Origin of the sequence: Conyzicola nivalis (assembly GCF_040548875.1) — a bacterium.
GTDB lineage: Bacteria > Actinomycetota > Actinomycetes > Actinomycetales > Microbacteriaceae > Conyzicola > Conyzicola nivalis_A.
In genome coordinates this window covers 167011-282353 of the sequence record NZ_JBEPSJ010000005.1, presented here as the reverse complement: position 1 = coordinate 282353, position 115343 = coordinate 167011, and the positions used below count along the sequence as shown (strand labels likewise).

At 68.4% G+C, this 115343-nt stretch carries 96 protein-coding genes and 1 pseudogene (1 of these 97 running past the window's edge); 42 read left to right on the top strand and 55 right to left on the bottom strand.

The annotated features are described in order from the left end of the window. Nucleotides 1-100 precede the first annotated feature (100 nt). The 10 genes from ABIE21_RS17570 (at nt 101) to ABIE21_RS17525 (ending at nt 13290) form a co-directional block, all read left to right on the top strand. Nucleotides 101-1570: a sugar transferase gene (locus tag ABIE21_RS17570; protein WP_354026147.1), complete on the top strand. Its 1470-nt coding sequence runs from the start codon at nt 101-103 to the stop codon at nt 1568-1570. Next, nucleotides 1570-2202 carry an acyltransferase gene (locus ABIE21_RS17565; RefSeq protein ID WP_354026146.1) on the top strand — a complete coding sequence of 211 codons (633 nt, stop codon included), beginning with the start codon at nt 1570-1572 and terminating at the stop codon, nt 2200-2202. The genes ABIE21_RS17570 and ABIE21_RS17565 overlap by 1 nt, the downstream gene beginning before the upstream one ends. Next, a complete protein-coding gene (locus ABIE21_RS17560; protein WP_354026145.1) occupies nt 2199-2882 on the top strand; it encodes a hypothetical protein in 684 nt (227 codons plus the stop codon). The genes ABIE21_RS17565 and ABIE21_RS17560 overlap by 4 nt, the downstream gene beginning before the upstream one ends. A gap of 12 nt (nt 2883-2894) precedes the next feature. Beyond that, the gene (locus ABIE21_RS17555) at nt 2895-4139 is read left to right on the top strand and encodes an MFS transporter (protein ID WP_354026144.1); all 1245 of its coding nucleotides are present in this window, start codon (nt 2895-2897) and stop codon (nt 4137-4139) included. Continuing rightward, complete coding sequence (locus tag ABIE21_RS17550; RefSeq protein ID WP_354026143.1) at nt 4139-5155, top strand: hypothetical protein; 1017 nt, start codon at nt 4139-4141, stop codon at nt 5153-5155. The genes ABIE21_RS17555 and ABIE21_RS17550 overlap by 1 nt, the downstream gene beginning before the upstream one ends. Then, nucleotides 5152-7782, top strand: a complete 2631-nt coding sequence (locus tag ABIE21_RS17545) for a WecB/TagA/CpsF family glycosyltransferase (protein WP_354026142.1) — start codon at nt 5152-5154, stop codon at nt 7780-7782. Before ABIE21_RS17550 ends, ABIE21_RS17545 begins: the two co-directional genes overlap by 4 nt. Nucleotides 7783-7805: 23 nt before the next feature. Beyond that, nucleotides 7806-8711: a DUF6492 family protein gene (locus tag ABIE21_RS17540; protein WP_354026141.1), complete on the top strand. Its 906-nt coding sequence runs from the start codon at nt 7806-7808 to the stop codon at nt 8709-8711. Between the two features lie 191 nt (nt 8712-8902). Beyond that, nucleotides 8903-10756: a DUF4082 domain-containing protein gene (locus ABIE21_RS17535; RefSeq protein WP_354026140.1), complete on the top strand. Its 1854-nt coding sequence runs from the start codon at nt 8903-8905 to the stop codon at nt 10754-10756. Between the two features lie 184 nt (nt 10757-10940). Then, a complete protein-coding gene (locus ABIE21_RS17530; protein ID WP_354026139.1) occupies nt 10941-12377 on the top strand; it encodes an O-antigen ligase family protein in 1437 nt (478 codons plus the stop codon). A gap of 4 nt (nt 12378-12381) precedes the next feature. After that, nucleotides 12382-13290, top strand: coding sequence for a chain-length determining protein (locus ABIE21_RS17525; RefSeq protein ID WP_354026138.1), 909 nt, complete (start codon nt 12382-12384; stop codon nt 13288-13290). On the opposite strand, the gene ABIE21_RS17520 is transcribed toward ABIE21_RS17525, so the two are convergent. Genes ABIE21_RS17520 through ABIE21_RS17475 form a run of 10 tightly spaced genes read right to left on the bottom strand, consistent with a single transcriptional unit; the run spans nt 13259 to nt 28321 of the window. Beyond that, a complete protein-coding gene (locus ABIE21_RS17520; RefSeq protein ID WP_354026137.1) occupies nt 13259-14497 on the bottom strand; it encodes a rhamnosyltransferase WsaF family glycosyltransferase in 1239 nt (412 codons plus the stop codon). The two genes, ABIE21_RS17525 and ABIE21_RS17520, sit on opposite strands and share 32 nt — an antisense overlap. Next, nucleotides 14487-15950, bottom strand: a complete 1464-nt coding sequence (locus ABIE21_RS17515) for a glycosyltransferase family 4 protein (protein ID WP_354026136.1) — start codon at nt 15948-15950, stop codon at nt 14487-14489. Before ABIE21_RS17515 ends, ABIE21_RS17520 begins: the two co-directional genes overlap by 11 nt. Further along, complete coding sequence (locus ABIE21_RS17510) at nt 15947-17455, bottom strand: lipopolysaccharide biosynthesis protein (protein ID WP_354026135.1); 1509 nt, start codon at nt 17453-17455, stop codon at nt 15947-15949. Before ABIE21_RS17510 ends, ABIE21_RS17515 begins: the two co-directional genes overlap by 4 nt. Before the next feature lie 15 nt (nt 17456-17470). Beyond that, a complete protein-coding gene (locus tag ABIE21_RS17505; protein WP_354026134.1) occupies nt 17471-18601 on the bottom strand; it encodes a DegT/DnrJ/EryC1/StrS family aminotransferase in 1131 nt (376 codons plus the stop codon). After that, nucleotides 18598-19758, bottom strand: coding sequence for a glycosyltransferase family 2 protein (locus ABIE21_RS17500; protein ID WP_354026133.1), 1161 nt, complete (start codon nt 19756-19758; stop codon nt 18598-18600). Before ABIE21_RS17500 ends, ABIE21_RS17505 begins: the two co-directional genes overlap by 4 nt. Nucleotides 19759-19777: 19 nt before the next feature. Further along, nucleotides 19778-20428: a NeuD/PglB/VioB family sugar acetyltransferase gene (locus ABIE21_RS17495; RefSeq protein ID WP_354026132.1), complete on the bottom strand. Its 651-nt coding sequence runs from the start codon at nt 20426-20428 to the stop codon at nt 19778-19780. Further along, complete coding sequence (locus tag ABIE21_RS17490) at nt 20425-21606, bottom strand: DegT/DnrJ/EryC1/StrS family aminotransferase (RefSeq protein WP_354026131.1); 1182 nt, start codon at nt 21604-21606, stop codon at nt 20425-20427. Before ABIE21_RS17490 ends, ABIE21_RS17495 begins: the two co-directional genes overlap by 4 nt. Next, nucleotides 21603-22601, bottom strand: a complete 999-nt coding sequence (locus ABIE21_RS17485) for an NAD-dependent epimerase/dehydratase family protein (RefSeq protein ID WP_354026130.1) — start codon at nt 22599-22601, stop codon at nt 21603-21605. Before ABIE21_RS17485 ends, ABIE21_RS17490 begins: the two co-directional genes overlap by 4 nt. Continuing rightward, nucleotides 22598-23698: a Gfo/Idh/MocA family protein gene (locus tag ABIE21_RS17480; protein WP_354026129.1), complete on the bottom strand. Its 1101-nt coding sequence runs from the start codon at nt 23696-23698 to the stop codon at nt 22598-22600. The genes ABIE21_RS17485 and ABIE21_RS17480 overlap by 4 nt, the downstream gene beginning before the upstream one ends. 51 nt (nt 23699-23749) lie before the next feature. After that, nucleotides 23750-28321 (bottom strand): DUF4082 domain-containing protein, encoded by a 4572-nt coding sequence (locus ABIE21_RS17475; protein ID WP_354026128.1) that lies wholly within the window; start codon nt 28319-28321, stop codon nt 23750-23752. 198 nt (nt 28322-28519) lie between these two features. Here ABIE21_RS17475 and trxA point away from each other — a divergent pair, with 198 nt between their 5' ends. After that, nucleotides 28520-28897: a thioredoxin gene (gene trxA / locus ABIE21_RS17470; protein WP_354026127.1), complete on the top strand. Its 378-nt coding sequence runs from the start codon at nt 28520-28522 to the stop codon at nt 28895-28897. A 65-nt stretch (nt 28898-28962) separates the two neighbouring features. On the opposite strand, the gene recQ is transcribed toward trxA, so the two are convergent. After that, nucleotides 28963-31008, bottom strand: a complete 2046-nt coding sequence (gene recQ, locus ABIE21_RS17465) for a DNA helicase RecQ (RefSeq protein WP_436232360.1) — start codon at nt 31006-31008, stop codon at nt 28963-28965. Between the two features lie 292 nt (nt 31009-31300). Beyond that, nucleotides 31301-35584 (bottom strand): ExeM/NucH family extracellular endonuclease, encoded by a 4284-nt coding sequence (locus ABIE21_RS17460; RefSeq protein WP_354026126.1) that lies wholly within the window; start codon nt 35582-35584, stop codon nt 31301-31303. Nucleotides 35585-35735: 151 nt separating this feature from the next. Between ABIE21_RS17460 and ABIE21_RS17455 the strand changes: the two genes are divergently transcribed. After that, complete coding sequence (locus ABIE21_RS17455) at nt 35736-36659, top strand: EamA family transporter (RefSeq protein ID WP_354026125.1); 924 nt, start codon at nt 35736-35738, stop codon at nt 36657-36659. Between the two features lie 341 nt (nt 36660-37000). Here ABIE21_RS17455 and ABIE21_RS17450 read toward each other — a convergent pair. From ABIE21_RS17450 to ABIE21_RS17420, 7 genes and pseudogenes are all read right to left on the bottom strand, one after another. Further along, a pseudogene (locus ABIE21_RS17450) lies at nt 37001-38047 on the bottom strand (hypothetical protein); the annotation flags it as partial. Nucleotides 38048-38075: 28 nt separating this feature from the next. After that, a complete protein-coding gene (locus ABIE21_RS17445) occupies nt 38076-38522 on the bottom strand; it encodes a GtrA family protein (protein ID WP_354026124.1) in 447 nt (148 codons plus the stop codon). Between the two features lie 22 nt (nt 38523-38544). After that, complete coding sequence (locus ABIE21_RS17440) at nt 38545-40374, bottom strand: DUF4012 domain-containing protein (RefSeq protein ID WP_354026123.1); 1830 nt, start codon at nt 40372-40374, stop codon at nt 38545-38547. 110 nt (nt 40375-40484) lie between these two features. Continuing rightward, complete coding sequence (locus tag ABIE21_RS17435; RefSeq protein ID WP_354026122.1) at nt 40485-40958, bottom strand: VanZ family protein; 474 nt, start codon at nt 40956-40958, stop codon at nt 40485-40487. Beyond that, on the bottom strand, nt 40958-42820 hold the full coding sequence (locus ABIE21_RS17430; protein WP_354026121.1) for a DUF4012 domain-containing protein: 1863 nt from the start codon (nt 42818-42820) through the stop codon (nt 40958-40960). The genes ABIE21_RS17435 and ABIE21_RS17430 overlap by 1 nt, the downstream gene beginning before the upstream one ends. Nucleotides 42821-42946: 126 nt before the next feature. Beyond that, the gene (locus tag ABIE21_RS17425) at nt 42947-44107 is read right to left on the bottom strand and encodes a glycosyltransferase family 4 protein (protein ID WP_354026120.1); all 1161 of its coding nucleotides are present in this window, start codon (nt 44105-44107) and stop codon (nt 42947-42949) included. Between the two features lie 77 nt (nt 44108-44184). Next, the gene (locus ABIE21_RS17420; protein ID WP_354026119.1) at nt 44185-45507 is read right to left on the bottom strand and encodes a lipopolysaccharide biosynthesis protein; all 1323 of its coding nucleotides are present in this window, start codon (nt 45505-45507) and stop codon (nt 44185-44187) included. 161 nt (nt 45508-45668) lie between these two features. Here ABIE21_RS17420 and ABIE21_RS17415 point away from each other — a divergent pair, with 161 nt between their 5' ends. Continuing rightward, on the top strand, nt 45669-46952 hold the full coding sequence (locus tag ABIE21_RS17415; protein WP_354026118.1) for an O-antigen ligase family protein: 1284 nt from the start codon (nt 45669-45671) through the stop codon (nt 46950-46952). A 110-nt stretch (nt 46953-47062) separates the two neighbouring features. On the opposite strand, the gene wecB is transcribed toward ABIE21_RS17415, so the two are convergent. The 16 genes from wecB to ABIE21_RS17335 all read right to left on the bottom strand — a co-directional run bounded on the left by wecB (nt 47063) and on the right by ABIE21_RS17335 (nt 64962). After that, nucleotides 47063-48211 (bottom strand): non-hydrolyzing UDP-N-acetylglucosamine 2-epimerase, encoded by a 1149-nt coding sequence (gene wecB, locus ABIE21_RS17410; protein WP_354026117.1) that lies wholly within the window; start codon nt 48209-48211, stop codon nt 47063-47065. Next, the gene (locus tag ABIE21_RS17405) at nt 48204-49307 is read right to left on the bottom strand and encodes a polysaccharide biosynthesis C-terminal domain-containing protein (RefSeq protein WP_354026116.1); all 1104 of its coding nucleotides are present in this window, start codon (nt 49305-49307) and stop codon (nt 48204-48206) included. The genes wecB and ABIE21_RS17405 overlap by 8 nt, the downstream gene beginning before the upstream one ends. A gap of 2 nt (nt 49308-49309) precedes the next feature. Next, nucleotides 49310-50356 carry a polysaccharide biosynthesis protein gene (locus tag ABIE21_RS17400; RefSeq protein ID WP_354026115.1) on the bottom strand — a complete coding sequence of 349 codons (1047 nt, stop codon included), beginning with the start codon at nt 50354-50356 and terminating at the stop codon, nt 49310-49312. An 11-nt stretch (nt 50357-50367) separates the two neighbouring features. Beyond that, on the bottom strand, nt 50368-51306 hold the full coding sequence (locus ABIE21_RS17395; protein WP_354026114.1) for a DegT/DnrJ/EryC1/StrS family aminotransferase: 939 nt from the start codon (nt 51304-51306) through the stop codon (nt 50368-50370). Next, nucleotides 51303-52094: a GNAT family N-acetyltransferase gene (locus ABIE21_RS17390; protein WP_354026113.1), complete on the bottom strand. Its 792-nt coding sequence runs from the start codon at nt 52092-52094 to the stop codon at nt 51303-51305. The genes ABIE21_RS17395 and ABIE21_RS17390 overlap by 4 nt, the downstream gene beginning before the upstream one ends. Further along, the gene (locus ABIE21_RS17385) at nt 52087-53931 is read right to left on the bottom strand and encodes a sugar transferase (protein WP_354026112.1); all 1845 of its coding nucleotides are present in this window, start codon (nt 53929-53931) and stop codon (nt 52087-52089) included. The genes ABIE21_RS17390 and ABIE21_RS17385 overlap by 8 nt, the downstream gene beginning before the upstream one ends. Before the next feature lie 47 nt (nt 53932-53978). Then, a complete protein-coding gene (locus ABIE21_RS17380) occupies nt 53979-55058 on the bottom strand; it encodes a lipid II:glycine glycyltransferase FemX (RefSeq protein ID WP_354026111.1) in 1080 nt (359 codons plus the stop codon). A gap of 4 nt (nt 55059-55062) precedes the next feature. Next, nucleotides 55063-56208, bottom strand: coding sequence for a DegT/DnrJ/EryC1/StrS family aminotransferase (locus ABIE21_RS17375; protein WP_354026110.1), 1146 nt, complete (start codon nt 56206-56208; stop codon nt 55063-55065). Further along, a complete protein-coding gene (locus tag ABIE21_RS17370; protein WP_354026109.1) occupies nt 56205-58079 on the bottom strand; it encodes a polysaccharide biosynthesis protein in 1875 nt (624 codons plus the stop codon). Before ABIE21_RS17370 ends, ABIE21_RS17375 begins: the two co-directional genes overlap by 4 nt. A gap of 280 nt (nt 58080-58359) precedes the next feature. Continuing rightward, entirely contained in the window at nt 58360-58782 is a 423-nt protein-coding gene (locus ABIE21_RS17365) for a GNAT family acetyltransferase (RefSeq protein ID WP_354026108.1), read from the bottom strand. A gap of 100 nt (nt 58783-58882) precedes the next feature. Then, complete coding sequence (gene epsC, locus ABIE21_RS17360) at nt 58883-59428, bottom strand: serine O-acetyltransferase EpsC (RefSeq protein ID WP_354026107.1); 546 nt, start codon at nt 59426-59428, stop codon at nt 58883-58885. A 36-nt stretch (nt 59429-59464) separates the two neighbouring features. Then, a complete protein-coding gene (cysK, locus tag ABIE21_RS17355) occupies nt 59465-60397 on the bottom strand; it encodes a cysteine synthase A (protein ID WP_354026106.1) in 933 nt (310 codons plus the stop codon). Nucleotides 60398-60493: 96 nt separating this feature from the next. After that, entirely contained in the window at nt 60494-60823 is a 330-nt protein-coding gene (locus tag ABIE21_RS17350) for a nuclear transport factor 2 family protein (RefSeq protein WP_354026205.1), read from the bottom strand. A gap of 26 nt (nt 60824-60849) precedes the next feature. Further along, nucleotides 60850-61224: a YybH family protein gene (locus ABIE21_RS17345; protein WP_354026105.1), complete on the bottom strand. Its 375-nt coding sequence runs from the start codon at nt 61222-61224 to the stop codon at nt 60850-60852. Nucleotides 61225-61356: 132 nt separating this feature from the next. Continuing rightward, the gene (locus ABIE21_RS17340) at nt 61357-63513 is read right to left on the bottom strand and encodes a DEAD/DEAH box helicase (RefSeq protein WP_354026104.1); all 2157 of its coding nucleotides are present in this window, start codon (nt 63511-63513) and stop codon (nt 61357-61359) included. 387 nt (nt 63514-63900) lie between these two features. Continuing rightward, nucleotides 63901-64962 (bottom strand): ScyD/ScyE family protein, encoded by a 1062-nt coding sequence (locus tag ABIE21_RS17335; protein ID WP_354026103.1) that lies wholly within the window; start codon nt 64960-64962, stop codon nt 63901-63903. Nucleotides 64963-65109: 147 nt separating this feature from the next. Here ABIE21_RS17335 and ABIE21_RS17330 point away from each other — a divergent pair, with 147 nt between their 5' ends. Beyond that, nucleotides 65110-65565, top strand: coding sequence for a GNAT family N-acetyltransferase (locus tag ABIE21_RS17330; protein ID WP_354026102.1), 456 nt, complete (start codon nt 65110-65112; stop codon nt 65563-65565). A 112-nt stretch (nt 65566-65677) separates the two neighbouring features. On the opposite strand, the gene ABIE21_RS17325 is transcribed toward ABIE21_RS17330, so the two are convergent. The 3 genes from ABIE21_RS17325 to ABIE21_RS17315 all read right to left on the bottom strand — a co-directional run bounded on the left by ABIE21_RS17325 (nt 65678) and on the right by ABIE21_RS17315 (nt 70967). Beyond that, nucleotides 65678-66145 carry an NUDIX hydrolase gene (locus ABIE21_RS17325; protein ID WP_354026101.1) on the bottom strand — a complete coding sequence of 156 codons (468 nt, stop codon included), beginning with the start codon at nt 66143-66145 and terminating at the stop codon, nt 65678-65680. A gap of 138 nt (nt 66146-66283) precedes the next feature. Next, the gene (locus tag ABIE21_RS17320) at nt 66284-69394 is read right to left on the bottom strand and encodes an efflux RND transporter permease subunit (protein ID WP_354026100.1); all 3111 of its coding nucleotides are present in this window, start codon (nt 69392-69394) and stop codon (nt 66284-66286) included. 142 nt (nt 69395-69536) lie between these two features. Then, on the bottom strand, nt 69537-70967 hold the full coding sequence (locus ABIE21_RS17315) for a PLP-dependent aminotransferase family protein (RefSeq protein WP_354026099.1): 1431 nt from the start codon (nt 70965-70967) through the stop codon (nt 69537-69539). A 62-nt stretch (nt 70968-71029) separates the two neighbouring features. Between ABIE21_RS17315 and ABIE21_RS17310 the strand changes: the two genes are divergently transcribed. Then, a complete protein-coding gene (locus ABIE21_RS17310; RefSeq protein WP_354026098.1) occupies nt 71030-71800 on the top strand; it encodes a YczE/YyaS/YitT family protein in 771 nt (256 codons plus the stop codon). A gap of 447 nt (nt 71801-72247) precedes the next feature. Here ABIE21_RS17310 and ABIE21_RS17305 read toward each other — a convergent pair whose 3' ends face one another. After that, nucleotides 72248-73741 (bottom strand): LCP family protein, encoded by a 1494-nt coding sequence (locus ABIE21_RS17305; protein WP_354026097.1) that lies wholly within the window; start codon nt 73739-73741, stop codon nt 72248-72250. 95 nt (nt 73742-73836) lie between these two features. Continuing rightward, the gene (locus ABIE21_RS17300) at nt 73837-74592 is read right to left on the bottom strand and encodes a MerR family transcriptional regulator (protein ID WP_354026096.1); all 756 of its coding nucleotides are present in this window, start codon (nt 74590-74592) and stop codon (nt 73837-73839) included. A gap of 252 nt (nt 74593-74844) precedes the next feature. Here ABIE21_RS17300 and ABIE21_RS17295 point away from each other — a divergent pair, with 252 nt between their 5' ends. The 3 genes from ABIE21_RS17295 (at nt 74845) to ABIE21_RS17285 (ending at nt 76741) form a co-directional block, all read left to right on the top strand. Beyond that, complete coding sequence (locus ABIE21_RS17295) at nt 74845-75645, top strand: DUF4097 family beta strand repeat-containing protein (protein ID WP_354026095.1); 801 nt, start codon at nt 74845-74847, stop codon at nt 75643-75645. Continuing rightward, nucleotides 75642-76265, top strand: a complete 624-nt coding sequence (locus ABIE21_RS17290; RefSeq protein ID WP_354026094.1) for a PadR family transcriptional regulator — start codon at nt 75642-75644, stop codon at nt 76263-76265. Before ABIE21_RS17295 ends, ABIE21_RS17290 begins: the two co-directional genes overlap by 4 nt. Before the next feature lie 266 nt (nt 76266-76531). Beyond that, nucleotides 76532-76741 (top strand): sigma factor-like helix-turn-helix DNA-binding protein, encoded by a 210-nt coding sequence (locus ABIE21_RS17285; protein WP_354026093.1) that lies wholly within the window; start codon nt 76532-76534, stop codon nt 76739-76741. A gap of 27 nt (nt 76742-76768) precedes the next feature. On the opposite strand, the gene ABIE21_RS17280 is transcribed toward ABIE21_RS17285, so the two are convergent. Further along, the gene (locus tag ABIE21_RS17280) at nt 76769-77419 is read right to left on the bottom strand and encodes a hypothetical protein (RefSeq protein WP_354026092.1); all 651 of its coding nucleotides are present in this window, start codon (nt 77417-77419) and stop codon (nt 76769-76771) included. A 53-nt stretch (nt 77420-77472) separates the two neighbouring features. On the opposite strand from ABIE21_RS17280, the gene ABIE21_RS17275 reads away from it, so the two are divergent. From ABIE21_RS17275 to ABIE21_RS17265, 3 genes are all read left to right on the top strand, one after another. Further along, complete coding sequence (locus ABIE21_RS17275) at nt 77473-77913, top strand: fluoride efflux transporter FluC (RefSeq protein ID WP_354026091.1); 441 nt, start codon at nt 77473-77475, stop codon at nt 77911-77913. Beyond that, nucleotides 77910-78269: a fluoride efflux transporter FluC gene (locus tag ABIE21_RS17270; protein ID WP_354026090.1), complete on the top strand. Its 360-nt coding sequence runs from the start codon at nt 77910-77912 to the stop codon at nt 78267-78269. Before ABIE21_RS17275 ends, ABIE21_RS17270 begins: the two co-directional genes overlap by 4 nt. A gap of 64 nt (nt 78270-78333) precedes the next feature. Continuing rightward, nucleotides 78334-79260: an HAD family hydrolase gene (locus ABIE21_RS17265; protein WP_354026089.1), complete on the top strand. Its 927-nt coding sequence runs from the start codon at nt 78334-78336 to the stop codon at nt 79258-79260. An 18-nt stretch (nt 79261-79278) separates the two neighbouring features. Here the strand turns inward: ABIE21_RS17265 and ABIE21_RS17260 are convergent, their stop codons facing one another. Continuing rightward, nucleotides 79279-81150 (bottom strand): NAD(P)-binding domain-containing protein, encoded by a 1872-nt coding sequence (locus ABIE21_RS17260; protein ID WP_354026088.1) that lies wholly within the window; start codon nt 81148-81150, stop codon nt 79279-79281. A 122-nt stretch (nt 81151-81272) separates the two neighbouring features. Between ABIE21_RS17260 and ABIE21_RS17255 the strand changes: the two genes are divergently transcribed. Further along, the gene (locus ABIE21_RS17255) at nt 81273-81554 is read left to right on the top strand and encodes a DUF3073 domain-containing protein (protein ID WP_354026087.1); all 282 of its coding nucleotides are present in this window, start codon (nt 81273-81275) and stop codon (nt 81552-81554) included. Between the two features lie 75 nt (nt 81555-81629). Here the strand turns inward: ABIE21_RS17255 and purM are convergent, their stop codons facing one another. Continuing rightward, a complete protein-coding gene (gene purM / locus ABIE21_RS17250; RefSeq protein WP_354026086.1) occupies nt 81630-82721 on the bottom strand; it encodes a phosphoribosylformylglycinamidine cyclo-ligase in 1092 nt (363 codons plus the stop codon). A 73-nt stretch (nt 82722-82794) separates the two neighbouring features. On the opposite strand from purM, the gene purF reads away from it, so the two are divergent. The 3 genes from purF to ABIE21_RS17235 are packed head-to-tail and all read left to right on the top strand — an operon-like array spanning nt 82795 to nt 84883. Continuing rightward, complete coding sequence (purF, locus tag ABIE21_RS17245; RefSeq protein ID WP_354026085.1) at nt 82795-84252, top strand: amidophosphoribosyltransferase; 1458 nt, start codon at nt 82795-82797, stop codon at nt 84250-84252. 2 nt (nt 84253-84254) lie between these two features. Continuing rightward, on the top strand, nt 84255-84596 hold the full coding sequence (locus ABIE21_RS17240) for a YidH family protein (protein WP_354026084.1): 342 nt from the start codon (nt 84255-84257) through the stop codon (nt 84594-84596). Next, nucleotides 84593-84883 (top strand): DUF202 domain-containing protein, encoded by a 291-nt coding sequence (locus ABIE21_RS17235; protein ID WP_354026083.1) that lies wholly within the window; start codon nt 84593-84595, stop codon nt 84881-84883. Before ABIE21_RS17240 ends, ABIE21_RS17235 begins: the two co-directional genes overlap by 4 nt. Before the next feature lie 177 nt (nt 84884-85060). On the opposite strand, the gene ABIE21_RS17230 is transcribed toward ABIE21_RS17235, so the two are convergent. Continuing rightward, nucleotides 85061-85534, bottom strand: coding sequence for a hypothetical protein (locus tag ABIE21_RS17230; RefSeq protein WP_354026082.1), 474 nt, complete (start codon nt 85532-85534; stop codon nt 85061-85063). Beyond that, complete coding sequence (locus ABIE21_RS17225) at nt 85531-85905, bottom strand: sterol carrier family protein (RefSeq protein ID WP_354026081.1); 375 nt, start codon at nt 85903-85905, stop codon at nt 85531-85533. The genes ABIE21_RS17230 and ABIE21_RS17225 overlap by 4 nt, the downstream gene beginning before the upstream one ends. Before the next feature lie 145 nt (nt 85906-86050). Here ABIE21_RS17225 and purD point away from each other — a divergent pair, with 145 nt between their 5' ends. The 3 genes from purD (at nt 86051) to ABIE21_RS17210 (ending at nt 88851) form a co-directional block, all read left to right on the top strand. Next, entirely contained in the window at nt 86051-87301 is a 1251-nt protein-coding gene (gene purD, locus ABIE21_RS17220) for a phosphoribosylamine--glycine ligase (protein WP_354026080.1), read from the top strand. Nucleotides 87302-87463: 162 nt separating this feature from the next. Further along, nucleotides 87464-88357 carry a phosphoribosylaminoimidazolesuccinocarboxamide synthase gene (locus tag ABIE21_RS17215; RefSeq protein ID WP_354026079.1) on the top strand — a complete coding sequence of 298 codons (894 nt, stop codon included), beginning with the start codon at nt 87464-87466 and terminating at the stop codon, nt 88355-88357. Beyond that, complete coding sequence (locus ABIE21_RS17210) at nt 88354-88851, top strand: GNAT family N-acetyltransferase (protein ID WP_354026078.1); 498 nt, start codon at nt 88354-88356, stop codon at nt 88849-88851. The genes ABIE21_RS17215 and ABIE21_RS17210 overlap by 4 nt, the downstream gene beginning before the upstream one ends. A 9-nt stretch (nt 88852-88860) precedes the next feature. Here ABIE21_RS17210 and ABIE21_RS17205 read toward each other — a convergent pair whose 3' ends face one another. Continuing rightward, a complete protein-coding gene (locus tag ABIE21_RS17205) occupies nt 88861-89403 on the bottom strand; it encodes a hypothetical protein (protein ID WP_354026077.1) in 543 nt (180 codons plus the stop codon). 194 nt (nt 89404-89597) lie between these two features. Here ABIE21_RS17205 and ABIE21_RS17200 point away from each other — a divergent pair, with 194 nt between their 5' ends. The 3 genes from ABIE21_RS17200 (at nt 89598) to ABIE21_RS17190 (ending at nt 91630) form a co-directional block, all read left to right on the top strand. Further along, nucleotides 89598-90467 (top strand): VOC family protein, encoded by an 870-nt coding sequence (locus ABIE21_RS17200; RefSeq protein ID WP_354026076.1) that lies wholly within the window; start codon nt 89598-89600, stop codon nt 90465-90467. Between the two features lie 37 nt (nt 90468-90504). Then, the gene (locus ABIE21_RS17195; protein WP_354026075.1) at nt 90505-90804 is read left to right on the top strand and encodes a hypothetical protein; all 300 of its coding nucleotides are present in this window, start codon (nt 90505-90507) and stop codon (nt 90802-90804) included. A 73-nt stretch (nt 90805-90877) separates the two neighbouring features. Beyond that, nucleotides 90878-91630 carry an SDR family oxidoreductase gene (locus ABIE21_RS17190; protein ID WP_354026074.1) on the top strand — a complete coding sequence of 251 codons (753 nt, stop codon included), beginning with the start codon at nt 90878-90880 and terminating at the stop codon, nt 91628-91630. A 74-nt stretch (nt 91631-91704) separates the two neighbouring features. Here ABIE21_RS17190 and ABIE21_RS17185 read toward each other — a convergent pair whose 3' ends face one another. Further along, on the bottom strand, nt 91705-92712 hold the full coding sequence (locus ABIE21_RS17185) for a serine hydrolase domain-containing protein (protein WP_354026073.1): 1008 nt from the start codon (nt 92710-92712) through the stop codon (nt 91705-91707). Nucleotides 92713-92746: 34 nt separating this feature from the next. On the opposite strand from ABIE21_RS17185, the gene ABIE21_RS17180 reads away from it, so the two are divergent. The 6 genes from ABIE21_RS17180 to ABIE21_RS17155 are packed head-to-tail and all read left to right on the top strand — an operon-like array spanning nt 92747 to nt 96194. Further along, nucleotides 92747-93478, top strand: a complete 732-nt coding sequence (locus ABIE21_RS17180) for an SGNH/GDSL hydrolase family protein (protein WP_354026072.1) — start codon at nt 92747-92749, stop codon at nt 93476-93478. Next, nucleotides 93475-94158 carry a nucleoside/nucleotide kinase family protein gene (locus ABIE21_RS17175; RefSeq protein WP_354026071.1) on the top strand — a complete coding sequence of 228 codons (684 nt, stop codon included), beginning with the start codon at nt 93475-93477 and terminating at the stop codon, nt 94156-94158. Before ABIE21_RS17180 ends, ABIE21_RS17175 begins: the two co-directional genes overlap by 4 nt. A gap of 43 nt (nt 94159-94201) precedes the next feature. After that, nucleotides 94202-94480, top strand: a complete 279-nt coding sequence (gene purS / locus ABIE21_RS17170; RefSeq protein WP_354026070.1) for a phosphoribosylformylglycinamidine synthase subunit PurS — start codon at nt 94202-94204, stop codon at nt 94478-94480. Further along, nucleotides 94480-95175, top strand: a complete 696-nt coding sequence (gene purQ / locus ABIE21_RS17165) for a phosphoribosylformylglycinamidine synthase subunit PurQ (protein WP_354026069.1) — start codon at nt 94480-94482, stop codon at nt 95173-95175. Before purS ends, purQ begins: the two co-directional genes overlap by 1 nt. After that, nucleotides 95176-95733 (top strand): GNAT family N-acetyltransferase, encoded by a 558-nt coding sequence (locus ABIE21_RS17160; protein WP_354026068.1) that lies wholly within the window; start codon nt 95176-95178, stop codon nt 95731-95733. Next, on the top strand, nt 95730-96194 hold the full coding sequence (locus tag ABIE21_RS17155) for a DUF3817 domain-containing protein (protein ID WP_354026067.1): 465 nt from the start codon (nt 95730-95732) through the stop codon (nt 96192-96194). The genes ABIE21_RS17160 and ABIE21_RS17155 overlap by 4 nt, the downstream gene beginning before the upstream one ends. A gap of 10 nt (nt 96195-96204) precedes the next feature. On the opposite strand, the gene ABIE21_RS17150 is transcribed toward ABIE21_RS17155, so the two are convergent. Then, nucleotides 96205-97392, bottom strand: coding sequence for a mechanosensitive ion channel family protein (locus ABIE21_RS17150; protein ID WP_354026066.1), 1188 nt, complete (start codon nt 97390-97392; stop codon nt 96205-96207). A 265-nt stretch (nt 97393-97657) separates the two neighbouring features. Here ABIE21_RS17150 and ABIE21_RS17145 point away from each other — a divergent pair, with 265 nt between their 5' ends. Both ABIE21_RS17145 and purL read left to right on the top strand, forming a co-directional pair. Then, a complete protein-coding gene (locus ABIE21_RS17145; protein WP_354026065.1) occupies nt 97658-98647 on the top strand; it encodes an endonuclease domain-containing protein in 990 nt (329 codons plus the stop codon). Between the two features lie 236 nt (nt 98648-98883). Beyond that, complete coding sequence (gene purL, locus ABIE21_RS17140; RefSeq protein ID WP_354026204.1) at nt 98884-101199, top strand: phosphoribosylformylglycinamidine synthase subunit PurL; 2316 nt, start codon at nt 98884-98886, stop codon at nt 101197-101199. A gap of 91 nt (nt 101200-101290) precedes the next feature. Here the strand turns inward: purL and ABIE21_RS17135 are convergent, their stop codons facing one another. From ABIE21_RS17135 to ABIE21_RS17110, 6 genes are all read right to left on the bottom strand, one after another. Further along, nucleotides 101291-102211 (bottom strand): SDR family NAD(P)-dependent oxidoreductase, encoded by a 921-nt coding sequence (locus ABIE21_RS17135; protein ID WP_354026064.1) that lies wholly within the window; start codon nt 102209-102211, stop codon nt 101291-101293. Beyond that, nucleotides 102208-102546: a chorismate mutase gene (locus tag ABIE21_RS17130; protein ID WP_354026063.1), complete on the bottom strand. Its 339-nt coding sequence runs from the start codon at nt 102544-102546 to the stop codon at nt 102208-102210. Before ABIE21_RS17130 ends, ABIE21_RS17135 begins: the two co-directional genes overlap by 4 nt. Before the next feature lie 9 nt (nt 102547-102555). Further along, the gene (locus tag ABIE21_RS17125) at nt 102556-103485 is read right to left on the bottom strand and encodes a DMT family transporter (RefSeq protein WP_354026062.1); all 930 of its coding nucleotides are present in this window, start codon (nt 103483-103485) and stop codon (nt 102556-102558) included. A gap of 33 nt (nt 103486-103518) precedes the next feature. After that, on the bottom strand, nt 103519-104151 hold the full coding sequence (locus tag ABIE21_RS17120) for a GNAT family N-acetyltransferase (RefSeq protein ID WP_354026061.1): 633 nt from the start codon (nt 104149-104151) through the stop codon (nt 103519-103521). A 148-nt stretch (nt 104152-104299) separates the two neighbouring features. After that, a complete protein-coding gene (locus ABIE21_RS17115) occupies nt 104300-104719 on the bottom strand; it encodes an organic hydroperoxide resistance protein (RefSeq protein WP_354026060.1) in 420 nt (139 codons plus the stop codon). Between the two features lie 118 nt (nt 104720-104837). Further along, on the bottom strand, nt 104838-106124 hold the full coding sequence (locus tag ABIE21_RS17110) for an adenylosuccinate synthase (protein WP_354026059.1): 1287 nt from the start codon (nt 106122-106124) through the stop codon (nt 104838-104840). Nucleotides 106125-106225: 101 nt separating this feature from the next. On the opposite strand from ABIE21_RS17110, the gene ABIE21_RS17105 reads away from it, so the two are divergent. Genes ABIE21_RS17105 through ABIE21_RS17095 form a run of 3 tightly spaced genes read left to right on the top strand, consistent with a single transcriptional unit; the run spans nt 106226 to nt 109538 of the window. Continuing rightward, nucleotides 106226-106861, top strand: coding sequence for a TetR/AcrR family transcriptional regulator (locus tag ABIE21_RS17105; RefSeq protein ID WP_354026058.1), 636 nt, complete (start codon nt 106226-106228; stop codon nt 106859-106861). Further along, complete coding sequence (locus ABIE21_RS17100) at nt 106861-107541, top strand: hypothetical protein (RefSeq protein WP_354026057.1); 681 nt, start codon at nt 106861-106863, stop codon at nt 107539-107541. The genes ABIE21_RS17105 and ABIE21_RS17100 overlap by 1 nt, the downstream gene beginning before the upstream one ends. After that, complete coding sequence (locus ABIE21_RS17095) at nt 107538-109538, top strand: YhgE/Pip domain-containing protein (RefSeq protein WP_354026056.1); 2001 nt, start codon at nt 107538-107540, stop codon at nt 109536-109538. The genes ABIE21_RS17100 and ABIE21_RS17095 overlap by 4 nt, the downstream gene beginning before the upstream one ends. A gap of 133 nt (nt 109539-109671) precedes the next feature. Here the strand turns inward: ABIE21_RS17095 and ABIE21_RS17090 are convergent, their stop codons facing one another. After that, nucleotides 109672-115343, bottom strand: the 3' portion of a protein-coding gene (locus ABIE21_RS17090; protein WP_354026055.1) for a DUF5979 domain-containing protein. 1486 nt of this gene lie beyond the right edge of the window; the window shows 5672 of its 7158 coding nt (coding positions 1487-7158); its start codon lies beyond the right edge, outside the window; it ends in the stop codon at nt 109672-109674.

Genomic DNA, 115343 nt, shown 5'->3' with positions numbered 1-115343 from the left:
CGCGCTTTCCCGAAGCCGCTCGCGGCGTGTCGCGCTTCAGCACCCTCTACACAGCACCATCGGAGCCCACGGCACCCAGCCGCATTCCGCGCGATCGGGGGTGAAAGAGACACCGGCCAGCTCCCCGCTCGCGGATTCACCCGCGAGCGGGGCGCGCTGGGCCAGCAGCTACCGCACGAAACTGCGGGTCACCGACGCGGCCACCATCGTCGCCGCGGTCGGCGCGACGTTCCTGGCACGCTTCGGATTCGACACGGCCGAGACGTTCGACTCTCCGGCGGCGGCGCGCTTCGCCCTGATGTCGGCGCTCGTGGTGCTGGCGTGGGCCTTCAGCCTGTCTGCGTTCCGTAGCCGCGACCCCCGGGTCGTCGGAATCGGCGCGAGCGAGTACAAACGCGTCGCGCACGCCAGCACCACCACGTTCGGCCTGCTGGCCGTCGTGTTCCTCGTCTTCCAGGCCGACACGGCCCGTTGGTTTCTCACCCTCGCGTTTCCGCTCGGTCTCTTCTCCCTCCTCCTGGGCCGCTGGCTCTGGCGGCAGTGGCTCATGAGCCAGCGGAAGACCGGGCACTTCCTCTCCCGTGTCATCGTCATCGGCAAACAGCCCGACGTCGAGAAGGTCGTCTCGCAGATCCGCAGCAGTTCGGGCGCCGCCTACTCGGTCGTCGGAGCCGTCGTCGAGGAGAACGACGCAGCGCCCGCGATGGGCCAGCTCGACGACCTCGTGGTTCTCTCCGGGCTGGCGCGGGCGGCGGAGTTCGCTCGCACGCTCGGCGTGGAGGGGGTCGTCGTGGCCGGTCAGCCCAACGGCGGCAGCGACTACATCCACGACCTCGCCTGGCAGCTGGAGGGCACTACCGCCGACCTGATCCTCGCGACGAGCCTCGCCAACGTGGCCGGGCCGCGCATCCACTTCCGCCCCGTCGAGGGACTCCCCCTCATCCACGTCGAGATCCCGCAGTTCGACGGCGGCAAGCACGTCGCGAAACGCGCCATGGACGTCACCATCGCGGCGACGGCCCTGCTCCTGCTCGCGCCGGTCTTCGCCGTGATCGCGATCATGGTGCGGCTCGACAGCGAGGGCAGCTCGTTCTTCGCCCAGGAGCGTGTGGGGCGCGGCGGGGTGCCGTTCCGCATCTTCAAGTTCCGGTCGATGAACGCGGCGGCACCGCAGCAGCTCGAGACACTCACCGCGAGCAGCGAGGGCAACGGCGTGCTGTTCAAGATGAAGAACGACCCGCGGGTCACCCGCCTCGGCCGCACGCTGCGCAAGTACTCGCTCGACGAACTGCCGCAGCTGTGGAACGTGCTCGTCGGCGACATGAGCCTCGTCGGGCCGCGCCCCCCGCTCGCCCAGGAGGTGAGCGCCTACGAAGACCACGTTCACCGCCGCCTCTACATCAAGCCGGGGCTCACCGGCATGTGGCAGGTGAACGGACGCTCGAACCTCAGCTGGGAGGACAGCGTGCGGCTCGACCTCTACTACGTGGAGAACTGGTCGATCATGGGCGACCTCATCATCCTGTGGCGCACCGTCAAGGTCGTCGCCCAGCCGGTGGGGGCGTACTGATGACCGGCCTCGACGAGCGGTCGCTCATGCACGACGAAGACCTCCCACCCCGCATCGCGTCGACCGCCGACATCGACCCGCGCGCGAAGATCGGGCCGGACAGCCTCGTCTGGCACCTGGCCCAGATCCGTGAGTACGCGCAGATCGGCGGCGGGTGCATCGTCGGCCGGGGCGCCTACGTCGGGCCCGGCGTGATCATCGGCCGCAACTGCAAACTGCAGAACTATGCCCTCGTCTACGAGCCGGCACTGCTCGAGGACGGCGTCTTCGTGGGCCCCGCCGTGGTCTTCACCAACGACTCGTACCCGCGCGCGATCAATATCGACGGCAGCAGGCAGACGAACGACGACTGGCAGGCAGTCGGCGTCACCGTGCGGACGGGAGCGTCGATCGGGGCTCGCGCGGTCTGCGTCGCGCCCATCACCATCGGGCGGTACGCGCTCGTCGCGGCCGGCGCCGTGGTCACCCGCAACGTCGCCGACTACGCGATGGTCGTCGGCGTTCCGGCGCACCGGGTCGGCTGGGTCGGCCGCGCCGGAGTGCCGCTGGTCGCTACCGGCGACGGAGAGTTCGTCTGTCCGAGCACCGGCGAGCGCTTCGTCGAGCACGAGGGGGTGCTTTCGCCGCAATGACGCAGCAGACTTCGCAGGCGACACTACGGCGGCTCGTCGTGGGCGGCCTCGTGCTGACCGGCGTCATTGCCGCCGTCGCCGTTACGTACTCCGTCGTCCCCGCCCCGGCGAGCACCTCGATCCCCGGGGTCGCCGCACCCACGGGCCGCACCGGCGACGCGTCATCCGCCCCTCCCACCGCTTCGCCTCCGGCGACCGACGCCGAGTCGGCGCGGCCCCCGTTCTCTGCCGCCCCCGTTCCCCTCGGTCCCCGAACCTCGACAGAGGTGGAGGCCGGGGCGCAACCAGACCCGGGGCAACCGCCGCCGCTCGCGCTGCCGCCGCTGATGACCGGCGACCTGCCCGCCGACGCCTCGGCACTGCAGAAGATCGTGGCCGGATTTCCGAGGGTGATCCCGATCGCCGAGCAGTCGACCGTCGTCGCGTCGTCGGTCAGCTCGAGCGGCAACCGGGTGCAGGCCACCCTCGAGGCCACGACGACACAGTCGCCGGCGAGCGTCACCGAGTACTACCGCACCGTGTTCGCGGCCCTGTCGCTGCCCGGCACGTCCACTCCGGCGACCGGCGGTTCGAGCGGCACGGTGTTCTCGCGCGGCGGCGACAGCGTCACCCTGACGGTGAAGCCCGACGGCGACGGCGCCCATTACTCCCTCTTCGGCGCCATCGATGTGACCCGCTGATCGGCGCCGCCCGTGTACATCTCCCTCCCCCAACGCGGCCCGCGCCAGAAGACCGGCGCCCCCGCCGCGCGCGTGTCATCCGTCGTCGTGACCCTCGGTGTGGTCAGCATGCTCACCGACATCTCGTCGGAATCGGTCGCTTCGATCCTTCCCCTCTATATAACGGGCGCGCTCGGGCTGTCGACGATCGCGTACGGGTTCATCGACGGCATCTACCAGGGAGTGAGCGCCATCGTGCGCATCGGCGGCGGCTGGGCGTCCGACCGCACCGACAACCCGAAGTGGGTGGCGTTCTTCGGCTACGCGGCCTCCGCCGCCACGAAGGTCGGCCTGCTCTTCGTCAGCGGCTTCGCCGGGATCGCCTCGGTGATCGCACTCGACCGCCTCGGCAAGGGCGTGCGCACAGCGCCCCGCGACGCGCTCATCACCGCGTCGTCCGTGCCATCCAATCTCGGCAGGTCGTTCGGCGTGCACCGCATGCTCGACACGATCGGGGCGGCCGGCGGGCCGTTGCTCGCCTTCCTGATCCTCTTCTTCGTGCCTACCGGCTACCACCTCGTCTTCATCGTGTCGCTCGGCTTCGCGGTGGTGGGCGTGGTGATCCTGGGGCTCGTCGTTCCGGCGATCCGTCCGCGGCGGCAGAGCGCTGCGGCGGGCGAGCCGCGCCAGCCGTTCCGCTGGCGCACCCTCGCCGAGCCGCGCCTGCGCCGCCTCATGTTCACCGCCGGCATCCTCGCCGTCCTCACCGTGGGCGACGGCTTCATCTACCTCGTCCTGCAGGACCGCAGTCCCTTCGCGGCGCAGTGGTTCCCGCTGCTCTACGTGGGCACCAACGTGGCGTTCTTCATCTTCGCCGTGCCCCTCGGCCGGCTCGCCGACCGTTTCGGCCGCGCGCGCGTGTTCGTGCTCGGACACGTCGCGCTCCTCGGCGCCTACGCCTGCGCCGCCCTGCCGGTGGGCGGCGCCGCCGTCACCGTCGCCTGCCTCGTGCTGCTCGGCGCGTTCTACGCGGCGACCGACGGGGTGCTCGCCGCGCTCGCGAGCGAGGCCACCCCGCCCGAGAACCGCGCCACCGGGATCGCGGCGGCTCAGACCGTCGTCGCCATCGGGCGCCTCGTCGGCTCGACCGCCTTCGGCATCCTCTGGTTCGCCGTCGGCCGTGAGCTCGCGGTCATCATCGTCGCGGCCGCCCTCGCCGCCGCCATCCCCGCGCTGCTGGTGATGGTGCGCCCGCTCGCACGGACCTCGGCCGTCTGATGACCCCCCGCGCGCGCCTCGTCACCGCCGTCGTGCTGACGGTCGTGCTGCTCGGATCGACCGCCGCGTACGCGGTCAGCGCCATCGTCGGCCATCAGGCCCGGCAGGCGATCCCCGCCGAGGCCCAGACCGCGGCCTTCGACAGGCAGGTGGCGGCCGGCCGCATCGTCTTCCGGAACACGACGGCGGATGCGGCCTACGGGCTCGTGGCGAGCGTTTCTGCCGACGACCCCTCCGGCGATCGCTCGGTCACCGACATCGCGTGCGACCGCGTCTACTCCGAAGCCCGGTCGACCATGTGCCTGCGCATCGACCGTGGAGTGCTGACGACGTTCTCGGCGAACCTCCTCGACACCGCCGGAACCGTGCAGCGCAGCTGGTCGCTGCCCGGCATCCCGAGCAGGACGCGTGTCTCGTCCGACGGCGAGCGCGTCGCCTTCACCTCGTTCGTGACGGGAGAGGCCTACGCCACCGTCGGTTTCGCCACCGCGACGCAGATCTCCACGATCCACGGCGACGACTACGGCAACCTCGAGGACTTCGCGCTCACCATCGACGGCACGCCCAACACCGCGGCCGACCGCAACTTCTGGGGGGTCACGTTCACGAGCGACCCCGACGTGTTCTACGCCACCGCCGCCACGGGCTCGAAGACCTGGCTCGTGCGCGGAGACCTCGCCGCGCGCACCCTCACCTCGGTGCGGGAATCGGTCGAGTGCCCGTCGCTCTCACCCGACGAGACCCGCATCGCGTTCAAGAAGAACATCTCGACGACTGCGACCGCGCACTGGTCGATCGCCGTGCTCGACCTGACCACGAACAAGGAGACAGTGATGCCCGATCCGCGCAACATCGACGACCAGGTCGAATGGCTCGACGACTCGACACTTCTCTACGGCCTGGCCCGAGACGACCAGCCGGGCGACAGCGACGTCTGGTCGATCCAGGCCGACGGTCGCGGCGCATCCGCTCTCTTCATCGAACACGCGACGTCGCCGTCGGCGGTCCGGCCGTGAGCGCCGAACGCATCACTCTCGGCGGCTGCCCGATCGACCTGCGCGACCGCTCCGGTGCCGTCGAGGAGATCCGGCAGCGCTCCCTCGACGGCGAGGCGCCGCCGCTCGGAGTGGTGTCGGTCAACCTCGACCACGTGCACCACTTCGGCAGCGGGTCGCGCTGGCAGGGCGTGATCGACCGCGCACCGCTCGAATGGCTGCACCTCATCGACGGTGCACCGATCGCGACACAGGCCAGCCGTCTCACCGGGCGGGCCTGGCCGCGGCTCGCCGGCAGCGACCTGATCGACGACGTCCTGCGGGCGGCCGAGAGCGACGGGGTGCGGGTCGGTTTTCTCGGCGGCGACAACGAGACGCACACCGCCCTGCGCGACCGGCTCGCCGACGACTATCCGTCGCTCGAACTCGCCGGGATGTGGTCGCCGTCACGCGACGACCTCGGCGACCGGGACCGCTCCGGCGAGATCGCGAGGCAGATCGCCGAGGCCCACACCGGGATCCTCGTGGTCTGCCTCGGAAAACCGCGTCAGGAGCTGTGGATGGCCCAGCATGGCGAAGCGACCGGCGCCCGGGTGCTCCTCGCCTTCGGTGCCGTCGTCGACTTTCTCGCCGGCCGGGTCGACCGCGCCCCCCGGTGGGTCGCCGCCGCCGGCGTCGAATGGGCCTGGCGACTCGCCCACGAACCGCGCAGACTCGCGACGCGCTATCTCGTCGACGGTCCGCCCGCCTACCGTTCCGTGCATCGACAGCAGGGTCCCGCTACCAGACCGCGCAGCGCGACCGGACGCTTCCTTCCGGAGAGCGAGCACGCCGACGTCGCGGTGGCGATCGTCACCTACAACAGCGCGCGGCACGTCGGTGCGTTGATCGAGAGCCTGCGGTCCGAGGCGGAACACCTGCGGCTGCGCGTGGTCGTGGCCGACAACGGGTCGACCGATTCGACCCGTGCTCTCGTCGCGGCGCACCCCGACATCATCACGGTCGACCCCGCCGGCAACCGCGGCTACGCCATGGGCATCAACCTCGCGCTGCGCCGGGCCGGCGACGCGGAGGCGCTCCTCGTGCTGAATCCCGACCTCGAGGTCGAGGCCGGGTCGATCTCCGAGATGCTGCGGAGGCTCCGCCAGCCGGGCGTCGGCGCGGTGGTGCCGAAAGTCCTCGCCCCCGACGGCGCCGTGTACCACTCGCTGCGCCGCGAGCCGACGATTTGGCGCGCGATCGGCGACGCGCTGCTCGGCAGCCGTGGCGGCGACCGGCCGGCCTTCTCGAGCGAGACCGATACCAACCCGGAGAGCTACCAGCACGCGCACCGCGTCGAATGGGCGACGGGTGCGGCTCTGCTGGTTCGCCGCGAGGTCGCCCGGGTGGCCGGCCAGTGGGACGCCCGGTTCTTCCTCTACTCGGAGGAGACCGACTACTTCCGCAGGCTCCGCGACCTCGGGTACGAGATCTGGTTCGAACCCCACGCACGGGTCAGCCACGATCGCGGCGGATCGGGCACCTCGCCGGAACTGGCGGCGCTGATGGCGGTCAACCGCGTGCGGTACGTGCGCAAACACCACACACCGGGCTACGCCGCCGGGTTCCACGCCGCCGTGATCCTGCACGAGGCGATGCGCAGCTACACGAGGGAGCATCGCGACACCCTCCGCGTGCTGCTCGACCAGCCGTCGTGGAGACGCCTGCCCCACGCCACGCGGTGGGCCGCGCATCCCCGTTCCACGCCGATCGGCGCCGTCATCGTGCCGGCACACAACGAGGCGGCGGTGATCGCGCGCTCGCTACGCGCACTGGCTCCGCTCGCCGACGGCGGGACCGCCGAGGTGATCGTCGTGTGCAACGGGTGCACCGACGACACAGCGCAGATCGCCAGGGGATTCGCCGGGGTGCGGGTCGTCGAGATCGACCGACCGTCCAAGGCATCCGCGCTGAACGCGGGAGACGCCGCGGCGACGTCGTGGCCACGCCTCTATCTGGACGCCGACGTCGAGATCCACCCCGGGGCCGTCGCCGCGGTCTTCGCCGAACTGAAGACCGGCCGGGTGCTCGCCGCGCGTCCCGCCTTCCGCTACGACACGAGCGGGGCGACCGGGCTCGTCCGCGCATACTACCGGGCGCGCGCACGGGTGCCATCGAGCGACGAGTCGCTCTGGGGCGCTGGGGCGTACGCACTGAGCGAAGCCGGCCACGCCAGGCTCGGCCGCTTTCCCGACGTGACCGCCGACGATCTCGTGGTGGACTCGCTGTTCGTACCGGGCGAGAAGGTCGTCGTCCCCACCGAGCCGGTGCGTGTCCGCACCCCGCGCAGCCTCGCCGGGCTGCTCGCGATACTCACCCGCCAGCACCGCGGCAACCTGGCGGCCCCGGCTCAGCCGACGACCTCGACCACCGTCGTCGAGCTTGTCTCGAGCGTGCGCGGTCCGTTCACGCTCTCCGACGCCACCGTCTACGCCCTTCTCACCGCGGTGGGCCGACGACGCGCACGTCGGGCGGCAGCGACCTCGGTCTGGGAGCGCGACGAGTCGAGCCGTGCCGGCGACTCGCGCTCTCCGCGCGCGCCGGGTCCCGTCGTCGCTCGAACGCGCACGACCAGCCACCGGGTCCCGCTCTTCGACGAGGAGTCCTGAGTGCGCGCGAACGGGCGGCGCCCGTGACCCTCGCGATCCTGACGCCGTCGTACGCCCCCGACTTCGACAGCTTCTCCGCGCTGCATCGGTCGGTGCTCGAGTTCACCGATCCCGCTGTGCTCCACTACGTAGTCGTGCCCGACGAAGACGTCCCGCTCTTCGCTACCCTCCGGTCGAGCCGGATGGTGCTGGTGGGCTACCGCGCGCTGCTGCCCAGGACGTTCGTGTCGACCGCGTGGTTCGCTCACGCTGTCGCCCGCATCCCCCGGGTGCCCCGCGGTGCCCGCTTCATCGCCGTCAACACCCGTCGTCCGTGGCCGCCGCTGCGCGGCTGGCTGCTGCAGCAGATCGTGAAACTCAGCATGGCGATGCGGGCCGAGTGCGACACCGTTCTCGTCATCGACTCCGACGCGCAGCTCATCCGCCCGGTCGCCGAAGCGACATTCTCGTCGGGAGCAGCGGTGCGGTTCTACCGCAAGCCGGCCGCGATCACCGCGGAGATGACCGGGCATGTGGAGTGGCACGCGGCCGCGCGGCGCATGCTGGGCGTCGCACCCGACGGCCCGCCGCCCTACGCCGACCCGATCGGCAGCCTGATCTCCTGGGACCCGGACGTCGTGCGGCTGTGCACCGCGCGACTGGCGGGCGTCTCGGGCCGGGCGTGGGAGACAGCGGTCTCCCGCGAGTGGGAGTTCTCGGAGTACGTGCTCTACGGCGAGTACCTCGCCGAGTTCGGCACCGAGCGCCAGCTCTCGTTCGTCGCGGATCGCACACTGTGCCACAGCCACTGGGACCCGCGCCCCCTCGACCTCGAGAGGGCCGCAGAATTCGTCGAGTCGATCCACCCCGACGACATCGCCGTGCACGTCCAGTCGAACTCGCACACCCCGCCGGAGGTCCTCCGATTCATCCGATCTGCGGTGCAGTGAACCGGCCCGCCACTACCCCCCGAATGAGGGTGTTCTCATATCCCATTCATTCGTATCGACGCGGTGTTAGCGTGGTCGGCGATTGCACTCAGGTGCGCCGATTTCGAACGGAGCGGATTCCGATGCCACACGTCCCCGAACATAGTCTCCACCGCAAAAACCCGCCGCGCAGACCCCTTGCGAAATGGGCGATGGGCGTGATCTCCGCGAGCGCCGTCGTGACGCTCTCGCTGGTCAGCTTTATGCACGCCCCGCAGGCCGCGATCGCCGACGAGAGCGTCTTCGACGCGTCGCGCACGCCGGAAATGGTGACCGACCCCGACACCCAGGCGGTCGAGCTGGGCGTGCGGTTCACGACCGACGCCGACATCACCGTCACCGGCATGAAGTTCTTCAAGGGCCCCGACAACACGGGCGAGCACGTCGGCACTCTGTGGAACTCGTCGCGAACGGCGCTGTCCAAGGTGACGTTCTCGAACGAGACGCGATCCGGATGGCAGACCGCCACGTTCGCGGAGCCGGTCGCCGTCGCTGCGGGCGAGACCCTGGTGGCCTCGTACCTCGCGCCCAACGGACGGTACTCTGCCGACTCGAGCGGATTCGACCGCGCCGTCTCCGACGGAACAGTGACGTTCCCCGAGGGCGCCGGCGTCTACACCTACCGCCCCGGCGGATTCCCGTCGAAGAACTTCGAGAACTCGAACTACTACGTCGACATCCTCTACACGGCGGCGGCCGTTCCGCCGGCCGAGCCCACCCAGCCACCGGCCGAGCCGACCACGCCCCCGGTCGAGCCCACGACACCGCCGGTAGACCCGACGACTCCCCCGGTCCCCCCGGTGGTCCCTCCGGTCGACACACCGCTTCCGCCGGTGGTCCCCCCGGCCGGCGGCGACGGCACACTCGACCTTCCCCGTGATCCCTGGTGGGGAGGCCCGGCCTACTACGCGAAGTTCTCGAAGGCCAACGCGGCAGGCTGGGACGAGCCCGGGTTCTTCCCGATCTCCGTCTTCTTCGGCAAGCCCGAGCACGCCAAGACCCTCGCCGGCCTCGGAGTGAACACCTACATGGGCGCCGAGCACGACGGCTCGAAGGTAAGCACCATCACCGGCCAGGGCATCTCGCTGCTCGCGCAGCCCGAGTGGAGCCCGAGCGAAGTCGGCAACGACCCGCTCGTCGTCGGATGGCACGTCTCCGACGAGTGCGAGATGGGACTGGGCGGATGCAACGACGGTGACGACGAGTACGGACGACTCGCCACCCAGAAGCAGTTCGTCGACGAGGCCCGCTCGCACAACGACGGCCGCTTCGTGCAGGCGAACTTCGGCAACGGAGTGCTCGGCAACTACTGGGCGCCCAACACCATGGACGACCACGTCGGACTGCTCGACGTGACCAGCGTCGACAAGTACGCCTACTCGAGCCCGCACGTGCAGTCCATCCTGCCCGGCTCGCCCGCATGGCCGAAGGGCAAGAAGACCGCGGGTGCGAGCAGCTACGGCTGGCTGCAGGACCGGATGGAGTCGTTCGCGGCGCCGGCAGCGTCGAAGCCGAACTGGGTGTTCGTCGAGACGGCCATGCCGTACCTCACAGAGGGCGGCGCCAAGGCGATCACCGGCGACCAGCTCGAGGGCGCGGTCTGGAACGGCATCATCCACGGTGCCGCCGGAATCGCCTACTTCCAGCACAACAACAGCGGCTGTGGCAACTACTCGCTGATCGACTGCGGGGCCGCTCTGCAGAACAAGGTCAAGGCCGTCGACGCGAAGGTCGCCTCGCTCGCACCGGTCATCAACACCCAGTCGTACGTCTGGAACTTCGGACCGCAGCTGGAGACCATGCTCAAGACCCAGGGCGGTTCGGCGTACATCTTCGCCATGACCGACGGCGGCACCGGAACCCGCTCGTTCACCCTTCCCGCAGGGGTGACCGGAAACGTCGAGGTGGTCGGCGAGGGCCGCACCATCGCGGTGTCGAACGGATCGTTCAGCGACTCGTTCGCGAGCGAGTCGACGCACCACGTCTACCGGATCGCGCTCGGCTGATCGAATAGCACGATCGCGTTCCAAGCGGTCGCGCACGGGAAACCGTGCGCGACCGCTTTCGTGTTTTCGGGGGGCGCATAGCACCCTCGTTCTGCCCCCAGTTCGAGGGGCGTGGCAAAACTCCCAGAGCTGTACCCTGTAGAAACCATTTGGAGGAATCTGCACCCGATCGGAGGATCTGCTGATGGCTCGCGGCTCCCTCGTACCCGAAACGGCGGCGCACGCGGCGACGACCGTCGCGCGTGCCACCGGACACCGGGCGCAGGTCGACGTCACCTCGGACGGCGCCGCGCTGGCCGCGCTGGGCCGCACTCCTCTGTTGCTGCGGGTGACCGCGTTCTCGATGTTCGTCTTCCCCTCGAGCATGGTGATCAAGGACATCGGCGCCGCAGGCACGGTGCCCATGATCCTGTCGTGCCTGCTGTTCGTCTTCTGGCTTGCGTCGTGGATCTGGCGTCTCCACGACCCCGTGCGCGTCAGGCATCCCGGCCGCATGGCTGGCGTGTTCTTCGTGCTCGGGATCATCGTCTCCTACACGGCCCTCTACGGCGGTTGGACGGGTGACGCCACGGTCACCGGCCTGGCCGCCGCCGACCGCTGGCTCATCCTCGCGTTCGCCAGCCTCGGGCTCATCCTCGTCGCCGCCGAGTCGGTGAAGACGATGGCCGACGCCATGCAGCTGCTGCGATGGCTGCTCGCGGGCGCGTTCTTCTGCGGCGTCGTCGGCCTGATCCAGTTCACCCTGCGCGTGAACCCGATGGAGTGGGTGCAGCTCGCCATGCCCGGCTTCACCTACAACGGCGGAGACACCCCGTTCCAGGCCAGAGGCAATCTGGTGCGGGTGGCGGGCAGCACCTTCCATTCCATCGAGTTCGGTGTCGTCAGCGCGATGCTGCTGCCGCTGTCTATCTGGCGGGCCCTGTACGACCAGCGCGGTCAGCGCTGGTTTCACTGGCTGCAGACGGCGCTGCTCGTCTTCGCGGTCGCCGCGACGGTGTCGCGGTCGGGCACCCTCGCATCCGTCGTCGCCATCGCGGTGCTGCTCCCGTTCCTGCCCCGGATCGCCCGGCAGCGCACCATCGCGGCGCTGCCGTTCGTGATCATCGCGCTCTTCGTCGCCGTGCCGGGGTTCGTCGGCACCATCACCGACGCCCTCGGCGCCGACACGTCCGACCCGTCGATCGCCACGCGGGTGAACAACTATCCGCGGGTGGCGCGCATGATCGACGCGAAACCGTGGTTCGGCGTCGGACCGGGCAACTACACGGTGCAGAACGCGCAGGAGATCCTCGACAACCAGTACCTCAACACCATCGTGAGCATGGGGATCGTCGGACTGATCTGCGTCTTCATCTACCTCGTGCTTCCCGGTGTCGCGGCGCTGCACTCGGCCCGTCACGCCGCGTTCCCGGCGCTTCGCTGCCTCGCGGGGGCATCCGCCGCCGGACTCGCCGTCGCGGCCGTCTGCTCGGTGACCTTCGACTCCCTGTCGTTCCCCACCTTCGCCCTCAGCTACCCGCTGCTCGTCGGGCTCTCCGGGGCCATCTGGATCATGGTGAAGAACGAGGGCAGCTCCCCGGCTCCGGCCACGACAACACCGCAAACTACCCGAATGGATTGACGGCATGGACCCCCTCGCAGTGATTCGAACGATCTGGCGGATGAAGTGGTTCGCCTTTCCCGCGATCATCCTGACCGTCGCCGCCGCGGTGGCCGTGTACTTCTACGGGCCGAGAACCTACGAGTCGAGCATCTCTTACGCACTCGTGAACCCGAAGGTCCCCACGGAGGCCGAGCTCGAGCTCGATCCCACACTCGTCGACCTCAACGCCGACAACCCCTACCTCCGGTCGTCCGATCCCAATCTGGTCGCCAACGTCGTGATCACGCGCCTCAACGCTCCCGGAACGCAGGAGGAGTTGGAGCGACAGGGACTGGGCACCGAGTTCCTGGCCACCCCCGGCGCGGGCGGCGGGGGGCTCATCGTATCGATCACCGCCTCGGGAGAGACCGAGGCCCAGTCGCTCGCGACCATCCGCGAGCTGGGCACGCTGTTCGAGGAGAGCCTGCACAGTGTGCAGACGATCAACGGGGCCGACGAGCGCTTCCTGTTCACCCCGATCGTCGTGGCCGAGCCCGACCGCGCCACCGAGAAGCTCTCGAGCCGTGTGCGCACGGTGATCATGGTGTCTCTCGGCGGGGTGATCCTGATCTTCGGCGCGATCTCGCTGGGCACCTGGGTCGAATCGTCGAGAAAGGCGCACCGCGCCCGCAAGGCCGAGGTGAAGGCCGACGCCGACGCGAAGGCCGACGCCGACGCGAAGGCCGACGTCGACGCGAAGGCCGCGTCAGAGGCCGAGGCGAAACCCGACGCCGGCGCGACGGCCGAGACGAAGCCCGACGCCGGCGCGACGGCCGAGACGAAGCCCGCGGCCGCGCGCGGCAACGACGCCGGCGCCGCCGGCGCCGCCGCCGACTCCGCCGACGACGACTCCGCCGATCTCAGGCGCGGTCGAGCGTCTGCGACTCGATGAACGCGGCCACACTCTGCGCGGCGTCGGCCCAGCTGGCGCCGACGACCGAGCGCGAGAGCCTGGCGGGAGCCGTGGACAGGTCGTACGAGTCGTAGGCCGCCTGCATCGCCGCGGAGAGTGCTCCCGGCGTGGCATCCGCCCACACCACTTCGGGGTTGTCCAGCACGACGCGGTTGTGGCGCGCGTCGTTGACGACCGGGACCGTTCCGCTGGCCAGCAGCTCCCACGGGATCAGCGACACATTGGTGAACGAGAGGCTGAGGCCCACCCGGCAGCGGTTATACAGGTCGTCGAGCTGGTCGGGGCGCAGCCGTCCGTGATTCACCGCGGCGAACGGGACCTGCGGCACCGGGTCACCGAAGAGGTGGATCGGCACGTCGGGGCGGACGCGCGCGAACCGTTCGAGGGCGAGCATGCCCGTCGCGTGGCCCCGTCGGGCCACGCCCGGCTTGGTGTAGAAGACGACGCCGTCGCGGGCGGGCGCGCCGTCACCGGATGCGACGGAGTAGACGTCGAGGTCGGCTCCGAACTCGAAATGGCTGCTGTGCATGCCGAACCGGTCGGCGAGCTCCTCGGCGAGCCACGCTCCCGCTGTGATGCCGGTGAATCCGAAGCGGTAGGTGTCTTCGGCGAGCGCGTACAGCGACCCGTGGGCGTAGAAGTACGGCTCGTAGTCCTGCACGAAGTACATCCGGCGACCGGACAGGTGCGGACGGGATGCGAGCACGTGCGCGCTCTGCCACGAGGTCGCCACCCACACGTCGGCGTCCGTCGCCCCGCCGCTGCCGGAGATCGCCGCCACGTCGTGCACTGACGCGGCGACGGCGGGCCAGTTCTCGCGGACCACCCGCTCGTGCCTCGCGAGGTCGCCGTGCGAGGTGTCGTAGAGGTAGAGACGGTTGTCGTGTCCCGCGCGCTCGAGCCCCTCGATCATGCGGAACATCGTGGTGTGCCCGCCCGAGCCGGCACCGGGCGGGGTGGTGATCCAGCCGATCCTCAACGGCCGGCCCGAGACCCGCACGGGTTCGGCGAACGGCGCGAGCTGGGTCGAGTCGGCGACGTCCGAGGCGAGCAGCGGCAGTTCCTCGGCTTCCGCACCGAGCACGCGGTGACCGACCCTGCGCGCGCGCCGTCGAGCCCCCTCCAGCCCCTCCGCCCTGAGCACCCGGATGATCTGCCGCGCTCGCGAGCGCGCGTTATCGAGCATGGTTGTCTCCGATCGTCGTCGCCGCCACTGCGAGGTCCCCCGAGAGCACGAGCGGCCGGCCCTCTGCCGTCGCCCGGATCGCCTGCGCGTGCCGCCTGATGCACAGCTCGTCGTCGAAGCGGGCGAGGGAGTCGGCCGCGATGGCCGCACGGGAGTCGAGCGGCATCGTGCCGCGGGCGAGGGCGGTCATCGCGTCGACCAGCTCGGCGCGGTTGGCCTGCTCGCGGAACCGGGCAGCACTGATGGCCGCCCAGTCGACGGCCAGCGGGTCGCCGAGCGGGTTGGCGATCAGGGCGCCCTTCGCGGGGCCGCCGGTGAGCTGCTCCCTGGCTCCGCCGACGTCGCTCACCACGACGGGCACCCCCGAGGCGAGCGCCTCCATCGACGAGAGCGACCAGCCCTCGAAGAACGAGTCGAGCGCGAAGGCGTCGGCGGCCGCGAGCAGCGCCGCGACCTGCGGGGTGTTCTGGCGCAGGTGCAGGCGGTCGCCGTGCGGCAGCCGCTGCTTCAGTGCCACCACCTGGCCCGTGTACGACCTGTCGTCGGAGCGGCCGCAGATGAGCAGGTGCGCGTCGGGTGCCGCCGCAGCGACCTCGTCGAACGCGCTCGCCAGCGCGTAGCCGTTCTTCTGCAGCGAGTGCCTGGCCAGCGACACGAAGAGGAACTCGTCGGTGAGGCCGAGTGCGGCCCGCGCCCGGGCGCGGTCGACCGACTGCACCCGGTGCGAGTCGACCCCGTTCGGGATCGTCAGGATGCGCGCCGGGTCGAGCTCGCGGTCGAGGGCGAGGTACTGCAGCCGCACCATCTCGCTCACGCTGATCAGACCGGAGACGAGGCTTCTCCTGCGCACCACGTCGGCGGGCGCCGCCCCGAAGAGGTTGTGCATGCCGTGCAGCGTCTCGACCGCCGGGATGCCGAGTTCGGCCGCCGCCTCGAGTGGCCAGTCGGCAGAACCGTGGATGCTGAGCACGTCGGGCCGCCAGGCTCTCATCCAGTCGGATCCGGCCGCGCGCTTCGGGTCGACCACCTCGATGCCCTCGTCGGCGAGCGCGCGACCGATGCCGCCGATGCCCTTCGCCGGGTCATCCGACGCCACCATGACCGCGGTGAGTATCCCGTGCCGGCGCAGCCGCCGCGCGAGAAACGCCACGAACTCGTCCATGCCGGAGGCGTCGACCGACTCGGTGACCAGGAGGCAGCGCAACCGGGACGCGCCCCCGGCCGAGCCGGTCGCCGTGGGCGCCACGACGGGGGCCGCGGCTTTCACGGCGGGCCACTCGAGTGCGGGTGCGGCGGCCGAGGAGATCAGCGGTGCCGTCCAGCCGTCGACGACCGCCTCGCTCTCGAGGTCGCGGCCGAGCAGCACCCGCGCGCGCTGCCGGAGCGGGGCGGGGATCCACGCGAGACGGCGCTGCAACGAGAGCAGGATGCGCTGCCGCGCTGCGCCGCTCACGGTGTCACCGCCACGGCGGGAGCGCGTCGGCGGAGCCTGCGGCCGACGAGTCCGACGAGTTCGCGGAACGGCGCCGGCTGCACCAGCCGCACGACACCGAGGTGCAGCGCCACGATCACGAGTCCGACGACGAGCAGCACGACGAGAGCCGGCAGCTCGGCGAGCAGCGCCATCGCGGCGATCCCCGCGGCTGCGGAGACCACGCCGGCGATCGAGACCAGCGCGAACGGTCTCGCGACCGTCCACGGCGTGGAGTCGACGAGTCGCGAGACGATCACCCAGCGCACGACCGTGGCGACGAACGCGACGACGACGAACCCGACGGAGATGCCGACGAGGCCGTAGCGGGAGGCGAAGGCCGTCGTCGCGACGGTGATCACGTCGATGCCGATCGCGTAGACGAGCCAGCGCCCCGGCTTGCCGGCGCCGTAGAAGAGCCCGTTGTCGAGCATGGCGCCGAGGGTCATGATGCCGGCGACGGCGAGCGCCTGGGCGGGCACGATGCTCGCCCCCCACTGGTCGCCGAACAGCAGCGGGACGATGAGCGGCGCGCCGACCGCGACGAACACCATCACCGGCATCACCACGACATACGACAGCGCGAGCGCGCGGAGGTAGCCGGCGCGCAGCCGGTCGACCGTCTCCCTGATCTGCGAGAAAACGACGGTCGAGACCGGCAGGATCGCGGCGGCGGAGAGGTCGTGCGTCGCCTGGATGAGACGCTGCGCGATGTTGAGAAAACCGAGAGCGGTGACGCCGAGCGTCGAGACCACGATCGCCGTCTCGGCCCAGAGGCGGGCGAGGGCGACGAGCTCGACGCCGACGACGTTCGTGCCGAACCGGAACATCGTCGCGAACTGCACACGGTCGAAGACGAACGACGGATGCCACCGGGCCGACACCCACGCGAAGACCAGCACGACGGCCTGATTGACCAGCAGTTGCAGCACGAGCGCCCAGACGCCCCAGCCCGTCAGCGCGACGGCGATCGCCGTGACCTGGCCGATCGCCCCGGCCGCGAAGGACTGCAGGGCGAGCGCGCGGAAGGCGAGCCTGCGGCGAAGCAGCGCCACGGGAATCGAGGCGAGCGAGACGAGGAGCACGGCGGGCGACAGGCCCATGAGAACGGGGGCGACCTCGGGCAGCGAGAAGGCCGACCCGAGGGTCGGCGCGAGCACGACGAGTCCTCCGGCCAGCAGCACGCCCGCCGACATCGAGTACCAGAACGCCGTGCTCAGCACCCGCTGCGAGGCATCGGCCACCTGCACGACGTACGTCGAGAAGCCGAGGTCGGAGAGCAGGTAGATGAGGGGGATCACCGTCATCGCGATGGCGACCACGCCGAAGTCGTCCGGGCCGAGCAGGCGGGCGAGAATCGCCACGGTGACGAGGCCGCCGATGCGCACCACCCACTTCTGCAGCACGGTCCAGACCACGCCGGCTGCCGCGCGATCGCCGAGCCCCTGCGGCCCGCGCCCCGCGGCCGTCACCGTCGGCTCAGTCACGAGCGCCCGCCCCGTTCACAAGCGCGCCACCAGCTGCTCGACGACCCGGGCCTGCGCGCCCTCGTCGAGGCCGGGGTAGATCGGCAGGGACATGATCCTGCCCGCCTGCCGTTCGGCCACCGGGAAGGCCCCGGCGCCCGGGGAGTCCTCGGCGAAGGCTGGGAGGAGGTGCACGGGGGCGGGGTAGTGGATGCCTGCTCCGATTCCTGCGGCGTTCAGTCCGTCGAGCACCCGGTCGCGGTCGTCGAGCTCGACGACGTACTGGTGGAAGACGTGGTCGACTCCCGGCGTCGTGGTGGGTGCCGTCACCCTGTCGACGTCGGCGAGCGCCTCGGTGTAGCGCGCGGCGATGGCGCGACGCTCGTCGTTCCAGCCGTCGAGTCGGGCCAGCTTCGCGTTCAACACGACGGCCTGCAGGGAGTCGAGCCGCGAGTTGGTGCCGATCTCTGTGTGCTCGTACTTGCGCAGTCCGCCGTGGTTGCGCAGGGCGCGCACCCGGTCGGCGATGGCCGCCGAGCCGGTCATGACCGCGCCGGCGTCGCCGAACGCGCCGAGGTTCTTACCCGGGTAGAAACTCGTCGCCGCGACGTCGCCGAGCGCGCCGGCCCAACGGTCGCCCGAGCGTGCGCCCTGGCTCTGCGCCGCGTCTTCGACGATCACTACGTCGTCGCCGACGATGCCGCGGATGCGCTCCACCGGGGCGACCTGGCCGTAGAGGTGCACGGCGATGACGGCCCTCGTCGCGTTCGAGACCGCGGCGCCCAGCGCGTCGACGTCGAGCAGGTAGTCGGGGCCGCAGTCGACGAACCGGATCACGCCGCCGACCAGGGCGACCGCCTCCGCCGTGGCGACGAAGGTGTTCGTGGGAAGCACGACCTCGTCGCCCCGGCCGATGCCGGCGGCGCGCAGCGCGAGCACGAGCGCGTCGGTGCCGTTGCCGACGCCGACGACGTGGTCGACGTGCAGGTAGGCGGCGTACTGCCGCTCGAATGCGGCGACGTCGCTGCCGAGGATGAACTCGTTGGCGTCGATGACCCGGGCGAACCCCTCGGCTACCTCGTCGGCCACCTGCCGGTTCTGGTATCCGAGGTCGAGCATGGGAACGCCGGTGGTCAGCGTCGCGTCGGAGCGGGCCGTGGTGGTCATCGTCGTTCCTCCTGCGCGGCGGAGGCCGCGATGATCGTGGTTGCGGATCGGTGTGCGGGGGTGGGTGCGAGGTGCTTCGCCACGTTGCCGATGCCGAGGACGTTCCGGCCCTTCCACCGCACCCGGTCGACCTGGCTGTACGCGAACTCGAGCGCTCGCTGTGCGCGTGAGGGGCTGAGCCCGGCGTCGGCCCGGCGGACCCGCCGGTCTACGGCGCGTGCGGCGCCGGTGGCGCGGATGCCGGGGACGATCTCAACGGCGAACTCGACCAGGGGCCGCACCGACTCCGAGTCGGCGCCGCGGTCGAGCCGTCGTCGCGCGTCGAGCAGAGCCTCGCGCGCGAGTGCCATCCGCGCGCGGCGGTGCTCGCGCGGGCCGTCGAGGGGCGCGGGCAGGTCACGGCCCGCGATGGCCGCGAAGGCCAGCTCGCGCTGGCGCAGGTCTTCGGCCGTGGCGTCGAAATGCTCGAGGTGCATGTTCGCGCCGTGCACGCGGTAGTAGGCCTGCGCGCGGCCGTTGACCCGGCCGACGTCCCAGCGGGCGGCGGTGCGCAGCCAGTACTCGAGGTCGCCGGAGTGCGGGAGGGCGGCGTTATACGGGCCGACCTCCCGCATCGCCGCCGTGCGCATGACGGCCTCCGGCGAGAGGATGCGGTTTCGCCCCCGGCGCGTGAGCGTGGCGAACCACTCGTGCCCGCCCCACACGCTCCAGGTCTCGCGGCCCCAGCGGTATTCGCCGGTGGGTGTGTCGTCGCCGACGAAGTCGATGACCGGTCCGTAGACGACGCCGACCCCGGGGTGCGCGGTCATCAGCCGGGTCGCCCGGCCGAGCGCGCCGGGCGCGACGAGGTCGTCGGCGGAGACCAGGGTCACGAACTCGGTCTCGACGAGGCCGAACCCGTCGTTGTAGGTGGCGATGTGCCCCTTGTTCTTCTCGTGCGCCAGCAGGGTCACCCGGTCGTCTTCGGCGGCGATCGCACGGGCCACGTCGGCGGAGTCGTCGGGCGACGCGTCGTCGACGATGATCACCCTGGCGTGCACGTCGTGCTGCTCGAGAACGCTGTCGACGATGCGACGCAGGTAGTGCCCGTAGCGATAGCAGGGAACGACGACGGTGATGCTCGCGGGCGGCGCCTCCCGCGGCAGCGAGAGCCTCACCGTTGGCCCCGGGGCCGGTTCACGAGACCACCAGCGGACGGGTGCGAATCGCTCGAGCGGGCACTCCGGCCCACGTCTCGTTGTCGGGGACGTCGGCGATCACCGCGGCGCACATGCCGACGACCGCCTTCCTGCCCACCCGCACTCCGGGCAGCACCGCGGCGTTCATGCCGAGGTAGGCGCCGCGCGCGACGTGCACGCCCCCGCCGAGGGACACCCCGGCGGTCAACGTCACGTAGTCCTCGACGATGTCGTCGTGGGTGACGGTGACTCCGGGCATCATGACGACGTGCTCGCCCAGCTCGGCCGCGGCGGTGATGCTCACGTTGGCGAGCAGGATGCTGCCCGCGCCGATGCGGCATGCGCCGGGATTGCGCACACTGGGGTCGACGACGGTGGCGAAGCGGATGCCGCGGACCCCCGTCTCGGCGAGCCAGTAGACGATGCGTTCGCGAGCGGTGCCCGAGCCGACGCAGACGAGCACCTCGGCGCCGGGAAACTGGTTGAGGTCGGCGATGCGACCGCGCACCGGCACGCCGTCGAAGCTGGGCGGCATTCGCGCGGCGTCGTCGTCGAGCACCCCGACGGGGCGGTGCGAGCCGGTCTCGCGCACCACGGCGAGCGCCTCCCTTGCGAGTCCGCTCGCCCCGATCACGATGAGGTCGGTCATTCCGACGCCCCCGTCACGGGCATCGCGGCTCCACGCGCGGGAAGGCCGGCCGCCCCGCGGATGGAGTCGACGACCCGGTCGAGCTCGGCGTCGGTCAGCTGGTGGAACACCGGCAGGATGATCGTGTGGTCGGTGAGCTGCTCGGTCACCGGCAGCGGCGCGAGCCCGGTGTCGCGGTTCGCGTAGGCGGGCTGGCGGTGCGACGCCATGATGCCGCGCCTGGCCGAGATCTCGTCTTTCGCCAGGTGCGCGAGAAGCCCCTCCCTGCCGAGCGGGAAGTCGGGCAGCACCTCGATCCAGAACGACTGGAAGTTGCTGGTTCCCCACGCGGGGTCGCCGAGCAGCCTGAGGCCCGTGATGCCGCTGAGCGCCGCCGTGTACGCCGCGACGATCTCGCGCCTGCGCTCGACGATCTCGGGCAGCCGGCCGAGCTGCACGAGGCCGACGGCCGCCTGCATGTCGGTCATGCGGTAGTTGAAGCCGACCTCGGTGTACTCCTCGGGAGGGGCGAGCACGGATGCGTGACGCAGGTTCGCAGACACGCTCATCGAATGCTCCCGCAGCCTCCTGGCGCGGTCGGCCCAGTCGGGGTCGGAGGTCGTGAGCATTCCGCCCTCCCCGGTGGTGAGGAGTTTGCGGGGATGGAACGACCACGCCGTGAGCTGGGCGCCGGCGCCGACGGGGCGACCGCGGTACGTGGAGCCCGCGCCGCACGCCGCATCCTCGATCACGATGATGCCCCACGGGTCGAGCGCCTCGCGGATCGGGGCGAGGTCGACGGGCACCCCGCCCTGATCCACGACGATCACGGCCCGCGTCTCCGGCGTGAGCGCGGCGAGAAGGGTCGTCGCCGTCACGTTGCCGGTGAGCGGGTCGACGTCGGCGAAGACGGGCCGCGCGCCCACGTAGGTGGGGGCGTTGGCGGTCGCCACGAACGAGAACGACGGCACGACGACGTCGTGGCCCGGCCCGATGCCGGCGACGACGAGGGCGAGGTGCAGGGCGGTGGTGCAGTTCGAGGTGGCGACCGCGTGCTTCGCCTGCATTGCCTCGGCGAACCGTTGTTCGAACTCGGCAACCCGGGGACCCTGCGCGACCCAGCCCGACTCGATGACGCCCGCCAGAGCATCAGCCTCCTCCTGGCCGAACCAGGGCTTCATGACGTTGATGCGGTTCATGCGAGCACCCCCGCCGCGCGCCCGCCCGAGATCTGTTCGCGCAGCGGCCGCCACCACTCGACCAGTTCGCGCAGCCCGGCCTCCAGCTCGGTCGTCGCGGTGAAGCCGAGGTCGCGCGTCGCCGCCGTCGTGTCGGCGAGGCGACGGGCGACGCCGTTGACCGCCCGTTCCGGACCGTGCTCGACCGAGAGGTCGGAGTCCATGGCGCGCAACAGCGCCTCGGCGAGCTGCAGCAGGCTCGTCTCGGTGCCGCTGGCGACGTTGTAGACGCCCTCTCGCACGTCGCTCTCGGCGGCGAGCAGGTTGGCGCGGGCGATGTCGGAGGTGAAGACGAAGTCCATCGTCTGCTGCCCGTCGCCGAAGATGAGCGGCGGCTTGCCGTCGGCGATGCGCTCCATCCAGCGCACGAGCACCTCGGTGTACAGGCCGTGCACGTCCATGCGGGGCCCGTAGACGTTGAAGTAGCGCAGCACCACGTAGTCGAGATCGTTCATGGCCTTGAAGCTGCGGATCATGCCCTCGTTGAACGACTTCGCGGCGCCGTAGAACGTGTCGTTGTTGTGATGGTGGTGGCGCTCCCCGGTGGGGAACTGCTCGGCGAGTCCGTAGACCGACGCGCTCGACGCGGTCACGATCTTGTCGACACCGTGCTCGGCGGCCGCCTCGAATACATTGAACGTGCCGTCGACGAGCACCTCGAGCGCGAGGCGCGGGTCTTCGGCGCACTGGGTGATGCGGATCGCCGCCTGGTGGAACACCAGGTCCTTGCCTCGGGTGAGCTCGTGCACGAGCGACCGGTCGCGAATGTCGCCGTCGACGAGGGTCGCCCGACCGGTGGCCAGGGCGCCCGACAGGTTGTCGACACGGCCGCGCACCAGGTTGTCGAGCACGTCGACGTGGGCGGCGCCCGCGTCGAGCAGTTGGTCGACGAGGGTCGAGCCGATGGTTCCGGCGCCGCCGGTCACGAGCACTCGGGCTCCGTTCAGGGCGGTCACAGTGCGGCCCCGGCGAAGGCCTCTGCCGCGGCATCCGCGAGCTCCGACTCCGCGCCGGCGTCGCTCTCCACCGACTCCATGGCGCCGCCGCTCCCGAGGCTGCGGCTCGCCGCCTCGAGCACCGAGAGCACCCTGAGCCCGGCGAGGCCGTCGGTGCGGGCGGCCCTCCCGTCGCGGATGCTCGCGGCGAATTCGGTGGCCATCGCCCCGAGGGCCTCGTGCTCGGGCAGCGCCGGCGACCAGGTGTCGCCGAGCCGGTAGGAGATGGTGGAGGCCGCGCGGTCGCCGCCGTCGATCGACTGCTGGTCGAGGTCGACGCCGCGGTCGTACACGCTGAGCCGCTGCTGCGGGTTGAGGTCGTCCCAGACGAGCGTGCGCTTGGTGCCGCCGATGACCATGCTGCGGATCTTCGTGGGGCTGAGCCAGTTCACGTGCACGTGGGCGATCGCGCCGTTCTGGAGCGGCACGGTGAGGTAGCCGATGCACGACTTGCCCGCGCGCAGCGGGTCGGCGCCCTGGGCGGCGACAGCGGTGGGGCGCAGGCCGCCGGGCAGGATGAAGTCGATGATCGAAAGGTCGTGCGGGGCGAGGTCCCAGAAGACGTCGACGTCGGGCTGCACGAGCCCGAGGTTGATGCGCACCGAGTCGATGAACAGCACCTCGCCGAGCGCGCCCTCCGCCACGAGTTCGCGGATCTTCAGTACCGCCGGCGTGTAGCAGTATGTGTGGTCGGCCATCAGCACGAGCCCGCGCTCCTCGGCCTCGCGCACCATCTCGAAGGCGTGCTCGCGGCTGTCGGCGAGCGGCTTCTCGACCACGACGTGCTTGCCCGCGCGCAGGGCGGCGAGCACCACCTTGTGGTGGGTGCGGGCCGGTGTGGCCACGGCGATGGCGTCGACGTCGTCGCGCTCGAGCAGCTCGTCGAGGTCGGTGTGCACGTCGACGTGCCCCACTTTCTCGGCGAGCGAGGCGGCGCGCGACCCGTCGAGGTCGCAGATGGCCTGGAGCTTCCAGTCGGGGCTCGAGCTGAAGTTACGGGCGAGGTTCGGGCCCCAGTAGCCCGCCCCCACTACAGCGACGGTGAGTGGTGTCGTCATTGGATCCTCTTTCTCATTTCGGGTGAGAGTCAGAAGTGTTGCGAGAAGTGACTAGGGATTCGGTACGAAATTGACGTCGACGAAGTAGTTCGAACTGCCGAACGTGTCCGTCGGAAAACCTCCGCTCGCCGAGTAGTAGTAGAGACCGTTGACGGATGCGGCCGCGGTCAGCGGACCCGTCGTCTTCGCCGTCGAGAAGTAGTTCGGCGTGAAGGAGTAGTTGCCCTGCGGTGCGAAGTACGACACCACGTAGGTCTGGCCGGCGACCAGTGCGACCGGAGCCGCCAGGGGTGCGGTCTGCCAGCCGGCATCCGTCTCGCTCGTGAAGTTCACGGCCGCCAGCGGCTCGCCCGCCGCCGTCCACAGGTGGCCGACGTGGGCGCCGCCGTTGCCCGGCCCCTTGTAGAAGGTGATCGCCGTCACGCTGCCCGCGACGGAAGGGGTGAACGATACGCCGAGCTCTACCGGGAGCGACTCTCCCACCGACGGGGTGGCGGGGGTGTCGGCGGCGAACATGCCGGCGTGGGTCGCGGCGGTTGGGCCGGCCGGCGGGGGCGTCGGAGTCGGTGTGGGGGTCGGCGTCGGCGTGGGGCTCGGCGTCGGCGTGGGGCTCGGTGTCGGGGCCGGCGGCTCCGTGGTGCCGGTGGTGCCCGTGCCGCCGGTCGTCGTTGTGACCGCGAAGACGACGTCGACGAAGTAGTTCGTCGCGCCCCAGCTGTCGGTGGGGAGCCCTCCGGTGGCGGAGTAGACGAATCGTCCGTTGCCCGACGCCGGCGCCGTGAGCGGACCGCTCGTCTTCGGCGACGAGAAGTAGCCCGACGTGTAGGCGTAGTGCCCCTGCGGCGCTAAGTACGACACCGTGTAGGTCTGGCCGGCGGTGAGCGGCACGGCGTTCGACAGTTGCGCCGTCTGCCATCCCGTGGCCGTCTCGTTGATGAACGTCACGGTCGCGAGCAGCTGATTGGTCGGTGACCACAGGTGTCCGACGTGGGTGCCGCCGTTGCCCGCTCCCTTGTAGAACTTGATCGCGGTGACCGACCCCGCGACCGACGGGGTGAATCTGACGCCGAGCTCGACCGGGGCCGACTCGCCGGGGATCGCCGCGACCGCCGGCGTCTCCGAGCCGAACAGGCTCGACAGGGTGATGGTCGTGGTCGACTCGTTCACGGTGGTGAACGACCAGGTGGTCGACGCCAGCGCGACCCCCTGGGTGGAGACGACGCCGGAGAGCGACATGGTGACCACTGCGCCGTTGGGGAGGGCCGCTGTCGGGGTGAAGACGATGGACTTGCCGTCGCTTCCGGTTGTAGCGGAGCCCGCGATCGGGGTTCCGCCGCTCGCAGCGGTGAACGTGTACCCCGGCGCGACGGCCGACGAGAGCTGCGCGATGACCGGGGTCGAGCGGGAGACCCCGGTCGCCCCGTTGCCCGGCGTGGTCGCGGTGAGCGTCATCGGATCGGGCGAGCGCTGGAACACCACGTCGACGAGGTAGCTCGTCGTGGTGGTCGTCGTCGGGAAGGTCGTGCCGTAGTTGTAGACGCCGGCGGCCTGCGGCATGCTGAGCGGCCCGCGCACCACGGCGCTGTTGAATCCGCCGACGGTCGCCGAGTAGTTTCCGACCGGTGCCCGGTAGGTGACCACGTAGGTCGTGCCGGCGGTCACGGCCAGCGGAGTCGACAGGTTTGCCGTCTGCCAGCCCGCCGACGACTCGGCTCCGAACGAGGCGGTCGCCAGGGACTGCCCGGTCGACGACCACAGCGTGCCGACGTGAGGGCCGGTGTTCGCGGCGCCCTTGTAGAACTTCACCGCGGTGATGGTGCCATTGGCCGTCGGCGTGAATCGCATGCCCAGCGTGACGGCCTTCGAGTCGCCCACCTGCAGTTCGCCGGGGACCGTGCCGTCGTTGTACACGCTGCACGGGCAGACGCCTTCGGGTGTCGGCGGGATCGCGGTCGTGAAGCTCCAGGTGCCGCCCGCGGTCAGCGCCCCGCCGCCGCTCGCCGGGGTCGCGGTGAGCGTGACGGTGTACGTCGTGGCGGGTTGCAGCGGGCTCGTCGGCTGGAACACGAGCGTTCTCGTCGTCGAGTTGTAGGAGGTGCTGCCCGCCACGGCGGTGCCCCCGGCCGTCGCGACAGAGACGACGGCGGTCGACGACACGATGGGCTTCGACATAACCGCCGAGATGCTCGTCGTGGTCGGCACGCTGGTCGAGCCGGCGAGCGGCCGCGCATCGCTGGCCGTGAGGGGTGTGTTGTCTGCGGTCTCGAAGATGGCGTCGACGTAGTAGTTGGTGCGCGCGAAGGCCTCCGACGGGAAGGTGCCGACCGCGGCGAACCGGCCCGCGGGCTGGGCGGCGAAACCGCCGGCGACCGTGAGCGGTCCGGCGTTGTCGGGCCGGCTGATCCAGTGGTACTGCGATGCGGCGTAGTGCCCGTTGGGCGCGCTGTACGAGACCACGTACTTCGTACCGGCCGTCACGGCTACCGCCGACGCGAAGTTGACGGACTGCCAGCCGGAGGCCGACTCCGCCCCGAAGTTCGCCGTCGCGATGCGCACACCGTCGGCCGTCCACAGCGACCCGGCGTGCGCTCCGGTGTTGGCCGCGCTCTTGAAGAACCGCACTCCCGAGATGTAGCCGTCGATGGTCGGCGTGAACTCGAGCCCCAGCTCGACCGCCGACCCGTCGCCGGAGTCGGCCCGCGCCGGGGTCTCCAGACCGAAGATGCTGAACGGGCCGGCGACGGTGAAGGAGACGGATTTCGGCGAGGCCGTGTAGTTGCCGCTGTCGTCGACGGCCCGCACGAGCACGGGGGTCGAGCCGCGTCCGTGCTGCACGTAGCTGTACTGCCAGGAGGTGGTGCCGGTCGCGGGGTGCCAGGTGGCGCCGTTGTCGGTGGAGACGTTGACCCCGGCGACGACGCCCGCGTCGGACGCCGTGCCGGTGAGGGTGACGACAGTGCCGTTGGGCACCGTGGCCCCGGCCGCCGGTGAGGTCACCGTGACGGCCGGCCCGGTGATGTCGGAGCTCTTCACCGCCGCGACGAGGTTCGACGCCCGGGTCAGGGGCTGTGCGCCCATGTCGGCCAGCAGGTTCACCTGAGCCTGCTGCATCCGCACGTCGGCCGGCGCACCGTTTCCGTCGTGGGTCTGATCGAGGCCCCACGACCACTGGATGCTGCCCGCGCTGAAGACGAGCGCCCCGCTCGCGGCGCGGTAGAGGGTCAGATTGTGCGTGGTCGTTCCGGGCAGGACTTCTTTCCCGTAGTCCTGCAGCCGTTGCGGCGTGGGCCCAACCGTGGTCGACAACCGCACGAGCCCCGAGGGTCGGAAGCCGTTGTCGAGGTCTTCGTTCGACTCGTAGCCCACGGTGTGCGGGGCCAGAGCCTGGTTGGCTGCGGTCATGCTCGACAGGCCGGTGTTGCGCCACAGCCGCAGCTTGCCCTGCGCCTTCGTGACGGTCACCGGAAGGTCGTCGTGATTGGCCATGAACGCGGTGCCGGTGAGGGCGTTCTCGGGCTTGCCTCCGCCGTTGCTCGGCGAGGCGAACCGAGGGTCACGCCAGGTGCCGGTCCACTGAGGGCTGCTGGTGTCGAGCTTCTTGGCGGCCCACGTCTCCTTGTACGAGACGAGCGTGCGGTACGGCGTGTTGTTCTGGTCGATGGATGGCTCGTAGCGGGTGCGCCAGTACGCCTCGTTGCCCGAGAGGAACTGCAGGTTGACCCCGGCGTCGCGGGCCGCCTCGACGTTCGCGCGCTGACCCGCCGACCAGTACTCGTCGTGGCCGACCGAGAGGAAGACCTTGTGATTGGTGAGCAACGAGCCGTAGCGGTCGGTGTCGACACCGCTCTGGTAGGTCACGTCGTAGCCGTTCTTCTCGAGGAAGCGCACCATCGGATACTCGGAGCCGAAGTAGAAGTCGCGGCCGTCGAAATCGCCGCGGGTGGCCACCGGACGGTTGTAGCTGATCTTGTAGGCGCGACCGAACGCCGGCCCCTGATAGAAGTCGGAGCCTCCGTAGGTGTTGTACGCCTGCCAGGTCGGGTCGGAGGTCTGGAAGACGATGTCGGAGTGGCTCGACTGGTCGCGCACGATGAAGGTGATGTGGCTCTTGCCGCCGGTGTCGCCGCGGGTGAGCAGAGCCACGTAGACGCCAGAGACGGCGGTGGCCGGCACGTCCCACGAGGCGGAGACCGACCAGGTGCCGCAGTCGTAGTTCGCGGTCTGCGAGTCGGGCACGCACTGGGGCTGACCGTTGACCGGGATGGGCAACGGCGTGACGTCGTCGATCCAGCGTGCGCCGTCTTCTCCGTAGTAGCCGGTGCGGTAGATATCGATCGTGTACGAGGCTGCCTCGGTGTCGATCTTGAAGTCGACGCGCGAGCCGACGTTGACGCTGATGTCTGTGGAGAAGCCCTGCAGCCCGGGGTCACCGGCGCCCTCGATGTCCCAGATGGCGGGGTCGGTGCCCTGTTTGCTGTTCTCACAGACGATCGGGTTCGAAGTCGCACCGCACTCGCCGGCCGCGTTCGCGACCGCGCCGGGTACGAGAAGTGTGCCTATGAGGGCGAGGGTTGCTAGGACCGCAGTGACTATTCGGGTTTTTTCGTCACGGCGCTTACTCAAAAAATGCGTCATGGTGCCTCCGGGTAACGACGACATAGTGGCACAGGGCGAGGGGGCGAATAGACCCCCAAATGGGGCACACAGAACAGCCAATATGATTCGAGATCCACCCCCGAACGCGGGCCAGACATCGAGGTTCCCTCGAGGCCCGGCGTGCACGCTCGTGCGCCGTTCAGGGTTGGCTTCTAGGCTGGAGAGATGGCTACCGTAAACCTGACATCAGACGACTTCGAAACCACTGTCCTCGAGCCCGGCATCGTGCTCGTCGACTTCTGGGCCGAGTGGTGCGGGCCCTGCAAGCAGTTCGGCCCGATCTTCGAGGAGGCCAGTGGGGCGAACCCCGACATCACCTTCGCCAAGGTCGACACCGAAGACCAGCAGGCCCTCGCCGGTGCCGCGGGCATCACGTCGATCCCCACGCTGATGGCGTTCCGCGACGGCGTGCTCGTCTTCTCGCAGCCCGGCGCGCTGCCGGCTCCGGCACTCACCCAGGTGATCGACGCCGTGCGCGGACTCGACATGGACGACGTGCATGCGCAGATCGCGGCTCAGCGCGAGGCGACACCCGCCGAGTAGCACGCTCGGCCCTGAGCCTGTCGAAGGGCGCCGCACGACGGACCATTCGACAGGCTCGGCGACCGTCAGTTCGCGGCCACCACCGCGAGCAGCGCCTCGCCGTACTTGGCGAGCTTGTTCTCTCCCACGCCGCTGATGCCGCCGAGCTCGGCGAGCGAGTCGGGGCGGGAGATGGCGATGCCGCGCAGGGTCGCGTCGCCGAAGATGATGTAGGCGGGAACCTCCTGCTCCTTCGCCTCGGCCGACCGCCAGGCCCGCAGCGCCTCGAACAGGTCGACCGCCGCCACGGGCAGGTCGGCGGCGACCTTCGACTTCTTCGCCGCCCGGCCCGCGCCGCGTTCCGGTTCTTTGCGCAACTTCACCGGGCGCGACCCGTCGAGCACGGAGGCGCTCGCCTCGGTGACGGCGAACGTGCCGTATTCGCCCTGAACCGCGAGCAGTCCCTGCGCGAGCATCTGGCGTACGACGCCGCGCCACTCCTGCTCGCTCAGGTCGGATCCGATACCGAAGGTCCTCAGCTGGTTGTGGCCGTACTGCGTCATGCGCGGCGTGGTCTTGCCGACGAGGATGTCGATGATGTGGCCGGCGCCGAAACGCTGCTGCTTCTCGCGCCACAGCCGCACCACGGTGGAAAGCAGCTTCTGCGCGGGGATGGTGCCGTCGACGCCCTCGGGCGGTGTCAGGCACGTGTCGCAGTTCATGCAGGGGGCGGAGGTCTCTCCGAAATAGGCGAGCAGCTGCATCCGCCGGCATTCGATCGTCTCGCACAGGGCGAGCATCGCGTCGAGGTTGGCGCCGAGGCGGCGGCGGAAGGCGTCGTCGCCCTCTGACTGCTGGATCATGCGCCGCTGCTGCACGACGTCTTGTAGGCCGTAGGCGAGCCAGGCCGTCGACGGCAGACCGTCGCGGCCGGCGCGACCGGTCTCCTGGTAGTAGCCCTCGACGCTCTTCGGCAGGTCGAGGTGGGCGACGAAGCGCACGTCGGGCTTGTCGATTCCCATGCCGAAGGCGATCGTCGCGACCATGACGACGCCGTCTTCGCGCAGGAAGCGCGACTGGTTGGCGGCACGGATGCGCGAGTCGAGACCCGCGTGGTACGGGAGCGCGGTGACGCCGTTCTCGACGAGGAAGTCTGCGGTCTTCTCGACCGACGCCCGCGACAGGCAGTAGACGATGCCCGCGTCGCCCGCGTGCTCGCTGCGGATGAGCGACAGCAGCTGCTGCATCGGCTGGTTCTTGGCTTCGATGCGGTACTGGATGTTCGGACGGTCGAAGCTCGATACGAAATGCCGCGCCTCACCGAGCTGGAGCTTGCTGGCGATCTCCTTGTGCGTCACCTCGGTCGCGGTGGCGGTGAGGGCGATGCGCGGCACCGAGGGCCAGCGCTCGTGCAGCATCGACAGCTGCAGGTAGTCGGGGCGGAAGTCGTGGCCCCACTGCGACACACAGTGCGCCTCGTCGATGGCGAAGAGGGCGATGGTTCCGCGGTCGAGCAGCTCGGCCGTGGACGAGACACGGAGACGTTCGGGCGCGAGGTAGAGCAGGTCGAGCTCGCCGTCGAGGTAGGCACGCTCGACGCGGCTGCGTTCGCCCGCGTCCTGCGTCGAGTTGAGGAAGCCGGCGCGAACACCGACGGCCGTCAGGGCGTCGACCTGGTCTTGCATCAGCGCGATGAGCGGCGAGATGACGACGCCGGTGCCCTCGCGTACGAGAGCGGGGATCTGGTAGCACAGCGACTTGCCGCCGCCGGTGGGCATGAGCACGAGCGCGTCGCCGCCGCCGATGACGGTGTCGATGATCGCGGCCTGCTCTCCGCGGAACGAGTCGTAGCCGAACACCTTCTCGAGCGCCTCGAGCGCGGTGGGCACCACAGACGGGGTGGCGCGGGGCGGTCGGACGGCGGTCGTCGAACGCCCGGCCCCTGAGCCCGTCGAAGGGCCTGAGCCTGTCGAAGGGCCTGAGCCCGTCGAAGGGCCTGAGCCGGCGGAGCTGCCCGGGTCGAAGCCGCCCCGGTCGGGGAACGGCGCCTCGTCGTCGAACGGGGGTTCCGCGAAGGGGTCGAAGGGGGGTTCTTCTTCGGGGTCCCAGGGGATCTCAGCGTTCCAACTCACCCGCCGAGTTTACCCAGAGCCGCCGACTCCGGTGGCGCGAGTGCACAACGCGAGACGTCGGCCGCCTTGTGCCCGCACAACCCCCACAACTGGGGTGTGCTACGGGTTGTAGCGATTAAAGGCGGGGCGATAAAATCGTGTCGGAGCGGCACCCGAAGCGCCATCAGTCGCTCCCAATGAGAGCCGTCACGCGGCCGTGTCGAACTGTTCACCCGCCAGTTCGTCACGGCCGCGCACTCGTTGATCGCTTTCGTCCGCCGAGCCCGCTCGGCCCGCGGAGCCCCCGCGGCGCCTAGAACACGAGCACGAGCGACGGCCAGCTGAGCGATCCGCGAATCTGCTCGTTGCCCGCGTAGCTCGCTGTGATCAGGTGGAGTCCGCGTCCGAGGCGGGGCAGCTGCACCGTGGCCTTGCCGGCGTCGTCGGCGTCGAGCGTGACCGTGGCGATCTGCTTGAGTCCGTCGTAGATGGCGACGTCGCCCGTGGGTGCCACGCCGGTCGCCTTGACGGTAACCGTGTAGTTCACCGGCGTGTTGCCGAAGACGATGAGCCGGTCGGCCTGGCCCGATGTCGACGAGGCGAGCTTCGCCACGGTGACCGGGTCTGACGTGGCGCTGCCCGGCAGCGAGCCGTCGGCGGTCGCGGTCACCGTGACGGTGATCGCCGCCCCGGCGTCGGCCGCGGTGAGCTTGTAGGTCGACGCGGTGGCGCCCTCGATCGGCGCTCCCGCACGGTTCCACTGGTAGGCCAGGTCGACGTCGTCGACGCTCCACGTTCCGCCGCTGGCCGTGAGCGTCGACCCGACGCGCGCGTTGCCCGCGATGGTCGGCGCGGTGACGTTCTCGATCGGCGTCTCGACGACCTCGATCTCGATCGGCACCTCGATCGAGGTGCCCGTCTGCGGAACCGTCACGGTGAGCGGCAGCATGCCGGAGCTCGCGTCAGCGGGGATGGTGACGGTGACCGTCGCTCGTCCGACCTCGTCGGTGGTGTCGACGATGGTCGGGTCGATGGGTGCCGTCGCGAGCTCGACTCCGCCGCTCGAGACGACGACGTCGCCCGCGTTCGGCTCGCCGTTGCTGAACAGCAGCGACGACAGTGCGAGGGTGACCTGGTCGCCCGGCGCGTGCGGCCCGGCGGGTGTCACCGTCGCGCCCACCGCGCGCTGTGCGTAGTCGGGGCTGGCGACGGGGTTGGCCTCGAAGTAATCGACCATGCTCTGCAGGTCGATCTTGCCCGAGTCGGCCCGGTTGGTGCCCAGCGCGAAGGTGGCGAAGTTGTCGCCGCCCGACGCGAGGAACGAGTTCACCGTGACGGTGAAGCTGTCACCGGCCTCGACGAGTTCGCCGTTCACGTAGATCGCGTCGATGTGGTCGCCGGCGGGCGCCGCCGGGTCGTAGGTGTACTCGAGCGACTCCGACACCCCGAGCTTCAGGAAGGGGCGTCCGGCTCCCGCCGGCTGCCACTGCTCCTCCAGCACCGCCTTGAGCTGTGCTGCGGTGAGGTCGAGCGTCACGAGCGTGTTGGCGAAGGGCTGCACGCCCGCCGCCTCCTTGTAGGTGACGTTGCCGTCGGGGTCGCTCGCGCCCGTGGACGAGTAGTCGAGGTCGGCGCGGAGTCCGCCGGGGTTCATCAGCGCGATGTCTGCTCCGGCATCCGCCGTCGCCCACAGCTGCACGTCGGCGACGAAGTTTCCGAGCGGCGACTCACCGCCGCGGTTCTCTGAGAACGTCGCCGCGGACTGCTTCGCCCGGTTGAAGTCGGCCGTGATCTCGCCGACCGAGACCGCGCCCTTCACGTTCGCCACGGCGACCGCGTCGGCGACGATCTGCGCCACCTCCGGGTCGGGCGTGTACGCGCCGGCGAGCGGCAGGATCTCGGCGGTGAGGCTGATGATCGCGCCGGTGACGGGGTCGACCGAGAGGTCCATGTGGCTGAACTTCTCGCCGTACTGGCCCGAGGAGAGCACCGGCCGCAACGTGTTGGTGCCGGGGATCGGAATCTCGTGGTCGTAGGCGAGGTGCGTGTGACCGGAGACGATCGCGTCGATGTTGGCGTTGGAGCCGGTGACGATGCGCCCGAAGGCGGAGTCGTCGGTCGCGCTGGCGATGTTCGTCGTCGCCGCGCCCTCGTGCACGAGGAGCACGATCACGTCGGCCTCGCCGTTGGCCGCGTCGCCGTCGCTGAGCTCGTCGGCGACCCGGTTGACCTCGGGCACGACCTCGCGCACCTCGAGGCTGGCGATGCCGGCCGGGCTGACCAGGCTGGGCAGCTCCTCGGTCATGGCGCCGACGAAGCCGACGGTGACGTCGCCGAACTCCTGCAGGTAGTACTCGTCGTAGGCGGGCTCGCCCGTGGCTCGGTCGTAGATGTTGGCCGAGAGGTAGTCCCAGTCGGCGAGCGGCAGGATGCGGTCGTCGACATCGTCACGCCCCTGGTCGAACTCGTGGTTCCCGAAGGCGCTCGCGTCGAGCCCCATCGCGTTCAGGGCGTCGATCGTCGGTTCGTCGTTCTGGATGAACGAGGTGAAGGTGGATGCGCCGATCAGGTCGCCGGCGCCCACGAACACGGTGTTCGGGTTGGCGGCGCGGTAGGAGTCGACCATGCCTGCGAGCACCGCGGCGCCCGCGATGGGCGGGGCGGCCTCGAGCCGGCCGTGGAAGTCGTTGATCGAGAGGATGTCGATGTCGACGGGGGCGGGCGCCGAGTCGAGGCCGACCACTATGGGGTCGTGGTCGCTCGAGCGGTAGGGGGTTCCCGGCTCTGCGGCGCCGAACTCGTAGCCGCGGTCGCCCCACTCGGGCGAGTTGATGTTCCAGACGTCGACACCGGTGACGGATGCCGCGAGCTCGGGTGTCGCGAAGGCGTGGTCGAGCGATCCCAGCTCGCCGTCGAAGGTGTAGGTGTACTCGGTCGGGTCTTTCGCCGGCACGAGGTCGACGAGGCCGGCCGCGGTGAGCACCTGGGCGGGGTCTTCCTGGGCGTAGGCGTTGAAGTCGCCGACGAGCAGCACGTTCTCGCCCTTGGCGGGATCGGCCTTCACGCCGTTCACGAAGGTGACGAGTTTGGTCGCCTGCTCGACGCGTTCGGCGTTGAAGAACCCCTGGAGGTCGGCGGGCTCGGGGGCGGTGTTGCCGCTCGGCGGACTCTTCGACTTGAAATGGTTGGCGACGAGAGTCACGACCTTGCCGGTGCCGACCGTCTCGAAGGTCTGGGCGATCGGCTCGCGGGCGATGTCCCACACGGTCTCGTCGGTGTCGGCGAAGCTGTCGCCGACGGGCGTCACGGCGGCGGGCTTGTAGATGATCGCGTTGGTGATGAAGTCGGTCGTGGCCGCGTCGAGCAGGGCCGGCGGCGTGGGCACGAACGCCCAGGTGCCGGGTGCGCTGGCCGCGTTGAGCGCGGCGACCAGGTTGTCGAGCGCCTCGTCGGGCGCCTCGCCCAGCTTGACGGAGTTCTCGATCTCCATCAGTCCGACCATGTCGGCGTCGAGGGCGTTGATGGCCGCGACGATCTTCGACTGCTGCACGGCGAACGCCGCCGCGTTGTCGGCGCCGCGGGCGTCGCCGCCGAAGGTGGTGAAGTAATTGAAGACGTTGAACGAGGCGGCGGTGACGTCGCCGCCGACCGCGGCGGGGGCCGCGGTGCGGGGGTTGAGCGACTCCCAGGTCGGCTCGTAGGCGGCGTACTCGGCAGGCGAGGCGTCGCTGAGCGGGCGCTGCGGCTGCAGGCGCCAGTCGTCGAAGCCCCAGCCGAGGATCATTCCGGCCGCGGGTGCGACGAAGCGGTCGCCGTTGCGCACGACCGTGGCGGCGTCGAAGTACGGCTGCCCGCCCGGGTGGGCGGCGTTGGAGGTCTGAACGCTGTAGCCGTCGTCGACGAGCAGGCGGTTGGCGCGGTTCGCGGCGGCGATGGCCTGGGCGTCGGGGCCGGCGTCGGTGGTCTCGGTCGCCTTCACGGCGAGGTCTCCGACGTTGAGCCAGAGGCTGCCGAAGTTGAACAGCTGGTGGCTCGAGCTGAGACGCGCGGACTCAGGGCTCACGAGCATGCCCTCGAACGCCTCGCGCGCGGCGCCGGTGACGGAGTTGGGCAAAACCGTGGGGGCGGGCACGCCGACCGCGGTCACGAGCTCGTAGGCGGCGTCGGTGGTCGCCGAGATCTGGGTCTGGCCGTTGAACTCGCTCACCGTGCCGGTGACCGTGACGAGGTCGCCGATCGCGACGGCGGGGTTGGCGTTGGCGGCGAAGACGAAGACGGCGTCGGAGCGTCCGGGCGTGGCATCCGTCGCCCCTCCCGATCCGGCGGTCTGCAGGTAGAAGCCGCGGTAGCCGCTAGCGGTGGCGGCGCGGTAGTCGCCGGTGACGACTCCCTCGACGGTGACGACGGCGCCGGCGACGGGCGTGGCCGCGCCGTCGCCCTGCACGTCGGCGATGGTCGTGGTCGGGACGGCGGCGAGCGCGGCCGACGGGGTGAGGGCCGAGAGGCCGAGGGCGAGGGCTGCCGCGGTGGTGATGGCCACCGCGTTTCGCGCTGCGGCGCGGAGGCGGTTCGGGGCGTGGGGCGTCGGCGTCGTCATAGCGGGAGTTGCTCCTTGAATGGCAGAACTTCACTGTTGCGCCCCGAACGGGGGTCAATTCGTAGCCTATTCACAGGCACAGACATCTGTCGAGGATTCGCCGCGGTTGTAACTCACCGGTAACCATCGATTCACCCGCTAGCGTGTTCGGATGCTCACGGTGCTCATCGGTCTCACCAGCGCGCTCGTGTACGGGGCCGCCGACTTTCTCGGCGGCACGGCGTCGCGGCGCATCAGCCCGGTGCGCGTGACCGCCGTCGCAGCGCTCGCCGGGCTCGCCGTCATGCTGCTCGCCGTCGCGACCGTGCCAGCCTTCTCCGGCTACTGGTCGGGCGACGTGATCGTGCTGGGCGCCCTCAGCGGCGTCACCGGCGCGGTCGCCATCGGTCTGCTCTACGCGTGTCTCGCGATCGGGCCGATGAGCATCCTCTCCCCGCTTACGGCCGTCGTCTCCGCGGTCGTGCCGCTGTCGATCGGGCTGTTCGCCGGCGAACGGCTGCAGACGATCGGGTACGTCGCGCTCGGACTCGCGCTCGTCGCCGTCGTGCTCGTGGGCTTCGTGCCCGAGGAGGGCGCCGTGCGCCCGAGCCTGCGCGGCCTCCTCATGGCGATCGGCTCGGGCGTCTCGATCGGCGTCTTCCTCGTGATCATCGATCAGACGCCGGATGACTCGGGGCTGGTGCCCCTCGTCGTGAACCGGGCGGTCACGGCCGCGATCATGTTCTCGGCCGTCGGGCTCCTCGCGCTGCTCGCGCTGCTGACGATCTCACGCCGGCGCGCGGCACCCAGCACGGTCGCTGAGCCCGTCGAAGCGCCCGCCGAAGCGCCGGCCCACACCTGGCTCCCCGGCCTGCGTCTCGCCATCGCCTGCGGCATCGTCGACGCGGTGGCCAACGCGGGCCTGCTGCTCGGCGTGCGCATCGGCGAGCTCTCGATCATGGCGGTGCTGACGGCGCTGTACCCGGCGGGCACGATCATCCTCGCCGCCGTGGTGCTCAAGGAGCGCATCGCGCCCGTGCAGATCGCCGGACTCGTTCTGGCCGTCGCCGCGGGGGCGATGCTCGCGCTCGCTTGACACATCATCCACCTCCCGTACGCTGCAGGTCGCGCAGCGCCGCGCTCTTCGACTCCAGGAGGGGCGCCTGCTCGGGGTCGGCACTGCGCGGCGGGATGAGCGAGAACACTGCGCCCTCGCGCACGATCTCCCAGCCGTTGTTGTGTGCAGCAGCATGTGGTGATGTCGGCAGAGGAGGATTCCGTCGGCGATGTCGGTCTTGCCGTGGTCACGCTTCCACTGTCGGGTGTGATGCGCGTCCAGGAAGGCGGACGGTCACAGGCAGGCCACCTGCAGCCGCCGTCTCGGGCGGCCAGGGCGATGCGCTGTCGCTTCGTGAACAGGCGCTGCTCGCGCCCCACGTTGAGAGGCTGGTCTGTGAGAAAGTCGATGGCGACCGTCGAGGTCGAGCAGACGGCGCGCTGCACCGTGCTCAGCGAGACCGGGATGTCGACGCCCTCGATGCGTCCGTGGCCGCCGCCGGACTCGAGCGCCTCCGCGTCCACGAGAACCTTCACCGCCGGCACCCCTGACCCGATGATCGCCCGGGTGTCAGAGTCGTCGATGAGCGTCGCCGAACGCAGCAGGTGGATCAGCCCGTCGTGCACATACTGCTCGGTGCTGCGCTCGTCGGCCTCGACCCCGGCCGCCCATGCCCTGTCCGGCTCCGAGACGAAGCGGGGACCTCCCCGGCGCGGCGAGGTCATCGTGTCGTAGAGGCTGTCGAGAAAGGCGGTGGATTCGAGGTCGGCGTCGATGATGCAACGGTTGAGCCCGTTCGGCCGCTTCGACCGCCGCACGGATCGCGCCTCGTAGATCGCCCGCTCCCGGTCGACGATGCCCGCCTCGTCGAGGTCGTCGCGTAGCTCGCGGGCGCGCTTGAACAGCGCGTCGGCGTCGAGGCCGAAAGACAGCAACTCGGCGACCGCCGCAGCGAGCTGCGCCGAGGTCACCCCTTCTGCCGGCGCACCCATCCCCGATCGGATCGCTCGCGCCGCCTCGATCGACAGTGCACCGGAAGCGACGGCCGCACCGACCGGCGCCATCCATGCCTCGCCGTCGTCGGGACCCGGCGCGGCCACGGCGCGCATCATGCCTCCCACATTCACGAGCCCTGTGGCCTCGCGGGCCGTCGACCCGGTCTCGTGCTGCACGAGCTTCGCCGGAGTGCGGAACCCCGAGCGCTGCGCCAGCCCCGAATACCCCAGCTCTGGCCGCGACCGGTGCGCGATCTCTGCGGCGACCGCGGCGGCGCTGGCGTCGATCGCCCGGCGTGCGGACGCGAGTGTTCTCTGGGCCGCGAGCAACTCGTCGTCTTCGAGTGACGCAAAGGCCGAGGCATCCGTCGGCAAGGCGCCTGCACAGACCGAACCCAGCACCGGGTCGAACGAGTCTGCGATGAATGTCATGCATCCATCGTGCCAAGTTAGAACGTATTTATGGTCTCTGCGACTCGACTTGAGGATGACTCGCCGACGACGACGGCTGGGGAGGAGAGGCCGATCGCCGGAACGAGAACCACTTGTGTCCGACGTAGCTGATCAGCGTGGTGATCACCAGCGCGATCGCCTGCGCGGCGAGGGGATGCAGACCGGCGACCTCCACCAGCAGGGGGAGCACCGCGGTGTTGACCGCGAGCGAGATCACGTAGACACCCACGAATCGCGCGAAGTCGACGACGACGTTTCCGGTCACACGGAAGGTGAAACGGCGGTGCAGCACAAACGCGATGCTGATGGCGACGGCATACGACAGGTAGAGGCTGACCAGGTAGCCGGCGAAGAGCAGGAAGAGGGCGTAGAACCCGTAGCCCACCAGGGTGTTGACGCCGCCGACGAGCAGAAACCGCACCTGCTCGCGGGCGAGAAGCGCACGGATACTCACGCGGTCAAGCATAGGTGTGCCGTTAGCCGCCACACTCGAGCGCCTCGTCGAGCACGGTCGTCGGGTTCACCATCGGAGTGACGAGCGCTTCGAGAGCCCGGGATCCGGGCGAAGCGGCCACGATGTCGAAACTGGCCGTGGTGACACCGCCCGGCGGGATGGTGACGACGATTCTGCTGACCGGGTAGGTCGTGTCGTGCAGAGCATCCATCCCTATGGCCGTCCCGTCGACCGCGCGCGCGACGATCGTCGAACCCGGGGGAGCGTACAGCATGACGATCATCCGCTGGAAGCCGATGCGGACGCCCTCCATGACGGAGTTGCCGACGATCGCGGGCGCCAGCGTGCTCGCGGCCACCGGGTCGATGCCGTTCTGGAGGTCGACGGTGACGCGGTAGCTCTCGCGTCCGTCGGCCCGACAGTTGTTCTTCGCCAGGTGGACTGTCTGCTTCAGATAGAAGTTGAGCTTCGCGCCGACGTGGTCCTGGAAGTAGACGCCCACACGGTCGGTCGAGGCGTCGCTGACCGGAAACTCGCCGTGCAGGCCGAACTCGGCTAGTTGCGCCTGCTCGTCGGGGTGAGCGCTCCAGTAGAGCAGGCGGTGCTCCTGCCAGCCCAGTTTCAGCGCCTCGAGGAGCGCTCCCGGGTCGATCAGATCCGACGTGAGCCGGGTGAACATCGCGCTGACGGCCTCTCCGTAGACCGCGTCCTGCGCGACGTTGTTCGCCACCAGGTCGGCCGAGCTGTAGCGCTGGTAGACCTCGTTGAGCAGGAGCGGCACGAGACTCTCGCGGGTGAGCACGTCACCGGTCGACAGGGTGATCGGCTCGGTAGCCCCCACGACGTACGACAGCGCCACCGGGTCGATGGAGACCACGCCGTCGATCCAGTAGCCGAAGTGGCGAAACCAGATCTCCCGGGTGATCTCGCTCGCGGCCGCGAAGCTTGGCCGAAGCGTCGTGTCGGCGATCGAGGTGCCGTAGCTGCCCCCGTGCACCTCTCGTGCGCCGTCTGGCATCGCCACCACCGGCTCGTCGTACTTTCCGAAGTCCACTGCCGCGGCGGCCGTCGACTCGAGGTCGATCTTTCCGCCGTCGACCTTCAACACGGCGAATGAGAGCGCGGCGCCGCCCAGTGCCCGCGACTCTGCCGGGTTCTGAAACATGACCACGTATGTGCGCGGAGCATCAGACCCGAGCATGGCCGGCAACAACGGAACCGTGGAGTCGAGCCGCAACAGCAGCGGCGTGATGTCGGTCAGCAGTTCTGCGATTCGGGCGCGTGCTGCCGCCAGCTGTTCGATGGTGCCCGACGTGTCGATCGCCTCGACTGCCTTGAGCGCGTCGGCTGCGCCCTCGCTCGCCTCCGCGACCGCCGGTCCGGCTGCGATGAGCGGTCCGAGGTCGATCACCCCCGCGGTGGGGGCGAGGGTCTCCGGGTTGATGCCCTCTGCGGCTTCGAGCAGCGGCGAGACGACCCGGTCGATGACGCTGCCGGTCAGCGCGGCGAGCTCGCGAAAGGCGGCGAGATTCACACCGGCGACCGGGATGATCTCGCCGACCCGCCAGACCGGATCGCTCGTCAGTTCGATCGCCTTGTCCGTGTGGTCGGCGATCTCCTCCAGCGTCGCCTCGGCGCCGTATACGTCGAACGCCAGCCCCTGCGCCTCGAGCTCGCTCATCAGCGCCTGAGCCGCTTCCAGTTCGGCCTTCGCCTGCAGCGCGCGAACCGCGATCCATGCACCGAACGCCGCGACGACGAGCACCACCCCGACGATTCCCCAGACCACCCACCGGTTTCTCGCGCGCGTGCTCGCACGCTTCAACTCCGTCGACCGGTCATTGTCGGACATTTCGTCATCCAAGCACAGCAGACCGGACCCGATTTGGGTCTTGTTTTGTTAGGAAATCGCGGATGCCACGAGCCTGCGACTTCGACGCGCGCCGCTCACGGCGCGGAGTTCTAGCGCCGCTGCTCGGCCGCGCGCCGGTCGAGCTCGACCAGAGAGTCGCGGTGTGACACGATCAGCCGCAGCGTCACCGACGCGGCGGCCCCGATGAGGAACCCGGTGGTGTTCGACACGAGATCGCGCACTTCGGGGTAGCGGCTGGGAAGGAAGGCCGCCTGCGAGAGTTCGATCAGGCCGGAGAAGGCCGTGCCCAGAAGCAGCAGGGTCCACCAGGCTTTGCGAGGAATAAGCAATGCCGAAAAGACGCCGAGGGGAACGAACATCAGGATGTTGCCGAAGAACTCGATATCGAGAAACTGGATGCTCGTTATGCCGCGCAGTTCGAGCTCGTACAGGAATCGGTCGACGATGCGGCCGACCAGGCCCGTGCCCGGCATCTGCGGTGTGAGCGTGATGAGGAGTACGAAGACGACGTAGATCGCAAGCGCCGCCGAAACGAGTCTGCGACGAAAACGGGAAGCTCTCATTAGCCGACGGGCACGGTGGCGCAGTCAAGGGGCAGCGAATCGACAACGGTGGGGTTCACCATCGGGGTAATCGCGGCTTCCAGGGCCTTCGCGCCCGGTGCGGCCGCCACGACATCGTAGGAGACCGTGGACGTTCCGCCAGCGGGGATCGTGACCTTCATGTAGCGCACCGGATACGCGCCGTCGTGCTTGACTTCGACCCCCTGCGGCTTGCCATTCAGTCCGGCGCCGATGACCTCGGAACCGGGCGGGGCGTAGATCATCACGACCATTCGCTGGTCGCCCTTTTTCACCTTCTGAACCTTGTACTGGCCGAGGATCGATGGCGAGAGAGTGGAGACGGCTGCGGGATCGATCGCGTTGGTCAGTTCCACGGTGACGCGGTAGTTCGGTCGCCCGTCTGGTCGGCACGTCGCCTGCTGCAGGTGGACTTTCTGCTGAAGATAGAAGTTCATCTTCGCCCCGACGTTGTCTTGGAAATAGACACCGATTCGGTCGGTCGTGGCGTCGCTGACCGGCAGCTCTCCGGTCAACCCGGCCGCGGCCAGCTGCGCCGTCTCGTTTTCGCGCGCGCTGTAGATGAGGATGCGGCGTTCGCTGGTGCCCTGCATGATCGCGGCGATGAGAGCCTGCGGATCCAGCGGACCCGACGTGAGCCGCGAGAACGTCGCTGCGACCGCCTCCCCATAGACCAGGTCCTGCGCGGCGTTGTCTTTGAGAACCTTCCCTGAGTTGTACCGCTGGTACACAGTGTTAAGCAGAAGCGGCACAAGGGTGTCCGGGCCAAGAACGTCGCCAGTCGACAGGGTGATGGGATCTGTGGCTCGGAGCACATAGCTCAGCGCCACAGGATCGATCGACACGATGCCGTCGACGTTATATCCGAACTCGCGCAACCACATCTCTTGCGTGATCCGAGCGGTGTCAGGAAAACTGGGGCGCACCGTGACGTTGGCAATGAAAATCCCGTAGTCCGAACCGTAGAGTTCTTCGACGCCGTCGGGCGGGGCGACGACGGACTCGCCCCATGCTGTGAAGTTCTGGAGCCCAGCGGGGATGGTCTCCTGAAGCTCGATACGTCCCTGATCCATCTTCATGACCGCGAACGACAGGGCGGTGCCGCCGAGGGCTCGAGCCTCCGCCGGGTTCTGGAACATAATCACGTAGGTGCGGGGCGCCTCAGAACCGAGAGCCGGGGCAAGGAGCGGGACCACTTGGTTGAGCAAGGCTAGGGGCTCTTCGAGCTGTGCAAGAAGACCTGTGATCTGCGTCTGAGCCGCAGCAATCTGGTCGACCGTGCCTTCTGTCTCGATGGCTGCCGCCGCGGCAGATACGCTCGCGAGCCCTTCGTTCGCCTCGGCGATTGCCGGAACGGCCGCGATCAGTGGTGCGAGATCGAGGGCGCCGTCTTTCGGAGTCAGCGACGCGGGGTCGAGCTGTCCAGCGACACTCATCAGGGGATCGACGACCTCGGTGATCACCGAGTCCGTCACCTCAGCGAGCTCCCGCACGGCGCGCAAGTTCGGACCCGCTACGGGAACCCACTCGATTGCCTTCCAAAAAGGGTCGTTTGCGAGTTCGGCCGCCTTCGCGGTGTGACCAGCAACCGAATCGTAGGTCTTCATCGCTCCGTCCATGTCGAAGGCCAGAGCTTGCGCTTTGAGCTCGGTGATCTCACTTTGAGCGGACTCCAACTCGTCTTTGGCTTCCAGCGCGCGGGTGCCGACCCAGGCCGCGTAGGCGGCCAGCGCCGCGAGAACCAGAATGACGCCTACGATGAGCCAGAACCACCAGCGGGTGTAGAACCGCTTCCGGGGTCCCCGAAATGTTTTGCGACGTCGGGACGGAGTGTGGTCAGACATTCGGCCATTCAACCACACGAGTCCTGCTCAATCCCTGAGACGAAGCCGACGTCCCCGCGCCCCTTTCTTTCCGGTCGGGCGTAGTCAGCAGCGTTTGGCACCAACCGCAGGTCCGGGGGCGAGGCCTCAGACAGCCTGTCGGCCGTCGAAGGCAGTTTCGATGATGACCTTCGTTGCGTGCTCTACGGAGAGCTTCTCGGTGTACAGGGCCCGCGCGGAACGAGATATGTCCTGGAGGGTCCCATCGCGCTTCGCATTCACCAAGCGGGAGATGGAGTCCTGAAGGGCGCCGACGTCACCGGCGGAACTGGAAAAACCTGCCCCAGCGTCTTCCACAATTTGGCCGGCATCGGATGAGTCCTCGATGCTCACGACAACGGGAACACCGTAGGCACAGAATTCGGAAATTTTGGCTGAGAATGTGGGGATGGTGACGTTCGGGATCGTGATCGCGATGCCGGCATCGGCATCAGTGAGCAACGCGCGGTAGTCGCTACGAGGCAGTCTGCCTAAAAAGCGCACCGACTTGAGCCCCAACTCCGCCGCGGATCGTTCGAATGCTTCTCGCTTCGGACCGTCGCCCACGACCGTCGTTACGAGATCGGGATGCTCCCTCTCTAGCTGGACCAGTGCGGCGAAAAGGACCTCGAGTCCTCGGCCCTCGATCATCTGTCCCGCCCAGAGCAGGTTGAACTCCGCGCTGGTCCGTCGGTAGCGCTGGACCTCGAGCTGGTCGAACCCCGCTTGATCGAGGTTCGACCAAGGAGCGGCTATGGATATTCGCGCGTTGATCCCTGGGTGGTACCTTCGCAAAAAGTCGACGTTCCTGGGGGTCATGACGACAATGGCGTCGGCGCCAATCAGCGCATTGCGTTCCAAGTACTTTAAGAGCCCCGCCGGCACCCATCGCGCAATTCGCCCGATCTCGATGTGCTGAATAGGAAAAAAGTCCCAGAGCACCATGGCCGATCGTTTCGTCCCCCCGCTCGCGCGCAGTCGACGGGGGAAGTACCAGGTGAACATCCCAACCGACGTGTAGACGACGAGGTCGAATTCCTGCTTCGAAGCCCAACTGAAACCAGCGGTATGAAGGCGCCACAGCGTCGTCGCATGGTTAACCAACCTCCCGACAGCTCCTGACCGCTTGCGCTGCGGACCCGCGCTGAAGAGGTTCACTCCGGGCGAAATCTCGCCCTGAAACCCCTTAGCCCAAGGATTCTTCGTATCGATCGCAAGAACCGACACGTGATGGCCCGCGCGTGCAAACTCGTCTACAAGGTCGTCCATCAGCCAAGGCGAGTTCCTTGGTCCTGAATAATCAGCAGTGACAACTAGAACGTTCATTCGTGCGGATTCCTGATGATTCACGGAGTCGAGCCCTTCACCGTTAGATAGCTAGTAATCGACTGGCGCCGTTGGAGGATTATGGCGCCAGTCAAGACGGTGAGCGCTGTCACGACCAACGTCGCGATGCCGGCTCCGACTGCACCTGATGTGCTGGAAAGCCAGCCACCCACGGAAATCCAAAGGAGACCAGCGACCACGTTCAGCACCAATAAGGGTCGCTCGAGGTCGCAAAGTATCATGAGCGACCCGATCTGCCCGCCCAGGACTGTGAGCATGGATGCAATCACAAGAAGCACGAGAACGCCAGACGCGGGCGCGAACGGCGCGCCGAACAGAACCTGAATTGTCCACGCGGGGAAGACGATAAGAAAAAGCGCTGGCACGGCCACTAAGGCGCTCGAAATCAGAACCGCTCTTCTCAGGTATCTGTTCAGGCCCGCAATGTCACCGCGGGTGAACAAGACGGCAATCTGCGGTGTCATAAACGACACCTGAACGGTCGTGACGAAGGTGATCATCACGGCGACGCGCTGCGCGACCGTGAAGAACGCAACCTCGCTCTCGGAGCTGACCACGCCGAGAACAAGAATCGGAGCCCACGTGATCGCGTAGATCAGGAGCGCACTGCCCATCATCGAGCCCAAGCGGACGAAGTTGACGCGCCAGAACGAGGTTCGCGGCGCAGTTGGCAGTCCAGCCGAACCGCCCCGCTTGCGAATCGTCGAGATCATCAACGGAAGCGACCACGCCGCGGCCGCCCACGAGGCCGCGGTCAAGAGCCAGAGCGCCGACGACAAGTTCGCCAACCCCGCTGCCCACAGTCCCGCTTGGGCGAGGGTGATAACGGCGGGAACTGTGCCGAGCTCGGCAAACGTCCCTGCAGCAATTTTCCCGTTTCCTCGCAGCGCCGACCCGCTGAGCACAGAGAGACTCAAGGGGAAGACCGCCGAAGCGACGATCCAACCCAAACCAGAGAACTCCTTGAGGTTGACGCTTCCGCCGAGCACCGCCGTGAGAACGAACCCAACGACTACGAAGGCAACACTGCTCGCGACCAAGACGATCAGCACCATAGACCAAATGTCTCGCAGGAGCCCCGTTGGTCCATTCGCCGAAATTCTGAGCACGAGATTGTCGGTCCCGAACCGGCCGAATGCGGCCGCAACGTTGAGCACTGAATAGGCCAAGAAGAACAGTCCGGTGTCGGCCACTCCGAGTGAGCGAGAGAGAACGAGCGCCATCAAGAAGGAGACCGCAACGGCCGCGACTCTGACTACTATCACGTCGAGTGAGCTCGACTTGAGTCGAGCCAGACCTGCACGCGCGGCGTTGTTGAACACGGCTAAACCCTACCTAAGCTCTGCGACCGAGAAATGCGCCCGGCGCACGGCTTGAGTCTGGTATCCGCGTTCACGGCCCGAACCAGCCGCCAGAGTCGGCGGATACTCGGGGCTCTCCGCCCTCATCGAACTCGGAATGAGCGGTGCTACGATGTTGGCTGGTGAAGCACGAGCATATTTGCTCATTTTTCTCTGTACTGGGGGCAAGTTTCTTGAAGGCACATGGCCTCGACCCAGAAGTCGCGGAATCCGCTACGGAGCGATTCTCAAGCGCGGTCTGGCTGCCAAGCCTTGTTCTCTATTTCGCCATCACCATTCTGAAGTCCAGCCCACTGGGCTTTCTAGCGCACGACACACTCTGGAACGTTCTTCAGTTCGGCCCCATATTGGTCACGTCGGCGATGCTTCTCTTTCCGCTGGGTTGGCGGTCGACCACACGGCGTCAGAAACTGATCGTGTGGGCCGCCGCGGGTTTCGTGGTCAGCGTCTCGATCAGTCTCGTCGGCTCGATTCACCTACCGACATCAGCGGCTCAGTTTCTCATTCTCATCCTGATGCTGGGATTCGTGCTGCTCACGTTCGCCAGGAGGTGGAACGGCCGGCTACGGATCGAGCGCGATCTTCTTTCAGTCTTTGCGTTGATTAGCGTCAACCAACTGATTGGCGTAGCCGGGGCCGCATTCGGCGCTCATTGGGCGATTGGCGACTTCTACCGCTTCACTGGCACGACAAACAACGCCAACTTTGCCGGAATGCTGTCCGCCATCGGTTTAGCGATCGGTGTGCCGCTATTCGTGAGGGCCGACCTGCGTGCGCGGATTGTGATTGGGGTTGCGGGGGCAGTCCTGCTGCTCTCGCTCCTCCTCAGCGGATCTCGCGGGTCCATGGTTGCCGTCGGAGTCGGAGTTCTCCTTTTCTTGACGACCCAGCGCTATTGGCGAACGCTGCTCTCGGTCTCGATAGGGCTGGTAGTGGGCGCTGCTGGCTTGTTCATCCTTGTTCCGGGCGTGCTCAATCGGGTCAGCGAAGGCGACCTCACGTCAGGTCGCGTGGGCCTGTACGCGACCGTCCTCAACCATTGGCTCGAACATCCGGTCGCCGGAATCGGGTTTAGGACGACACAGACGATCGATGGAACTTCGGGTTTGGAAGCACACAACATATTCCTCTCGGTCCTGCTCGAAACCGGGGCGCTGGGCCTAATCGGATTCCTATTCCTTCTCGGATCGATCTTCTACGTCGGGCGTGCAAACCCTCTGGCCGGAGCGGCAGTCACAGTAGTCGTCATGGAGTTGACCGAATCGTCCCTCTTCGGGTGGGGCGCACCCACCGCTCTGTTCTCTTGGATTGTGCTACTCGCCTATGCCAAGCTGGGCCAATTTTCCGCGGAACCTCCAATCCGCCCGCTTACCCTTCGGCGAGTTGCTCCCGAGGTCGCCGTCTAGCAGCCGCGCGGGCCCTAGATCGACGTGATGCGACAAAGAAAAGCCACACGTCCCGGAGGCTAACCTCTGGCACGCGTGGCTGAATCTGAAAACGCCCTAGACCTCTCGTCCTATCGAGCTGTTGTTACCGGCACTCGAACTCCGGTACGAGTGTGGTGAGTTTTAGCGGTCGATCGGATGAAGTTCACCACCCGCCGCGAAGTATCGGCGATCTCGTATTCTGCAGGCACGGCGCTAAGACCGTCCTCGTCGAACTGCTGAAGAGTGATTCGCACGGCGTCCAGAACGCTGTCCGCCTCGACACCACACGTGATTGTCCCGCCCACGTCGATGGCCTCAGGACGCTCGATGGCGTCGCGCAACGACACAGCGGGGAAACCGAGAACTAGCGATTCCTCGCTTATGGTGCCACTGTCGGAGAGAACCAGACGAGCAGACTGCTGAAGCTTTATGTAGTCGTTGAATCCGAATGGCGCGTGGAAAACGAGCTTGCTTTTCAGCTCTTCGGACTGGCCCTCAAGCCGCTTGCGTGTTCTCGGATGCGTCGAAACCAGGACCGGCAAATCATATGCCTCGGCCAGCCTGCCGAGGGCGTCGAGCACCGCCGCCAAACGTTCGGGGTTGTCGACATTCTCCTCGCGATGGAGGCTGACCAAGAAGTATCCCCGCTCAGTCAGGCTCTGTGCTTCAAGAATCTCGCTTCCGTCGATTCCTCCCGCGTTGCCCGCGAGAACTTCACGCATCGGAGAGCCGGTGAGCAGTATTCGGGCCGGATGAATTCCCTCACCCAAGAGATTGCGACGCGCATGCTCCGTGTACACCAAGTTGTAGTCCGACACATGATCCACCAGGCGCCGGTTGGTCTCTTCCGGTACGTTCTCATCGAACGAACGGTTGCCCGCTTCCATGTGGTAGACGGGGATCTTCATGCGCTTAGCCATCACGGCAGAGATGCAGCTGTTCGTATCCCCTAGGACGACCATCGCGTCCGGCTTCTCGGTCAGCAGTACCTGCTCGACCTTTTGAAGGATCGACCCGAGAACGGCTCCGAGAGAGCTGGTGTCGGCTTCTAGGAAATGGTCCGGTTTGCGCAGCCCGAGGTCGTCGAAGAACACCTCGTTTAGTTGATAGTCGTAGTTCTGGCCGGTGTGCACGAGAACGTGGTCGGTGTACTTGTCGAGTCGCTTGATGGTCGCGGCGAGACGGATGATCTCGGGGCGGGTCCCAACGACCGTCAGGACTTTCAGTCTCTCAGTCATGTCGTACTGCCTCTGCGATCGTGTCCGGAAACGCCGGGTTGAAAATGTCGTTGGTCCAGAACGAGGTGTACAGCGTTTCTGGCCCGGTGTTCGTGATGTTGTGCGACCACATCGTAGGCATGTCTACGGCAGCCGGCGCATCGCCGGTAACTTCGAACTCGATCACATCGTCGGTGAACATTCTTCTTAACGCGATCGTCGCGGTCCCCGAAAGCACGGTGAAACGCTCGACTTTTCGTCGATGGAAATGATCCCCGCGACTAATTCCCGGTTCCGTAGTCGAGAAAGACGACTGACCGGTTCCACCGTGTGTACGGATTATCTCGAAGAAGGATCCGCGTGAATCCGCGTGCCGGGTCAGCTTCACCGGCGCTTGTGTCGGAAAGGTGAACGAGCGGTAGGTGTTGAAGAGGTCCCGGTCGAAGTTGTTCGCGACGTCGGGAATCTCACCCCGAGAATAGACTGCCGAAATTGCGACGAGCTTCTGAAGAAGTTCCGAAACAGCGATGTCCATCTCGAGACCCGCCTGATCCGCAATAGGCGTCACACCGCTCAACAAGTCCGCCGCGTTCTGCACGTGCAGCAGCGTAAGTGTCTTGTCGTTCTCGACAGAAGGGGTTTCGCCGTTCGCGATGAGATGACTGAACGTCGAGGTGACCGCATTATAAAAGGGACGGCCATGCTCGCCGAAGAGATTGGGCAATAGCACGTCGTCGAACTTCGCTCCGACCGCAGCGGCGGCATCGGCAAGCACCTGACTCGCCCGAGACTTGGATTCGCCGTATATCGACCCGTTCGTAGCCTGAGTCGAGTTGGCGAACGCGATGGAGCGCGGGGCAGATGCCGCAGAGCGAATTGCCTCCGCGAGCTGCGTCGCGAATAGAACGTTTCCGTCAGCCACTTCGTCATCACTGCCCCTGTTGATACCGGCGACGTGAATGACTCGGTCTGCGCCATCGACGGCAGCCGTGGCCGCCGTGAGATTGAACGCGGCGCCCATGTCAACCCGACTGACATCGGCGCCCTGCTCGACCAGCGCCGAGCGCAAATGCCAGCCGAGAAACCCGTTGGATCCGGTGATTGCGATACGCGTCATGCTCAGCGCGACCGCTCCGCCGCACGGCCGGCGAGAGCAAGCTCGGCACGAATCTCCGGAAGGGTCAGGAGCAGCCCCTCAATGTCAGAGACGCTCATTCGATCGACGGTGTGCGAGTCGTAGTCCGAGTACTGCGTCTGAGTGACGTCTCCCTCTTCCACATAGACGCTGTAGTTGAGGTCACGGTTGTCGGCAGAAATGCGGAAGTACTCGCCCATGTCCTGGGCGCGAGAGAGCTCCTCTCGGCTCGCAAGCGCCTCGGAGAGTTTCTCGGCGTGGCGCGTGCCGATGACCTCGACAGAGGCGGAGGGCTGGAACAGGTTAATGACGGCTTGGGCGAGGTCGCCGATCGTGCATGACTCCGCCTTGCGTATGAACAGGTCGCCCTGCAATGCGTTCTGAAAAGCGAACTCCACGAGGCTCACCGAGTTATCAAGTGACATCATGAATCGCGTCATGTCGGGGTTGGTTACGGTGAGGTTTTTACCGGCTTTGAGCTGACGGATGAAGAGGGGGATGACCGACCCGCGCGAATACATCACATTGCCGTAACGCACGCACGAGACCGTGGTCTCGGCGTTCGGGTTGTTCAGGCCGTGCGATTGCGCGACTTTTTCCATCATCGCTTTGCTCATACCCATGGCGTTGACGGGATAGACGGCCTTGTCCGTGCTGAGGCAGACGAGGGAGGACACACCCGACGCTTCGGCGGCACGCACGACGTTCTCGCTGCCAATGACGTTGGTCTTCACGGCTTCCATCGGAAAGAACTCGCAGGAAGGCACCTGTTTTAGCGCGGCGGCGTGAAAGACGTAGTCGACGTCGCGCGTGGCACGCTCGACGCTCAGGTAGTCGCGCACGTCACCGACGTAAAAACGCACCCGAGGGTCGTCGATGTCGTGGCGCATTTGGTCCTGCTTTGCCTCGTCGCGGCTGAGCACGCGGATTTCTGCAACGTCGCGTTCGAGGAGCTTTTTGGTGACGGTGTGACCGAACGATCCGGTCCCGCCTGTGACCAAGATCCGCTTGCCTGCATATTCGTCGCGCATTGTGTTCTCCTTCAATTGGCTTTGAGGCACATCTGGAATGACGCGACGAGAGCGCTTAAATCGTCGACCGCGACATCCTGGTGCACAGGGAAGTTGATGATGTGTTTGGACAGATCGTTCTCGAGTTCAAAGCCGATTCGCACTGGCTCGATAAGCGTGTGATAGAGGCTGACCATTCCGAAGCCTGCCTCGTTCATAACACGATAGATGGCATCGCGGTTGTCTCCCGCAATGCGTACCGGGAGCGTCTGGGGAACGTCGTCGGCGTCGAGCCGTGGCCATATCAGGGTGAACGCGGTGCCGTGCTCGGGGAGGGCGCGCAGTAACTCTACGATGGTCTCGAAGTTGCGGCGTCGGGCACTCGCGATCGACGCCCAGTTATACGAGAGGATCGTGCTGGCCAGGGCAGGACGAGTCGACTTCTGGCTGGTCACGAGGTCGGTCCGCGGGTAAGTGATCATCCCGCCCTCGCCGACGGGAAACATTTTATGGAGCGAGAAGAGATTCATGTCGCCGAACGAACCGGCGCCGCCGGTGCCACGCGACGAGTAGAAGCCGTGGGCGAGGTCAGAGACCAGCAGCATGCCGTGGCGGTCCGCGAGCTGGCGAAGCTCGGCAGTTCGCGGATCGGTGCGTCCGAAGTAGTGGATCACGACGAGCACTCGGAAAGACTCCGTTTTGAGCATTGCGCTGAGCGCCTCGACGTCGACGGACAGATCGTCATGCAGTGCATAGAAACCGGCTCGGGCACCGACATTCAAAACCGGGTCGAAAACTCCGCTGCCCTCGTTCGCCGACCAGCCGATATAGGCCGGCAGCAGCACTCCCTCCTGGGGGTCGTCGAGGACCGCGGTCAAGAAGTCCTCCATGCCTTCCCGCGCTGACGCGTAGAAAAAGGCGGGCTGCAGTTGTGTCTGCGGGTCGACAGCGGTCTTGGTAATTGTCGTCATGAAGCGGATCCTCGCGGAGTTCGCCCCGGTATGGCCAGCGACATACGGTCGCTCAGCCCCTCGAGGCGGTAGTGAACGGTGATTTCGTGGAGGGCAGATTCGGGGACAGACACGAACGCCGTCTTCAAGCCAGGGAACATCTCGCCCAACCCGGCCAAAAGGTCGTCGTCGAGGAAGCTGGGGAGCGATCGTGAATTTAGGATCGCCGGACCGAGCAGCCCCACGGTTGTCGGACCGCCTCCAGCGTCGACAACAAGTTCGCAGAATCCGTAGGCGTCGTACGTCGCGAGCGAGCTCGGCAACCCGACCACGCGCAGATCGGCGTGGCCCTGCGGGATCGGACGGGTGGTCCACGCGCTGGTGGACTCGGGCAGGTAGCCCATGCGGGCATACAGTCTGCGGGCGCGCTGGTTGTCACGGAAGACGTCGAGCTTCATCGTGCTGATGTGCGGTCGTGCCTCGAGGAAATCGTCGATGAGGGCAGTGGCAATGCCTCTGCCGCGGGCAGACTCGGTAACCGCGACGTAGGAGAGGAAGCCGACACCGTCTTCGAGAATTCTGAAGTCGGCGAACCCGAGCAGCCGGTCGTCGTCGGTAGCACGTGCGGAGGCAAGCACTCGGTCGGGAGTGGCTCTCGGATATCTGACTGCGACCGCGAGATGCGCCGCCATGCCGGGCTGTGCGTAGGCGAGGAAGGGCGCTCGCGATGGGTCGAACGAGTCTCGCACGAGCTCGACGATTGCAGCAGTGTCATCGACGCGCACCGGTGCTAAAACGAAATCAGCCATTTTTCCGAGCCGCTCGTCGCTCGTCGTCGAAATTTAGCATCTTTGACTCGGGGTCCACTTCGATGCCGCTGCTCTTCACCACTCGCAGAACCGTGAGCGCGAGGATGCGAAGATCCAAGCGAAAGGACAGGTTGCGCACGTACCAGACGTCCATCGCCAACCGCGCGTCCCAGGATGCAGTATTGCGACCGTTCACCTGCGCCCATCCCGTGATTCCGGGCTTGACGGCGAGGCGCAACATCTCCGCTTCGGTGAAGTGCTCGGTGTAACGGACGAGCAACGGGCGAGGGCCGATCAGAGACATATCCCCGCGCAACACGTTGACGAGTCCGGGCAGCTCATCGAGGCTCGACCGCCGAAGCATGGAGCCAAACCGGGTAAGCCGAAGCCCGTCGGGCAGCAGCCCTCCCGAAGCATGCCGCTCGTCCGTCATCGTGCGGAATTTGTACATGGAGAAGAGTTTGCCGTCTTTGCCCGGTCGCGCCTGCTTGAAGATGACCGGCCCTCCGAGCTTCGCCCGCACGGCAAGGGCGACGACGCCCATTGGCACGCAAAGAGCTACAAGACCCGCGAGGGAGGCCGCCACGTCGGTCGCCCGCTTTACCGCCAGAAACCGCGGCCTGAGCAGACTCGCCTGCTCGAGGGATTCGATGAATTGGGCTGTACCCACCTTCAGCGCCAGTTTTTCGCGATAGAAGCGGCTGCCTGATTCGCCCATCGCTCGACGCTGTTCAGGAGCGAGCGACTGCAACCGGCGGATGGCCGCGGCTAGGGCTTCTGCGTTTTCTGGCTCGAACGCGATTCCCGCAGCAGCCTTCTCCACCATGTCCGCAGCATCGCCTTCTACGCCCATCAGGATTGGTCGACCGGCCATCAGGTAGGCCTGGGTTTTTGACGGAATCGTTATCGCGAAAAGTGGATCGCGGCGCAGGTGCACAAGCAGCGCATCCGAAAGTGTCAGGATCTCGCCGATCTCTGCAATCGGGCGGCGCGCGAGGAAGGTCACGTTGTCGAGTTTCATGGCGGTCGATCGTCCTCGCAGGCGCTCGAGATCCAGCCCGCCACCGACTAGCACTATCCGGATCTCCTGTCGGTCGCGTAACAACGCGGCGGCATCGAGAACCGTGTCGAGCGCCTGCACCGTGCCCATGTTGCCGGCGAACGTCACAGTGAACCTGTCGTCGAACCCCAGCTCGCTGGCCCTGCTCGCCGTGGGCGCGCTGACGTCGATCTGCTTCTCGTCGGCCCAGTTCGGGATGACGTCGATGCGGCGCTCAGGAACCCCGCGCTCGACGAGCAATTTCTTGAATCCGGGCGAGAGCACCGCGACACGCGCAGCGGAGCCGTAGATGCCCGCCATCGCCTTTCCGACCGCCCGCAGAATTTTCGGACGATTGAGCATCCCCGTCACACCGAGAGTGTCGGGCCACAGGTCTTGAACGTCGTAGACAAAGGGCACGCCACGCAACCACTTGGCAACTAAAGCTGGCAACCCGACAGTCGCCGGCGGGTGATAGACATACGCGACATCGGGGCGTTTTCCCGCGAGCACGCCGACGCTGGCGGATGCTGCGAAGCTCGCGTAGTTGAGAACGCGCTTGACGCTCGATCCGTCGTGGCTTGGGTAGAGCGGCAGCCGCAAGACGTTCACGCCCTCGACCACCTCGCGCTGGAATGACCGGATCTTGTAGCCGTCGTAGACCTTGCCGCCGGGATAGTTGGGGAAACCAGTGAGCACCTGCACCTCGTGACCCTGCTGGATGAGTTCCTTAGCGAAAAGGAGTCCCTTAAAGGTCGGTTCGGGGTCGAACCACTGAGTGATCAAGAGGATGCGCAAGGGACGCACGAGACCTTCCGTAGTAGTTTCCGGCCGAGAAGACGCCATCAAAGGACGATGCGGTATTCGGGAAAATAGTGCGAGCCCTCAGGCCACTCGCGCTCTGCCGCCGCGAATTCCGCGCGTTTCGCCGCGACCAATTTTTCGTTCACAACGGGCTGCAGCACGCGCTGCCCTGACTTGAAATCTACTGCACCATTAGGGGCGAAGGAGCGCTTGTACCGCTCGATGCCGTCGCCGGGGGTTGGGCCTCCGCCGAGAACGAAGTGCTTCTTGCCCTTGGTTCGCGCCCAAGTGACCACCTCGAACTTGAGCAAGTCGTTCGGTCGGAACTCGAAGGCCTCGCTATCGGTGCCACCTAAGAAGGAGTACACCGATTCGTCTGAGACCAGCACCAACTCGGTCGAGATGATCACGCCGTTTTGCCGCGCGTGGAAGAAGGCAAACTGTCCGGGTAGACGGTCGATGATGGCTTGAAAGAAGGAGCGGGGAAAAAAGTATCCGGAGCTGGCGTCGCGTCGATCGAGCGTGCGCTCGTAAATCCGAAGGAAGTCGTCGAGATACTCGCCACTCTCGTCGGTCGTCACAGAAATCTCGTTGCGCAAAGCCTTCTTGACGTTCTTACGCACTTTCTGCTCGAAGCCCATCCATATGGACTCGTCGGTGCCCTCGAGCGAGATCACGATGTTGGTCGACCTGATGACCACCTCCCCCGGGTAGGGAAGGTAGCTGTCGGCGAAAAGTCCGAATCGGATGAACTCAGTCACGATGTTGTGGCTTATGACCCAGTTATCGAAGCCATCCCAGAATTCCTTTGCGAGCGCCGTCGCCGACCCGGTGATCCACGCTTGCGGACCGCCATAGCCGTAGGGTGTGATGAGGTCGCTCGCGGGAGCTTCTGCGCCTTCGCCCGGCAGGTCGATCGGCCGTCGAACAAACGTGTAGAGCACCGAACCCTCGGCCGAGGTCAAGTGCGCCCCCATCGCGGATGCACCGTCGGCCGCGAACAGCGCCACGTAGTCAGGGTGGTTGTACACCTCGCGTTTTTCGGTCGCAGACCATGCCGCGATCCAGTCGTCGCGGTCACGGGGGTCGCTGGCATTCCAGACGACGAATTCGGTCTCCATGCCGTTAGCCCGTGACGGCGCGTTGGTCAAGAAACGAGTGCAACGCACCGCGAACCCGGTCGATTTCCGCTTCATCGAGCGCCGAGCCGCTGGGCAGGGTGAGTCCCGTCGCGAACAGGCGCTCCGAAGTTCCGTCGACGACTGCGGGAGCGTCGGCGAACACGGGCTGGAGATGCATGGGCTTCCAGAGCGGACGGCTCTCGATGTTCTGCTCGAGCAGCGCTGCACTGAGCTGGTCGGAGGTCCATCCGGTAACGCCGGTGTCGATGACGATCGACGTAAGCCAAAAGTTGTCCTCGTCGTCGTCAGTCGCGCCGAAGATGGATACTCCCTCGACTCCGGCGAACAGCTCGTGGTAGAGCTCGCGCATCGCGCGGCGCTTGGCGATCATCGAATCGAGGCGGGTGAGCTGCGCGCGGCCGAGAGCTGCCAGCAGGTTGCTCATCCGATAGTTGTAGCCGATCTCGGTGTGCTCGTAGTGAAGCGCCGGCTGCCTGGCCTGAGTCGCGAGATAACGGGTGCGAGCTGCGAGCTCGACGTCGTCGGTCATGAGCATTCCACCGCCCGACGTCGTCATGATCTTGTTTCCATTGAATGAGAAGACTGATGCCGCTCCGAAAGAGCCCGCTGCTCTGCCGCGGTGTGTGGCGCCGAGCGATTCTGCGGCGTCGGAGAGAACGGGGATACCGTCCTCGGCCGCGATGGCCAGAATCTCTGTGTAGTTGACCGCCTTGCCGAGCAGGTCTACCGGAACGATCGCGGCGACGCGGGCACCAGTTGCCCGGGCCTCCACGATGGCTTGACGCAGAAGGTTGGGGTTGATGTTGCCCGATTCGAATTCGGAGTCGACGAAGAACGGCCGAGCCCCGGTGTACACGATCGCGTTCGCGGTGGCAGCAAACGTCATGCTCGACGTGATGACCGTGTCACCCGGCTTGACGCCCAAGCCGAGTAGCCCGAGGTGCAGTGCGGCAGTTCCCGAACTCAACGCAACGGCTTGAGCTACGCCAATACGGTCGGCCATCTCCCGTTCGAAGGCATCAACGTCTGGGCCCAGAGGTGCGATCCATCCCGACCGCATCGCCGCGACGACGTACTGCTCTTCGAGGTCGCCGACGTCTGGGGACGACATGTAGATTCGGTCGTTCATCGAGTGGTGCTTCCTGTTGGAGGAGTCGCCACTGTTGCTGTGGCGGCGGTGGCGTCGACCGGGGTCGGCGTCGAGGTGAACTTGCGACAGCGTTCGTCCCAGCGGGCCTTGTCGAGGTTTTCGGGAGCGATCGGCGAAACCGCGGTGTGCGAGATTTTGGGGTGGACAGGTCGTTCGTCGGTCTCATTGACTCCGACGAGTTCTTCGTGCAGCTTCTCGCCCGGACGTAGGCCGGTATAGACAATGGCAATGTCTTGTCCCGACATGTCGATCATCCGCTGCGCCACGTCGAGAATCCGAACGGGCTCGCCCATATCGAGAATGAGCACTTCGGCCGGACGGCCGATGCCGCCTGCTTGCACAACCAGCTGGCAGGCCTCCGGAATGGTCATGAAGAATCGAGTGACGTCGGGGTGAGTGATGGTGAGGGGCCCACCAGCCTCAATGAGCGATGTGAAAGTGGGCAACATCGAACCGCGACTGCCGATGACATTTCCGAATCGGACGGATAGGTATCGCTGGCCCGACTTCTGTGCAGCCCATGCCGTGAGTTTCTCCGCGACTCGCTTGGAGTGCCCCAAAATGCTTGTGGGGTTTGCAGCTTTGTCCGTCGAGATGTTGACGAACGTGGTGACGCCGACGGCTTGAGCGGCCTTCAGCACGCTGAGCGTACCCAGAACGTTGGTCTTCCAGGCTTCGTCGGGAAACTGCTCGAGCATGGGGAGGTGCTTGAGGGCAGCGGCGTGAAAAACAACCTCCGGGCGGCGGTCCTCGAAAATACGAAGCACTGACGCTTCATCGCGGATGCTCGCGAGCACAACGTCAGGCGTGTCGAGAAGCCCGTGGCCGAAAATCGAGATCTGCGTACTCTGCAGTCCAGTTTCGTCGTGGTCGAGCATGATCAGCTCTGATGGAGCGAACTTGTGAATCTGACGACACAGTTCAGATCCAATCGACCCGCCGGCGCCTGTCACGAGAACGCGCTTGCCCTTGAGGTATCCCGCTATCGACTCCACTTCGGTGTCGACAGGATGACGACCGATAAGGTCTTCAATCGAGATGTTTCTGAGGTCTCTGAGTCGTGATTTGCCCTCTAGAATTTCCTCCAGCGGCGGAAGCACTTTCACTTGGAGTCCTGCCGCGGTGGCCTCGTCGGTGATCTCGCGCAAAAGCGCCGCATCAGCCTTCGCGATCGCCACGACGAGCGTCGTTGCATTGGTCTTGTGCGCTATCTCAAGTAGATCTCTCCGCGTGCCAAGAACACGAACTCCGTCGAACCAGCTGTTTCGCCGGGCCGGGCTGTCATCGATGAGGCCGGCAGGCACATACAAAGAGTTGCGATCGGTCAGCATGCGCCGCACTATGGTCGACCCTAGATAGCCGGCGCCCAGCACCAGTGCGATCTCGCCGTCGACGTCGTGCTTGATGGTGCGTTCGACGATGAGTCGCTTGGTGTACCGAACGCCGCCCATGAGCACAAAGGCAATCGGTATGGCGATGATGAAAACGCTCCGCGGCACCTGGATCACTGTGCCGAACAGTGCGACAGGAATGCCGACAATCGCCCCGGTCAGGAGCACCGCGTAAAGCAGCGATCTCACTTCGGCGAAGCTGCCGTAAGGGTGCCGTCCGCGGTAGAGAAAGACGAGCCAGCCGGTGAACAGCTGGACAAGCACCGTAGCGACACAGACAACGGCCAGCCATCGCCAGCCCACCAGCGCCGAATCGAAGTCGTAGCGGAGAAACTCAGCGAAAACGAGTGCAATAACCCATGTGATCGCGTCGATGGCGTACTGGGTTCCGAACCGGCTCATCGGCCCGCGAGCTCGCATCTTCTGAATTTGCTTGAACGCCAGATCTGTAACGGACATCAGATCGTCCCATTCGCCGAATAATCGTCGCCGTGGAGGTCTATCTCGGACGTCTCTCCTGCACGACCGCTCAAGAGCATCTTCGACATGTGTTCCTTTTAGTTCACTTCAGAAAGTCTGATTTCGCTACGAAACGTGCGAGAAACAAACGCTCCTATTCTCACACATTGATTCCATCTCAGGTTCGATTGCGCGTTGCGCTACGGAACAGCGCCCGCTGTATAGTCCTGACACACCATTCTGCGCGTTCGCGAAGGACTTTCGCACCATACGCGGAACGTCACACGGCGTCGGTAATCAGCCGCTTCCCCAGCGACACAGTGTCATCGGGCAGGTAGCCGAGCGCCCGGTAGAAGCCGATCACTCGTTCGTTGCCTGAGCGCACCTGCAGGTTGACCTTCGGGCAGCCGATCGCGGTGAGCATCCGCTCGCCCTCGGCCATGATCGCGCGCCCGAGCGACTCGCCTTGGTGCGCGGGGGCTACGGCGAGGTAGTGCACCCAGCCGCGAGTTCCGTCGAAGCCGAACATCGCGGATGCCACGATCCGGCCGTCGATCTCGCCGACCAGGAACATCTCCGGCTGCACCGTGAGCTTGCGGGCGATGTCTTTCGCCCGGTCGTTCCACGGGCGGGTCAAGCCGCAGTCGTTCCAGAGCTGAATGACGGATGCCTCGTCGGCTGAAGTGAACGGGCGGAGGCGCATCGCTCAATTGTGTCAGGCGGCGGTCCCTGAGCTTGTCGAAGGGGCGCTTCGACAGGCTCAGCGACCGGTGGGAGGGCGCTTCGACCGGCTCAGCGACCGCCTAGATGTAGAAGTCGGGGGTGTGCGGCGTGCGCGACCGCACTTTCGCGGGAACGCCCGTCAGCAGCGAACCGTCGGGCGCATCCGTCAGCACCACCGCGTGCGCGCCGATCACCGATCCGGCGCCGATCACGACGGGCCCGAGCACGCTAGCACCCGTGCCGACCACCACTCCGTCGCCGAGCGTGGGATGCCGCTTCTCCGGGTTCGACGACGTGCCACCGAGAGTGACGCCGTGGTACAGCATCACGTCGTCGCCGATGACGGCGGTCTCACCGATCACGACACCCATGCCGTGGTCGATGAAGAAGCGCCGGCCGATGACCGCGCCGGGATGGATCTCCACACCGGTAAGGAAGCGCACGAACTGCGAGACGATGCGCGCCAAAAGTCGCCGACGCCACGACCAGAGCCGGTGCGCGAGCCGGTAGCCCCACACTGCGTGGAGCCCAGAATAGGTGAGGAACACCTCCGCGCCGCTGCGCGCGGCGGGGTCGCGGTGGCGGGCGGTGGCGATGTCCTCCCGCAGGCGGGAGCGCTTCGACAAGCTGGGGCGCTTCGACAAGCTCAGCGACCGAGACGTCTAGTCGACCAGGTCTTCGTACAGCACGGTGGAGAGGTAGCGCTCACCGTAGCTGGCCACGATCACGACGATGGTCTTGCCGGCGTTCTCGGGGCGTGCGGCGAGCTCGAGGGCGGCGGTGACGGTCGCTCCGCTCGAGATGCCGGCGAGGATGCCCTCCTCGGCGGCGAGCCGGCGGGCCATCTGCACGCTCTGCGTGATGTTGACGTCGATGACCTCGTCGTAGACCTCGCGGTCGAGAACGTCGGGCACGAAGTTGGCGCCGATCCCCTGGATCTTGTGCGGGCCGGGCGCCCCGCCGTTGAGGATGGGGCTCTCGGCCGGCTCGACGGCGACGACGGTGAGGCCGGGCTTCTGCTCCTTGAGAAACTGGCCCGCACCGGTGATGGTTCCGCCGGTGCCGATGCCCGAGACGAAGATGTCGACGGCGCCTTCGGTGTCTGCCCAGATCTCGGGGCCGGTCGTGGCGCGGTGGATCGCCGGGTTGGCGGCGTTTTCGAACTGCTTGGCGAGGATCGCTCCCGGGGTGTTCGCGACGATCTCGGCCGCCTTGCTGACGGCGCCCTTCATGCCCTCGCCGCCGGGGGTCAGAACCAGTTCGGCGCCGTAGGCACGCAGCAGTACGCGGCGCTCCTTGCTCATTGTCTCCGGCATCGTCAGGATGACCTTGTAGCCACGGGCCGCGCCGACCATGGCGAGGGCGATCCCGGTGTTGCCGCTGGTGCCCTCGACGATCGTGCCGCCGGGCTTCAGCTCGCCGCTCTTCTCCGCGGCGTCGACGATGGCGACGCCCAGGCGGTCCTTCACGCTGGCGCTGGGGTTGTAGAACTCGAGCTTCGCGAGCACCGTCGCCCCGAGGCCCTCGGCCACCTTGTTGAGCCGGACGAGCGGGGTGTTGCCGAAGATCTCGGTGATGTCATTGTGGATGGGCATGGAAGCTCTTCTCTTGTGAACAGGTTGCCGACGGTCAAGTTTAGAGTTCGCCGGAGCATCCCTCTGCTTTTATGACACTCTGCGGCAGGCGTGAGCCTAGTCGCGTGCCATGAACCACTCGGTGAACTCGCGGGCGCGGCCGTCGTCGGCGAAGCGGATGACCCAGAGGTTGTCGTAGTCGGGCTCGTCTTCGTAGTTCGTCTCGCCTTGGACGAAGGCGGTGTCGCCGTCGAGACCGACGAGGTTCCAGTCGAAGCTCCAGGTTCCCGGCTCGTCGCTGTGCTCGAGCCAGCCGACGACGATGCCCTGGTGGCCCTGCCACGGCTCGGGGTCGAAGGGACGCGCGTGATAGACGGCGTCTTCGGTGAACAGGGCGGTCACGTCGTCGGGGGCGTTGCTCGTCCAGGCGGCGCGGTAGAGGTCCATCCAGCGCTCCACGTCGGCGCGCGTGGTCACTTCTCCGTTCCCTTGCGCACCATGAACCACTCTGTGAACGCCGCGGCCTTGCCGTCGACGAGGCGAACCAGCCAGAGGTTCTCGAAGGTGGGGCGGTCGTCGAGGTACTCGGTCACCCCCTGGATCACCGCCGTGCCGTCGTCGAGCACACCGCGCACCTCGTAGTCGAATTTCCAGACCTCGGGGCTGTCCTGCTCCTCGAGCCAGCCGGCGACGATCTCCTCCCGTCCGCGCCACGGGGTGTCGTCGCCTGGCCGGAACTCGTAGAGCGCGTCGTCGGTGAACAGCGCCGCGACATCATCGGCGTCGTTGCTGATCCAGGCATTCTTGTAGGACTCGGCCCAGGCGGATGCTTCGTCGATAGTCGTCATGCGCTCAGTTCTATCCGCGCCGGGCCTGCGGCGCCAGTGGGTTGCGGCGCATCCGCTCACTTAACGGCGAAAGGCGCCCACCCCTGGGGGTGAGCGCCTTTGTCGCTTCGACTGGCTCAGCGACCGCTGTCATTACAGGGCTGCGAGGTCGTCGAGCACCTTGTCGCCGGGGGCTGCGTTGATCATCTCGGCCTTGATGTCGGCGCGTCCGAGCAGCTCGTCCATCTTGCGACGGCGGGCACGCGGGATGAGGGTGACGACGGTTCCGACCTTGCCGGCGCGGCCCGTACGGCCCGAACGGTGCAGGTACGTCTTGTACTCCTCCGGCGCGTCGGCCTGGATGACCAGGCTGATGTCGTCGACGTGGATGCCACGTGCCGCCACGTCGGTCGCAACGAGAACGTTGACGCGACCGCTCGTGAGCATCTGCAGGTTGCGGGTACGACGGCTCTGGTTCAGGTCGCCGTGGAGGCTCGTCGCGGGGATGCCTGCGTCTTCGAGGAAGTCGCTCATCTCCTCGGCGAAAGCGCGGGTGCGGGTGAAGACCAGGGTCTTGCCCTCGCCGGCCGCGAGCTCGCGGATGATGTCGCGCTTGTCGCGCTGCTCGATGAGCAGGACCTTGTGGTCGATCGTGGAGGAGGCCTGGTCTTCACCGGCGACCTCGTGAACCGACGGGTTCTTGAGGAACTGCTTCACGAGTGTGGCGACACCCTTGTCGAGGGTTGCCGAGAAGAGCAGCTTCTGGCCGCCCTCCTTGGTCTCCTTGAGGATGCGCTGAACCGGCTCGAGGAAGCCCAGGTCGCACATGTGGTCGGCCTCGTCGAGAACCGAGACGATGACGTTGGAGAGGTCGAGACGACCCTGCTCGACGAGGTCTTCGACGCGGCCCGGGGTCGCGATGATGATGTCGACGCCGCGCTGCAGGGCGGAGACCTGCTTGTACTGCGGAACGCCACCGACGACCGTGGTGGTGAACAGGCCGACGCTGCGGGCGATCGGCTGCACGGTGCGGTCGATCTGCATGGCGAGCTCGCGGGTGGGGGCGAGGATCAGGGCGCGCGGCTTGCGGCCGGCCTGACGGTCCTTGCCACCGTTGTTCTCCATGAGGCGCTCGACGAGCGGGGCGCCGAAGGCGATGGTCTTGCCCGATCCGGTCTTGCCACGGCCGAGGACGTCCTTGCCGGCGAGAACGTCGGGGATGGTCGCTGCCTGGATGGCGAAGGGAGCCGCGGCGCCCATCGACTCGAGCTGGCGCACGATGTTGGCGCCGAGGCCGAGGTCGCCGAAGGTCACGCCTTCGACGTCCTTGGCGGTGATGACCGCTGCTTCGAGACGCTCGAGGACGACGTCCTCCTGCATGCCGCCGCCGGAGTGCGACTTGTTCGCGTCCTTCGACGGGTAGTAGCTGCTGTCGCGGGCCGGACGCTCGTTGCGGTCGCCGTACGACGGACGCTCGGCGCGGTCGCCGTAGCTCGGACGGGCCGGGCGGTCGCTGTTGTAGCTGGGACGCTCGGTACGGGCCGGGCGCTCTGCGCGGTCGTAGCTGGGGCGCTCAGTGCGGTCCTTGTTGTACGCCGGGCGGTCGCTGTTGTAGCTGGGGCGCTCGGTACGGGCAGGGCGGTCCGAGTTGTACGACGGACGCTCGGTGCGAGCCGGGCGGTCGTTGTAGCTCGGGCGGTCGGAGTTGTACGAGGGACGCTCGGTACGGGCGGGGCGCTCGGAGTTGTAGCTCGGGCGCGCCGGGCGGTCGCTGTTGTAGCTGGGACGCTCGGTGCGGGCGGGGCGCTCGTTGTAGGGAGTGCGCGGCTGGCGGTCGTTCGTCGCCGGGCGGTCGCCGTACGAGGGACGCTCGGTGCGCTCCTTGTTGTAGGCGGGACGCTCGGAGTTGTACGCCGGGCGGTCGGTGCGGTCGCCGTACGACGGACGCGCGGGGCGGTCGCCGTAGCTCGGGCGGGCCGGGCGGTCGTTGTAGGTGGGGCGGTCGTTGCGGTCGCCGTTCGCGGGGCGCGCGTTGCGGTCGCCGTATGCGGGACGCTCGGAGCGTGGCGCGCCGGTGCTGCGGTTCGGGCGGTCGCCGTAGGCGGGCTTCTCGCGCGGGTTCCAGTCGGGGCGGCGGTCGTTCGAGGACGGGCGGTCGCCGGTGCGTGCTGCACGGTCGTCGCCGGTCCAGCGCTTCTTGGCTGCGCCCTGGTCGGGGCGGGAGTTGCGAGCGTCGCCACCACGAGGGGTGTACGGCTTCTTGTTGTCGCGGTCGGCCTTGTTGTAGTCAGGCTTGGAGTACGGGGACATAGTTCTTTCCTGGGTTGTATCAGTTACGTGAAAGTACACGTGCAGATGCTCATCGCGTTTGTGGAGTACGCGTGAATTGCACTTCTGAACCCGGGCAGTCTTTGACCGAGGCCATCACATACATTCGTGTGATTTTTCCGCAGCGGATGCGCTGGGAAACCGGCCTCTAAGACTTACAAACCCATACACGTCTATGCGTGCTGTCTTGAGCCGACCTGTCTACGTTAGTACATCGCCCCTGAAACCGCCACCTCTCGGCCGCGGCCGGCTGCGCTCAGCCTGCCAAATGAAGGAGATGCCGGGGGCGAGTAACACCTTTCCGCCGATCGGCGGGGTTCGCGCGAGAAATCTCCTTCATTTGGCAGAGCGGGGCGGATGACCCGGCGATCAGTCGTCGCCGTGGCGCCAACCGTCGCGGCAGCCATGGCCGCGGTCGTGGTGGCCGTTCGAGCCGACGTTGTCGACGCGCCACACCTCGCCGTTCAGGGTGACGACGTAGGCGGTGTCGCGCTTCAGCTGGAACGAGGTGGGCAGGTCGAGCCCGTCGACGACGGGCGTCATGGTGCCGTCACGGTTGACTCTCAGCAGCTCGCCGCTGTCGCCCAGAGCCGGCGAGCCATCCGGAACCACGCCGGGGGAGTCGCCCTGCGACAGTCCGTACAGCACGCCGCACCGCCCGATCTGCACGTCGATCATGAGGCTGTAGCCGCTCGCCACCACCCGCGGCTCGGGGCGCCGGATGTCGAATGCCACGATGCGCCCGGTCTCGGGCAGGTGCGGCACCGGCCCGGCCTCGGCCATGTAGGCGGTGCGCCCGTCGAGCGCGAGGCCCGTCGGCACGATGTTGCCGAACGCGATCAGCTCGCTGACCTCGCCCGACCTCGACACCTGCAGCACCCGGTTGTGGTGCGCGTCGGTCACGATGAACCCCGACCTGGTCGCCTCGAACGCCCACTGCACGCCGCGGGTGAGGAAGAAATCGGTCTCGGGCGGGTTCGCAAGCGAAAACGCACCGAGGTCGGCGACCACGGTGAAGGTGTTCGGACCGTCGACGCGGTAGATGCCGTCGACCGAGCTGCCCGGACCGTTCGGTCCCGGCGCGTCGTCGCCGACCACCGTGACGAGCACGTAGGCGGTGCGACCGACGAACTCCACGTCGACCGCCCCCGCGATGCCGATCACCGACGCCGGAAGCCCTGAGGCGAAGGTGGATTTCGCGCCCGTGCGCAGGTCGATCCTGGTGATGGCGCCGATCGTGCCCTCGGGCACGTAGAGGGCGCCGTCCGGTCCGATCGCGCTTCCCGATGCGCCCTGCAGCCCGTCTGCTATGAGTGTCGTCGTGGGCTCGTCGTGAGCGGGTGTCCCGCTCGCCGGTGACGTCGCCAACAGCGTCGGCACTATCAGTGCCGCCACTATCGCGGCGAACGCCGTTGTTCGCTTGATGGTCATTTCTTCCTCCGGTTGGTTGTCCAGAACCGGTGGCATTCGTCGCTACGGCGAAAGCTGCCGGCGCGGGTTCGCGCTGCTCTTCGCGCGATCTCGCGCCCATCCTTCTCGCGCGCCGTGCGAGGCGTCAAGGGGGCGATACCGTTGCGTGTGATCACCATCTCCGTCGAGCCCGTTCGCCAGCCCGACGTGCTCGCCCTCATGCAGCGCGGCGACGACTACGCGCTCAGCCTGTACCCCGCCGAGAACTACCACTCGCTCGACGTCTCGGGCCTCGAGCGCGCCGGCGTCACCCTGCTCGCGGCGCGCTTCGACGGTGCTCTCGCGGGCATCGTCGCGCTGGTCGACAACGGCGACACGACGGCGGAGATCAAACGGATGTTCGTCGCAGACACCCACCGCGGACGCGGCGTGGCCGGCGCGCTGCTGGCACGGCTCGAGGAGGTGGCGGCCGAGGCATCCGTAGCTCTGATCCGCCTCGAGACCGGGCACCCGCAGGTCGACGCGATCGCCCTCTACGAGAAACACGGCTACGCGCGCATCCCGGCCTTCGGCCCCTACGTCGACGACCCGACCAGCCTGTGCATGGAGAAGCGCCTGCCCTAGCGTCCCGCGTGCACTGAAAACGAAGGACTTCTCGCGGTTGCGGCACCCGTGGGCGGCGGCCGACGCGGTTACGGGCGCGATCTCCTTCGTTTTCAGAGCACAGCGTGCGGGTCTAGCGTTCGAAGCGGGTGGCCCCGGTGAACTCGAGGGCGCTGCGGATGCGCTCCTCCATATTCGCGGTCATGGTCGGCAGCGCGTCGAGGGGGAACCACGCTGCATCCGTGTTCTCGCCGTCGGCCGGGTACGGGTCGCCCGAGACATAGCGGCAGCGGAACACCAGGTCGATGTACTGCGATTCGTCGCCGTTGGCGTAGCGGATCGGCTCGGTGACCTGCACCCAGCTGATCGCCTCGGCGACCGCGACGATGTTCGCCTCCTCGAGAGTCTCGCGCTCGGCGGCGACTGCGGGCTGCTCGCCCGGGTCGACGATGCCGGTCACGGGCGTCCACTCGCCGGTGTCGGAGCGGCGCACCAGCAGCACCTCGCTGTCGCGCACGACGACCGCGGTCACCCCGGAGAGCCAGAGCGGGTGGTGGCCGATCTTCTCGCGGAGGGCGAGGACGAAATCCGGGGTAGCCATCCGTAGAGCCTAGCTTTCGGTCGGTGCCCGGGCGCGGCGGGCGGGCCGGCGGGCTCGGTGGGTTTGCGCGCCAGTTTGGGACGAGGGCTACACGGCGCCGTGTAGCGCTCGTCCCAAGGTGTAGCGCAAGCCGCGCGGTTAGACCTCCGCAGCCGGGGTCGGCTCCGCCGCGGCCGCCGCGCGCTTGTCGGCGCGACGCTCCTTGGCGCCCTCGACCAGGTAGTACAGCACGGGCAGCACCACGAGCGTCAGCACGGTCGACGACACGAGCCCGCCGATCACGATGATCGCGAGAGGCTGCGAGATGAACCCTCCGTGGCCGGTGAGTCCGATGCCGAGCGGCAGCAGCGCGAAGATCGTCGCGAGCGCAGTCATCAGGATCGGGCGCAGTCGACGGGATGCACCGTGCACGATCGCCTCGCGCACCTTCATGCCGCGCTCCCTGTACTTGTTGATCAGGTCGACGAGCACGATGGCGTTCGTGACGACGATTCCGATCAGCATCAGCACGCCGATGAGCGAGGGCACTCCGAGCGGGATGCCCGTGGCGACCTGCAGCAGGATCGCGCCGGTCGCCGCAAACGGGATCGACACGAGCAGCAGCAACGGCTGGCGCAGGCTCTTGAACGTCGCGACCATCACGACGTAGACGATGAGGATCGCGACGAGCAGCGCGAGACCCAGCTGCTGGAATGCGTCTCCCTGCTGCGAGGTGACGCCGCCGAGCTCAGCGGATGCGCCCGCGGGCAGATCGGTGTCGGCCACCGCCGCGGCGATGACGCTCGACGCCGTGCCGACGTCGTCGCTGCCGGGGGTGACGCTCACGGTGGCGCTGCGCACTCCCTTGATCGTGGTGATGCTCGACGGGCCGTCCGCCTGCTCGACGGTGGCGAGATCGGAGAGCGGCACGAGTCCGGTCGCAGAGGGGATGAGGAACGCCTGGATCTCGGCGAGGGTCGTCGGAGCGTTCTGGTTGTCGATGTAGATCGACAGGGTCTTCTCGTCGATGACGACCGATCCGCTCGCACTCGGGTTCATCGCCGCAGTGACGATGCCGCCGACGGCGATCTCGCTGAGGCCCGCGCGTGCGGCCTTCTCCCGGTCGACCGTGATGGCGATGAAGGGCTGCGTGACCGAGAGGTTGCTCGAGGCCTCTGCCACGATGTCGAGGTCCTCGACCGCGGCGAGGATCTCCTCCGACGACTCGGTGAGGTCGGCCGCGTTGTTGGCCGTGATGTTGATCTCGATATCGGATGAAGCGAAGCCCGACCCGGCGGCAGCGAGCGAGATCTCGCCCGCGTCGTCGATCCCGGCCACGGCCTCGCGCACGTCGGCCTGCAGTGCCTCCTGGTCGGCGTCCGCGTCGGTCGTGAGCGAGAACGTGGTCGCCCCGCCGCCCGAGAACGCTGCCTGCAGCGAGCTGCCGCTCGATCCGAGGGAGAGCTGCACGGTGTCGACGCCGTCGACCTCGGCGAGCACGTCTTCGACCTTCATGGCCGCCTCGTCGCGCACCTCGAGGCTCGTTCCGAGCGGGAGTGTCTGCGTGACCGTGAGGGTGTTCTGCCCGCTGTCGCCGATGAAGTTGGTCTTGAGCAGCGGCGTGAGAAGCCCGGTGAGAACCAGCACGAGCACGGCGGAGACGATGGTGAGCACCGGCCGCTTGAGCGTGAAGTCGATGATCGGGAGGTAGCTGCGCTGCAGCCGGGTCGGGGTGTCGAGCTCGTCGAAGTCGCTCTCGTCGTGGCTGCCGCCGCGAACCGCCCCTGCGTGCTTGTGCACGGCCTTGGCGCCGAGGAACCAGTAGGCGAGCACTGGCACGATGGTGAGCGAGACGAAGAGGCTCGCGGCGAGCGCGATGGTGACGGTGAGCGCGAACGGGCGGAACAGCTCGCCCGTGACGTCGCCGACGAGGGCCAGCGGAAGGAAGACCGCGACGGTGGTGACCGTCGAGGCGGTGACCGCCCCTGCGACCTCCTTGACGGCGCTGAGGATGGCGGTCCTCTTGTCCTCCCCGAAGCTCAGATGGCGCTTGATGTTCTCGATCACGACGATCGAGTCGTCGACCACCCGGCCGATGGCTATCGTCAATGCACCGAGAGTGATGATGTTGAGCGTGTAGCCCGAGGCCTGCATGCCCACGAAGGTGATGAGCACAGAAACCGGGATGGAGATGGCGGTCACCAGTGTCGACCGCACAGAGAGGAGGAAGACGAGAATAACGATGACAGCGAAGATGAGGCCGAGCACACCCTCGACGGCGAGGCTGTTGATCGACTCCTCGATGAACGGGGCCTGATCGAAGACGACGGTCAGCTGGGTGTTGCTGCCCAGCGACTCCTCGATCTCGGGGATGAGATCCTGCACCAGTTTGGAGACCTCGACGGTGTTGCCCGCCGGCGACTTGGTTACGGCGATGGTGAGCGACGGCTCGCCGTCGACGCGGGAGATTCCCGTGACCGGGTCGTCCGCGATGGTGACCTCGGCCACCGAGCCCACGGTGGTGAAGGCGTCGCCGCCGAGCAGCGGGAGCGAGGCGATGTCGTCGGTCGACTGGATGCGGGATCCGGCCTGCACCGTGAGGGTCTTGCCCTCCTCGGTGATCTGGCCCGCGGGCAGCAGCACGCCGTTGTCGTCGAGGGCGTCGCGGATCGACTGGGTGCTGAGCCCCGCGGCGAAGAGCTTCGTCTCGTCGGGGGTGATGGTGACGCGCTGGGTCGTGGCGCCGAGAAGGGTTGCGTCGCTGACGCCCTCGAGCTGCTTGATGTCGGTGAGCGAGCTCTCGAGCGAGGCCGAGAGGTCGCGCGGGTCGAGGTCGCTGGTTGCGGCGATCTGGATTACGGGCAGGTCGCTCAGGCTGAAAGTGAGCACCTGGGTCTCGGCGCTGTCGGGCAGCGTCGACGAGATGCGGTTGATCGCGAGCTGGACCTTCTGCTCGGCGGTGGTGATGTCGGTGCCGTAGACGAACGCGGCCGAGATGGAGGAGAAGTTGGCGTTGGAGGTCGCGGTCGTCCCGTCGAGCCCCGGCACGGTCTGGATCGCCGTCTCGATCGGCGTGCTCACGTCGTCGTTGACCACCTCCGGGCTTGCGCCCGGGTACGTGGTGACGATGAACACCTGCGGCAGCGAGAGCGACGGGATGAGCTCCTGCTTGAGCGACGTGAGGGCCACCCCGCCGAAGATCGCGACCACGACGGTGACGAGCGCGATGAGCGCGCGGTTGCGCAGGCTGAAGACAGACAAAAGGTGCACGGAGACTCCTGGTGGGTGCGCTGGGCGGCCATGCTGTGGTCGCGGCTGTGATGCAGTGCACGCCGGCGTGCTGTCTGATTATCCCAGCGCCATGGTGATTCCCCCATACTCCCTGGGGATGAATCATCCGGCCGGGGCCGCTCTAGACGACCTCGGCGAGCCAGCCCGCGTCGGTCGGCGCGAGCCTTCCGACGTTCTTCCACGCTGCGGCGAGCGCGTCGACGGCCCGCACTGTCTCGGCCTCCGGATAGGAGAACGGGATGCGCAGGAAGCGCTCGAACGCTCCGTCGAGGCCGAACCTCGGTCCCGCCGCGATCTGCAGGCCCTCGTTGCGCGCGGCGAGCGTGAGCTGCGAGCTCACCGGAGCGCCGAGCCCCACCCATGCCGTCAGGCCGCCGGCGACGTGCGGCATGTCCCATTCGGGAATCCGCTCGGCGAGGAGCGCGGCGAGGCGGTCGCGGCCGGCGCGCAGGTACTCCCTGCGGCTCTCGAGCACGGCGTCGTAGTCGGCGAGCAGATTGGCGACGACGAGCTGCTCGAGGGTGGGCGTGCCGAGGTCACCGCTCGACCTGGCCCGGATCAGCCGCTGGATCACCGAGCGGTCGGCGCGGATCCAGCCGACGCGCACCCCGCCCCACACCGACTTGCCCACAGACCCGACCATGATCGCCTGGGTGCCCGACTGCCCGTAGGCGGCGAAGGGCAGCATCCGCTGCGGCGCGTCGATGCCGAGTTCTGCCAGGGTCTCGTCGGCGATGAGCGTCGTGCCGTGGCGGTCGGCGAGCGCGAGCGTGCGTTCGCGCAGCTCGGGCGACATGGAACGCCCAGTCGGGTTGTGGAAGTCGGGCATGATGTAGCCGACCGACGGGCTCGTGCGCTGGATCGCCTGCTCGAGCGCCTCCTCGTCCCAGCCGTCGTCGTTGGTGACCGCGACCGGCACCAGCCGGGCGCCCGCCGCCTTGAGCGCCTCGATCGCGTGCGGATAGCTCGGCGTCTCGACCAGCGCACGGTCGCCGCGGGCCAGCAGGGTGCGCGAGAGCAGCGCGATGGCATGCTGCGCGCCGATCGTGACCATGATCTGGTCGGGCGCCGTGGGCAGGCCGCGTGCCGTGTAGCGGTCGGCGATCGCCTGGCGCAGAACGGGGATGCCGACGGGGTCGAAGCCGCTCGTGCCGAAATAGCTGGGCAGCTGTTCGGCGGCGGTCGCGGCAGCGGCGGCGAGGGCGGGCAGCGCCGGCATGCTCGCCTTGCTGAAGTCCAGGAATCCGGGGCCGGCGACCTCGGTCGGCGCGGCGATTCCGTGCGGCTGGCGCGCCACGCTCCCCGAGCCGCGCACGCTGCTGAGAAACTCGCGCTCGCGCAACTCGGCATAGGCGGCGGTAACGGTCGTGCGGCTGACGCCGAGCTGGGCCGCGAGATCGCGTTCCGCCGGGAGCCGGGTGCCGAGGCCGATGCGTCCGTCGAGGATGAGAAGACGGATGCGGTCGGCGAGAGCCTCGTAAGCGGGGGCCGCGCTCGAAGCCCGCCAGCTGTCGAGCATGAGGTCCAGTGCGCGTGCGGAAACCAGATTCATGGGGCCACTTTACCGCGATTGGCATCTTGTCATAAGTCCAATTTACCAATTGGATTGCATTCATGAACACACGAGCGCTATTGGCCCGCCGCATCCTGCAGCTTCTGGCCGGACTCTTCCTCTACGGGTTCGCCATCTCGATGATGGTGCGCGGGGCCATCGGCGTGCCGCCGTGGGACGTGCTCACCCAGGGCCTCATGAAGCAGACCGGGCTGCCGTTCGGCGTGCTGACCAACATCATCGGGGCGCTCGTGCTGCTGCTGTGGATCCCCATCCGACAGAAGCCGGGGATCGGCACCATCGCGAACGTGCTGCTCGTCGGGCCGTCGATCGAGGTCGGGCTCGCGATTGTGCCGGCGGCTACGAACCTCGGCGAGCAGGTGCTGCTCTTCGCGGGCGGCCTCGCCATGTTGGCGATCGCGAGCGGCCTCTACATCGGCGCTCGCTTCGGCCCTGGTCCGCGCGACGGGCTCATGACCGGCATCCACCACCGCTGGGGCTTCAAGATCTGGTGGGTGCGCACGGCGATCGAGGTGACCGTGCTGTCGATCGGCTGGGTGCTCGGCGGAAACGTGGGCCTCGGCACCCTGGCCTTCGCGCTTCTCGTCGGCCCCATGGTCGGGGTGACCCTGCCCTGGCTGCGCGTGCCTGCCCCGGTCGCTGATCCCGTCCCGGTCCCCGATCATCCGGCCCCGGTACCCGAACCGGCCCCGGTCGCCGAACCCGCCCCGGTCGCCGAGCCTGTCGAAGCGCCCGGCGCGCTGACCGCGGTCGCTGAGCCTGTCGAAGCGCCGCTGACCCCGACCCTCACACCCGCGAAGGAGCAGTCATGATCGCTTACCTGGTGGCCTACGCGGCCCTCACCGTCTGGGCTGTCGTCGCCACGATCAACGTGACCGCCCGCGACGGTTACCGGCAGCTGCCGACCCTCGCCCGCTAGTCGTCGCCCGGCGCCTCGGTCGCGAACGCTCCGCTCGTTCTCGGCTTAGGGGTGGTGACTGAGTCGTTCCCGGCCACCGCGGGCGGGCATCCGCGGCCTGGGTGGCCAGTTGTGGCCCGCAGGACGGACGCACAACCGCCCGAACTGGCCAGCTGGCTTCGCGCACCGGTAGACCCCGACCGGAACGCAGCACGGCTCGAGTTGGGTGGCCAGTTGTGGCCCTCAGAACGGACGCACAACCGCCCGAACTGGCCAGCCGGCTCGTCGCGTGGGGGTCGGCCCTCCGTCGGATGATGCCCGTCCGGCCAATGCCCGCTAGCCGATGCTCGCCAGTCGCCCGCTAGTTGATGCAGGCGCCGGCGGCGTAGCTCGTGCCCGCCGGTGCCTCCTCGACCGGGGGCGCTGGCGCGACGGGTGCTTCGGTCGGCGCGGCGGCCGGCATCTGGCCGTCTCCGCCGAGAACGACGGTGACTCCCGCGACATCCGCCGACTCTACGACGGCCGCACCCGGCAGGTTCACGGCGACCGTCTTCGCGGCGGCCTCCAGTCCGGCGGGGTACTCGATCGTCGTGGCCGCCCGCGCCGACGTGGAGTCGGGGGTTCCCGTCAGATAACCGAGGCTCGTGAAGGTCGCCGTCGCGGCCGCGGCCGAGCCGTTCGCCGCGCCGCCGTTGAGCACGGTCACCGTGACGTCGCCGACGGCCGCGGGCACTGCGGCCTCGTAGGCCGAGGGTGTTCCGAGCATCGAGTCGATGAACGCGGGCATGGCCGCCGTGTCGACCTCGACGATCGAGAGCTCCCTGCCGTTAACGTAGATCGTGGGCGTGCCCAGGATCGGGATCGTGGCCGTCGTGATGTTGTCGGCGTTGAGGCCCTTCATCTGGGTCGCGAGGTCGATGAAGTTGAGCCCGGAGTCGGTCTCGATCGACGAGCTCACGGCGTCGAGCACCGCGCCGAGCTTGAACGGGTTGAGCAGCGTCCCGGCGGAGAGGATCTTGCGCGCCTCCACCGACAGGAAGTACTGCTGGCGCACCTGCCGGTCGAGGTCGCCCCCGGGCAGACCGTGGCGCTGGCGCACGAAGGCGAGCGCCTGCTGCGCGTTCAACGTCGAGACGCCGGCGGGCAGGTCGACCGTCGAATACGGGTCTTTCACCGCCTGGTTGAGGCAGACGTCGATGGGACCGAGCGCGTCGACGATGTTGTAGAAGCCGAGCAGCGAGACCCGCACGTAGTGGTCGATCGTGAGCCCGGTCATGTTCTGGATCACCGAGATGAGCAGCCTCGCGCCGCCGGCCGGGTCGTCGTTGCCCCCGCCGAGCGCGAACGCCGCGTTGAGCTTGTTCTTGCCGTGGCCGGGAACGTCGACCCACGAGTCGCGGGGGAACGAGATCAGCGTGGCCGTGCTGCCGTCGGCGGGGATGTGCAGCAGCATCATCGAGTCGGTGCTGGTTCCGCCGCCGTCGGCCTCGGTTCCGAGCTGCGCGAGCTGGGCCGCGGTCGCGCCGTCGGGGCGGTGGTCGTCTCCCACGAGCAGGATGTTCTGGTCGGTTCCGTCGAAGTCGTCGCCCGAGTTCGGGTCGATCGCGTCGACCGTCGAGACACCGGAGACGAAGCGCTGGTAGTTGTAGAAGGCGTAGCCGCCGGTCGCGACGAGCGCCACGACGAGAACGACGACGAGCCAGCGGATGATTCGGCGAGCTCTCGTGCGGGGGCGGCGAGGGCCGCGTCCTCCGCGGGTCTTTCCGCCGGTCGGCACCTCGGGGAGGCGCTCGCCCCGGAGGTGCGGATCCTCGGGCACCGGGAAGGCGTCATAGGAGTTCGGGGGATTGGTCACACGGCAGCGTATCGACCGATCCTGAGCAGATCGGGTTGTTCGGCCGAAAATCAGCCACAAGTATGACTGGTTCCCGGCCGAACGGCCGAGCCGCGCTACAGGTTGCGGTCGGCGTAGACCGCCATCGCGTCGCGCACGAAGGCTGCCCCCGCCCCGCCGCCGTAGTTCGCAGCGAAACGGTCGTCGGCCACGTACATCTCGCCGAGGCCCACGAAGTACTCCTTCGTCGGCCCCTTCGGGAAGCCGGGCGTGCCCGGGATCGCCGCCAGCCAGTCGAACTGGCGGCGTGCCAGGTCTTGGGCCGCGTCGCTCGCGGGGTCGACGGCCGCGGCCGCGGCATCCGCCCAGTCCTTTCCGAGCTCGGCGGACTCCGCCTGCCACCGCGCCTTCTGCTCGGCCGACTGCGAGCGCCACCACGTGTCGCTCTCGGCGTACGCCTCCGCGCCCCACCGTTCCTCGACCTCGCGCTTGTACTGCGTGTGGTCGAATCCGTTCAGCATCTCTTCTGCCATGAGTTGTTCACCTCCTTCCAGTTTTCGAATAGTCGTCTCGACGCTCGCCGCCTGCTCGGCGATGCGCTGCTGCTCCGACCGCAGCCAGTGCAGGTGGCGCAGCAGCGCCGTCGCGTCGTCGCGCTGGCCGCGCAGCACCTCGGCGATCGCGGGCAGGCCGAGGCCCAGCTCGCGCAGCATGAGGATGCGCTGCAGCCGCACCAGGGCGTCGGCGTCGTAGTACCGGTAGCCGTTGCCGCCGATGCGGCTCGGCTCGAGCAAGCCGATCTCGCCGTAGTGCCGCAGGGTGCGGCTCGTCGTGCCCGCCAGCCGGGCGATGTCCTGTATCGACCAGTCCACTCGGGCCTCCTTTCCGGTCGTCAACCACGGTAGAGGTTGACGTTGCGTCAATGTCAATCGCGTCGACACGGTTTCTCGCGAGCCGTTTCCGGTGCAGTGACGCGGTGCCGGCGGGCGTCTCGCGCACGCGAAGGCTATGGGGCCGACTGCACCCCTTGCGCTTCTCTGCACACGCGATATATCGTGTTCTCCGATAGACGCGATATAACGCGAGTCGGCGGACGGCCGACATCCCGACAGAAGGAGATTCCGATGGCATCGGAGAAATGGCTCATCGACGGAGCGAAGGTCATCGACGTCGAACTCGTACGCAAGCTCAAGGTCAGCCTCATCGCCGGCAAGGTCGACATCGTCGGCCACGACGAGCCGGGCGCGCGCATCGAGGTGCACTCGGTGAGCGGCAAGGAGCTCAAGGTGTCGATCGACGGCGAGACGCTCGAGATCGACCACCCGCAGCTCAGCTGGGACAACTTCATCGAGGTGTTCTCCAGCTTCCGCGGCAGCGCCAAGGCCGACGTGAGCATCATGGTCCCGCGCGACATCGCGCTGAGCTTCGGCGTGGTGAGCGCGAGCGCCCTCATCAGCGGACTGACGACGGATGCCTCGATCTCGACCGTCAACGGAGACCTGGTGGTCGACGGCCTCACGGGCGCGCTGCAGATCAACAGCGTCAGCGGCGAGATCGCGGTCAGCGGTCACACCGGACGCGTCTCGGCCCGCACGGTGAGCGGAGACATCACGGCATCAGGCGACGTGAGTGTGTTCACCGCCGAGACCGTGAGCGGCGACGTCTTCACCGACATCACGGGGATTCCCGACGAGGTGCGCATCAGCACGGTGAGCGGCGCGGTCACCACCCGTCTCGCCGCGGGCGTGCCCGTGCAGTACAAGATCAACACCGTCGGCGGCAAGCTGCAGCTCGACGACTCCGAGATCAAGGGCGTGCACGGCCAGTACACCGGCAAGTACGGCACCCTCGACGCCAAGTGGCTCGACTTCAGGGCTAACACGGTCTCCGGCAACATCAACGTGCTTCACGCGGTGTCGGTATGACCCCGCCCGTCTTCGCCCACGGCCACCTGCGCCTCTACCTGCTGAGCCTTCTCGCCGACGAGCCGATGCACGGCTACGAGCTGATCCAGGCGCTCGAGGAGCGTTTCGGCGGCACCTATGTTCCCAGCGCCGGCACGATCTACCCGCGACTCGCGAAACTCGAGGAAGACGGCCTCGTGTCGAAGACCGTCGACGGGCGCAAGACCGTCTACGCGATCACCGACGCCGGGCGGGCCGAACTCGACGCCCGCGCGGGCGAGCTCGACGGCATCGAGAGCGGCGTCACCGACTCCGTTCGCCGGCTCGCCGACGACGTGCGGTCGTCGGTCAACTCGGCAATGAAGACGCTGCGCGCCGACCTCGCGTCGGCCGCGCGCGAGGCCAAGGCCGATGCGAAGGAGGCCGGCCGCACCATCCGGGCCGATGCGAAACCCGTGCAGGTCGACAGCCGCGGCGCGCTCGCGAACGCCGAGCTGGCGATCAACGACTTCCGCCACCAGTTGCGCACCGAGCTGCGCAAGCGGGTCGTGCGCGGCGAGCTCTCCGACGAGACCGTCGCCGTGCTCACCACCGGGCTCGACGAGCTGCGCGCCCGCGTGACGGCCTCGCTCAAGCAATAGCGATGCGGGTCGAGCGGACCGGCCGATCACCGGTCCGCTCGACCGCTCCTCGCTTAAGTCGTACACGTGTACTAGTGTTTATCAGGCGTTGATCTTTACCAGGATCCGCCGGGTTCGTTCGCGAACTGCTCCGCTGCCCATATCCAAGGCCGGAGCCACACCACAATTCGACCGAGTACGTCGGTCGATCAATCACGCTGCTGAATGTTTGGCGCGCAACGTTGCGCTGCATTTTCTTTACGTCTTAATGAAAAGTCTGTTTCACCATGTTCAACCCCACCATCAACCTCGACCACGCCACGGATGCGCTCGACGCCCTGTCGCCCGAGCACCGTCAGTCGATCCACCTGAGCTTCTACGCCGGATTCAGCAACGACCAGGTCGCCGACCTCCTCGGAGTGCCCGTCGCCGTCGTCGAAGAGCGTCTGCACGACGGGCTCGCCAGCCTGTGCGACGCGATGGCGATCGCCGCGTAGGGATTTCGACAGGCTCAGCCACCGAGCTCACTCGGCGAAGGCCACCGGCACGTAGAGGTCCTGCGACCGGTCGGCGAGCGCCGTGTGGTCGTTGCGCGTGAAGATCCCGCAGGCGTCGACCGTGCAGTCGAGCCCCTCCGCCACCGGGTCCCCGACCTCGAGGTAGGCGGTGAAGGTGCCCGTCGCGGCGTCGTCGTAGCCGCGCGCTCCGAACAGCTTCCACGCCCAGTCGTCGTTGACCCAGTTGCTGGGCGCATACTCGACGGCACCGACGGTGCCCTCGGCCGCCTCGCCCTGTTCGGGGACGCCGCCGATGCACGGGCCGGGCTTCGTGCCCGGGTCATCCGGAATCCTGCAGATCGCAACGTAGATGCCGCGGCTCGCGTCGTACCCGGTGCCGCTCACGACGAGGCGGTCGCCCGCCCGCAGCGCGGACGTGTCGACGGATGCGCCGGGCTCGGGCGGGAGGACGTCGAAAGAGCGGGTGCGGGAGTCGTCTCCCGTGGCCGTGACGCTCGTCGGCCACTGCTCGGCCGGTGCGATCTGGCCCGACTCTCCCTGGTCGACGTGGGTCAGTATCGGGACCACCACGATCGCGACGGGCACCAGCACCGCCACGACGAGCGCGAGGACGATCCACCACCAGCGGATCCTGCGCCGCGAACCCGCTCTGACCATTGCTGCAGTCTAGGTCCCGCCGGCCGGGGCACACGAGAGTAGGCTCGCCCCTCGTGACCAAGGATTCCGGCCGGCCGATTTCCCGGCCCAGCGCCGGGTCTGCCCGGTCGCTGCTCGCGGTCGTCGTCGGCGGCATGATCGGCACGGGCCTCCGCCTCGCGCTCGATCTGGCGATCCCGCACGCGGACGACGCGTTTCCGGTCTCGACGATCGTGATCAACGTCGCGGGCGCGTTCGCGCTCGGCCTGCTCGTCGGCCGCTACTGGCCGACGGCCCGCGACTGGGTGAAGGCGGGTCTCGGCCCCGGCCTGCTCGGCTCGTTCACGACCTACTCGGCGTTCGCGGTGTCGCTGGTCGCCCTCGCTTCTGCGGACGAGTGGATGCTCGGGGTCGGCTACCTGGCGGCGACCGTCGTTCTCGGGCTCGGTGCGGCGTGGGCCGGGCTCAGGGTCGGGACGCCGGACGCCACCGTGATCGACGAGGTCAGCGAATGACACCGCTGCTCGCCCTCGTCATCGTCGTCACCGGCGCAGCGGCCGCCGCCGCGCGTTACGCCGTGTCGCTGCTGTTCGCGCCGCGCCTGGCCTGGGCGGTACTGGTCGTCAACGTAGCCGGGTCTGCAATCGGGGGCGCGGTGCTCGGGCTCGCCGAGCGGGCCGCGATCGGTGCCGACGTGCGGGTCGTCCTGCTCACCGGTCTCTGCGGCGGCCTCACCACGTTCAGCACCTTCAGCGTCGAGACCGTGCAGCTGGTGCAGTCGGGCCGCGCGCGCACGGCGTTCGCGAGCGTGACGGCGAACCTGGTGCTCGGCGTCGGGGCCGCGGCACTCGCCTACCTCGCGCTGCGCTGACCCGCACGCGGTTCACCCGGCCCGAGTGAAGAGCGAGCCGCTCGCGTGCCGCAGGGTCGAGCACATGCCCACCGACACCGATCTCCCCTCCTGGCGCGACGGCGCCGCCCGCTCGCGCATCCTCGAGTTCGTCGCCGGCGTCGACGACGCCGGCGTGCCCCCGGCCGACCGGGTCGCGGTCTTCGACAACGACGGAACGCTCTGGTGCGAGCGCCCCATGCCTGTTCAGCTGCACTTCATCGTCGAACGCTGGGCGAAGGCGGCGCAACGCGACCCGTCGCTCGCCGACCACGAGCCGTACGCCTCGGCGCTCGCCGGCGACTTCCGCTGGCTGGGCGGAGTGGTCGAGCGGCACTACGCGGGCGACGACACCGACGTGCGCACCGTGCTCGCGGCGATCGTCGCCGACATGAACGGCCTCACGGTCGACGAGTACGCGGCCGATGTCACCGCCTTCCTCGCCGGGACCGAGAACCCGGTGGTGCACAGGCTGTTCCGCGAACTGAGCTACGTGCCGATGCTCGAGCTGGTGCGCTACCTCGAGCGCCACGGCTTCACCGTCTACATCGCCTCGGGCGGCGACCGCGACTTCATGCGGCCCTTCGCACCCGAGATCTACGGGCTCTCTGCCGACCGCGTCATCGGGTCGAGCCTCGGCCTGCACTGGCGGGAGAGCGATTCGGGTGGAGACATCGTCTACGGCGACAGCTTCGGTTTTCTCGACGACGGCCCCGAGAAGCCGGTGCGCATCTGGAGCCGGGTAGGCAAACGGCCGCTCATCGCCGGCGGGAACGCGAACGGCGACATCCCGATGCTGCGTTTCGCGGGGGGCGACGGATCGGGACTCGGGCTGCTCGTGCACCACGACGACGATCAGCGCGAGTTCGCCTACGACCGCGGTTCCGAGCGGGCGCTCGCCGAGGCCGCCGAGCGGGACTGGATCGTCGTCAGCATGCGCGACGACTGGACGACGGTCTTCGCCGAGCGGTAGCCGCGCCCGCGGCGCCGCTCAGTCGTCGGTGCGGGGGTTCAGCAGGTCGTCGAAGTCGGGCAGCTCCCGGGCGGGCGGGCGCACCCATTCGCGCGGAGTAGTGCTGTCGTCGAAGTCGTCGTCGTCGGGCTCGGTGTCGAGCTGGAAGACGTAGGTCTTCGGCTCGTCGTCCGGCTCGGGTGCCGCCGCCGCCGCGATGAGCACCGCCGACTCCGCGAACGCGTTGCGGGCGGGACGCTGCTCGTGTTCGGGCTGCGGTTCGACGTCGGGCTCGGGCTCGGGCTCGGGCTCGGGCTCGGGCTCGGGCTCGGGCTCGGGCTCAGTGTCGGTGTCGGTGTCGGTGTCGGTGTCGGTGTCGGTGTCGGTGTCGCTGTACCCCTCCGGCGCGGGTTCGAACTCCACGTAGACCGGAGCCGCGTCGCTGTGGTCTGGCGCGAAGTCGATGTCCGGCTCTACCGGCACGTCGGAGGGCGCGTCGGGCAGAAACTCGAGCGGCATGACCGGCTCGGCGCTCGGCAGCATCCAGCTCAGGTCGATGTCGTCCTGGCTCGGCTCGTCGTGCGCGATCTCGTCGCGGATCGGCTCGGCGGGCACGGTCGCATCCGCGGTCGCATCCTGTGCGTCGACCGCGACCGGCGCGGGCTCCACGGGCACCGGGTAGCCGGTGGCCGCGGGCGCTGCCTCCGGCTCAGCAGCGGGCGCGGGCAGGTTCGAGAGGAAGTCGAAGGGCGCCGGCTGACCGTTCTGCGCCGCCTCGAACGCGAGTCGGGCATCTTCGGCCTCGCGCTGCTGGCGCTTGAGGCGCGACAGGGTGGCGATCGCCTGACGCGCGACGGTGCGCCCGGCTCGGTTTGCGCCTATGGTCGACGCCTGCGGGCCGTAGCCGGCGAAGAAGATGCGCGGCTCCTTCCACGAGGTGCCGTTGGCGACGATGATGCCGCCCTCCTTCTCGCGCAGCTTGAGCGGTGCGAGATGGCGCAGCTCGGGACGGAATCCCGTCGACCAGATGATGACGTCGGCCTCTTGGAACGAGCCGTTCGACCAGCGCACGCCTCCGGGCTCGATGGCGGAGAACATGGGGCGCGCGGTGAGCACTCCGCGGTCGATGCCGGCCTGGATGCGGCGCGTGCGGGGAACGCCGGTGCCGCTCACGATGGAGGGCAGCGCCTTGCCCGCGCGGGCGGCCTCGTCCTGGATGGCGACCGCGGAGGCGCGGGCCTCGAGGTTGAGCTCCCCGTCTTCGAGAAACTCGATCGGCCGACGGCTGACCCAGGTGGTCTCCGCTGCCACGGTCTCGAGCTCGAGCAGGAAGCCGATCGCGGACGTTCCCCCGCCGACGACGACCACCTTCTTGCCTGCGAACTCCGCGGCATCCGCGTATTCGGCGGTGTGTACATGGCGTCCGGCGAAGCTGTCGCGTCCCGGATACCAGGGGATGAAGGGCGAGCCCCAGGTGCCGGTGGCGTTGATGACGACGTCGGTCGACACCGTCTGCTCGCCCTGGTCGTCGGCGAACGTGACGATCATGCGGTCGCCGGCGTTCTCGACGCGGGTGACGGCTGCGGGGCGCACGATCTGGAAGCCGTGGAACTCCTCGTACTGCGCGTAGTAGTCGGCGACGACCGCTTTCGCCGGCAGCGAGCGGTCGGCGGTGTCGAAGCTGAGACCGAGGGCGTCGAGGCCCGGCAGGTCGTTGATGCGGTGCGCGGAGCCGATCCGCAGCGCGTCCCAGCGGAATTGCCAGGCACCGCCCGTGCCCGGGCCGCGATCGAGCACCACGAACTCGTTTCCGGGGTCGAGACCAAGTCGCTTCAGGTAGTAGGAGACGGATAGTCCCGCCTGGCCACCACCGATAACGACCACGGATGTGTCGGTGCTGTCAGAGGTCACGCGACAACGTTACCCGCTGACCCTGCGTGCTAAACTGCACACTACTTTTCGTTAGATCGCTGTTCGCAAATTCCCGGAACCCTCAAGGTTCCCTTCGGACTGATTCATGAGGGGGTCTACGCATGGGGCGAGGCCGTCAAAAGGCGAAGCACACCAAGGTCGCACGAGACCTGAAGTACTTCAGTCCTGACACCAACTACGGAGCTCTTCAAAAAGAGCTCGGCACTTCCGGCGAGCCCGGAGATCCTCGACTCGACGAGGACCTCGCGGCATGGCCGGAATACGTCGCCGGCTCCGCTGCTCCGTCGGCAGAGGTCGACGATGACGACGACGACGACGAGGACGATGAATACGTTCCCGGCAGCTACCAAGCCGAAGACGACGACGCGCGCCACAGCGCATAGACCTCTCGTTCGCTGAGCCTGTCGAAGCGCTCGCACGCCCTACGGCGCGGCGCTTCGACAGGCTCAGCGTCGGTTCTACGCCTTGTACGCGCCCGAGAGCCGCACGGCCCCGCCGTTGACGCCCTTGGCACCCTGCTCGAATCCCGCGAGCGAACGCTCGGCGATGCTGACCCGGCCGGCCTCCCAGGCCGGGATGCCCGCTGACTCGATCGACGCGATGACCGCGGCCGCGGCATCCGCTGCGACGACGGCGAACATGCCGATGCCGAGGTTCCACGTTCCCTCGGTCTCCTCGAGCGTCATCGACCCGAGGTCGGCGAGCACGCGGAACACCGGGTCGGGCGACCAGGTCGAACGCTCGAGGTCGACCCACGAGCCGATCGGCAGCACCCGCGCGAGGTTCGCGGCGATGCCGCCGCCGGTGACGTGGCTGAGCGAGTGGATCGCGCCGGGCAGCTCGTCGATCACGCCGAGCAGCGGGGTCGTGTAGAGCCGGGTCGGCACGAGCAGCGCCTCGCCGACGTTGCCGAGGTCGTTCGAATTGTCGGTGTAGCCGACGCCCGCGTTGCCGAGAATGTGGCGCACGAGCGAGAAACCGTTGCTGTGCAGGCCGGATGACGCGATGGCGACGACCACGTCGCCGTCGACCACACGCTCGGGGCCGAGCGCCTTGTCGGCCTCGACCACGCCGACAGCGGCACCCGCCACGTCATAGTCGTCGGGGCCGAGGAGGCCGGGGTGCTCCGCGGTCTCGCCGCCGACGAGCGCCGTGCCGGTCTCGGAGCAGGCGAGGGCGATCCCCTTCACGATGTCGGCGATGCGCGCGGGCACCACACGGCCGCAGGCGATGTAGTCAGTCATGAACAGCGGGCGCGCTCCGACCACGACGATGTCGTCGACCACCATGCCCACGAGGTCCTGCCCGATGGTGTCGTGCTTGTCGAGAGCCTGCGCGATGGCGACTTTCGTTCCGACGCCGTCGGTCGATGTCGCGAGCAGCGGTCGGTCGTAGTCCTTCAGGAACGAGACGTCGAAGAGGCCGGCGAATCCGCCAAAACCCCCGACCACGGAGGGGCCGTGGGTCGCGGAGACCGCGGACTTCATGAGCTCGACGGCCAGATCACCGGCAGCGGTGTCGACCCCTGCCTCGGCGTACTTGTTACTCATGCGTGAGGTTCCCATCCTGGGCGTGAAAGACTAGAGATATCCCCCCAACTCTACGGTCTGGAGCTAATTCCGCATGTGCGGCATTGTTGGCATCGTTTCTTCCCAGCCGGCTAACCAACAGGTCTACGACGCTCTGCTGCTACTGCAGCACCGCGGCCAGGACTCGACGGGTATCTCCACGGCCGACGGCAGCACCTTCTACAGCACCAAGGCCAAAGGCCAGGTACGCGAGGCGTACCGCACCCGCGACATGCGCGGCCTGCTCGGCAACATGGGCATCGGCCACGTGCGCTACGCCACCAAGGGCAACGCCGCGAACGAGCAGGAGGCCCAGCCGTTCTACGTGAACGCGCCCTACGGCATCACGCTCATCCACAACGGAAACCTCACGAACACCCGCGAGCTCACCCGCGAGCTGTTCGACGTCGACCGTCGCCACCTGAACACCACCTCCGACACGGAGCTGCTCGTCAACGTGCTCGCGCACGAGCTGCAGGCGCAGGTCTCGGGCGCCGACCTCGACCCCGACCAGGTGTTCAACGCCGTGTCGCGAGTTCACGAGCGGGTCGAGGGCTCCTACGCCGCGATCGCCCTCATCGCCGGTCACGGGCTGCTGGCGTTCCGCGACCCGTTCGGCATCCGCCCGCTGATCCTGGGCAAGCGCCCTGCTGGTCTCGTGGGTGAGGAATGGATCGTGGCATCCGAATCTCTCGTCCTCGAAAGCGGCGGTTACGAGGTCGTCCGCGACGTCGCCCCCGGTGAGGCCGTGTTCATCACGCGCGGCGGCGAGATGTTCTCGAAGCAGTGCGCGCCGAACCCGCGGCTTGTCCCGTGCTCGTTCGAGTACGTCTACCTCGCCCGTCCCGACTCGATCATGAACGGCATCTCGGTGTACGACGCGCGCCTGCGACTCGGCGACCGCCTCGCCGACACCATCGCGCAGTACACGCCGATGGGCGACATCGACGTCGTCATGCCCATCCCCGACTCGTCGCGGCCCGCCGCCATGCAGGTCGCGCAGAAGCTCGGCATCGAGTACCGCGAGGGCTTCTACAAGAACCGCTACGTGGGCCGCACCTTCATCATGCCCGGGCAGGAAGAGCGCAAGAAGAGCGTGAAGCAGAAGCTGAACGCGATGGGCAGCGAGTTCCGCGGCAAAAACATCCTCATCGTCGACGACTCGATCGTGCGCGGAACGACCTCGAAGGAGATCGTGCAGATGGCCCGCGACGCCGGCGCCAACAAGGTCACGTTCACCTCGGCCGCGCCGCCCGTGCGCTTCCCGCACGTGTACGGCATCAACATGCCGTCGCGTGAGGAGCTCGTCGCCCACGGACGCCGCATCCCCGAGATCGCGACCGAGCTCGGCGCCGACTATCTGATCTACCAGGAGGTCGCCGACATGCAGGCCGCCATCCTGGAGGGGTCGAATCTCACCGAGCTCGAGATGAGCTGCTTCACCGGCGACTACGTGACCGGCACCGTCAGCCCCGAGTACCTCGCGTGGGTGGAAGCGAACCAGCTGAGCTGACCATGGCTGCGAGATGGCGTGACGAGGGGCACGAGCCCGACTACCGGTTCTCGCTCGCCAACGAGCGCACGTTTCTCGCCTGGCTGCGCACGGCCCTCGCGCTGCTCGCGGGCGGCGTCGTGCTCGACCAGTTCGTCGAAGCGCCGCTGGTGAAGGCCATCGCGATCGTGCTCACCGTGGTCGCGGGGGCTGTGTGCGTCATCGCGTACCTGCGCTGGCGGGCCAACGAGATCGCGATGCGGCACGACCGTCCGCTTCCGCACGGCTCGGTGCTGCCCGTGCTCGGATCGGTGCTGCTCATCGGCGTCGCGGCTCTGGTCGTGGTGCTGGTGGTGATGGGTTGAGCGCCCCGGCCGACCCCGGTCTGCAGCGGGAGCGCACGTCGCTCTCGTGGAACCGCACCGCCCTGTCGGTGATCGTCGTGGCGCTGCTGCTCGTGCGCTCTGGCTTTGTCGCCGAGCAGCCGGCGCTCTCGGCGCTCGGCGCGACGCTGCTCGTCGGCGCCGCGGCGATCGTGCTGTTCGCGGCCCGTCGCTCGTTCGTCGGCCCGGCGCCGCGCCACGGCTTCGCGCTCATCGCCGGGGTCGGCACGCTGGCCTGCGCCGCCGGGCTGGCGTCGATCCTGGTCTGACCGGGTCGCCCGGCGCCGTCGTTCTCTCGGTTCTCTCCGAAAACGAAGGAGATCGCCGCGTGGAGTCGCTCGTTCACGCGCAAGGGCAGCGTTTCGCGCGAGATCTCCTTCGTTTTCAGCGGAGGTCGTCGATTCGGGCTCGCGTATGCCTCGGGCCGGCGAATTCGGTCGGGACGTTTACGGGCGGGGTTCGGGGGCCGAGCCGTCGGTAGGCGCCGGCGGGGTCTCGGGCGCGGGCGCTTCGACGGGCTCGGCGGCGGGCTCGGCGGGAGCGGGCTCGCCGGGAGCGGGCTCGCCGTCGGGCGACTCCGCGGCGGGCTCGTCGGTGACGTAGACGGTGGGCTCGCTGTCGTCCGAGGGCGCGGTCACCACGGTCGCTGGGCGCGAGCGGCGCAGCCCGATGCGGTCGAGGAGCAGGGCGAGCAGCGCCCCGACGAGCACTCCCGCGGTGACGCCGTACAGCGCGAAGTATCCGAACAGGGCACCGAAGCCGACGAGCGGGTCGACCGGGAAGATCGCCGTGAGGATGAAGGTGATGACCGCGCCGATACCGCCGCCGACGATGATGAACGCGGAGTACTTGGGGGCGCGCCGGATCTGCACCTCGGTCTCGTTCGCGGCATCCTGATCGTCGCTGGGGGTTGTGCTCATGACCCTATTGTCGCAGCCATAACCGGGAGGTAGTCGCTGAGGTCGGCGCGCTGCCCGGACGCGTGCACGCGGCCAGCGGCGAGCGCGTCGGCCCAGGCGAGCGACCCGGTAGCGAGTTGGAGCCACGTCGCGGCATCCGTCTCGACGACGTTGGGCGGGGTGCCGCGTGTGTGCCGCGGCCCCTCGATGCACTGCACCGCGCCGAACGGCGGAACGCGCACCTCGACGGTGTTGCCCTCGGCCCGCTCCGCGAGGACCTGCAGCAGATACCGCACCGCCGTCGCCAATGTGTCACGTGAAACATCGCCGCCGGCGATGGCCGTGCGCACGGCGGTCGTGCCCGTTCCGGAATCGATGCGTGCCTTGGCCATGCTCCAACGCTAGCCGCCCGGCCCGCGCCCGCCCTCCCAAAACGAAGGACTTCGGCGCGCGATCGGGCGCGAAACCTCTTTCGCGGCGGTCAGCGGGCGCTTCTCCTTCATTTTCGTTGGCGGGTTCGACGGGTACGCTGAGCGGGTGCGAATCCTTGTTCTCGGCTCCGGCGCGCGCGAGCACGCCATCATCTCGTCGCTCCTGAGGGAGGATGCCGGCCACGAAATCACCGCCGCGCCCGGCAACGCGGGCATCGCGGCAGCGGTCGAAGTGGTCGGACTCGACCCCACCAACGGCTCGATCGTGCGCGACTACGCCCGCGACAACGGCATCGAGCTCGTCGTGATCGGCCCCGAGGCACCACTCGTCTCCGGCGTCGCCGACAAGCTGCGCGCCGCCGGGATCCCCGTCTTCGGCCCCAACAAGGCCGCCGCCGCCCTCGAGGGCAGCAAGACCTTCGCCAAGCGGATCATGGATGCCGCCGGCGTGCCGACGGGTCGCGCTGCGCGTGCGTCGACCGAGGAGCAGGCGGTCGCCGCGATCGACGAGTACGGCGCGCCCTACGTCATCAAGGCCGACGGGCTCGCCGCAGGCAAGGGTGTGCTCGTCACGCCCGACCGGTCCGCCGCCATCGAGCACGCCCACTACTGGCTGCAGCACGGCGACGTGCTCGTCGAGGAGTTCCTCGCCGGGCAGGAGGTCTCGCTGTTCCTGCTGAGCGACGGCGAGAGCGTCGTCCCGCTCGAGCCCGCGCAGGACTACAAGCGCGCCTACGACCACGACGACGGCCCGAACACCGGCGGCATGGGCGCCTACTCGCCGCTGCCCTGGCTCACCGAGGAGTTCGTCGACGACGTAATCCAGGCGGTCGCGCTGCCCACGATCCGCCAGCTCGCGGCCGAGCAGACCCCGTTCGTCGGGCTGCTCTACTGCGGCCTCATCCTCACCAAGAGCGGCACCAGGGTCATCGAGTTCAACGCCCGCTTCGGCGACCCGGAGACTCAGGTCGTGCTGCCCCGCCTGGTGACCCCCCTGAGCGGTCTGCTCTACGCCGCGGCCACCGGCGGTCTCGGCCGGCTGCCCTATCCGAAATTCTCCGACGAGGTCGCGGTCACCGTGGTGCTCGCCAGCGAGGGCTACCCCGAGGCCCCGATCACCGGGCGCGAGATCACCGGCCTCGACGCGGCATCCGCAGTCGAGGGTGTGCACATCACGCACGCCGCGACCGCCGTGCTCGACGGCAAGTTCATCGCCACCGGCGGCCGTGTGCTGAGCGTCGTCGCCACGGGCGCGGACTTCGTCGAGGCCCGCGCCCGCGCCTACCGGGCGCTCGACCTGATCCACCTCGAGGGCGGCCACTACCGCACCGACATCGCGGAGCGCGTCGCGAAGTAGCGCGAACCGGCTCCCGCCAGCCGGGGCCGCGCTGCCAAATGAAGGAGATACCTCCCTCGAGTCACACATTGGCGCGGATCGCGCGGCGTCGCGCGCGAGATCTCCTTCATTCGGCAGAACGAGCGCGCGAGGGGGCTGGGCCGGGTGCGGAATAATGAGGGCATGACGGATGCCGCAGCTCTGACCGGTTGGACCCTCGCCTACTCGGGCAAGGTGCGCGATCTCTACACGTCGCCCGACCACCCGGGACGAGTCCTGATGGTGGCGAGCGACCGCGTGAGCGCGTTCGACCACGTGCTCGAGCCGGGCATCCCGGGCAAGGGCGAGCTGCTGACCACGCTGAGCAAGTGGTGGTTCGCGCAGCTCGACGGCGTGCCGAATCACCTGGCCCCTTCGACAGGCTCAGGGACCGAAGCAGTCTCAGGGGCCGCCATCCCCGAGGCCGTCGCCACGCGCGCCATGCTCGCCGTCACCCTCGACATGTACCCGGTGGAGTGCGTCGTGCGCGGCTACCTGAGCGGCAGCGGCTGGCTCGAGTACCAGGCCACGCAGAGCGTGTGCGGCATAGCGCTGCCCGCCGGCCTCAACGACGGCGACCGCCTGCCCGAGCCGATCTACACCCCCGCGTGGAAGGCCCCGCTCGGTGAGCACGACGAGAACATCTCCTTCGAGCGAACCGTCGAGCTCGTCGGAGCCGAGGTCGCATCCGCCCTTCGCGACGCGAGCCGCGACATCTTCACCCGCGCATCCGCGATCGCCGAAGCCCGAGGCATCATCCTCGCCGACACCAAGTTCGAGTTCGGCGCGCACCCGGAGACCGGCGAGCTCACCCTCGGCGACGAGGTGCTCACCTCCGACAGCAGCCGGTACTGGGACGCAGCGCTCTACGAGACCGGGGACCGCACCGCCAGCTTCGACAAGCAGATCGTGCGCAACTGGCTGAAGGCCAACTGGGACCCGTCGACGGCCACCCCTCCCCCCGCGCTCCCGCAGGAGATCGTCGCGCAGACGGCCGCCCGCTACCGCGAGCTGATCGAGCGACTGACGGGCGAGTGACCGTGCAGATCCGACTCGTCGAGTGGGACGATCCCGCCAGCGTCGAGCTGCGAGCCGCCCAGCGCGCCGAGATCGAGGGCCGCTACGGCGGTCCGAGTGAGCCCGGCCCCGTGCCGACGGGCCTCGACGTCACCACGTTCTTCGTCGCTTTCGACGACGACGGCACCCCGCTGGGCTGCGGCGGGCTGCGACGGCTCGATGACACACACGCGGAGATCAAGCGGATGTTCGTCCACCCCGACCACCGCGGATCCGGTGTCTCGACCGCCATCCTGCGCCGGCTCGAGCAGTTCGGGCACGAGGCTGGCTGGTCGCGGCTCGTGCTGGAGACGGGCCTGCTGCAGCCCGACGCCATCAGGTTCTACACGCGCGAGGGGTACACGCGCATCCCGAACTTCGGCTACTACGCCGACTCCGACGACTCTGTCTGCTTCGAGAGGGTGCTGGTCGCGCACGACCCCGCCGCGGATGTCGTGTGCGAGGGCTGCGAGTAGGCAGCTCCGCTATCCGAGCTCGTCTTTCACTCGGTCCAACTCGACGTTCACATCCCCGGGCACGCACGCCGCCTGGCCGCTGAGCGTGGTGATGTCGGAGCCGGCCTCGAGCAGTACGTAGAGCGCCTCGTTGTCGGGCATCACGCCCCGCACGTTCTGGAACGGCCCGATCTCCGCTCGCCCGACCTCGAAACCCTGCTCAACGAGTCGGTCTGCGATCGCGACGATCTCCGTCTCGTCCATTCCCGGTCCGGGACGCTCACGTCTCCCGGTGAACGTGACGCCATCGTCATCAGAACCCGGAAGCGCACAAGACACGGGACTCGCCGAGTCGCGCGACTCCCACTGGCCTCCTGCCAACTCCTGCGCCTCGTCGAGCATCGCGAGCAGTTTCGCCTGCGACTGGAGCGGGCTGTCGAAGGGCCCCGTGTCTGCCGGGGCGGCGCAACCGGTCACCAGCATCGCGATCGCGGCGCCCAGCACGACGATGCGGGGCGCCCTCACGCGCTCCACGCTGACCGCTGCTGCGCGGATGAGTGCCTGACAGGCCATGGTGCCACCTCTCGGGGATTACTCATGACTGTAGCCGCGAACGACCGACGCGCGCCCAATCCGATTCCGAAAGGGCTCCGAATCACTCTCGTGGCGATGGTCCGTTGCCCAGAACGGCGGACCGTCGCCATTTTTCTGCGGGAATAGTTGTAGCGTCAACTAAGTTGTAGAGTGGTGACTGAAAGGCGGCACTCATGACCGGCAACCAGAACCTCCTCGCGGCCGACACGTCGATGGGCGCGGTGACCCTGAGGGTCGCCGACCTCGACGCCATGACCACGTACTACCGCGACGCGGTCGCGCTCGAGGTGCTGAGCGCCGACGGCGACACCGCCGTGCTCGGGCGGGGCACGACGCCGGTGATGATCCTGCTCTCGGCCCCCGAGCTCAAGAACGCGAGCCCTCGTGACGCCGGGCTGTTCCATACCGCGATTCTGTTCGAGACCGAGGAGGCGTTGGCGGCATCCGTCTATTCGGTCGCTCAGAAGCACCCGCGCTCGTTCACCGGCAGCGCCGACCACCTAGTCAGCAAGGCCTTCTACTTCAACGACCCGGAGAACAACGGCGTCGAGCTCTACTGGGACCGCGACCGCAGCGGATGGAGCTGGGTGCACGGCAGCATCGAGATGGCGACGCTCCAGCTCGACCCGAACGAGTTCTTGCAGCAGAACCTCACCGAGCAGGCGGTGCTGCAGCCCGTGATCGGCGGCGCCCAGGTGGGACACGTGCACCTCCAGGTGGGCGACGTCGCCACCGCGCGGGAGTTCTACGTGAACCGGCTCGGCTTCGAGGCCACCACCTCGTTCGGAGACAGCGCGCTCTTCGTGAGCGCCGGCGGCTACCACCACCACATGGCGATGAACACCTGGAACTCGAGGGGTGCCGGCCCCCGAACGCTCGCCCTGGGGTTGGCGCAGGTGGATATCCGCGTGCCGTCGACGGATGATCTGGGTCGCCTGAGCGAGCGCCTCACGCACTTCGGGCACCAGATCCGCGACGACGGACGCGCCGTCAGCTTCGACGACCCGTGGAACAACCTGATCACGGTGACCGCGGGCGCCTGAGCCCGTCTGCCCGGACCCCGTCTGGCAGACTCGAGGCATGACCTCCACGCTCATCGGATTCGCCGTGCTCGCCGTCTCCCTGGCGTTCGGGCTGGCATCGGCGGCCTGGTTCTCGGCGGCGAACCCCGGCGAGCGCCTGCCGTACTCTGCCCGCCCCGCGCACAATCCGATGGGCGCCATCGTGCTGCGAGCGGTAGGGGTGGGCATCTCGATCTTCGCTGTGCAGTTCACCCAGCCGCAGTTCGGCTACTGGTCGGTGCTCTTCGTGCTGATCGTCATCGCGCTGCCGCTCGTGATCACGCGGGCGCACAACCGCCGGGTTCTCGGCGAGGCCTGAATCAGACGCGAGGCCGGTCCAGGTCGCGCCTCGCGCCCGGACCGGGCTCCACCGTGCCGCTAGCCTTGGCGGCATGACCAGACCCGTAGCGCTCATCACCGGCGTCGGCCGTACCGTCGGCATCGGCGCCGGAATCGCCCGTACCCTCGCGAGCGACGGGTGGGATCTCGCGCTGAGCTACTGGAGCCCCGCCGACGAGGCCATCTTCGGCAGCGCCGCGGCGCACGGGCTCGACGAGCTCATCGTCGAACTCGAGGCGAGCGGCGCCCGGGTGGCAGCGATACCCGCGGATCTGGAGCGGGTGGATGCCGCGGCATCCGTCGTCTCGAAGGCCGTCGAGCATCTCGGCCCCGTCGACGCCCTCGTGCTCAGCCATGCCTGGGACATCGACTCCGGGCTGCTCGACACCTCGGTGGAGCAGTTCGACAAGCACTTCGCGATCAACACGCGTGCGAGCTGGATGCTCATCGTCGAGTTCGCGAGGCAGGCCGCGTCGGGCGGCGCGATAGTGGCGCTCACCAGCGACCACACCGCGGGCAACCTGCCCTACGGCGCCAGCAAGGGGGCGCTCGACCGCATCGTCATCGCGGCGGCGAAGGAGCTCGCGGCGCAGGGGATATCGGCCAACGTGCTCAACCCCGGCCCGATCGACACCGGCTGGATGACGGACGACGTGCGCCAGACCCTCGTCGCGATGCAGCCGAGCGGACGGCTCGGCACACCGGCCGACGTCGCGAACCTCGTCGCGTTCCTGGTGTCGGAGCGGGGCCGTTGGGTCACCGGGCAGCTGCTCACGAGCGACGGCGGGTTCTCGATCTCGATCTGAGGTGCGGTCGCCGAGCCTGTCGAGGCTCCCTTCGACAGGCTCAGGGACCGGCCTTCGACAAGTTCAGGGACCGGCTAGACGCGCTCGTCGATCTCCGTGATGACGTCCCACGCGCCGTCCTCCGAGTTCGACAGCACGACGACGTCGAGGTTCTCGGCCACGTAGTGCCGCAGGATACCGCTCGCGCCGGCGTTGATCCCGTCTTGGAAGTACGACCGCACAGACCCGTCTTCGTCGAGGTCGAACTCGAGGCCGAACCCGTAGGCGGTCTCCTCGTCGAGCTCGACCTGCGGCAGCAGGAACTCCTCGGTGTACTCCTTGTTGAGCAGCACGCCGCCGCGCACCGCCTCGAAGAACTTGACCAGGTCGGCGGCCGTCGAGTGCGCGCCGCCGTCGGGCGATCCGATCGGCGGGTACGCCAGCTCGTTGCTCACCCACTCCCCCGCGGCGTTCTTGTCCCAGCCCTCGGCGACGCGCGGCGCGGCCTCGCGGCGGTCGTAGAAACCGGAGTCGGTCATGCCCGCCGGGGTGAACACCTCGTCGAACACGTACTGCCGGTAGGGCACGCCGGTGACCTGCTCGAGCGCCATGCCGGCGAGGATGTAGCCGACGTTGATGAAGGCGACCTCGTCGCCAGGGTCGGCCAACGGCTCCTTGTCGACGAACAGGGGCAGGAAGTCCTTCGTCTCCAGGAACGTCTGCACGGGCAGCGCCGCCCAGAACGCGGCGTAGTCATCGCCGTCTTCTTCGTCCGCGTCATCCGCGAGCCCGCTCGTGTGTGTGAGCAGATGCAGCAGGTTCACCTCGATCGGGATGCGCGTGCCACGGAGGTCGACGTAGTGGTGGATGGATGTCTCGAGGTCGAGGTTTCCGGCGGCGACCTGCTGCAGCACCGCCACGCTCGTGAAGAGCTTGGTGATCGAGGCCGTGTCGAAGCGAGTGTCCATCGTGATCGGAGCGTTCCACCGGCGGCTCGCGAGGCCGGTCGCCGACTCGAACACCGTGGAGCGGCCCTTGCGGATGAGCACGACCCCGGAGAAGTCGTGCTGCTCGAGAAAGTCGGTGAGGCCTGCGGTATCCATGCGCCGAGTTTACCGAGGCACCTAGCATTGAGCGGTGCCCGCACTCGAGAGACTCAGCCGACTGGCCATGGTGCCCGTGGCGCCGATCCTGCTCGTCCAGGGCCGCAGGCTGCGCCGCGATACGCCCAGACTGGCGGATGCCGCGAGCCCGTGGTCTGGCGAGACCCCGGGTGAGAACCCGCTCAAGCTGCTGGTCTTCGGCGATTCGACCGCGGCGGGCGTCGGCGTCGACTCCCAGGTCGACGGGCTGCCCGGCAACCTCGCGCGCTCCATCTCCGCGCACACCGGCCGCGGCGTGAGGTGGAAGGCGATGGGCGAGAACGGCGCCACCGCCCGCCATCTGCTCGAGCGGTTCGTCGACGCCGCGACCGTGGAGAGCTACGACATCGTGTTCCTCACGGTCGGGGCGAACGACGCGCTCACGCTTCGGTCGCGCGCGGCGTTCGGGCGTGACATCCGCTCCCTGCTCGCCCGTCTGCGGCAGGCCAGCCCCGACGCGACGATCCTGATGTCGTCGCTGCCCGCGTTCTTCCGCTTCGTGCTGCTGCCGAACCCGCTTCGGTTCAGCCTCTACCTGCACTCTCAGAGCCTCGAGTCGGAGGCGCGCTCGATCGTGTCCCGCACGCCGGGTGCGCACATGTCGCCGCCCCCGCCGCCGTACACCGACGGGTTCTTCGCGACCGACCTGTTTCACCCGAGCGCGATCGGCTACCGCGACTGGAGCGACTTCGCCGTCGCCGACGCCATCGCGGCCGGGCGGCTGTGAGCACCCTGCGCTCGGTCGAGGAGACGGCCGCGCTCATCGCCGCGCTGCCGAACCCCGGACGCATCGTCGTCGGCATCGTCGGTGCGCCCGGCGCGGGCAAGTCGACCATCGCCGAACGGCTCGTCGCCCTGCTGCCCGGCGCCGCGCTGCTGCCGATGGACGGCTTCCACCTTCCGCAGTCACGGCTCGTCGAGCTCGGACGCCGCGACCGCATGGGCGCGCCCGACACGTTCGACGTCGACGCGTTCGCCGCCGTGCTGGCCGCCCTCCGCCCCTCCGGCGCGACCGCCGCTGCCGACGCCGCCGCCGCTGCCGCCGCCGCCGCCGCCCTAAACGGAAATTCAGGAGTAACGGTTGTCGCACCGGGCTTCGACCGCGAGATCGAGGAGCCCGTGCCCGCCGCGGTCGTCATAACTCCTGAATTTCCGATCGTGGTCGTCGAGGGCAACTACCTGCTGCTCGGTGACGGCGGCTGGGAGCGGGTCGCACCGCTTCTCGACGCGACGTTCTTCGTGAGCGTCGACCGCGACATCCGCCTCGCCCGCCTCATCGCCCGGCACGAGCGATTCGGCAAGAGTCCGGCGGATGCCCGCGCCTGGGCGCTCGGACCCGACGAACGCAACGCCGTGCTCGTCGAGGCCAGTTCGCATGCCGCCACCCACACCATCGCCCTCGGGTAGACTCGTACCCGTCAACCCACGCGCGAGATCCTTGGAGTTACCGGTGCCCACAATCGTCGTCGAGGTCATGCCCAAGGCCGTTCTGCTCGATCCCCAGGGAAAAGCCGTCACCGGCGCCCTGCACCGCCTGGGCAACACCACCATCTCCGAGGTGCGCATCGGCAAGCGCTTCGAGCTCACGGTCGAGGGCCCCGTCGACGAGACGCTGCTCGCCGAGGTGCGCGCCTACGCCGACGACATGTTCTCGAACTCGGTGATCGAAGACGTCGTGAGCATCACGGTGCTCGACCCTTCGACAGGCTCAGCGACCGAGGCGGCCTGATGCGCATCGGCGTCATCACCTTCCCGGGCTCGCTCGACGACCGCGACGCCCAGCGCGCCGTTCGTCTCGCCGGCGCCGAACCCGTCGCGCTCTGGCACGGCGACCACGACCTGCACGGCGTCGACGCGCTCGTGCTGCCCGGCGGCTTCAGCTACGGCGACTACCTGCGCTGCGGCGCGATCGCGGCGCACTCGCCGATCATGGCCGAGGTCATCGACGCCGCGAACTCGGGCATGCCCGTGCTCGGAATCTGCAACGGCTTCCAGATGCTCGCCGAGGCGCACCTGCTCGCGGGCGGGCTCATCCGCAACGACCACGGCAACTTCATCTGCCGCGACCAGGGCTTGCGCGTGGAGAACACCTCGACCGCGTGGACGAACGACTTCGCCGCGAACGCCGAGATCACCATCCCGCTGAAGAACGGCGAGGGCGGGTTCATCGCCGACGCCGACACGATCAACCGCCTCGAGGGCGAGGGACAGGTCGTCTTCCGCTACCTCGGCGTCAACCCGAACGGCTCGATCAACGACATCGCGGGCGTCACGAACGAGCGCGGCAACGTCGTCGGGCTCATGCCGCACCCCGAGCACGCTGTCGAAGAGGGTTTCGGGCCCGACACCGCAGCCGCCATGCGCTCCGGCGTCGACGGGCTCAGCATCTTCACGAGCGCGATCCGAGCACTCGCCTCCGTCTAGATGTCGCTCCCCTGGACCCCTGTCTACCCGATCGTCACCGAACGCCTGGTGCTGCGCCCGCACACGCCCGCCGACCTGGGCGACCTGCGACAGTTCCACTCCGACCCCGACGTCGTGCGCTACATCCCGTGGCCGGTGCGTTCGGAAGAGGAGACCCGGGTCGCTCTGCAGGCCAGGGTCGCGCAGGGCCGCGTCGACGCCGACGGTCAGTGGCTGGTGCTCGCGATCGAGCTGGCCGAGACCGGGCAGGTCATCGGCGAGGTGCTGCTCAAGTGCGCGAGTGCGGAGAAAGGCGAGGGCGAGCTCGGCTACGCGCTGAACGCGGCTTTCCACCGCCGCGGCTACGCGTTCGAGGCGGCCCACCGCATGCTCTCGCTCGGGTTCGCCGAGTTCGGTCTGGGCCGCATCACCGCGACGCTCGACGCCCGGAACGCGGCATCCGCGGGCCTGCTCGAGAAGCTGGGCATGACTCTGGACTCGGTCGCCCGCGACCAGCCGTTCAAGGGCGAGCTCGTCGACGAGCTCACCTACGCCATCGACGCCAAGGACTTCTCATGACCCCCCGCACCCTGTTCCGTGCGCTCGCCCTCGCCGAGACGATCACCTGGACCGCGCTCATCTTCGGCATGGTGCTCAAGTACGTTCTCGTCGTCACCGACGTCGGTGTGAGCCTGGGCGGCGCGCTGCACGGGTTCTTCTTCCTCGCCTTCGCGGCGAGCGCCGTCGTCGTCGCCGTCAACCAGCGCTGGGACGCCCGCACCACGCTCATCGCACTGGCGAGCGCCGTGGTGCCCTACGCGACGATCCCGGTCGAGCGCTGGCTTGAACGCCGCGGCAGCCTGAAGGGCGGCTGGCGTCGCGAGGCGACGGACGATCCGAGGGACTCCGCACTCGCCAGCCGGATGCTCCGCTGGGCTCTCGCGAACACCGTGCTGTTCGCGGCGATCGCCGTGCTCGCCGTGGTCGCGGTGTTCGCGGCGCTGCTGGTGCTCGGCCCGCCCGGCGGCGGCGAGGCGTAGGGCCACACCGCTAGCGCAGGCGCAGCTCCCGGTCACGCGCGGCGCTCGCGTCGTCGATGACGGGGATCGCCGAGGTCAGCTGGGTGGCGCGCTCCTCCGCCTCGGGGCTGCCCGTGAACAGGCCGACCTGGTCGGTGTGGGTCTTCTCGGCCACCACGCCCTTCTTGCGCGGCAGCTCCTCCACCATCTGCACGCGGGTGCGGGGAATCGCCCCCGGGTCCTGCGCCTGCAGCCACTCGACCATCTCCTCGCGCACAAAGCAGCGGAGATCGAACAGTGTGGGCGCATCCACCGCCGTCACCAGGATGCGCACCCGCACGAAGCCGGCCGTCGCGTCGGTGACCTGCAGCACGCTCGCCCGGCCGTCCCAGATGGTGGTGCGGGCGAGGATCTTCTCGAGCTCGACGCGCATTGCGGCCGGGCTCACCCGCCAGTCGAGGTCGATCTCGATCGATCCGAGCAGCTCGGAGCTCGACCGGGTCCAGTTCTCGAACGGCGTCGACGTGAAGTAGGTCGAGGGCAGCACCATGCGGCGGTCGTCCCAGATGTGCACGACCACGTAGGTGAGGGTGATCTCCTCGATGCGGCCCCACTCCCCCTCGGCGATGACGACGTCGTCGACCCGGATGGCGTCGCTGAACGCGAGCTGCACGCCGGCGAAGACGTTAGCGAGGGTCGACTGCGCCGCGAGGCCGGCGACGATCGACACGATTCCGGCGCTGGCGAGCACGCTGGCGCCCACGGCCTGAACGCCGGGGAACGTCAGCAGGATCGAGCCGGCGGCCACGATCACGATGACCGCGTAGGCGAGGCGGCGCACGATCGCCAGCTGGGTCTGGATGCGGCGTGCCACGCGGTTGTCGGGAACGTCGATGCGATACCGCCCCATGCCGAGCTCGATCGCGAAGCCGACGATCGCGCCCACGAACCAGGCGCCGACCGCGATCAGCAGGATGAGGAAGAGGTGGTTCACCCAGGCCATGCCCGGTATTGTCAGCGAGATCGCGACCCAGACCGCGATGACGACCAGCAGCAGCCGGTAGGGGTGGCGCGCCTTCGTGGTGAGGGCGCGCGGCCACTCGCGGCGCTTGGTCGCCGCGAGCACGATGAGCTTGGTGACGACGGCCACGGCGAGCGCCGCGACGAGCGCGATGGCCACGGCGACGGCGAGGCCGAGCCAGGAATGCCAGTCGAACATGAGTCTCCTCTGGGGTGGGGGGATTCCGCGCACCGTCGAGCGACTACCGTTCAAGGGTAGCGGCGGCCGCCTGTCGCCGTGCTGCGTGCGCGTGCGCGTGCGCGCTGGCACCCTTGGCGTTCCCGCGCCCGCCTGCCGCGCCGTAAATTTGCGGGAGAACGACTTATACGGCCTGAGCTACGTCGATATGCCGCAAATTTGGGCTGAGCGCGGCCGCCTGTGGAGAACATCGGCGGGTGCCGCCTAACCTGCGCCACCCTGAACCGTGATCAGTCGTAAGAAGCTTCCCCCGGCGTTCGTCGTCGAGCCATTCCGGGTCAGCGCAGCATCGTCGGCCGGCGTGGGCGAGGGTCGCCTGCGTGGACGGGATCTAGAACGCCCGTTTCACGGAGTGCGCCTGGTCACCGGCTCGCAACCAGACACGGGGCGCAACTACGGCCGCTTCGCCAATGCGCGAGCCGCTGAAGAGTTCGCCGCGCTTGTCCGTCGTTGCCTCGCCTATTCGCTGATACTGAAACCCGGCCAGTTCTTCAGCCACACGACGGCTGCGCGGCTCTGGAAGGCTCCGCTGCCGACGTCGTTCGATGGCGCCGAACCCTTGCACGTGTCCGTTGAGGCTCCGCGCCGGGCCCCCGAGGGGCGAGGTACAGTCGGGCACCAGGTTTCTGCGGGTCGCGCACGCGTTTTGGACCGCTTCGGCTTCCCCGTCGGTGATCCGGCTTCGACGTGGATCTCGATCGCGCCGATGCTCAGCCTGGACGACCTCGTCGCGGTCGGCGACCACCTCGTGCTCGACCCTGCGGTGCTCGACCCCTACGACGTGAGGCCGCACTGCTCCCTCGCCGACCTTGAAGCCCGGGTAAGGATGCCCCGCGGCACCGGGTCCACGGCCGCAGCTGCGGCGATTAGCCATGTCAGGCAGGGCGCCGAATCGCGGGCCGAGACCTTGTTGCGACTGTGCCTGCTGCGAGCAGGGCTTCCCGAACCGGAGCTGGGGCGGGATCTCTACGATGCCAACGGCCGCTGGCTGGCACGTGTCGATCTGTATTTCGACGAGTGGAGAGTCGTCGTGGAGTACGACGGCGAGCAGCACCGCGAGAGCAGTCGGCAGTACGACCGCGACCAATCGCGCATCGAGAGTCTCCTCAATGCGGGGTACGGGTTGGTGAAGGTCAGGAAGTACCAGTTGTTCCAGCGCCCGGAGGTCGCGGTGGAAAGGGTCTCCAGCGCGCTGAGGGCCCGGGGATGGACATAGTAGGCCGCCGCGACCCATCCTTTTCGCGCACCTGCAGCGAAGAATTGCGGCAGAACGACTTTTGCCTGATCGGATAGGTCGATCTGCCGCAAGTTTCGGCGTTGGCCACGGGCGGACGGGGCCCGGGTACGCCGCGGGCGATCAGACAGAGGGGCACCCCCGCCCGCACTGCGCCCCCGGTGCGGCCGCCGGTAGACTGGGGGCTTCCGGCATCCGTCAACTCTGGGAGTTTTCTAATCGTGACCGTTACCACCCCCTCCCGCGGCGTCGCCGATACCGTCTCGAACGCAATCGCCACCCCCGAGAAGGAGCAGCCATACGGCGCGCTCGGCCTCAAGGAAGACGAGTACCTCGCGATCCGCGAGATCCTCGGCCGCCGACCCACGAGCGGCGAGCTCGCGATGTACTCGGTCATGTGGAGCGAGCACTGCTCGTACAAGTCGAGCAAGAACTACCTGCGCCAGTTCGGCCAGAAGGTCTCCCCCAGCATGAAGAAGAACCTCATGGTGGGCATGGGCGAGAACGCCGGCGTCGTCGACGTGGGCGAGGGCTGGGCGGTCACGTTCAAGATCGAGAGCCACAACCACCCCAGCTTCATCGAGCCGTTCCAGGGCGCAGCCACCGGCGTCGGCGGCATCGTGCGCGACATCATCTCGATGGGCGCCCGCCCGGTCGCCGTGATGGACGCGCTGCGCTTCGGCGCCATCGACCACCCCGACACCGCCCGCGTCGTGCACGGCGTCGTGGCCGGAATCAGCCACTACGGCAACTGTCTCGGCCTGCCGAACATCGGCGGCGAGACCTACTTCGACAGCGTCTACCAGGCGAACCCCCTGGTCAACGCCCTCGCCGTGGGCGTGCTGCGCCACGAAGACCTGCACCTCGCCAACGCGCGCGGCGTGGGCAACAAGGTGGTGCTGTTCGGCGCCCGCACCGGCGCAGACGGCATCGGCGGAGCATCCATCCTCGCCTCCGACACGTTCGACGAGGGCGGCCCGACCAAACGCCCCGCCGTGCAGGTCGGCGACCCGTTCGCCGAGAAGGTGCTCATCGAGTGCTGCCTCGAGCTGTTCCAGCAGAAGCTGGTCGAGGGCATCCAAGACCTCGGGGCGGCCGGCATCTCGTGCGCGACCTCCGAACTGGCCAGCAACGGCGACGGCGGCATGTTCATCGAGCTCGAGAAGGTGCTGCTGCGCGACCCGTCGATGACCGCGGAAGAGATTCTGATGTCGGAGAGCCAGGAGCGCATGATGGCGATCGTGACGCCCGACAAGCTCGAGGGCTTCCTCAAGGTCGTCGAGAAGTGGGACGTCGAGACGTCCGTTCTGGGAGAGGTCACCGACACCGGCCGCCTCATCATCAACTGGAACGGCGAGGAGATCGTCAACGTTCTGCCCCGCACGGTCGCCGTCGACGGCCCCGTGTACGACCGTCCCGTCGCCTACCCGACCTGGATCGACGCGCTGCAGGCCGACACCGCCGCCGTTCTCGAGCGCCCCACCGACGGCGCTGAGCTCAAGGCGCAGACGCTGTCGCTCTTGGCCAGCCCGAACCTCGCCGACAAGAGCTGGATCACCAACCAGTACGACCGATACGTCATGGGCAACACGGCGCTCAGCTTCCCCGACGACGGCGGCATGGTGCGCATCGACGAGGAGAGCGGCCTCGGTTTCGCCGTCGCGACCGACGCCAACGGCCGCTACTGCCAGCTCGACCCCGCGCAGGGCGCCAGGCTGGCCCTCGCCGAGGCGTTCCGCAACGTGGCCGTCACCGGCGCCACCCCGGTCGCCGTGAGCGACTGCCTCAACTTCGGCAGCCCCGAGAACCCCGAGGTCATGTGGCAGTTTGCCCAGACCGTCGAGGCTCTCAGCGACGCCTGCCTCGAGCTCGACATCCCGGTCACGGGAGGCAACGTCTCGTTCTACAACCAGACCGGCGACGTGCCGATCCACCCGACCCCCGTCATCGCCGTGCTCGGCGTGATGGACGACGTCGCCAAGCGCATCCCGAGCGGCTGGCAGGACGAGGGAAACAACATCTACCTGCTCGGCACCACCGCGCTAGAGCTCGACGGCTCGGCGTGGGCAGGCACGATCCACGACCACCTCGGCGGACTCCCGCCCAAGGTCGACCTCGCGGCCGAGAAGCGCCTCGCTCAGCTCATCGCCGCGGGCAGCGAGCAGAGCCTCATCGCCTCGGCGCACGACCTCGCCGACGGCGGCCTCGCGCAGGCGCTGGCCGAGGCCGTGCTGCGCTTCGGCGTGGGCGCGCGCGTCTGGCTCACCGAGATCATGTCCCGGGACGGTGTGGATGCGGCCACGGCGCTCTTCAGCGAATCGACCGGCCGGGTGATCGTCTCGGTGCCGCGTGAGGACGACGTGCGGTTCCAGGGCCTGTGCGAGGGTCGCGGCTACCCGGTGCTGCGCATCGGTGTCACCGACGACTCGGGGGAGCTCGAGGTCCAGGGCGAGTTCACCGCGACGATCGCCGAGCTCGAGAAGGCGCACCGCGGAACGCTCGCCGACGCGTTCGGGCCGATCGTCGGGTACTGACCCCCTCCATCACCCGTAGGGCTGCAGTTCGGGCGTAGGGCTGCAGCGCGCGCTGTAGCCCGACGCCCAGACTGTAGCCCTTCGGAGGCGCTCAGATGGCGAAGCTCTGGCCCGTCCACTGCTCGCTCTGCGCCCACAGGTAGGCGCCGAACTCGGGCGAGGCGCTCGAGAGCACCGGCCGCTGCAGCACGGGGCGTCCCCGGGTGAGGAACTCCGGGCCGACGAACTCGCCGCCGACGACCGTCGGGTCGAGCAGCGCGCGCACCACCGAGGCCGCACCGCGGTTCTTGCCCTGCGCGGCGAGCGCTATCGACGCGCCGTAGAACCGGTCGCCCGCGCCGCGCTCGACGACGCCGGGGCGCTCGGGGCTGAGTCCGTCGATCGCGTACCCGGGGTGCGCGATGACGCCGGAGACTCCGGCGGAGGCGGCGCGCGACCGCCGGTCGAGCTCGAGGGTGAAGCCGTGGATCGCGTGCTTCGAGAAGGCGTAGGCGCGGAAGAAGCCGTAGCGGCTCTCGCTCATCAGGTCGTGCGGGTCGAGCCGCACGAGCTCGGTGCTCAGGCTTCCGAGCCCGACGACGCGGCTCTCCGGGGTGCGGGCGAGGATGGGCCAGGCGCGGGCCGTGAGAGCGAAATGCCCGACATAGTTGGTCACCATGGTCAGCTCGAAGCCGTCGTCGCTCTCGAGGCGCTCGCGCGACCCCGTGGTGGCGCCGGCGTTGAGCACGAGGCCGTCGAGCCGGTCGAAGTCGGCGATCGCGGTGCCGGCCGCGACGGACGATTCGAGCGACGACAGGTCGACGGTGATGCGGTCGAGGGATGCGCGGGGCACCAGCGAGCGGATCGACCGGATAGCGGCATCCGCCTTCTTCGTATCGCGGGAGGCGAGCACGACGTGAGCTCCCGCGCCGGCGAGCTGTTCCGCGGCGAAGTACCCGAGTCCGGCGTTGCCTCCGGTGACGACGAAGACCCTGCCGTGCTGTGCCGGCAGGCGCGCGGGGCTCCAGGTCACGAGCCCGAGGGCACCGTCGCGTCGGGCAGCCCGGTCGACCCGGTCGACGCGATGGTCTGGTGATGGTGGATGACCTCGGCGACGATGAAGTTCAGGAACTTCTCGGCGAAGGCGGGGTCGAGGTGGCTCTCCTCGGCCAGCGCCCTGAGGCGTGCGATCTGTACCTTCTCGCGGTCGGGATCTGAGGCGGCCATTCCCGTGGCGGCCTTCAGCCTGCCCACCTGCTGGGTGAACTTGAAGCGTTCCGCGAGCAGGTGCACAAGTGCCGCGTCAATGTTGTCGATGCTCTGGCGCAGCCCGATGAGCTCGGCTGAACCTGTCTCGTCGTGTGCCATTCTTCGAGACTACTGCGCGTGCACGAGGCTGCGGCGCGCGAGACGGATGCGCTGCTGGGTGAACAGGATTCCGACGAGCACGAGCGCGGCGCCGAACGGCTGATTGATCGAGAAGGTCTCGCCGAGCACGAGCACGCCCAGCAGCACCCCGACCACCGGCGTGATGTAGGTGACCGTGGAGGCGTTGGTGGGCCCCCAGGCGCGCAGCACGTTGATGTTCCAGATGTACGCGACGCCGGTGCCGAGGATTCCGAGGGCGAGAAGGCTCGCGACGATCTGCGGGGTGAGCTGCACGGGCTGCCAGGCGATCACGGGCGTGAGCACCAGCATGATGGCGCCGGCGATGCCGATGTTGAGGAACGCGAACGTGGCTCCCGGGATGGGACGGTGGCTGAGGAACGTGCGGATGTATCCGAAGCTGAACCCGTAGCAGACGGCCGCCAGCAGGCAGGCGAGCTGCCCGGCGAGGTCGCCGGTGAACCCGGCGTGCTGCCACGGCGCGATGATCAGGATCACCCCGAGGATGCCGATCGCGATGCCGAGCACCTGGCCGCGGTTCAGCCGTTCGATGCGGAACGCGAGGGTGACCATCAGCGCCGTGGTGATGGGGGTGACGGCGTTGTAGATGCTGGCGAGGCCCGACGAGACGTACTGCTCGGCCCACGCGAAGGCGAGGTGCGGGACGACGCAGTTGGTGATCGCGACGACGCCGAAGTGCAGCCAGACCACGGGCTCTCGCGGGAGCCGCTGTCGCGACAGCAGCACGATGACCCCGAGCGTGAGGCCGCCGAACACGAGGCGCGACCAGGCCACCTGCGTGAAGGAGACGCCGTCGAGGGCGACCTTCATAAACAGGAAGCTCGAGCCCCAGACGACGCCCATGCCCACGAACTGCAGCACGATGGAGAGGCTGCGGGCGGGCGGGGTAGTCGAGGGCACGTATGGACGCTACCGTGCGCCCCGGACACGCGCCTACCGCAAACCGACCGGTCGTCCGTCGAAAGCTGCCAATCTCGCTTCGAGCCCGGCGCGCACCTCTGGCCACTCCTCGACGACGACCGAGAACACGGCCGAGTCGCGCCAGGTGCCGTCGGCGCGGCGGCGGTCGCGGCGCACGATGCCCTCGAAGGTGGCGCCGAGCTTGGCGATCGCGGCGCGCGAGCGGTCGTTGAGCACGTCGGCCTGCAGCTTGACCCGGCCGAAGCCGTTGTCGAAGGCGGCGCCGAGCATCAGGAGCTTCGCCTCGGCGTTCACCGCCGTGCCCCAGACCCGCGGGTCGTAGGCGGTCCAGCCGATGTGGGCGTGCTCGTTCTCGAGGTCGAAGTCGCCGAGGGTGCTGGTTCCGACGAGGAGGCCGTCGTGCTCGCCGCCGACGAGGCGCACGGCGTGCACGTTGCTGCGCTCCCACGCGAAGTAGGTCTCGGCGAAGGCGGAGAAGCCGGCGAGGCTGTCGGTGTAGCCGCTCGGCCCGCCGCCGAAACCGCCCGCGAAGACCGCCGGATGCCCGATGGCCGCGAAGAGATCGGGCAGGTCGGCCTTCAGCAGCGGGTCGAGGCGGATGTATTCGCCGAGGAGGGGCGTGCGGGCGGGGCGTACAGCGGTCATGGGACAACTGTACGGTCGCTGACGCACGGACGCTGAGCCTGTCGAAGCGGCCGGTCGACAGGCTCAGCGCGGTGGAGCTTGGGCGAACGCGCCAGCGTTTGCGCGACCCCAGCGCCGACCGAGCCTGCGAGGGAGGTCGACGCCCCGCCTAGTCGACCAGCGTCAGCGTGACCTCGATGTTGCCGCGGGTGGCGTTCGAGTATGGGCACACCAGGTGGGCGGCGTCTACGAGCTCCTGGCGCTGCTCGACCGGAACGTCCGGCGTGTAGACGTGCAGCTCGACTTCGAGGCCGAATCCGCCCTCGCCGTTCGAGCCGATGCCGACGCTCGACGACACGGCGGCGTCCTTCGTGTCGATCTTCAGCTTCCTACCGACGGCGTGGATAGCGCTGAGGAAGCACGCGGCGTAGCCCGCGGCGAACAGCTGCTCGGGGTTGGTTCCCTCGCCGGTGCCGCCCATCTCCTTGGGCGGGCGGGTGTCGAGGTCGAGCAGGTCGTCTTCGGAGCGGACGTGACCGTCGCGGCCGCCTCCGGTTGCGTGGGCGATGGCCGTGTATGCGATTTCCATTACTGAAGTCGACTCCTCGTAGCTGTGCGTTCGACCCCGGCGGTGCACAGGTCGGCGTGATAGGACGCTTCGGCAGGCTCAGCGACCGAGCGGTCCCTGAGCCTGTCGGAAGGGCCGGTCAGTTGATCAGGTCGTGCCGCACGACGATGGCTTCGCGGCCGGGGCCGACGCCGATCGCCGAGATGCGTGCGCCGCTCATGGCCTCGATCGCGAGAACGTACTCCTGCGCCTTGACGGGCAGGTCGGCGAACTCGCGCACGCCGGTGATGTCCTCCTGCCAGCCGTCGAATTCCTCGTAGATCGGCTTCGCGTGGTGGAAGTCGCTCTGCGACGCCGGGACCTCGTCGACGCGCACCCCGTCGACCTCGTAGGCGACGCAGACCGGGATCTTCTCGAGGCCGGTGAGCACGTCGAGCTTGGTCATGACGTAGTCGGTGACGCCGTTGATGCGCGCCGAGTAGCGCGCGATCGGGGCGTCGTACCAGCCAGTGCGGCGCGGGCGGCCCGTGGTGGTGCCGAACTCGAAGCCGCGCGCACGGAGCCACTCGCCCGACTCGTCGTGCAGCTCGGTCGGGAAGGGTCCTGCGCCGACGCGGGTCGTGTAGGCCTTGACGATGCCGATGACACGGTCGATGCGGTTCGGGCCGATGCCCGAGCCCGTCGCCGCGCCGCCCGACGTGGAGTTCGACGACGTGACGAACGGGTAGGTGCCGTGGTCGACATCCAGCATCGTCGCCTGGCCGCCCTCGAACAGCACGATCTTCTCGGCGTCGAGCGCCTGGTTCAGCACGAGCGCGGTGTCGGCGACCATGGGGCGCAGACGGTCGGCGTACGACAGCAGGTTGTTCACGATCTCGTCGACCTCGATGGCGCGACGGTTGTAGATCTTCACCAGCAGGTGGTTCTTCTGGTGCAGCGCACCCTCCACCTTCTGGCGCAGGATGTTCTCGTCGAAGATGTCCTGGATGCGGATTCCGACACGGTTGATCTTGTCGGCGTAGGCCGGGCCGATGCCGCGGCCGGTGGTGCCGATCTGCCGCTTGCCCAGGAACCTCTCGGTGACCTTGTCGAGCGTGCGGTGGTACTGGGTGATCACGTGGGCGTTCGAGCTCACCAGCAGGCGGGAGACGTCGACGCCGCGCGCGATGAGCGCGTCGAGCTCTTCGAACAGCACCTCGATGTCGATGACGACGCCGTTGGAGATGACCGGGATGACCCCGCCGCTCAGGATGCCCGAGGGCAGCAGGTGCAGCGCGTACTTCTCGCCGTCGATGACGACGGTGTGGCCGGCGTTGTTGCCGCCGTTGAACTTGACGACGTAGTCGATGCGGCTGCCGAGAAGGTCGGTCGCCTTACCCTTGCCCTCATCGCCCCACTGGGCGCCAATGATGACGATCGCTGGCATGGAATGCCCTCTCGTTTGAACGGGATTACACCCCATTCTATCGAGACACGGTTTGCGAATTAACTTGCACAACGTTGTGCAAGTTATTACAGTGGTCATTCGTGACCGATACCCCTGCCCGCACGCCCCGCCGCGACGCCACCGAGAATCGCGCGGCTCTCATCGCCGCCGCCCGGGTCGTGCTGAATCAGAATCCGGATGCCTCGCTCGAGGCCATCGCGGCACAGGCCGGTCTCAGCCGACGCTCGGTCTACGGACACTTCGCCAGCCGCGACGACCTGCTGCGAGAGATGGTGTCGATCGGCTCGCACCGGGTAGCGGCGGCGCTCGAGGCGGTCACCCACGACGATCCGGTGGCCCGTCTGGCGCTCATCGCCTCCCGCCTCTGGTTCGAGGTCGAGAACATCCGCGTGATGACGGTCTTCACGGTGCGCGGCACCCTCAAGCACCACATCGACGAGGCGCTCCGCCCGCTGCGCCGCGGTGTGCTCGAGGCGATCCACACCGGACGGTCGCGCGGCACGATCCGCGACGACATCTCGGCCGAGCGCCTCGCGCGGCTGATGGAGGACGCCATGTTCGCCGTGCTCGAGGAGTCGACCGAGCACCCCCTCCCCGAAGAGCACGGCCACCGGCTGGTGATGCTGACGACGCTCGGCACCATCGGGCTCGGCTGGCGCGAAGCCGAGGCGTTCATCGACTCCCACCCCGAACTCGCTTGGAAGGCGGAACACTGATGCTGATCGCTCTCGAATCCGCGGCCATCGGACAGGGGCTCGCGGCATCCGTGCCCCCGCTCTCCATGACGGTGACGGATGGCGCACCCGCGGTCATCGCGGTAGAGACGGCCGAGCGGCCGATGCTCGTATCGCTCCTGCTGGGCGGGCGGATCAGGCCCGACTCGGGCCGCGTGACCGTCGACGGACGCGACGACCTCGACGAGCTGCGCCGGCGTACGGCGCTCGTCGACACCCCCGTCGTAGCCGAGCCGACCGCCGGCCTGAGCCTCGAGAGCATCGTCGCCGAGGAGTTCTCGTTCGCCGGCCAGCCGTCGTCGCGGCGCGAGGTGCGTCACTACCTGAAGCGCCTCGACCTGTTCGACTACGCGCGGGTGCCGGTGCGCTCGCTCCCCCCGCTGCACCGCACCCGGCTGTTCAGCGAGCTCGCGCTGCTGCGCTCCGACGTCGACGCACTCGTCATCACCTCGCCCGAGCGCCACGGCGGAGACCCCGCGCTCTGGTACGGCACCCTCGCCGAGATCGCCGCCCGCGGCATCGCGATCGTCGTCGTCACGGATGCCGCCACCCGCGGCATCCTGCTCTCCCACGGCGCGCGTGACGCGCTCGAGCCGCTGCCCGCCCTCGAAGAACCGGCCGCAGAAGCGCCGACCACCGAATCCCCCGAAAGCCAGTCATGATCTTCGCCCTCGTCCGCACCGAACTCGCCCGGCTCACCTCGAGCCGCATGGGGCTGCTCTCCCTCGTCGCCCTCATGACCGTGCCGCTCGTCTACGGCGGGCTGTACCTCTGGGGCAACCAGGACCCGTACAGTCGCCTCGACCAGATTCCCGCGGCGCTGGTTGTGAACGACACCGGCGCCACGACCGACGACGGCGAGGCCGTGAACTACGGCCGCGACGCCGCCTCCGAGCTGCTGAGAACGAAGGACTTCGGCTGGGTGGAGGTCACCGAGGCCGAGGCGAAGGCCGGGATCACGGCGGGCACGTACGACTTCGGGCTCGTATTTCCTTCGAACTTCTCCGAGAACCTCGCCTCCGCGGGCGGCGACGACCCCACGGCCGCCGACCTGGAGCTCACGACGAGCGACACCAACAGCTACCTGAGCACGACCCTCGCGCAGCGCGCGGCCGAGGCCGTGCGCGTGAAGGTCGCGGCCCAGCTCGGCGAGGAGGCCGCGACGACGCTGCTCGACTCGATCGACGCGGTTCGCGCCGGCCTCATCGACGCGGCCGACGGGTCGGCACAGCTCGCCGACGGCGCGACGACGGCAGCCGCAGGCGCGGCGACCCTGGCCACCGGGGCGGCGTCGGCCGCGACCGGGGCCGCCAGCCTGAGCACCGGCACCGCGTCGCTGTCGAGCGGCGCGACGAAGCTCAGCGCCGGGCTCGCCCAGCTCGACACGCAGGCCGCCGCGCTTCCGACCGGAACCGCGAGCCTCGCCTCGGGTGCGGCATCCGTCGCCGGAGGGGACGCGCAGGCTGCCACGGGAGCCAGCCAGGTCGCCGCGGGCGCTACCCAGACCGGGCAGCTCTCCCAGGCCGCTCGCACGAGCGTCGCCACCGCGTTCGCCGACCCCGCCGTCGCTGCCGCCTTGACGCTCTCGAACATCGACGCCGCCGCGATCCTCGCCCAGCTCGACCGCACGACCGCGGCGGCTGGTGCCACGAGCACCGGGGCCACCGCGCTGTCGAGCAGCCTCGGAACCCTCGCCGCCGGCGCGAACCAGGTGTCGTCGGGGGCGGCGACGCTCAACTCGCAGGCACCCGCACTCGCGGCCGCCGTACACTCGGCCGCCACGGGGTCCTCGACCCTCGCGAGCGGCGCCAAGAGCGCGGCGTCGGGCGCATCCGACCTCGCCTCTGGCACCGCCCAGCTCTCGACGGGCGCCTCCGACCTCTCGACCGGCGTCGCCTCGCTGTCGACCGGGGCGACCGAGCTGAGCACCTCGCTGGCCGACGCGGTGGGCAAGATCCCCGGGTCGACGGAGGCCGAGCGCACGAAGGCCGCTGCTGCGATCGCCGACCCCGTGCTCGTGAAGCAGACCGCGCTCACCGAGGCGCAGAACTACGGCGCGGGCCTCGCCCCGTTCTTCATCAGCCTCGCCGCGTGGATCGGGATGTACGCGCTGTTCCTGCTCGTGCGACCGCTGTCGCGCCGGGCGCTGACCGCCGTGCGGCGCCCCGTGCGCACCGCCCTCGCCGGCTGGCTCACCCCGGCGCTGCTGGGTGTCCTGCAGGTCGTCGCCCTGTTCGCGATCGTCACCGTCGGGCTCGGAATGGACTCGGCGAACCCGCTGGCCCTGCTCGGGTTCCTGGCGTTCATCTCGATCACGTTCGCGTCGATCATCCTCGCGCTCAACATCTGGCTCGGCAGCGTCGGACAGTTCATCGGACTGCTGCTGATGGTCGTGCAGCTGGTGACGGCGGGCGGCACGTTCCCGTGGCAGACCCTGCCGGCGCCGCTCGCGTTCGTGCACCAGCTGTTGCCGATGAGCCACGCGGTCGAGGGGGTGCGGCAGCTCATGTACGGCGGATCGACCGCGGCGTTCACCGCCACGTTCTGGCCGCTGGCCGTGTGGCTCGTGGTCTGCCTGGGCCTCTCGGTGCTCGGGGCGCGCAAGCAGGGACGGTTCCGCACCCTGCGCGAGCTGCGGCCGAGCCCGATCGGCGCCTGAGCCGGCCCGAGGAGCCGAGGGGCAAGCTTTCGACCTTCACGCCCGGCGGGAAGGTCGAAAGTTTGCCCCTCGGCTCTGCGTCTGCCGGATCGATGCTGCTCGTGGGTATCTAGAGCAGCCCGGCCGGCGCCGCCTACCGCGCGATGCGGCGGCGACGCGCGAGCAGCGCGACCCCGATCAGGAGGCTCGCCAGCGCCAGCCAGAGCAGGCCGAGCGCGAGGTCGCCGCCCGTCATCGCGAGCGTCATGACCGCGACCGCGGCGCAGGCCGACGCCGGGTCGGTCGCGCACCGATGCGCCACGACCGGCGGCTCCCACGGCCCGGCCGGGTTGACGAACGACGCGGAGTTCACGTGCGTGCCCGCGTCGGAGTACCGCACGGTCACCGTGAAGCTGGCGGTCTCGCCCACTGCCAGTCTCGGCTGGGTCCAGCCGAGCGTGCGCCCGTCGACGGTGGCAGCCGGCGAGGTCGACACGAGCTGCGCCGAGGCGGGCAGCGTGTCGGTCACTGCGACGTCGGTCGCGGCGATCTGCCCCGTGTTGCGCACGGTCACCGTGTAGATCACGGTTCCGCCCGCCGCGACGATCGAGGTGTCGGCCGTCTTGTCGATCGCGAGCTGCCCGACGTCGAACACGTTGGTGATGCGCACGAGGGCGGCGGTCGGTGTGACGGCCGGGTCGACGATGGTCACGGTTCCGTCCGCGGGAACCATGGTGGTCGCCGTGGCGAGTCCGGCATCCGTCTCCTCGACCACGCAGTCGGCGCCGACGATGATGCCGGGCACGGTCACCGCGTAGCCGTTGGCGTCGTCGAGCGAGAACACCCCGCCCGCGGCGAGCGGCACGGTGAGGGTCGCGCCGTCCTTGACCCAGGTGCAGACCACGGTGACCTCGAAGGGGCCGGCGCCGAACTTCGCGACCCCGTCGCCGACCCGCTCCTTCTCGATGTCGAGCCTGCCGAGGTCGAAGTGGTTCGTGATGTCCGCGGTCACGGCGCCGAGCGCTGCGCCACCGGCCGGCCCGACGATCGTCACCGCCGGCGGGTTCTCGACCTCGGTCGCGCCGCCCGTCGTCGTCTCGGCGACGGCGCACACGGTGCCGACCGGGAACACCTCGGGTACGGCGGTGGCGACGCCGGCCACGATCGGCAGCGCCGGGTCGGCGTAGACGGTGTCGCTGCCGTAGACGCAGGTGACGGATGCCGCGAACGGGCCGTCGCCGTAGGCAGCGCCTCCGGCGCCCGTCACGGTCTTGACGACCGCCAGTGTGCCGGCCGCGAAGCTGTTGGTCACGGTCGCGACCGTCGCCGTCGAGCCGACGGTGATCACGGCCGAGCCGTTTCCGCCGTCGACGACCCCGGCGCCGGTGATCGCGATCGCGTCGGCGGCGCCCGCCGAGGTCTCGGTGATGCCGCACTCGGAACCGACCGGGATCGACCCCGCGGCCACGGCGTGCGTCTCGCCGGGGGCGAGGCTGAACGCGGCGTCGGCGGGGTCGAGCGTGACGGGGTCGCCGAGCAGCGTCGTGCAGTCGAGGGCGAAGTCGAAGCTGCCGAAGTCGCCGACCGTGGCGAGGGTGTCGACCGCCTTCGTGACGCTCAGGCCGCCGAAGTCGTAGACGTTGGCCACGGCCGCGGTCTGCGCGGCGTCGACCGCGGTCGCCGTGTCGGTGGGCACGAGCAGGGTCATCGTCGCGGGGCTGACGCTGCGGCTCGACTCGCCGAACTCTCCGACGGCGCCCTGTTCGGTGACGGCGCAGACGGCGCCGATCGGCAGGTGGTCGATGCGGGCGGTGAGACCGTTGGCCGCGGTGAGCGCGAGTGTCGACCGGGCGCCGAGATCGAGCGCGACACCGGCGACGGAGCAGTCGACGTCGACCCGGAACGCGGGCGGCGCGAACGCTGCTGCGGCCCCGCTGACGGTCTTCGTCACGGCGAGCGCGGACTCGACGAGCCGCACGCCCACCTTGACGGGTGCGCGCTGCAGGGTGGCGCCGCTCTCGAGCACGGCGTGGGCGCCGAACTGGTTCCACGCGTACTGGCCGGCGAGCGGTGCGTCGACGGGCGCGCCGCCGGGCAGGGCGGAGGACGCCGGCTGGTTGGTCGACTGGTAGACGACCTTGAACGACCCGGCGGGCGCGAGCAGGCCGGCAGCGCTGGTCGAGAAGTCGACGGTCACGCGCAGTGCGGTGATCGCCGCCCAGTCGCCCGTGTAGGCGGTGCCCGCGACCCAGGTGTTGGCGGCGCAGACGGGGTCGGCGTTCCAGGTCGACGTGCCGGTGCCGACGCACGCGGCATTGTCGGTGGTGACCTGCCAGGCCGCGGTGGATCCGGCCGGCGCCCCGGAGAGCTGCACGCCGAAGTCGCCGTCGAACACGGGCTGGAAGGTGGAGGCCCTGCTGCCGCCCGTGGCGAGCATGCGGTCGCCGAGGCGCGGCAGCGGGTCGACCATCGTGAGCGAGCGGTAGCTCTCGGTTCCGCTGTTCACTGCGAGCAGCTTCCACTCGTCGGTCGATCCGATGGCGGTGTTCGCGGCGCACGGCGCGCGGTAGTAGCCCTCCGGGTCGACCAGGCACGGGCCGCCGGGGTTCGCGGTGTTGACCGCGCCGGACACGAGCGCGCTGTCGATGTCGCCCTTGACGCCCTTGTAGGTGGCGAGCGATGCGCCGGGCGTCGCCTGCACGAAGTTCGTGGTGCCGCACTCGGTGACGGCGAGGCCGGCGAGCGTGCCCTGCCCGTTGCCCGACAGGTTGGTGCACGCCGCGAGCGGCTGCACGGTGCGCACGACCAGCTGGTTGGTCGCGCGGTCGCTGACCTGCAGGCCGGGCTCGAGGGTGAGACCGAGGGTGATGCTGAACTTCTCACCCGGGGCCATCAGGTTCTCGCCGGCGGGCCAGGCGAACGACAGGCGCTTCGTCGCCTCGTCGTACGAGTAGGCGACGTCGGTCGAGAGGGTGCCTCCGGTCGAGGTCGAGTACGCGGGGTTCTCGAAGTCGAAGGTCAGGTGCGACGGCAGCTGGTCGGTGACGTCGCTGACGGCGAGGTAGCCGGTCCCGGTGTTGGTGAAGTTCATCGTCCAGGGCACGAGCGTGCCGGGGAACACGGTGTGGGTGTTGCCGGCGGGCGTCTTCTCCACGTCGAGCTGCCACGATCCGGTCGCGAGACCGAAGTCGTCTGAGGCGTCGTCGGTCGCCGCGGCGAACACGCCGTCGGCACGGGCCGATCTGACGTCGACGCGGTTGTCGACGGTGCTGGGGAAGGAGACCGGTGTGCCGTCGGCGCGGGTCGTCTCGAGCAGCACGACCTTGAGAACGGCGCTGGCGCTCCAGTCGGCGGCGGGGGCGGCCCGCGAGAGCAGGGCCCCGTCGGCGCGATCGAAGGTGAAGCGGATGCCGGTGACCTGGTCGAGGGCGACGGCGGGCAGGGCGGCGGTGCCTCCGCGGGGGCCGGCGACCCAGGCGGGCTCGCCGTTCAGCTGGACGTCGACGCCGACGCGGTCGGCGCCGGCCGGCAGCACGGTTGCGCCCAGTCCGGTGAGCCGGAAGCTGTCCCAGAACCCGGCGTCGACGTCGGTGATGGTCACGCTGTTGGCGGGTGCGGTCGCGGTTCCGTCGGTGGCGCCGAGGGCCACGTCGACCGTGCTGGCCCGGTCGCGCTGCAGCAGCGACGAGGGTGTGATCGTCTTGGTCGCGACGGCGTCGAGCCTGCCGGAGACGAGGTCGACGTCGGCGAGCGCCGAGTCGTGCGGGGTGCTGCCGGTGCCGCTGGGGAAGAGCACCGGGTCGTACGACTGGGCGTCGACGTGGTTCTCGACGGTGGACGGTGCGACGAGGGTCGTAGGCGCGCTGCGCTGGTAGACGCGCAGCTTCGTGCTCACGGCCATGGTGAGCGCGGCGCCGGAGACGATGGAGCCACCGGCTGTGGCGGCGTTGGCGTTCTGGTAGACGACACTCACGCCGACGACGTCGGCGAGCGCCGCCGCGCCGAGGGCCTCGGCCGAGGTGACGGTGACGACCTGGCGGGTGAGTGCGCCCGCGGCATCCATCTTCCACAGCGTGACGAGCGACGCGTTCTTGTCGACCTGCCCGGCGGGGACTGTGAAGGCGAGCTTGGTCAGGTCGACGCGCTCGAAGGGGTTCGTCGCCGGGTCGTAGTCGGCCGAGGCGTACGGGTCGGCCGCCCAGTCGCCCGGGGCGGTGACGCACGATGACACGGTGGACTCGGTGCAGGGCATCGGGTCGCTGACCCGCAGGTACGACGCGCGTGACGCAGAGTCGTTGGTCGCCGTGACGGTGTAGCCGATCGATGGGTAGTCGCCGGCGGCGACGTCGCCGAGGTGCGGCACGGTGACTCCGGGCACGGTCGAGGTCTTCGTGACGCTGACTGCGGGCGCGAAGTCGACCAGGGCGATGGCGTCGCTGTCGGTGGTCTCGGTGCCGCCGACGGTCACGCCCACGGTGTTGGTGACGGAGGGGTAGCTGTCTTCGCCGATCCATGCGCCGCCGACGCGGGCGACGTTGCGCAGCGTCCATACGAGGTCGATGGGGCGGGCCGATCCGGCGGCGCTCGAGGCGACCCCCGAGCCGACGGGCGGCGCGAGCGGGTTGCTGCTCGCCGCACGGGCGGCGTCGTTCGGCTCGACGATCAGGCGCACGCCGGTCGCGGCGGCCGACTGCTGGGGCGTGAGGGTGTAGCCGGTGAAGCCGTTCGCGTTCATCCAGTTCGTTCCGACCGGCCCGGCGGACACCCAGGCACCCGCCGTGTACAGCTCGACGGCGACGACGCGGTCCCAGCGCAGCAGCGGGTCCTGTGCGAAGGTGATCGCCGGAACGCGCGTCAGGTCGAAGGCCTGGAAGACGGTGTCCTGGGGCGTGGTCTCGAGTCCGGCCGCGGGATCGGTCACGGTGACACGCGTGGAGCCGGCGGCGGAGACCGCCCAGCCGAGCCGCGTCGTGGCTTGCGCGCCCGACTGCGATACGACGCTCGCGGTGGTCCAGTTCTTGTCGGCGAGCACCGTGCCGGCTCCGCTCGTCGTGACGATGCGCCCGTCGGCGAAGGCCTCGACCTCGTCGCTGGTGATGACGCCGCCGCCGGCGACGACTCCCGTGGCCTCGGCGAAGCCGCGGTTCTCGTACACCGATGCGGGGGCGTCGACGACCGAGGTGGGCGCCCCGCCCGTGCGCAGCGTCGCCCGGGCGGCGAACACTGTGTTGGGGCTCACGGTCGTGCCCTGCGCGAGGCCGGCGGGGTTCTCGAAGGTGTAGCGCAGTCCGGTGACGGCCGCGGGGTCGACGGGCGCCCCGATCGACTTCGAGTAGATCACGGTGGACCCGGTCGCCGGCACGGTGTCGAGGGTGAGCCAGGTGGTGCCGTCGACGGTGTACTCGACGAGCAGCGAGGAGCCGGCGATGACCTGCGTCGGCGCGATCGCGACGGGCGAGAACGCGTTCCAGAAGTCGTCGGCGTCGCCGGTGCGCCAGACGTCCTGCACGACGACGCGGGTCGGCTTGACGAAGGCGGAGTCGGTGCCGGTCGTGGTCGGCAGCTGCACGACGACGGTGCCGCCGGGGTTCACGGCGCCCGTCGGGTTCACGGTCTTGTCGATCTCGAGGTCGATCGCGGGAAAGAACACCCGCAGCGGCGCCACGGCACTGGCCGTGTCCGAGCCCGCCGCGTTCGTGCCGCGCACGGTCGCCGTGTTCTCGACGAGCTTGGGGCTCGCACCGATAGTGGGCACGAAGTCGACCGAGGGGCTGATGGCGAACTCGAGTGCGGTGACGCTTGCGGCGGCGATGGCGCCGACGTAGG

What these genes read in the sequence shown, in the direction of transcription:
- ABIE21_RS17265 (WP_354026089.1), top strand. Translation starts at nt 78,334, where the DNA reads ATGCCCACCGACACCGATCTCCCCTCCTGGCGCGACGGCGCCGCCCGC.
- ABIE21_RS17565 (WP_354026146.1), top strand. Translation starts at nt 1,570, where the DNA reads ATGACCGGCCTCGACGAGCGGTCGCTCATGCACGACGAAGACCTCCCA.
- ABIE21_RS17160 (WP_354026068.1), top strand. Translation starts at nt 95,176, where the DNA reads ATGTCGCTCCCCTGGACCCCTGTCTACCCGATCGTCACCGAACGCCTG.
- wecB (WP_354026117.1), bottom strand. Translation starts at nt 48,211, where the DNA reads ATGACTGAGAGACTGAAAGTCCTGACGGTCGTTGGGACCCGCCCCGAG.
- ABIE21_RS17495 (WP_354026132.1), bottom strand. Translation starts at nt 20,428, where the DNA reads ATGACCGACCTCATCGTGATCGGGGCGAGCGGACTCGCAAGGGAGGCG.
- ABIE21_RS17480 (WP_354026129.1), bottom strand. Translation starts at nt 23,698, where the DNA reads ATGACGACACCACTCACCGTCGCTGTAGTGGGGGCGGGCTACTGGGGC.
- ABIE21_RS17240 (WP_354026084.1), top strand. Translation starts at nt 84,255, where the DNA reads ATGGCTGCGAGATGGCGTGACGAGGGGCACGAGCCCGACTACCGGTTC.
- ABIE21_RS17295 (WP_354026095.1), top strand. Translation starts at nt 74,845, where the DNA reads ATGGCATCGGAGAAATGGCTCATCGACGGAGCGAAGGTCATCGACGTC.
- ABIE21_RS17100 (WP_354026057.1), top strand. Translation starts at nt 106,861, where the DNA reads ATGCTGATCGCTCTCGAATCCGCGGCCATCGGACAGGGGCTCGCGGCA.
- ABIE21_RS17205 (WP_354026077.1), bottom strand. Translation starts at nt 89,403, where the DNA reads ATGGCCTGTCAGGCACTCATCCGCGCAGCAGCGGTCAGCGTGGAGCGC.
- purF (WP_354026085.1), top strand. Translation starts at nt 82,795, where the DNA reads ATGTGCGGCATTGTTGGCATCGTTTCTTCCCAGCCGGCTAACCAACAG.
- cysK (WP_354026106.1), bottom strand. Translation starts at nt 60,397, where the DNA reads ATGCCCATCCACAATGACATCACCGAGATCTTCGGCAACACCCCGCTC.
- ABIE21_RS17150 (WP_354026066.1), bottom strand. Translation starts at nt 97,392, where the DNA reads ATGTTCGACTGGCATTCCTGGCTCGGCCTCGCCGTCGCCGTGGCCATC.
- ABIE21_RS17335 (WP_354026103.1), bottom strand. Translation starts at nt 64,962, where the DNA reads ATGACCATCAAGCGAACAACGGCGTTCGCCGCGATAGTGGCGGCACTG.
- ABIE21_RS17530 (WP_354026139.1), top strand. Translation starts at nt 10,941, where the DNA reads ATGGCTCGCGGCTCCCTCGTACCCGAAACGGCGGCGCACGCGGCGACG.
- ABIE21_RS17390 (WP_354026113.1), bottom strand. Translation starts at nt 52,094, where the DNA reads ATGGCTGATTTCGTTTTAGCACCGGTGCGCGTCGATGACACTGCTGCA.
- ABIE21_RS17520 (WP_354026137.1), bottom strand. Translation starts at nt 14,497, where the DNA reads ATGCTCGATAACGCGCGCTCGCGAGCGCGGCAGATCATCCGGGTGCTC.
- ABIE21_RS17460 (WP_354026126.1), bottom strand. Translation starts at nt 35,584, where the DNA reads ATGACGACGCCGACGCCCCACGCCCCGAACCGCCTCCGCGCCGCAGCG.
- ABIE21_RS17425 (WP_354026120.1), bottom strand. Translation starts at nt 44,107, where the DNA reads ATGGACGACCTTGTAGACGAGTTTGCACGCGCGGGCCATCACGTGTCG.
- ABIE21_RS17215 (WP_354026079.1), top strand. Translation starts at nt 87,464, where the DNA reads ATGACGGATGCCGCAGCTCTGACCGGTTGGACCCTCGCCTACTCGGGC.
- ABIE21_RS17440 (WP_354026123.1), bottom strand. Translation starts at nt 40,374, where the DNA reads ATGTCCGACAATGACCGGTCGACGGAGTTGAAGCGTGCGAGCACGCGC.
- ABIE21_RS17490 (WP_354026131.1), bottom strand. Translation starts at nt 21,606, where the DNA reads ATGAACCGCATCAACGTCATGAAGCCCTGGTTCGGCCAGGAGGAGGCT.
- ABIE21_RS17130 (WP_354026063.1), bottom strand. Translation starts at nt 102,546, where the DNA reads ATGGCACACGACGAGACAGGTTCAGCCGAGCTCATCGGGCTGCGCCAG.
- ABIE21_RS17270 (WP_354026090.1), top strand. Translation starts at nt 77,910, where the DNA reads ATGACACCGCTGCTCGCCCTCGTCATCGTCGTCACCGGCGCAGCGGCC.
- ABIE21_RS17190 (WP_354026074.1), top strand. Translation starts at nt 90,878, where the DNA reads ATGACCAGACCCGTAGCGCTCATCACCGGCGTCGGCCGTACCGTCGGC.
- ABIE21_RS17395 (WP_354026114.1), bottom strand. Translation starts at nt 51,306, where the DNA reads ATGACGACAATTACCAAGACCGCTGTCGACCCGCAGACACAACTGCAG.
- ABIE21_RS17340 (WP_354026104.1), bottom strand. Translation starts at nt 63,513, where the DNA reads ATGTCCCCGTACTCCAAGCCTGACTACAACAAGGCCGACCGCGACAAC.
- ABIE21_RS17315 (WP_354026099.1), bottom strand. Translation starts at nt 70,967, where the DNA reads ATGAATCTGGTTTCCGCACGCGCACTGGACCTCATGCTCGACAGCTGG.
- ABIE21_RS17185 (WP_354026073.1), bottom strand. Translation starts at nt 92,712, where the DNA reads ATGGATACCGCAGGCCTCACCGACTTTCTCGAGCAGCACGACTTCTCC.
- ABIE21_RS17400 (WP_354026115.1), bottom strand. Translation starts at nt 50,356, where the DNA reads ATGCGCGACGAATATGCAGGCAAGCGGATCTTGGTCACAGGCGGGACC.
- ABIE21_RS17290 (WP_354026094.1), top strand. Translation starts at nt 75,642, where the DNA reads ATGACCCCGCCCGTCTTCGCCCACGGCCACCTGCGCCTCTACCTGCTG.
- ABIE21_RS17525 (WP_354026138.1), top strand. Translation starts at nt 12,382, where the DNA reads ATGGACCCCCTCGCAGTGATTCGAACGATCTGGCGGATGAAGTGGTTC.
- ABIE21_RS17280 (WP_354026092.1), bottom strand. Translation starts at nt 77,419, where the DNA reads ATGGTCAGAGCGGGTTCGCGGCGCAGGATCCGCTGGTGGTGGATCGTC.
- ABIE21_RS17230 (WP_354026082.1), bottom strand. Translation starts at nt 85,534, where the DNA reads ATGAGCACAACCCCCAGCGACGATCAGGATGCCGCGAACGAGACCGAG.
- ABIE21_RS17310 (WP_354026098.1), top strand. Translation starts at nt 71,030, where the DNA reads ATGAACACACGAGCGCTATTGGCCCGCCGCATCCTGCAGCTTCTGGCC.
- trxA (WP_354026127.1), top strand. Translation starts at nt 28,520, where the DNA reads ATGGCTACCGTAAACCTGACATCAGACGACTTCGAAACCACTGTCCTC.
- ABIE21_RS17375 (WP_354026110.1), bottom strand. Translation starts at nt 56,208, where the DNA reads ATGAACGACCGAATCTACATGTCGTCCCCAGACGTCGGCGACCTCGAA.
- ABIE21_RS17155 (WP_354026067.1), top strand. Translation starts at nt 95,730, where the DNA reads ATGACCCCCCGCACCCTGTTCCGTGCGCTCGCCCTCGCCGAGACGATC.
- ABIE21_RS17435 (WP_354026122.1), bottom strand. Translation starts at nt 40,958, where the DNA reads ATGAGAGCTTCCCGTTTTCGTCGCAGACTCGTTTCGGCGGCGCTTGCG.
- ABIE21_RS17255 (WP_354026087.1), top strand. Translation starts at nt 81,273, where the DNA reads ATGGGGCGAGGCCGTCAAAAGGCGAAGCACACCAAGGTCGCACGAGAC.
- ABIE21_RS17430 (WP_354026121.1), bottom strand. Translation starts at nt 42,820, where the DNA reads ATGTCTGACCACACTCCGTCCCGACGTCGCAAAACATTTCGGGGACCC.
- ABIE21_RS17200 (WP_354026076.1), top strand. Translation starts at nt 89,598, where the DNA reads ATGACCGGCAACCAGAACCTCCTCGCGGCCGACACGTCGATGGGCGCG.
- ABIE21_RS17110 (WP_354026059.1), bottom strand. Translation starts at nt 106,124, where the DNA reads ATGCCAGCGATCGTCATCATTGGCGCCCAGTGGGGCGATGAGGGCAAG.
- ABIE21_RS17285 (WP_354026093.1), top strand. Translation starts at nt 76,532, where the DNA reads ATGTTCAACCCCACCATCAACCTCGACCACGCCACGGATGCGCTCGAC.
- ABIE21_RS17505 (WP_354026134.1), bottom strand. Translation starts at nt 18,601, where the DNA reads ATGACCACCACGGCCCGCTCCGACGCGACGCTGACCACCGGCGTTCCC.
- ABIE21_RS17380 (WP_354026111.1), bottom strand. Translation starts at nt 55,058, where the DNA reads ATGGAGACCGAATTCGTCGTCTGGAATGCCAGCGACCCCCGTGACCGC.
- ABIE21_RS17455 (WP_354026125.1), top strand. Translation starts at nt 35,736, where the DNA reads ATGCTCACGGTGCTCATCGGTCTCACCAGCGCGCTCGTGTACGGGGCC.
- ABIE21_RS17550 (WP_354026143.1), top strand. Translation starts at nt 4,139, where the DNA reads ATGACCCCCCGCGCGCGCCTCGTCACCGCCGTCGTGCTGACGGTCGTG.
- ABIE21_RS17365 (WP_354026108.1), bottom strand. Translation starts at nt 58,782, where the DNA reads ATGCGCCTCCGCCCGTTCACTTCAGCCGACGAGGCATCCGTCATTCAG.
- ABIE21_RS17560 (WP_354026145.1), top strand. Translation starts at nt 2,199, where the DNA reads ATGACGCAGCAGACTTCGCAGGCGACACTACGGCGGCTCGTCGTGGGC.
- ABIE21_RS17535 (WP_354026140.1), top strand. Translation starts at nt 8,903, where the DNA reads ATGGGCGTGATCTCCGCGAGCGCCGTCGTGACGCTCTCGCTGGTCAGC.
- ABIE21_RS17115 (WP_354026060.1), bottom strand. Translation starts at nt 104,719, where the DNA reads ATGGAAATCGCATACACGGCCATCGCCCACGCAACCGGAGGCGGCCGC.
- ABIE21_RS17405 (WP_354026116.1), bottom strand. Translation starts at nt 49,307, where the DNA reads ATGACGCGTATCGCAATCACCGGATCCAACGGGTTTCTCGGCTGGCAT.
- ABIE21_RS17370 (WP_354026109.1), bottom strand. Translation starts at nt 58,079, where the DNA reads ATGTCCGTTACAGATCTGGCGTTCAAGCAAATTCAGAAGATGCGAGCT.
- purQ (WP_354026069.1), top strand. Translation starts at nt 94,480, where the DNA reads ATGCGCATCGGCGTCATCACCTTCCCGGGCTCGCTCGACGACCGCGAC.
- ABIE21_RS17195 (WP_354026075.1), top strand. Translation starts at nt 90,505, where the DNA reads ATGACCTCCACGCTCATCGGATTCGCCGTGCTCGCCGTCTCCCTGGCG.
- ABIE21_RS17350 (WP_354026205.1), bottom strand. Translation starts at nt 60,823, where the DNA reads ATGGACCTCTACCGCGCCGCCTGGACGAGCAACGCCCCCGACGACGTG.
- ABIE21_RS17095 (WP_354026056.1), top strand. Translation starts at nt 107,538, where the DNA reads ATGATCTTCGCCCTCGTCCGCACCGAACTCGCCCGGCTCACCTCGAGC.
- ABIE21_RS17120 (WP_354026061.1), bottom strand. Translation starts at nt 104,151, where the DNA reads ATGACCGCTGTACGCCCCGCCCGCACGCCCCTCCTCGGCGAATACATC.
- ABIE21_RS17325 (WP_354026101.1), bottom strand. Translation starts at nt 66,145, where the DNA reads ATGGCTACCCCGGATTTCGTCCTCGCCCTCCGCGAGAAGATCGGCCAC.
- ABIE21_RS17345 (WP_354026105.1), bottom strand. Translation starts at nt 61,224, where the DNA reads ATGACGACTATCGACGAAGCATCCGCCTGGGCCGAGTCCTACAAGAAT.
- purM (WP_354026086.1), bottom strand. Translation starts at nt 82,721, where the DNA reads ATGAGTAACAAGTACGCCGAGGCAGGGGTCGACACCGCTGCCGGTGAT.
- ABIE21_RS17225 (WP_354026081.1), bottom strand. Translation starts at nt 85,905, where the DNA reads ATGGCCAAGGCACGCATCGATTCCGGAACGGGCACGACCGCCGTGCGC.